The 107,253-nt window shown below is 69.6% G+C and carries 112 protein-coding genes and 1 pseudogene (1 of these 113 running past the window's edge); 55 read left to right on the top strand and 58 right to left on the bottom strand.

Annotated elements, in window-relative coordinates:
• Positions 1-59 precede the first annotated feature (59 nt).
• Positions 60-407, top strand: coding sequence for a hypothetical protein (locus tag ACK41C_RS03465; protein ID WP_409650518.1), 348 nt, complete (start codon positions 60-62; stop codon positions 405-407).
• Complete coding sequence (locus ACK41C_RS03460) at positions 404-841, top strand: hypothetical protein (protein WP_409650516.1); 438 nt, start codon at positions 404-406, stop codon at positions 839-841. Before ACK41C_RS03465 ends, ACK41C_RS03460 begins: the two co-directional genes overlap by 4 nt.
• A gap of 4 nt (positions 842-845) precedes the next feature.
• Here ACK41C_RS03460 and ACK41C_RS03455 read toward each other — a convergent pair whose 3' ends face one another.
• Genes ACK41C_RS03455 through leuC form a run of 4 tightly spaced genes read right to left on the bottom strand, consistent with a single transcriptional unit; the run spans position 846 to position 4,051 of the window.
• Positions 846-1,148, bottom strand: coding sequence for a putative quinol monooxygenase (locus tag ACK41C_RS03455; RefSeq protein ID WP_409650514.1), 303 nt, complete (start codon positions 1,146-1,148; stop codon positions 846-848).
• Entirely contained in the window at positions 1,145-1,756 is a 612-nt protein-coding gene (gene leuD / locus ACK41C_RS03450; protein ID WP_409650512.1) for a 3-isopropylmalate dehydratase small subunit, read from the bottom strand. The genes ACK41C_RS03455 and leuD overlap by 4 nt, the downstream gene beginning before the upstream one ends.
• A gap of 7 nt (positions 1,757-1,763) precedes the next feature.
• Entirely contained in the window at positions 1,764-2,627 is an 864-nt protein-coding gene (locus ACK41C_RS03445; RefSeq protein WP_409650510.1) for a VOC family protein, read from the bottom strand.
• Positions 2,627-4,051, bottom strand: coding sequence for a 3-isopropylmalate dehydratase large subunit (leuC, locus tag ACK41C_RS03440; RefSeq protein WP_409653888.1), 1,425 nt, complete (start codon positions 4,049-4,051; stop codon positions 2,627-2,629). Before leuC ends, ACK41C_RS03445 begins: the two co-directional genes overlap by 1 nt.
• 104 nt (positions 4,052-4,155) lie before the next feature.
• On the opposite strand from leuC, the gene ACK41C_RS03435 reads away from it, so the two are divergent.
• Positions 4,156-5,058: a LysR family transcriptional regulator gene (locus ACK41C_RS03435; RefSeq protein WP_409650508.1), complete on the top strand. Its 903-nt coding sequence runs from the start codon at positions 4,156-4,158 to the stop codon at positions 5,056-5,058.
• Between the two features lie 77 nt (positions 5,059-5,135).
• Here the strand turns inward: ACK41C_RS03435 and rplS are convergent, their stop codons facing one another.
• On the bottom strand, positions 5,136-5,558 hold the full coding sequence (rplS, locus tag ACK41C_RS03430) for a 50S ribosomal protein L19 (RefSeq protein ID WP_409650506.1): 423 nt from the start codon (positions 5,556-5,558) through the stop codon (positions 5,136-5,138).
• A gap of 27 nt (positions 5,559-5,585) precedes the next feature.
• Positions 5,586-6,296, bottom strand: coding sequence for a tRNA (guanosine(37)-N1)-methyltransferase TrmD (gene trmD, locus ACK41C_RS03425; protein ID WP_409650504.1), 711 nt, complete (start codon positions 6,294-6,296; stop codon positions 5,586-5,588).
• Positions 6,297-6,401: 105 nt separating this feature from the next.
• Between trmD and tesB the strand changes: the two genes are divergently transcribed.
• A complete protein-coding gene (gene tesB, locus ACK41C_RS03420; protein ID WP_409650502.1) occupies positions 6,402-7,241 on the top strand; it encodes an acyl-CoA thioesterase II in 840 nt (279 codons plus the stop codon).
• Between the two features lie 43 nt (positions 7,242-7,284).
• Here tesB and ACK41C_RS03415 read toward each other — a convergent pair whose 3' ends face one another.
• Genes ACK41C_RS03415 through ACK41C_RS03400 form a run of 4 tightly spaced genes read right to left on the bottom strand, consistent with a single transcriptional unit; the run spans position 7,285 to position 10,000 of the window.
• Positions 7,285-7,422 (bottom strand): entericidin A/B family lipoprotein, encoded by a 138-nt coding sequence (locus ACK41C_RS03415; protein ID WP_409650500.1) that lies wholly within the window; start codon positions 7,420-7,422, stop codon positions 7,285-7,287.
• Between the two features lie 49 nt (positions 7,423-7,471).
• Positions 7,472-9,196 carry a sensor histidine kinase gene (locus tag ACK41C_RS03410; protein WP_409650498.1) on the bottom strand — a complete coding sequence of 575 codons (1,725 nt, stop codon included), beginning with the start codon at positions 9,194-9,196 and terminating at the stop codon, positions 7,472-7,474.
• A gap of 10 nt (positions 9,197-9,206) precedes the next feature.
• Positions 9,207-9,812: a sigma-70 family RNA polymerase sigma factor gene (locus ACK41C_RS03405; RefSeq protein WP_409650496.1), complete on the bottom strand. Its 606-nt coding sequence runs from the start codon at positions 9,810-9,812 to the stop codon at positions 9,207-9,209.
• Positions 9,812-10,000 carry a NepR family anti-sigma factor gene (locus tag ACK41C_RS03400; protein ID WP_409650494.1) on the bottom strand — a complete coding sequence of 63 codons (189 nt, stop codon included), beginning with the start codon at positions 9,998-10,000 and terminating at the stop codon, positions 9,812-9,814. Before ACK41C_RS03400 ends, ACK41C_RS03405 begins: the two co-directional genes overlap by 1 nt.
• A gap of 221 nt (positions 10,001-10,221) precedes the next feature.
• On the opposite strand from ACK41C_RS03400, the gene ACK41C_RS03395 reads away from it, so the two are divergent.
• Positions 10,222-11,016: a response regulator gene (locus tag ACK41C_RS03395; RefSeq protein WP_409650492.1), complete on the top strand. Its 795-nt coding sequence runs from the start codon at positions 10,222-10,224 to the stop codon at positions 11,014-11,016.
• 83 nt (positions 11,017-11,099) lie between these two features.
• Positions 11,100-11,273, top strand: coding sequence for a DUF1328 domain-containing protein (locus ACK41C_RS03390; protein ID WP_409650490.1), 174 nt, complete (start codon positions 11,100-11,102; stop codon positions 11,271-11,273).
• Between the two features lie 51 nt (positions 11,274-11,324).
• Here the strand turns inward: ACK41C_RS03390 and ACK41C_RS03385 are convergent, their stop codons facing one another.
• Both ACK41C_RS03385 and ACK41C_RS03380 read right to left on the bottom strand, forming a co-directional pair.
• A complete protein-coding gene (locus tag ACK41C_RS03385; protein ID WP_409650488.1) occupies positions 11,325-11,597 on the bottom strand; it encodes a hypothetical protein in 273 nt (90 codons plus the stop codon).
• A gap of 32 nt (positions 11,598-11,629) precedes the next feature.
• The gene (locus ACK41C_RS03380; protein WP_409650486.1) at positions 11,630-11,827 is read right to left on the bottom strand and encodes a hypothetical protein; all 198 of its coding nucleotides are present in this window, start codon (positions 11,825-11,827) and stop codon (positions 11,630-11,632) included.
• Between the two features lie 112 nt (positions 11,828-11,939).
• Here ACK41C_RS03380 and ACK41C_RS03375 point away from each other — a divergent pair, with 112 nt between their 5' ends.
• From ACK41C_RS03375 to ACK41C_RS03360, 4 genes are all read left to right on the top strand, one after another.
• Positions 11,940-12,287, top strand: a complete 348-nt coding sequence (locus ACK41C_RS03375) for a hypothetical protein (protein ID WP_409650484.1) — start codon at positions 11,940-11,942, stop codon at positions 12,285-12,287.
• Positions 12,288-12,547: 260 nt separating this feature from the next.
• On the top strand, positions 12,548-13,738 hold the full coding sequence (locus ACK41C_RS03370) for an acyl-CoA dehydrogenase (RefSeq protein ID WP_409650482.1): 1,191 nt from the start codon (positions 12,548-12,550) through the stop codon (positions 13,736-13,738).
• A 101-nt stretch (positions 13,739-13,839) separates the two neighbouring features.
• A complete protein-coding gene (locus ACK41C_RS03365; protein ID WP_409650480.1) occupies positions 13,840-16,521 on the top strand; it encodes a PAS domain S-box protein in 2,682 nt (893 codons plus the stop codon).
• 182 nt (positions 16,522-16,703) lie between these two features.
• The gene (locus ACK41C_RS03360) at positions 16,704-18,371 is read left to right on the top strand and encodes an MFS transporter (RefSeq protein ID WP_409650478.1); all 1,668 of its coding nucleotides are present in this window, start codon (positions 16,704-16,706) and stop codon (positions 18,369-18,371) included.
• 4 nt (positions 18,372-18,375) lie between these two features.
• Here the strand turns inward: ACK41C_RS03360 and ACK41C_RS03355 are convergent, their stop codons facing one another.
• Entirely contained in the window at positions 18,376-19,269 is an 894-nt protein-coding gene (locus ACK41C_RS03355) for a bifunctional precorrin-2 dehydrogenase/sirohydrochlorin ferrochelatase (protein ID WP_409650476.1), read from the bottom strand.
• Between the two features lie 14 nt (positions 19,270-19,283).
• Positions 19,284-19,631, bottom strand: coding sequence for a c-type cytochrome (locus ACK41C_RS03350; RefSeq protein WP_409650474.1), 348 nt, complete (start codon positions 19,629-19,631; stop codon positions 19,284-19,286).
• 115 nt (positions 19,632-19,746) lie between these two features.
• Between ACK41C_RS03350 and ACK41C_RS03345 the strand changes: the two genes are divergently transcribed.
• Together ACK41C_RS03345 and ACK41C_RS03340 are read left to right on the top strand one after the other, a co-directional pair.
• Positions 19,747-20,214, top strand: coding sequence for a (2Fe-2S)-binding protein (locus tag ACK41C_RS03345; protein ID WP_409650472.1), 468 nt, complete (start codon positions 19,747-19,749; stop codon positions 20,212-20,214).
• Positions 20,215-20,228: 14 nt separating this feature from the next.
• Positions 20,229-22,403 (top strand): molybdopterin cofactor-binding domain-containing protein, encoded by a 2,175-nt coding sequence (locus ACK41C_RS03340; protein ID WP_409650470.1) that lies wholly within the window; start codon positions 20,229-20,231, stop codon positions 22,401-22,403.
• A gap of 9 nt (positions 22,404-22,412) precedes the next feature.
• Here ACK41C_RS03340 and ACK41C_RS03335 read toward each other — a convergent pair whose 3' ends face one another.
• Together ACK41C_RS03335 and ACK41C_RS03330 are read right to left on the bottom strand one after the other, a co-directional pair.
• Positions 22,413-23,240 (bottom strand): CheR family methyltransferase, encoded by an 828-nt coding sequence (locus tag ACK41C_RS03335; RefSeq protein WP_409650468.1) that lies wholly within the window; start codon positions 23,238-23,240, stop codon positions 22,413-22,415.
• Positions 23,237-23,602 carry a PleD family two-component system response regulator gene (locus tag ACK41C_RS03330; RefSeq protein WP_409650466.1) on the bottom strand — a complete coding sequence of 122 codons (366 nt, stop codon included), beginning with the start codon at positions 23,600-23,602 and terminating at the stop codon, positions 23,237-23,239. The genes ACK41C_RS03335 and ACK41C_RS03330 overlap by 4 nt, the downstream gene beginning before the upstream one ends.
• Before the next feature lie 159 nt (positions 23,603-23,761).
• Between ACK41C_RS03330 and ACK41C_RS03325 the strand changes: the two genes are divergently transcribed.
• Entirely contained in the window at positions 23,762-24,487 is a 726-nt protein-coding gene (locus tag ACK41C_RS03325) for a glutathione S-transferase N-terminal domain-containing protein (protein WP_409650464.1), read from the top strand.
• Between the two features lie 79 nt (positions 24,488-24,566).
• On the opposite strand, the gene ACK41C_RS03320 is transcribed toward ACK41C_RS03325, so the two are convergent.
• Both ACK41C_RS03320 and ACK41C_RS03315 read right to left on the bottom strand, forming a co-directional pair.
• Positions 24,567-25,385 carry an SDR family NAD(P)-dependent oxidoreductase gene (locus tag ACK41C_RS03320; RefSeq protein ID WP_409650462.1) on the bottom strand — a complete coding sequence of 273 codons (819 nt, stop codon included), beginning with the start codon at positions 25,383-25,385 and terminating at the stop codon, positions 24,567-24,569.
• Positions 25,386-25,452: 67 nt separating this feature from the next.
• Complete coding sequence (locus tag ACK41C_RS03315; protein WP_409650460.1) at positions 25,453-25,863, bottom strand: VOC family protein; 411 nt, start codon at positions 25,861-25,863, stop codon at positions 25,453-25,455.
• 137 nt (positions 25,864-26,000) lie between these two features.
• Here ACK41C_RS03315 and ACK41C_RS03310 point away from each other — a divergent pair, with 137 nt between their 5' ends.
• Positions 26,001-27,344, top strand: coding sequence for an amidohydrolase family protein (locus ACK41C_RS03310; RefSeq protein WP_409650458.1), 1,344 nt, complete (start codon positions 26,001-26,003; stop codon positions 27,342-27,344).
• Positions 27,345-27,351: 7 nt separating this feature from the next.
• Here ACK41C_RS03310 and ACK41C_RS03305 read toward each other — a convergent pair whose 3' ends face one another.
• Positions 27,352-28,272 carry an SDR family oxidoreductase gene (locus tag ACK41C_RS03305; protein ID WP_409650456.1) on the bottom strand — a complete coding sequence of 307 codons (921 nt, stop codon included), beginning with the start codon at positions 28,270-28,272 and terminating at the stop codon, positions 27,352-27,354.
• Between the two features lie 143 nt (positions 28,273-28,415).
• Between ACK41C_RS03305 and ACK41C_RS03300 the strand changes: the two genes are divergently transcribed.
• The 4 genes from ACK41C_RS03300 to ACK41C_RS03285 all read left to right on the top strand — a co-directional run bounded on the left by ACK41C_RS03300 (position 28,416) and on the right by ACK41C_RS03285 (position 31,001).
• On the top strand, positions 28,416-28,787 hold the full coding sequence (locus ACK41C_RS03300) for a YciI family protein (RefSeq protein WP_409650454.1): 372 nt from the start codon (positions 28,416-28,418) through the stop codon (positions 28,785-28,787).
• Complete coding sequence (locus ACK41C_RS03295) at positions 28,784-30,025, top strand: RNA polymerase sigma factor (protein WP_409650452.1); 1,242 nt, start codon at positions 28,784-28,786, stop codon at positions 30,023-30,025. The genes ACK41C_RS03300 and ACK41C_RS03295 overlap by 4 nt, the downstream gene beginning before the upstream one ends.
• Positions 30,026-30,113: 88 nt before the next feature.
• Positions 30,114-30,569 (top strand): YybH family protein, encoded by a 456-nt coding sequence (locus ACK41C_RS03290; RefSeq protein ID WP_409650450.1) that lies wholly within the window; start codon positions 30,114-30,116, stop codon positions 30,567-30,569.
• Positions 30,570-30,584: 15 nt separating this feature from the next.
• The gene (locus tag ACK41C_RS03285) at positions 30,585-31,001 is read left to right on the top strand and encodes a VOC family protein (RefSeq protein WP_409650448.1); all 417 of its coding nucleotides are present in this window, start codon (positions 30,585-30,587) and stop codon (positions 30,999-31,001) included.
• 64 nt (positions 31,002-31,065) lie between these two features.
• Here ACK41C_RS03285 and ACK41C_RS03280 read toward each other — a convergent pair whose 3' ends face one another.
• On the bottom strand, positions 31,066-33,012 hold the full coding sequence (locus ACK41C_RS03280; RefSeq protein WP_409650446.1) for a methyl-accepting chemotaxis protein: 1,947 nt from the start codon (positions 33,010-33,012) through the stop codon (positions 31,066-31,068).
• A 250-nt stretch (positions 33,013-33,262) separates the two neighbouring features.
• On the opposite strand from ACK41C_RS03280, the gene ACK41C_RS03275 reads away from it, so the two are divergent.
• Complete coding sequence (locus ACK41C_RS03275; protein WP_409650444.1) at positions 33,263-33,568, top strand: hypothetical protein; 306 nt, start codon at positions 33,263-33,265, stop codon at positions 33,566-33,568.
• A gap of 70 nt (positions 33,569-33,638) precedes the next feature.
• Here ACK41C_RS03275 and ACK41C_RS03270 read toward each other — a convergent pair whose 3' ends face one another.
• Genes ACK41C_RS03270 through ACK41C_RS03260 form a run of 3 tightly spaced genes read right to left on the bottom strand, consistent with a single transcriptional unit; the run spans position 33,639 to position 36,960 of the window.
• Positions 33,639-34,445: a DUF72 domain-containing protein gene (locus tag ACK41C_RS03270; protein ID WP_409650443.1), complete on the bottom strand. Its 807-nt coding sequence runs from the start codon at positions 34,443-34,445 to the stop codon at positions 33,639-33,641.
• A gap of 13 nt (positions 34,446-34,458) precedes the next feature.
• Positions 34,459-36,111, bottom strand: coding sequence for a M28 family metallopeptidase (locus ACK41C_RS03265; RefSeq protein ID WP_409650441.1), 1,653 nt, complete (start codon positions 36,109-36,111; stop codon positions 34,459-34,461).
• 57 nt (positions 36,112-36,168) lie between these two features.
• The gene (locus tag ACK41C_RS03260) at positions 36,169-36,960 is read right to left on the bottom strand and encodes a TetR/AcrR family transcriptional regulator (RefSeq protein WP_409650439.1); all 792 of its coding nucleotides are present in this window, start codon (positions 36,958-36,960) and stop codon (positions 36,169-36,171) included.
• Positions 36,961-37,236: 276 nt separating this feature from the next.
• Here ACK41C_RS03260 and ACK41C_RS03255 point away from each other — a divergent pair, with 276 nt between their 5' ends.
• The 4 genes from ACK41C_RS03255 (at position 37,237) to ACK41C_RS03240 (ending at position 43,874) form a co-directional block, all read left to right on the top strand.
• Positions 37,237-38,661, top strand: a complete 1,425-nt coding sequence (locus tag ACK41C_RS03255; RefSeq protein WP_409650437.1) for an efflux transporter outer membrane subunit — start codon at positions 37,237-37,239, stop codon at positions 38,659-38,661.
• Between the two features lie 13 nt (positions 38,662-38,674).
• The gene (locus ACK41C_RS03250) at positions 38,675-39,802 is read left to right on the top strand and encodes an efflux RND transporter periplasmic adaptor subunit (RefSeq protein ID WP_409653886.1); all 1,128 of its coding nucleotides are present in this window, start codon (positions 38,675-38,677) and stop codon (positions 39,800-39,802) included.
• Complete coding sequence (locus tag ACK41C_RS03245) at positions 39,799-42,939, top strand: efflux RND transporter permease subunit (protein ID WP_409650435.1); 3,141 nt, start codon at positions 39,799-39,801, stop codon at positions 42,937-42,939. Before ACK41C_RS03250 ends, ACK41C_RS03245 begins: the two co-directional genes overlap by 4 nt.
• Positions 42,940-43,019: 80 nt before the next feature.
• Positions 43,020-43,874 carry a hypothetical protein gene (locus tag ACK41C_RS03240; RefSeq protein WP_409650433.1) on the top strand — a complete coding sequence of 285 codons (855 nt, stop codon included), beginning with the start codon at positions 43,020-43,022 and terminating at the stop codon, positions 43,872-43,874.
• A gap of 9 nt (positions 43,875-43,883) precedes the next feature.
• Here the strand turns inward: ACK41C_RS03240 and ACK41C_RS03235 are convergent, their stop codons facing one another.
• From ACK41C_RS03235 to ACK41C_RS03225, 3 genes are read right to left on the bottom strand one after another with little or no spacing between them, the layout of a single operon-like run.
• Positions 43,884-44,366: an N-acetyltransferase family protein gene (locus ACK41C_RS03235; RefSeq protein WP_409650431.1), complete on the bottom strand. Its 483-nt coding sequence runs from the start codon at positions 44,364-44,366 to the stop codon at positions 43,884-43,886.
• 4 nt (positions 44,367-44,370) lie between these two features.
• Positions 44,371-45,351 (bottom strand): threonine/serine dehydratase, encoded by a 981-nt coding sequence (locus ACK41C_RS03230; protein WP_409650429.1) that lies wholly within the window; start codon positions 45,349-45,351, stop codon positions 44,371-44,373.
• Positions 45,348-45,767 carry a VOC family protein gene (locus ACK41C_RS03225; RefSeq protein WP_409650427.1) on the bottom strand — a complete coding sequence of 140 codons (420 nt, stop codon included), beginning with the start codon at positions 45,765-45,767 and terminating at the stop codon, positions 45,348-45,350. Before ACK41C_RS03225 ends, ACK41C_RS03230 begins: the two co-directional genes overlap by 4 nt.
• A gap of 99 nt (positions 45,768-45,866) precedes the next feature.
• Between ACK41C_RS03225 and ACK41C_RS03220 the strand changes: the two genes are divergently transcribed.
• The 4 genes from ACK41C_RS03220 to ACK41C_RS03205 all read left to right on the top strand — a co-directional run bounded on the left by ACK41C_RS03220 (position 45,867) and on the right by ACK41C_RS03205 (position 49,503).
• Positions 45,867-46,469, top strand: a complete 603-nt coding sequence (locus tag ACK41C_RS03220) for an acyloxyacyl hydrolase (RefSeq protein WP_409650426.1) — start codon at positions 45,867-45,869, stop codon at positions 46,467-46,469.
• Positions 46,470-46,613: 144 nt separating this feature from the next.
• Entirely contained in the window at positions 46,614-47,900 is a 1,287-nt protein-coding gene (locus ACK41C_RS03215) for an adenylosuccinate synthase (protein ID WP_409650424.1), read from the top strand.
• A gap of 66 nt (positions 47,901-47,966) precedes the next feature.
• Positions 47,967-48,779 carry a two-component system response regulator gene (locus ACK41C_RS03210; RefSeq protein WP_409650423.1) on the top strand — a complete coding sequence of 271 codons (813 nt, stop codon included), beginning with the start codon at positions 47,967-47,969 and terminating at the stop codon, positions 48,777-48,779.
• 82 nt (positions 48,780-48,861) lie between these two features.
• Positions 48,862-49,503 (top strand): AAA family ATPase, encoded by a 642-nt coding sequence (locus ACK41C_RS03205; RefSeq protein WP_409650421.1) that lies wholly within the window; start codon positions 48,862-48,864, stop codon positions 49,501-49,503.
• A 48-nt stretch (positions 49,504-49,551) separates the two neighbouring features.
• Here ACK41C_RS03205 and ACK41C_RS03200 read toward each other — a convergent pair whose 3' ends face one another.
• The gene (locus ACK41C_RS03200; RefSeq protein ID WP_409650419.1) at positions 49,552-50,733 is read right to left on the bottom strand and encodes a sensor histidine kinase; all 1,182 of its coding nucleotides are present in this window, start codon (positions 50,731-50,733) and stop codon (positions 49,552-49,554) included.
• Between the two features lie 118 nt (positions 50,734-50,851).
• On the opposite strand from ACK41C_RS03200, the gene ACK41C_RS03195 reads away from it, so the two are divergent.
• The 6 genes from ACK41C_RS03195 to ACK41C_RS03170 are packed head-to-tail and all read left to right on the top strand — an operon-like array spanning position 50,852 to position 52,989.
• Positions 50,852-51,175, top strand: a complete 324-nt coding sequence (locus ACK41C_RS03195) for an ArsR/SmtB family transcription factor (protein ID WP_409650417.1) — start codon at positions 50,852-50,854, stop codon at positions 51,173-51,175.
• Positions 51,172-51,582, top strand: a complete 411-nt coding sequence (locus tag ACK41C_RS03190) for an SRPBCC domain-containing protein (RefSeq protein ID WP_409650415.1) — start codon at positions 51,172-51,174, stop codon at positions 51,580-51,582. Before ACK41C_RS03195 ends, ACK41C_RS03190 begins: the two co-directional genes overlap by 4 nt.
• Before the next feature lie 33 nt (positions 51,583-51,615).
• Positions 51,616-51,837, top strand: coding sequence for a hypothetical protein (locus ACK41C_RS03185; RefSeq protein ID WP_409650413.1), 222 nt, complete (start codon positions 51,616-51,618; stop codon positions 51,835-51,837).
• Positions 51,838-51,842: 5 nt separating this feature from the next.
• Positions 51,843-52,229 (top strand): DUF1801 domain-containing protein, encoded by a 387-nt coding sequence (locus tag ACK41C_RS03180; protein ID WP_409650411.1) that lies wholly within the window; start codon positions 51,843-51,845, stop codon positions 52,227-52,229.
• Positions 52,226-52,630 (top strand): DUF1801 domain-containing protein, encoded by a 405-nt coding sequence (locus ACK41C_RS03175; protein ID WP_409650409.1) that lies wholly within the window; start codon positions 52,226-52,228, stop codon positions 52,628-52,630. The genes ACK41C_RS03180 and ACK41C_RS03175 overlap by 4 nt, the downstream gene beginning before the upstream one ends.
• A gap of 8 nt (positions 52,631-52,638) precedes the next feature.
• Positions 52,639-52,989, top strand: a complete 351-nt coding sequence (locus ACK41C_RS03170) for a DUF2200 domain-containing protein (protein ID WP_409650407.1) — start codon at positions 52,639-52,641, stop codon at positions 52,987-52,989.
• Between the two features lie 79 nt (positions 52,990-53,068).
• Here ACK41C_RS03170 and rpoH read toward each other — a convergent pair whose 3' ends face one another.
• The 3 genes from rpoH to ACK41C_RS03155 form a co-directional block, all read right to left on the bottom strand.
• Positions 53,069-53,956 (bottom strand): RNA polymerase sigma factor RpoH, encoded by an 888-nt coding sequence (gene rpoH, locus ACK41C_RS03165; RefSeq protein ID WP_409650405.1) that lies wholly within the window; start codon positions 53,954-53,956, stop codon positions 53,069-53,071.
• Between the two features lie 219 nt (positions 53,957-54,175).
• Positions 54,176-55,123, bottom strand: coding sequence for an RluA family pseudouridine synthase (locus tag ACK41C_RS03160; RefSeq protein WP_409653882.1), 948 nt, complete (start codon positions 55,121-55,123; stop codon positions 54,176-54,178).
• Positions 55,124-55,185: 62 nt separating this feature from the next.
• Positions 55,186-56,094, bottom strand: a complete 909-nt coding sequence (locus tag ACK41C_RS03155; protein WP_409650403.1) for a helix-turn-helix domain-containing protein — start codon at positions 56,092-56,094, stop codon at positions 55,186-55,188.
• 197 nt (positions 56,095-56,291) lie between these two features.
• Between ACK41C_RS03155 and ACK41C_RS03150 the strand changes: the two genes are divergently transcribed.
• Positions 56,292-56,435 (top strand): hypothetical protein, encoded by a 144-nt coding sequence (locus ACK41C_RS03150; RefSeq protein WP_409650401.1) that lies wholly within the window; start codon positions 56,292-56,294, stop codon positions 56,433-56,435.
• Positions 56,436-56,569: 134 nt separating this feature from the next.
• Here the strand turns inward: ACK41C_RS03150 and ACK41C_RS03145 are convergent, their stop codons facing one another.
• Positions 56,570-56,887, bottom strand: coding sequence for a ferritin (locus ACK41C_RS03145; RefSeq protein ID WP_409650399.1), 318 nt, complete (start codon positions 56,885-56,887; stop codon positions 56,570-56,572).
• 62 nt (positions 56,888-56,949) lie between these two features.
• Between ACK41C_RS03145 and ACK41C_RS03140 the strand changes: the two genes are divergently transcribed.
• A complete protein-coding gene (locus ACK41C_RS03140; RefSeq protein ID WP_409650397.1) occupies positions 56,950-58,614 on the top strand; it encodes an alkaline phosphatase D family protein in 1,665 nt (554 codons plus the stop codon).
• On the opposite strand, the gene ACK41C_RS03135 is transcribed toward ACK41C_RS03140, so the two are convergent.
• A complete protein-coding gene (locus tag ACK41C_RS03135) occupies positions 58,611-58,850 on the bottom strand; it encodes a hypothetical protein (RefSeq protein WP_409650395.1) in 240 nt (79 codons plus the stop codon). The genes ACK41C_RS03140 and ACK41C_RS03135 overlap by 4 nt on opposite strands.
• A gap of 151 nt (positions 58,851-59,001) precedes the next feature.
• Between ACK41C_RS03135 and ACK41C_RS03130 the strand changes: the two genes are divergently transcribed.
• A complete protein-coding gene (locus ACK41C_RS03130) occupies positions 59,002-59,292 on the top strand; it encodes a hypothetical protein (RefSeq protein ID WP_409650393.1) in 291 nt (96 codons plus the stop codon).
• Here ACK41C_RS03130 and folP read toward each other — a convergent pair.
• From folP to rpsU, 3 genes are all read right to left on the bottom strand, one after another.
• The gene (gene folP, locus ACK41C_RS03125; protein ID WP_409650391.1) at positions 59,289-60,104 is read right to left on the bottom strand and encodes a dihydropteroate synthase; all 816 of its coding nucleotides are present in this window, start codon (positions 60,102-60,104) and stop codon (positions 59,289-59,291) included. The genes ACK41C_RS03130 and folP overlap by 4 nt on opposite strands.
• A 48-nt stretch (positions 60,105-60,152) precedes the next feature.
• The gene (gene ftsH, locus ACK41C_RS03120) at positions 60,153-62,027 is read right to left on the bottom strand and encodes an ATP-dependent zinc metalloprotease FtsH (protein WP_409650389.1); all 1,875 of its coding nucleotides are present in this window, start codon (positions 62,025-62,027) and stop codon (positions 60,153-60,155) included.
• 180 nt (positions 62,028-62,207) lie between these two features.
• A complete protein-coding gene (gene rpsU / locus ACK41C_RS03115) occupies positions 62,208-62,441 on the bottom strand; it encodes a 30S ribosomal protein S21 (RefSeq protein ID WP_111275467.1) in 234 nt (77 codons plus the stop codon).
• A gap of 172 nt (positions 62,442-62,613) precedes the next feature.
• On the opposite strand from rpsU, the gene ACK41C_RS03110 reads away from it, so the two are divergent.
• Positions 62,614-63,267 carry a COQ9 family protein gene (locus ACK41C_RS03110; protein ID WP_409650387.1) on the top strand — a complete coding sequence of 218 codons (654 nt, stop codon included), beginning with the start codon at positions 62,614-62,616 and terminating at the stop codon, positions 63,265-63,267.
• 4 nt (positions 63,268-63,271) lie between these two features.
• On the opposite strand, the gene ACK41C_RS03105 is transcribed toward ACK41C_RS03110, so the two are convergent.
• The 6 genes from ACK41C_RS03105 to cysS are packed head-to-tail and all read right to left on the bottom strand — an operon-like array spanning position 63,272 to position 68,953.
• Positions 63,272-64,210, bottom strand: coding sequence for a glycosyltransferase family 2 protein (locus ACK41C_RS03105; protein ID WP_409650385.1), 939 nt, complete (start codon positions 64,208-64,210; stop codon positions 63,272-63,274).
• Positions 64,207-66,192: a threonine--tRNA ligase gene (gene thrS / locus ACK41C_RS03100; RefSeq protein ID WP_409650383.1), complete on the bottom strand. Its 1,986-nt coding sequence runs from the start codon at positions 66,190-66,192 to the stop codon at positions 64,207-64,209. Before thrS ends, ACK41C_RS03105 begins: the two co-directional genes overlap by 4 nt.
• A complete protein-coding gene (yidD, locus tag ACK41C_RS03095) occupies positions 66,189-66,470 on the bottom strand; it encodes a membrane protein insertion efficiency factor YidD (protein WP_409650381.1) in 282 nt (93 codons plus the stop codon). Before yidD ends, thrS begins: the two co-directional genes overlap by 4 nt.
• A gap of 56 nt (positions 66,471-66,526) precedes the next feature.
• The gene (locus tag ACK41C_RS03090; protein WP_409650379.1) at positions 66,527-66,976 is read right to left on the bottom strand and encodes an iron-sulfur cluster assembly scaffold protein; all 450 of its coding nucleotides are present in this window, start codon (positions 66,974-66,976) and stop codon (positions 66,527-66,529) included.
• Complete coding sequence (locus ACK41C_RS03085; RefSeq protein WP_409650377.1) at positions 66,973-67,527, bottom strand: SRPBCC family protein; 555 nt, start codon at positions 67,525-67,527, stop codon at positions 66,973-66,975. The genes ACK41C_RS03090 and ACK41C_RS03085 overlap by 4 nt, the downstream gene beginning before the upstream one ends.
• 28 nt (positions 67,528-67,555) lie before the next feature.
• A complete protein-coding gene (gene cysS / locus ACK41C_RS03080; RefSeq protein WP_409650375.1) occupies positions 67,556-68,953 on the bottom strand; it encodes a cysteine--tRNA ligase in 1,398 nt (465 codons plus the stop codon).
• A 189-nt stretch (positions 68,954-69,142) separates the two neighbouring features.
• Here cysS and folE point away from each other — a divergent pair, with 189 nt between their 5' ends.
• Complete coding sequence (gene folE / locus ACK41C_RS03075; protein WP_409650373.1) at positions 69,143-69,775, top strand: GTP cyclohydrolase I FolE; 633 nt, start codon at positions 69,143-69,145, stop codon at positions 69,773-69,775.
• Between the two features lie 342 nt (positions 69,776-70,117).
• Here folE and ACK41C_RS03070 read toward each other — a convergent pair whose 3' ends face one another.
• Complete coding sequence (locus ACK41C_RS03070; protein WP_409650371.1) at positions 70,118-71,026, bottom strand: DUF817 domain-containing protein; 909 nt, start codon at positions 71,024-71,026, stop codon at positions 70,118-70,120.
• 109 nt (positions 71,027-71,135) lie between these two features.
• Between ACK41C_RS03070 and hisI the strand changes: the two genes are divergently transcribed.
• Positions 71,136-71,534 carry a phosphoribosyl-AMP cyclohydrolase gene (gene hisI / locus ACK41C_RS03065; RefSeq protein WP_409650369.1) on the top strand — a complete coding sequence of 133 codons (399 nt, stop codon included), beginning with the start codon at positions 71,136-71,138 and terminating at the stop codon, positions 71,532-71,534.
• Entirely contained in the window at positions 71,531-72,160 is a 630-nt protein-coding gene (locus ACK41C_RS03060) for a LysE family translocator (RefSeq protein WP_409650367.1), read from the top strand. The genes hisI and ACK41C_RS03060 overlap by 4 nt, the downstream gene beginning before the upstream one ends.
• Before the next feature lie 18 nt (positions 72,161-72,178).
• Here ACK41C_RS03060 and ACK41C_RS03055 read toward each other — a convergent pair whose 3' ends face one another.
• The 3 genes from ACK41C_RS03055 to ACK41C_RS03045 form a co-directional block, all read right to left on the bottom strand.
• Positions 72,179-72,667 (bottom strand): DUF2267 domain-containing protein, encoded by a 489-nt coding sequence (locus ACK41C_RS03055; RefSeq protein WP_409650365.1) that lies wholly within the window; start codon positions 72,665-72,667, stop codon positions 72,179-72,181.
• Positions 72,668-72,732: 65 nt separating this feature from the next.
• On the bottom strand, positions 72,733-73,473 hold the full coding sequence (locus tag ACK41C_RS03050) for an SDR family oxidoreductase (RefSeq protein ID WP_409650363.1): 741 nt from the start codon (positions 73,471-73,473) through the stop codon (positions 72,733-72,735).
• Positions 73,474-73,497: 24 nt separating this feature from the next.
• On the bottom strand, positions 73,498-73,995 hold the full coding sequence (locus ACK41C_RS03045; RefSeq protein ID WP_409650361.1) for an SRPBCC family protein: 498 nt from the start codon (positions 73,993-73,995) through the stop codon (positions 73,498-73,500).
• A gap of 144 nt (positions 73,996-74,139) precedes the next feature.
• On the opposite strand from ACK41C_RS03045, the gene thiD reads away from it, so the two are divergent.
• Positions 74,140-74,946, top strand: coding sequence for a bifunctional hydroxymethylpyrimidine kinase/phosphomethylpyrimidine kinase (thiD, locus tag ACK41C_RS03040; protein WP_409650359.1), 807 nt, complete (start codon positions 74,140-74,142; stop codon positions 74,944-74,946).
• Positions 74,943-75,509: a nucleotidyltransferase family protein gene (locus tag ACK41C_RS03035; RefSeq protein ID WP_409650357.1), complete on the top strand. Its 567-nt coding sequence runs from the start codon at positions 74,943-74,945 to the stop codon at positions 75,507-75,509. The genes thiD and ACK41C_RS03035 overlap by 4 nt, the downstream gene beginning before the upstream one ends.
• Positions 75,510-75,569: 60 nt before the next feature.
• On the opposite strand, the gene ACK41C_RS03030 is transcribed toward ACK41C_RS03035, so the two are convergent.
• The 6 genes from ACK41C_RS03030 to pgl all read right to left on the bottom strand — a co-directional run bounded on the left by ACK41C_RS03030 (position 75,570) and on the right by pgl (position 80,939).
• Entirely contained in the window at positions 75,570-76,013 is a 444-nt protein-coding gene (locus ACK41C_RS03030; RefSeq protein WP_409650355.1) for a GNAT family N-acetyltransferase, read from the bottom strand.
• A gap of 96 nt (positions 76,014-76,109) precedes the next feature.
• Complete coding sequence (locus ACK41C_RS03025) at positions 76,110-76,718, bottom strand: hypothetical protein (protein WP_409650354.1); 609 nt, start codon at positions 76,716-76,718, stop codon at positions 76,110-76,112.
• A 96-nt stretch (positions 76,719-76,814) separates the two neighbouring features.
• The gene (eda, locus tag ACK41C_RS03020) at positions 76,815-77,453 is read right to left on the bottom strand and encodes a bifunctional 4-hydroxy-2-oxoglutarate aldolase/2-dehydro-3-deoxy-phosphogluconate aldolase (protein ID WP_409650352.1); all 639 of its coding nucleotides are present in this window, start codon (positions 77,451-77,453) and stop codon (positions 76,815-76,817) included.
• The gene (gene glk, locus ACK41C_RS03015) at positions 77,450-78,427 is read right to left on the bottom strand and encodes a glucokinase (protein ID WP_409650350.1); all 978 of its coding nucleotides are present in this window, start codon (positions 78,425-78,427) and stop codon (positions 77,450-77,452) included. Before glk ends, eda begins: the two co-directional genes overlap by 4 nt.
• Positions 78,424-80,238, bottom strand: coding sequence for a phosphogluconate dehydratase (gene edd, locus ACK41C_RS03010; RefSeq protein WP_409650348.1), 1,815 nt, complete (start codon positions 80,236-80,238; stop codon positions 78,424-78,426). The genes glk and edd overlap by 4 nt, the downstream gene beginning before the upstream one ends.
• Positions 80,239-80,255: 17 nt before the next feature.
• Positions 80,256-80,939 carry a 6-phosphogluconolactonase gene (gene pgl, locus ACK41C_RS03005; RefSeq protein ID WP_409650346.1) on the bottom strand — a complete coding sequence of 228 codons (684 nt, stop codon included), beginning with the start codon at positions 80,937-80,939 and terminating at the stop codon, positions 80,256-80,258.
• Positions 80,940-81,149: 210 nt separating this feature from the next.
• Here pgl and ACK41C_RS03000 point away from each other — a divergent pair, with 210 nt between their 5' ends.
• Together ACK41C_RS03000 and ACK41C_RS02995 are read left to right on the top strand one after the other, a co-directional pair.
• Positions 81,150-82,211: a glycosyltransferase family 4 protein gene (locus tag ACK41C_RS03000; RefSeq protein WP_409650344.1), complete on the top strand. Its 1,062-nt coding sequence runs from the start codon at positions 81,150-81,152 to the stop codon at positions 82,209-82,211.
• 7 nt (positions 82,212-82,218) lie between these two features.
• The gene (locus ACK41C_RS02995; RefSeq protein WP_409650342.1) at positions 82,219-84,369 is read left to right on the top strand and encodes a glycogen debranching N-terminal domain-containing protein; all 2,151 of its coding nucleotides are present in this window, start codon (positions 82,219-82,221) and stop codon (positions 84,367-84,369) included.
• 66 nt (positions 84,370-84,435) lie between these two features.
• On the opposite strand, the gene pyk is transcribed toward ACK41C_RS02995, so the two are convergent.
• A complete protein-coding gene (gene pyk, locus ACK41C_RS02990) occupies positions 84,436-85,854 on the bottom strand; it encodes a pyruvate kinase (protein ID WP_409650340.1) in 1,419 nt (472 codons plus the stop codon).
• Positions 85,855-86,005: 151 nt separating this feature from the next.
• Here pyk and ACK41C_RS02985 point away from each other — a divergent pair, with 151 nt between their 5' ends.
• On the top strand, positions 86,006-87,805 hold the full coding sequence (locus ACK41C_RS02985) for a glycoside hydrolase family 15 protein (protein WP_409650338.1): 1,800 nt from the start codon (positions 86,006-86,008) through the stop codon (positions 87,803-87,805).
• Between the two features lie 53 nt (positions 87,806-87,858).
• Positions 87,859-88,098: a DUF5961 family protein gene (locus ACK41C_RS02980; protein WP_409650335.1), complete on the top strand. Its 240-nt coding sequence runs from the start codon at positions 87,859-87,861 to the stop codon at positions 88,096-88,098.
• 136 nt (positions 88,099-88,234) lie between these two features.
• Here the strand turns inward: ACK41C_RS02980 and zwf are convergent, their stop codons facing one another.
• A complete protein-coding gene (gene zwf, locus ACK41C_RS02975) occupies positions 88,235-89,704 on the bottom strand; it encodes a glucose-6-phosphate dehydrogenase (RefSeq protein WP_409650332.1) in 1,470 nt (489 codons plus the stop codon).
• Positions 89,705-89,855: 151 nt separating this feature from the next.
• Here zwf and otsB point away from each other — a divergent pair, with 151 nt between their 5' ends.
• The 4 genes and pseudogenes from otsB to ACK41C_RS02955 all read left to right on the top strand — a co-directional run bounded on the left by otsB (position 89,856) and on the right by ACK41C_RS02955 (position 95,135).
• Positions 89,856-90,611, top strand: coding sequence for a trehalose-phosphatase (gene otsB / locus ACK41C_RS02970; protein WP_409650329.1), 756 nt, complete (start codon positions 89,856-89,858; stop codon positions 90,609-90,611).
• Positions 90,608-91,993, top strand: a pseudogene (gene otsA / locus ACK41C_RS02965) (alpha,alpha-trehalose-phosphate synthase (UDP-forming)); the annotation flags it as partial. The gene otsB and the pseudogene otsA, both read left to right, overlap by 4 nt.
• A gap of 16 nt (positions 91,994-92,009) precedes the next feature.
• Positions 92,010-94,616: a DNA ligase D gene (ligD, locus tag ACK41C_RS02960; protein ID WP_409650326.1), complete on the top strand. Its 2,607-nt coding sequence runs from the start codon at positions 92,010-92,012 to the stop codon at positions 94,614-94,616.
• 111 nt (positions 94,617-94,727) lie between these two features.
• Positions 94,728-95,135 (top strand): RcnB family protein, encoded by a 408-nt coding sequence (locus ACK41C_RS02955; protein ID WP_409650323.1) that lies wholly within the window; start codon positions 94,728-94,730, stop codon positions 95,133-95,135.
• Position 95,136: 1 nt separating this feature from the next.
• Here the strand turns inward: ACK41C_RS02955 and ACK41C_RS02950 are convergent, their stop codons facing one another.
• Together ACK41C_RS02950 and ACK41C_RS02945 are read right to left on the bottom strand one after the other, a co-directional pair.
• Positions 95,137-96,003: a Ku protein gene (locus ACK41C_RS02950; RefSeq protein ID WP_409650320.1), complete on the bottom strand. Its 867-nt coding sequence runs from the start codon at positions 96,001-96,003 to the stop codon at positions 95,137-95,139.
• Positions 96,004-96,055: 52 nt separating this feature from the next.
• The gene (locus tag ACK41C_RS02945) at positions 96,056-97,555 is read right to left on the bottom strand and encodes a carboxylesterase/lipase family protein (RefSeq protein WP_409650317.1); all 1,500 of its coding nucleotides are present in this window, start codon (positions 97,553-97,555) and stop codon (positions 96,056-96,058) included.
• 148 nt (positions 97,556-97,703) lie between these two features.
• Between ACK41C_RS02945 and ACK41C_RS02940 the strand changes: the two genes are divergently transcribed.
• From ACK41C_RS02940 to ACK41C_RS02920, 5 genes are read left to right on the top strand one after another with little or no spacing between them, the layout of a single operon-like run.
• On the top strand, positions 97,704-98,492 hold the full coding sequence (locus tag ACK41C_RS02940) for an ImuA family protein (RefSeq protein ID WP_409650314.1): 789 nt from the start codon (positions 97,704-97,706) through the stop codon (positions 98,490-98,492).
• Positions 98,410-99,936 (top strand): DUF6504 family protein, encoded by a 1,527-nt coding sequence (locus ACK41C_RS02935; RefSeq protein ID WP_409650311.1) that lies wholly within the window; start codon positions 98,410-98,412, stop codon positions 99,934-99,936. Before ACK41C_RS02940 ends, ACK41C_RS02935 begins: the two co-directional genes overlap by 83 nt.
• Positions 99,933-103,136, top strand: a complete 3,204-nt coding sequence (locus tag ACK41C_RS02930) for an error-prone DNA polymerase (RefSeq protein ID WP_409650308.1) — start codon at positions 99,933-99,935, stop codon at positions 103,134-103,136. Before ACK41C_RS02935 ends, ACK41C_RS02930 begins: the two co-directional genes overlap by 4 nt.
• Before the next feature lie 46 nt (positions 103,137-103,182).
• The gene (locus ACK41C_RS02925; protein WP_409650305.1) at positions 103,183-104,310 is read left to right on the top strand and encodes a WD40/YVTN/BNR-like repeat-containing protein; all 1,128 of its coding nucleotides are present in this window, start codon (positions 103,183-103,185) and stop codon (positions 104,308-104,310) included.
• Positions 104,307-104,570 (top strand): MoaD/ThiS family protein, encoded by a 264-nt coding sequence (locus ACK41C_RS02920; RefSeq protein ID WP_409650303.1) that lies wholly within the window; start codon positions 104,307-104,309, stop codon positions 104,568-104,570. The genes ACK41C_RS02925 and ACK41C_RS02920 overlap by 4 nt, the downstream gene beginning before the upstream one ends.
• A gap of 16 nt (positions 104,571-104,586) precedes the next feature.
• Here ACK41C_RS02920 and ACK41C_RS02915 read toward each other — a convergent pair whose 3' ends face one another.
• The 3 genes from ACK41C_RS02915 to ACK41C_RS02905 form a co-directional block, all read right to left on the bottom strand.
• Positions 104,587-104,976: a hypothetical protein gene (locus ACK41C_RS02915; protein ID WP_409650301.1), complete on the bottom strand. Its 390-nt coding sequence runs from the start codon at positions 104,974-104,976 to the stop codon at positions 104,587-104,589.
• Positions 104,977-105,047: 71 nt separating this feature from the next.
• The gene (gene serA / locus ACK41C_RS02910; RefSeq protein ID WP_409650298.1) at positions 105,048-106,622 is read right to left on the bottom strand and encodes a phosphoglycerate dehydrogenase; all 1,575 of its coding nucleotides are present in this window, start codon (positions 106,620-106,622) and stop codon (positions 105,048-105,050) included.
• Positions 106,623-106,708: 86 nt separating this feature from the next.
• Positions 106,709-107,253, bottom strand: partial view of a phosphoserine transaminase gene (locus ACK41C_RS02905; RefSeq protein ID WP_409650295.1) — the 3' portion only. It continues 640 nt past the right edge of the window; 545 of the gene's 1,185 nt are visible here — the last part of the coding sequence; the start codon falls outside the window, past its right edge — the gene reads right to left on this strand; the stop codon is at positions 106,709-106,711.

Here is a 107,253-nt window from a genome sequence, read left to right as displayed (position 1 = left end):
GTTTGGGGTTCGTTCCCGGGGGGTCCCCCCCCGACCCCTCTTTGCGGAGGAGCCGTCCCATGCCCACAGCCCTTGCCATAGCCGCCGCCATCGCCGCCCCGGCCGGGTATACGCCGCCGGCGGACGCTCCGGCGGATTGCCGCGTGATCCACCACCTGGCCGACGGCCGGCGGATCGAGACCCCGCCCCGGGTGCGGGCGCCCAGGGACGGGACCAGCTCGACAAGGAGTTTTTCCAAGGGTGAGGGCGGTGCGGCCCAGTCCTCGGCCTGGGCCAGCGCCGGCGGTTCCGGCGCGGCGACATCATCGGCCTATTCGGAAAGCGCCGGTCGCAGCCTTCGCATCACCCGAGATCAGAGCGGCTGCCTCGCCGAAATCGACGAGCGGGCCGCAGGAGCAAGACGATGATCAAGCACACCCTTCCCGCGGCGCTCGCCGCCACCGGCCTGCTGATGGCCGGCGCCGCTTCGGCCCAGCCGGTCAGCGGCGGCACGAGCGGCGGAATCGAAGGAAACAATGTCGGCGTCTCCACCTACGGCGCCGGCCAGACCGACGGCCAGAGCATCGGGGTCCAGGGCGGCGCCGACGCCGTCGCCGTCGACGGCAGCGTCCGCACCAAGTCGGACGCCAAGGTGAACGAGCGCCGGGCCATGCAGCGCTCGACCGCCACCGCCCGCACCGAGGACGAACGCGCCCGCTCGCGCACCCACACCATCGTCCGCCAGGGCGAGACCGTCCGCTCACGGACCATGTCGATCTACAAGGAGAAGGGTGAGAAGCCCGTGCGCGAACACACCTATTCGGTGACCACGCCGGACGGCACGAGCGTCCGCGAGCGCTAGCGACTCAAAGGGCGATCGCCGCGCCGGCCTCGTAGAGGACCAGGCGGCGCTCGCCCGCCCCATGCGCCGGCCACGCCGCCCGCCATCGGGTGATATGCGGCGTGGCCAGGTGCGCCTCCAGCGCGGCGCGGTCGCGCCAGGCTTCGAACACGCGGATCAGGCCGGGGTCCAGCACGTCCACCGCGTAGGAATACTCAAGGCATCCGTCTTCAGCGCGGCTGGCCGCCAGCATGGCTTCCATGTGCGGCTTGAACGCGTCAAGGTTTTGGGACGGCACGCGAAACGTGCCCGCCACCACCACAGTCATGCCCGCTCCAGCCACGGCTGGGCGATAGCGCGTTTGGACTCGTAGGCGTCGATGGAGCCGGCGGCCTGGAGGGTCTCGCCGATGGCGTCCAGGCCCTTCAGCATCTTTTCCTTGCGCGTCGGATCGATCTCGAAGGCGAAGCGGCGGCCGGAGGGGGAGACCACCGTCTGGGCCTCGAGGTCCACCGTCACCAGATGGTTGCCGCCCTTGGCCTCCTCCATCAGCGCCTGGACCTCCTCGGCCTTCAGGACCACGGGCAGGAGTCCGTTCTGGAAGCAGTTGTTGTAGAAGATGTCGGCGAAGCTGGTGGCGATCACGCAGTCGATGCCGAAATCCATCAGCGCCCAGGGCGCATGCTCACGCGAAGATCCGCAGCCGAAATTGTCGCCGGCGATCAGCACGCCCGCGCCCTTGTACTCCGGCCGGTTCAGCACGAAGTCGGGCTTCTCCCTCCCCTCGGCGTCGAAGCGGAAGTCGTAGAACAGGCCCCGGCCCAGGCCCTCGCGCTCCACGGTCTTGAGGAACTGCTTGGGGATGATCTGGTCGGTGTCGATATTGGCCAGCGGCAGGGGGACTGCCCGGGCGTCGAGCTTGGTGAAGGCTTTCATGGGTCTTCTATCCGGCCGGTTGGGCGTTCTGCTGGATCATCAGGGCGGGGGCTGCGACCACGCCGGAGCGGACGGTGAACACCCGCGTGCCGGGCTTGCGGCCGGTGCGCACCTCCGACACGTCGAAGCCGCCGGCGGCCAAGCGGGCCTGGACGGCGTCGGGATCGGCCACCCGCCAGGCGAGGCCGCCGAAGCGGTCGGGGCGGTCGGACGCGGGCTCTTTCAGGCTGGCGCCCATCTCCACCACCGCCGAGCCGCAGCGGAAGAAGAGCTGGCGCACGCCCCAGTCCGGATTTGAGCGGTCGAGACGCAGGTCTAGGTTCAGCTTGGCGCCATAGACCGCCAGGGCGCGCTCGGGATTGGCGGTGTGGATCACCACATGGTCGAGCTCGGTCACCGCCGCGGCGTCTTCCGCGACCGCCTCCGACAGCGGCCAGGGCTCGCCCGAGCGGGGCGGATCCACCAGCAGGATGTTGACCCCGCCGGTGTCGGCCGGATCGAGCGCGCTGGTCGTCCAGTAGCGCTTGCGTCCGTCGTCATGAGTCGATCGGGTCGGGCCCGGCCTGGTCGCGCGGATCCCGCGCCGTTCGACCAGCGGATGCGCCCTCTCCAGGCTGTCCACCGTGAAGGCGATGGCCCAGATGCCCTCGCCATGCTCGGCCAGGTGCTTTCGGATGGTGTCGCCGAACGCGCCCTCGCCATGCGGCGCGATCACGTCGAGCGCCATGTTCGGCAGCTGGAACCAGGCATGGCGCGCCCCGCCGTCGCCGCCGATCCAGTTGGGCTCGCGGCCGAGCAGGGCGCGGTAGGCCGCGACCGCGGCGTCCAGATCGTTCACCGCCAGCGCGATGTGATCCAGGCCGCGGATCATCAGATGAACTCCCGAACGTCGGCGATGTGGCCGGCGATGGCCGCCGCCGCCGCCATGGCCGGGCTCATCAGGTGGGTCCGCCCGCCGCGGCCTTGGCGGCCTTCGAAATTGCGGTTCGAGGTGGAGGCGCAGCGCTCGCCCGGCGCCAGGCGATCGGGGTTCATGCCCAGGCACATCGAACAGCCCGGCTCGCGCCAATCGAAGCCGGCCGCCTTGAAGATGGCGTCCAGACCCTCTTCCTCGGCCTGCGCCTTCACCAGGCCCGAGCCCGGCACCACCATGGCCCGCACATGGGGCGCCACCAGCTTCCCATGGACGAAGGCGTGCTGGACCACCTTTGCGGCCTCGCGCAGATCCTCGATGCGGCTGTTGGTGCACGAGCCGATGAAGACCACGTCGATCTTCGCCTCGGTGATCGGCTGACCGGCGGAAAGCCCCATATAGTCCAGAGCCCGCTCGGCCGAGGCCCGCTTGTCCGGGGTCGCGAAACTCTCCGGGCCCGGCACCACGTCGGTGACCGCGATCACGTCCTCAGGCGAGGTTCCCCAGGTGACGAGCGGCGCGATCTTGCCCGCGTCGAGGCGGACCTCGCGGTCGAAGACGGCGTCGGGATCGGAATAGAGCGTCTTCCAGTAGGAGAGCGCCATCTCCCAGGCCCCGCCCTTCGGGGCCGCCGGGCGGCCCATCATGTAGTCGAAGGTGGTCTCGTCCGGCGCCACCAACCCGGCGCGCGCTCCGCCTTCGATGGTGAGGTTGCAGAGCGTCATGCGGCCTTCCATGGAAAGGGCCCGCACCGCCTCGCCGGCGTATTCGATCACGTAGCCCGTGCCGCCGGCGGTGCCGATCTCGCCTATCACCGCCAGAGCGAAATCCTTGGCCCCGACGCCCGGCGCCGGCGTCCCGTCGATGGTCACCCGCAGGTTCTTCGCCTTCTTCTGGCGCAGGGTCTGGGTCGCCAGCACGTGCTCCACCTCGGAGGTGCCGATGCCGTGCGCCAGGGCGCCGAAGGCCCCGTGGGTGGAGGTGTGGGAATCCCCGCAGACGATGGTCATCCCGGGCTGGGTGCGGCCCTGCTCGGGGCCGACCACATGGACGATGCCGTTGCGCACGTCGCCCATGGGAAAGAATTCGATGCGGTTCTCCTGGACGTTCCGCTCCAGAGTCTGGAGCTGCAGGCGCGCCTCGTCGTCGGCCACCGCGGCGACGCCCAGGGCCTGGCCCTCCGTCGGCACGTTGTGGTCGGCCACGGCGAGGGTGCGGTCGGGCCGGCGCACCGGCCGCTTCGCGGCGCGAAGCCCGGCGAAGGCCTGGGGCGTCGTCACCTCATGGATCAGGTGCAGGTCGATGTAGAGGATCGCCTCGCCGTCCTGTTCGGCGACCACGTGGGCGTCCCAGATCTTGTCGTACAGAGTCTTGCCGGCCATGGGCGGCATGTAGGGCGCCCGCCCCGCCTCCGTAAAGGCGCAGGAAGGCCTCACCCCCTCGGCCGCCGATTTACCTTTGCCGCGGATCGGACCAGCATAGGCCCATGCCGAACGTCGAATGGGACCTGTTCCAGAGCCTGCATGCGGTGATGCAGACCGGCAGCCTCTCCGCGGCCGCCAAGGTGCGCGGCCTGACGCAGCCGACGTTGGGCCGCCACATCGAGGCTCTGGAGCAGAAGCTGGGCGCCGCGCTCTTCCTGCGCAGCCCCCGGGGGCTGACCCCCACCGACCTGGCGCTCAGCCTCGCGCCCCACCTTGAGGAGATGTCGGCCGCGGCCGCCGCGGCCCTGCGCGACGCTTCCGGTGCGGCCGACTCCCTGAAGGGGGCGATCCGCATCACCGCCAGCCAGATCATGGGCGCCGAGGTGCTGCCGGCCATCCTGGCCGATTTTCGCAAAGCGCACCCCGAGATCGAGCTCGAACTGGCGCTTTCGAACAAGGCCGAGGACCTCTCGCGCCGTGACGCGGACATCGCCGTGCGGATGATGCGGCCGACGCAAGCGGCGTTGCTGGCCCGGAAGGTGGGGGCGATCGGCATCGGCTTCTACGCGCACCGGTCCTATGTGGAAGCTCATGGGACGCCCGAGACCCTCGAAGACGTGTTCGACCACACGGTGATCGGCTTCGACCGGGAGCCGCCGCCCCTTCAGGCCCTCGCCGATCTCGACCTGCCTTGGGAGATCAACCGCGACGGTTTCGCCTTCCGCTCCGACAACGACCTGGCGCAGATCGCCGCCGTCCGGGCGGGCCTGGGGATCGGCGCCGTTCAGCACCAGATCGCTCGCCGCCACGGCCTCACCCCCGTGCTCTCCAACGCCTTCGGCTTCGAACTGGAGCTGTGGGTGGCCATGCACGAGAACCTGAAGTCCAACCGCCGCATGCGCCTGATGTTCGACCATCTCGTCCAGGGCCTCTCGGCCTTCGTCGCGGAGGGGCGGAGGGGTTAGCTTCGGCAGGGCCAACGAAAAACGGCGGCCGCGTCGCTGCGGCCGCCGTTCGAAATTCGTGGGATTGTCCGAGGCGATCAGCCTTCGGAGGTCTCCGCAGCCGCTGGGGTCTCGCTCGGCTCGTTCTTGGCCGCCGTGGACATCTGGCGTTCGGCGATCCGGGCCGACTTCCCGCGGCGGTCGCGCAGGTAGTAGAGCTTGGCGCGGCGCACGACGCCGCGGCGCTTGACCTCGATGCTCTCGATCATCGGCGAATAGAGAGGGAAGACCCGCTCCACGCCCTCGCCGAAGGAGATCTTGCGGACGGTGAAGCTCTCGTTCACGCCGCCGCCCTGACGGGCGATGCACACGCCCTCATAGGCCTGGACGCGCTCGCGCTCGCCTTCCTTGATGCGCACGTTGACGCGCAGGGTGTCGCCGGGTTGGAAGATCGGGATGGCGCGGTTGGCGGCCAGCCGGGCGATCTCTTCGTTCTCCAGTTCCTGGAGGATGTTGGCCATCGTCTTGGTCCTTGTCGTTACTGGGCTTTACTCGCCCTTTGCCTGTTGATTGGCGAGATGCGCCGCCCAGAGGTCCGGCCGCCGCTCCCGCGTGGTGAGTTCCCGCTGCGCCCGCCGCCACTTCCGCACCTCGGCGTGATGGCCGCTCAACAGCACCTCGGGGATTTCGCGCCCTTCGAACGTCCGCGGTCGAGTGTACTGCGGATGCTCGAGAAGCCCGTCCTCGAAACTCTCTTCACTCAAACTCTCGGCCTGCCCCAGCACTTCGGGAACCAGCCTTACGCACGCCTCGATCGCGACCATCGCCGCCGCCTCGCCGCCGGCGAGGACCGCGTCTCCGACCGAGATCTCCTCGAACCCGCGTGCGTCGAGCACCCGCTGGTCCACCCCTTCGAAGCGGCCGGCCAGGACGATCAGTCCCGGTCCTTTCGCCCATTCCTTCACGCGCGCCTGGGTCAGGGGCCGGCCCCGTGCGCTCATGTACAAAAGCGGCCGTCCTCGGCGGTCCACGCTGTCCAGCGCAGCCGCGACGACGTCCGCTCGCAACACCTGCCCCGGGCCGCCACCCGCAGGGGTGTCGTCGAGGAAGCCGCGCTTATCCTTGGAAAAGGCCCGAATGTCCACTGTTTCCAACGACCAGAGCCCCTTTTCCCGCCAGGCCGTGCCGATCAGCGAAACCCCCAGGGGGCCCGGAAAGGCCTCGGGGAACATGGTCAGGACTGAGACGTCGAAGGGCATGCTGCGGCTTTTGGACCATGCGGGACCGCATTTCCACCGCCTTGCCGTAGCGGGGCTATGGGCTTAAGCCGGACGCTTTCGCATTGCAGCATTTTCAGAGCGCCCATGGACACCCCCGAAAGCCTGCTTCAGACCCTCTCCCTCGAACGTCTTGAGGTGAACCTCTTTCGGGGAAACAGCCCGAAGCTCGGGCCGCCGCGGATCTTCGGCGGTCAAGTGATCGGTCAATCCTTGTTGGCGGCGTACGAGACGGTTGAGGATCGGGTCTGCCACTCGCTGCACTGCTACTTCATCCGGCCCGGCGATCCTTCGATCCCCATCGTCTTCGACGTCGACCGCTCGCGCGACGGCGGCACCTTCACCACCCGCCGGGTGGTGGCGATCCAGCGCGGCAAGCAGATCTTCAATCTCGCCGCATCGTTCCAGGCGCCGGAGGAGGGTTTCGAACACCAGGCGGCCCTGCCGAACGTCCCCGGTCCCGACGATCTGGCCGACGAATCCGAGCTGCAGAAGAAGATGCTGCAGGACGCGCCCGAAGAGGTGCGCAAGCTCATGAGCCGCCCGCGGCCCATCGAGATCCGCGCCGTGGAGCCGGAAGATCCCAAGGCGCCGGGCTCGGCCTGGTGGTTCCGCGCCCGCAGCCCGCTGGGCGAGGACGCGCACATGCACCAGGTGGTGCTGGCCTATGCGTCCGATATGAACATGCTATCGACGGCCATGCGCCCCCACCGGGTGCACTGGAATACGCCGGGCCTGCAGTCGGCCAGCCTCGACCACGCCATGTGGTTCCACAAGCCGTCGAACTTCAACGAATGGCACCTCTATCACCAGGACAGCCCGTCGGCCTCCGGCGGTCGCGGCTTCGTGCGCGGCTCGATCTATGACCGGTCCGGCGTGCTGGTCGCGTCGGTGGCGCAGGAAGGCCTGGTGCGGATGCGCAAATAGGCGGCTTCGCCGGACCGGTGAAGCCGCCCTTTCGGATGTCCGCTTAGCGGCGGGCGTCCTGAGCCGTTTCTTCCACCGCCTGACCGGCGGCCTGGACGTCACGCCCGGCGCCGGCGACGGTGTTGCAGGCGGAAATGGCGAAGCTGGCGGCGAGCGCCGCGAACAGGGCGAACTTGCGCATGAGCGAGGTCTCCGAAGAGGTGTAGGGAAGAAGAACCGCGAGCAAACGGCTAGGCTGCGGCTTGGTTCCCCTGCGGCGGCGTGCGGCGGCGGGCGGCTTCGGCGTCGGGCATGGGGAAGATGAGCCGTGCGCTGATCCCGCCCCTGGGGTTGCGGATCAGTTCGGATCGTCCGCGCAGCTGGCGGGCGAAGGCGGTCATCAGGGTGCGGCCGACGCCCGAAGCGGTCAGGGCGTCGTCCGGCGGATCGCCGTCGTCGGCGATCTCAAGCTCCACCTCCCCCTCCAGCACCCGGAACGTCACCGTCAGCACCCCCCCGCGGTCGGCGAAGGCGTGTTTCTGGGCGTTGGTGATCGCCTCCACCGCGAACAGCGCCAGCGGCGCCAGGTGGTCGGGATCGATGGTCAGCGGATCGACATCGATCTCGGTGCGCACGTGCGATCCGCGAATGGCCTCGGAGGCGACGAGCTGGGCGGTCAGTTCCTCCAGGAAGGCGCGCAGGTCCACGCGCTTCAGGTCCGGCCCCTGGTAGAGCGCGCGATAGATCAGGGCGAGGGCCGTGATCCGCTGGCGGGTGTCGGACATGGCCGCCCGGGCCGCAGGGTCCGACAGCGCCCGCTGCTGCATGTTCAGCAGGGAGGAGATGACCTGCAGGTTGTTCTTCACCCGGTGATGGATCTCGCGCATCAGCGCATCCTTCTGGGCGAGGGATTCCCGCAGCGAGGCGTCACGCCCGACGATGGCGTCGGCCATGTCCTCCAGGGTTTCGGCCAGGTCGCGGATCTCCGGCGGGGCGCGGTCGGCCTGGACGGGGCGCACGCTCAAGCGGCCGCGTGCGTAGAGGGCGGCGATCCGCTGCAGATAGGCGATCCAGCGGGTCACCACCCGTTCGGTCACCACCGACACCGCCGCCAGCGCCAGCACGAAGGTCAGGAGCGGGAAGGCGATGCTGGTCAGCGGATTGATCGTCGCCCAGGAGAACAGGCCCCGCGACGGCGCCGAAAGGATCACGAACAGGTCGTCGCCGACCAGGGGCGCCGCGGAATAGACTCTCTGATCGCCGCCGCGCGAGCGGCCGTACCAGACCAGCGCCCCGTCCTTATCCACCCGCCGGCGCCAGTCGGGCGGCAGGTCGGGAAAGGCCTCGTGCCGGGTGGCGTTCACATAGCGGCCGTCGGCCTCGGCCAGGGCGACCTCGGAATTGGCGGGCAGGGACCGGTCGGCCGTGCGCGGGGCGAGGCTCTCCAGCGAGATCACCGCCACCAGCGCGCCATCGAACCCCACCGCCGGATCGAAGGACGGCACCGCCGCCAACAGCGAGGGGACGCGTGCATAGGTGGCGCCGAGATCGCGGGTGATCACCAGATTGTCGCCGGCCTGGAGCTGCCGGAACCAGGCCCGCTGGCGCCGCTGCGGGTCCGGCGGCACGTCGGCGGCCGCGCACGCCACCCGGCCGATCCGGTCGAAGCGGATCAGGTTGGAATAGCCGGGTATCCGGCGCGTCACCTCGGCCAGGCGCTGGGCGCACTGGAAGCCGACCGACCCCGGCGCCAGCGTCTCGAGCAGGATGTCGGCCGCCTCCATGCGCGCGCGCGCGGTGGCTGCGCTGCGCTGGGCGGCGGCGGCCAGGTCGTTGCGAAGGTCTTGGCTTTCGCGGCGGAAGGCGATCGCCGACTGCAGGACACCCAGGATCAGGACCGGCAGGAGGGCCGCGGCCAGGGCCGCGGTCAGGCGGACCCGGATCGTCGAAAGCGAACCCCAGGGCGAGCCGTCCACGCGCCGGCCCTCAGCGTACGGTGCTCAGACGCTCCGCGTCGGCGAGGATCGAACGCATGGCGTCCCCGGCTGCGGCGCCGTCGCGTGCATAGCCGCCGCCTTCCAGGATCGCATGGAGCGCCCGCCGGGCCCGGCTGACTCGGCTCTTCACGGTGCCAACGGCGCAGCCGCAGATGTCCGCGGCTTCCTCGTAGGCGAAGCCGCCCGCGCCCACCAGGATCAGGGCCTCCCGCTGCTCGGGCGGCAACTGGGCGAGGCCCAGCCGCAGCTCGTCCAAGGCCACCGGGGCTTCCGGATCGTCCACCGCCACCAGGGTCCGCTCGGCGGCCTCCTGGTCGAGTTGGCTCTGCCGCCAGGACCGGCGCTTTTCGGAATAGAACTGGTTGCGCAGGATCATGAAGGTCCAGGCCTTCATATTGGTGCCCATCTGGAAGCTGGCCCGGGCGTCCCAGGCCTTCATCATGGCGTCCTGCGCCAGGTCGTCCGCGCCGGCGGGGTCGCCGGCCAGCGTGCGGGCGAAGGCCCGCAGGTGCGGGATAAGCTGCACCAGCTCGCGCTTGAACGCCTCGTCGTCCGCGGCGGAGCGCGGTTGTACGTCTCGATTTTCCCGCGTCATCAGTCGTTCCCCGCAGACCGCCGGTCCGCCTTGCGGAGAATGTCCAGAAACTCGTCCGGCACGGGCTCATTGACGACTTCGTCGAACATCTGGCGCAGGCGCACGCCGATGGCCTGCTGCCGCAGGCGGGCTTCGTCCAGGGCGGCGGATGCTTGCCGTCGCTCCTCAGTGGGTCGCTGCTCTATCATGTCGTCGGCGCCCGGCTTTCGCGGGACCCGCCCCCTCGCTTGGTCTTCGTCGCCGGTCAACGCTTCACCTCGGCTTGGGTTCCATGAGGGAACCTAAGGCCAGGAAAACGGAAACTCCAGGGAACCGGTTCCCAAGACTGGCGTTTCGGTCGCATTATGGGGCCTGACGTCGGGGTGCATCCCCGCATGGCCGCGTGTTCGAACGACGGGAGGGGTATACTTTGAGTCTCTTGGCCCGACTGGCGCCGCACCTGCCTTACGTCCGCCGCTATGCGCGGGCGCTCACGGGGGATCAGACCACGGGCGACCACTATGTGCGGGTCGCGCTGGAGGCCCTGGCCGCAGGCGAGCGCACGCTCGAGGCGAACCTGACGCCGCGGGTGGCGCTCTATCATGTCTTCCACGCCATCTGGCTCTCCAGCGGCGCGCAACTGGAAGGGCCGCAGGACGAGGAAGGCGGCGACGACGCCAGCCGGCGGCTGATGCGCATCGCACCGCGTTCGCGCCAGGCGTTTCTCCTGACGGCGCTGGAAGGCTTCACGCCGTCCGAAGCCGCCCAGATCCTGGGCGCCGACTTCGCCGAGGTGGAGCGGCTGATCGCCGAGGCCCAGGCCGAGATCGACGCCGAACTGGCCACCGACGTTCTGATCATCGAGGACGAGCCGGTGATCGCCGCCGACATCGAGGCCCTGGTGACTGAGCTGGGCCACACCGTGGTGGATATCGCCGCCACCCGAACCGAGGCGGTGGACGCAGTCGCCCGGAAGACGCCGGGCCTGGTGCTGGCCGACATCCAGTTGGCGGACGGTTCCTCCGGCATCGATGCGGTGAAGGACATCCTGGCCCGCTTCGACGTGCCGGTGATCTTCATCACCGCCTTCCCCGAGCGCCTGCTGACCGGTGAGCGGCCGGAGCCCACCTTCCTGATCACCAAGCCGTTCCAACCGGAGACGGTGAAGGCGGCGATCGGCCAGGCCCTGTTCTTCCATCCGCGGAAGACCCGCAAGGCGGCCTAGGCTCGGAACGCCGTTTTCGACCCTGCGTTTTCTTTGACGCCGCGCCCGCTCAGGCGCGGCGTCTGCATGACGGAGGACGCGACATGCTCGGCTGGGCGCTGGTCTTTGCAATCCTGGCGATCGTCGCCGGCTACCTGGGTTTCATGGGGCTGGCGGGGTTCGCCGCCACGGTCGCCAAGGTTCTCTTCGTCATCTTCCTGGTGCTGCTGATCGCCAGCTTCGTGGTGCGCGCCATCCGCGGCCAGTCGGTGCTTTGACGAAAAAAGAAGCCGCCGTGAGGCGGCTTTCCTTCCTTCAGGACAAGGCGATCAGCGCGGAGGCCCTGAAGCCGGATCGACGGTGTTCTGCCGCGGCTGCGGCGGAGGCGCGCTGAAGGCCTCGGCGTCGGCCGGCTCCCGGCCGGTGTTCGGCGTGGTGCGGGCCAGTTCGTCGGCCTGCCAGGTCCAGGCGCCAAACAGCGCCAGGAGCGCGAGCGCCAGGGAGGCGAGCAGAACCCAAAGGACATGCCGCCCGAAGCGTCCTTGACGCGCACGCGTGGCGCGAAGGGCCGGACGGGATGAAGACGGACGCGAAAGGGCCATGGAGGTCCTCCTGACAAACATTCCAACAGAGTCTAGCCGGGCAGGTAGCTCAACGGCCCGGAGGTCGCCGGCTGGGGCGGTGCCTGCCGGTCGGCCACCTCCAACGCCACGCCCGAAGCGAAGCCGAGCGCCGCGACCAGGATCAGGATCCGGCGCAGGCCTGGCGGCCGTTGACGCCGCAGGGGCGATCCCGACAGCCCGCCGGCCAGGGAAGATCTCGTGGTGTGCATCTTCTCGCTCCCGCAGGGCGGGGCCCGCCCGCTTGCATGGACAACGCCCCCCGAGGCTTCGCTGTTCCACGCGGCGTGGGGAACCGGTCGGCCGCCGCCCGGTTCGTAGGGCATGAGAAGGTTCACGGCGATCCGCCTGACTGTAATGGCGGCGGTCTGCGCGGCCGCCGCAGGCCTCGCCGTCGCAGCCGCTCGCGCGCAGCCGGCCGAGGCGCTGGAAGGCCGACCCGTGCTGGCGGCCGACGGCCGCGTCCTGGGCCGGGTGGAGCGGGTGATCCGCGCGCCCGATGGACGCCCCCTGCAGGTCCTCGTCCGCCCCGCCGGCATTCCGGCCGCCGGGCCGCGCAGCCTTTCCGCCGACGCCCTGGAGGTCACGCCGCAGGGCGTGCGCGCGCCGCTGACCCGCGCCGAATTCCACGCCATGCCGCCGGTGGCGCCGACAGGGAAAACCGCGCGCTAACCATCCGGAAAAAATTTTTGAACCCAGCCCGGAACATTCGAATCCGGGGCGTGTTTATCGGGATGCGGAGGCGGCGACGCCCCCCCCGACTTGAGGCTGGCGACCATGCCAGCCTGCCGTCTCCGCACCCCTTTTCTCGATGATGCAGACTTGGCGAGGCGGTCCTTCAAAAGGCCGCCTCCTTTTTTGCCCGAACGGCGCCTACCCCCGCCCGGAAAATGGAGCCATAAGGCGGCGATCTTGTGCAAGGAACGCCCGCCATGGCCCTCGATTCCGGCGACAGCCCGAAAACCTTCGACTGGGAAGACCCGCTGGACCTCGTCTCCCGCCTCTCGGAGGACGAGCGTATGGTCTGGGAAAGCGCCCGGGCCTATGCGCGCGAAAAGCTGCTGCCCCGGGTGGTCTCGGCCTTCGCCGAAGAACGGTTCGACCGAGAGATCATGACCGAGATGGGCGCGCTGGGCTTCCTAGGCCCCACCCTGCCGGAGGAGTACGGCGGGGCCAGCGTCAATCACGTGGCCTACGGATTGATCGCCCGGGAGATCGAGGCGATCGATTCCGGCTACCGCTCGGCCATGAGCGTGCAGTCCTCGCTGGTGATGTACCCGATCTACGCCTTCGGCTCGGAGGAGCAGAAGCGGAAGTACCTGCCTGGCATGGCCCGTGGCGAGATCGTTGGTTGCTTCGGCCTGACCGAGGCCGATGGCGGCTCCGACCCGGCCTCCATGCGCACCGTCGCCCGCAAGGTCGCCGGCGGCTACGAGCTCTCGGGCTCGAAGATGTGGATCACCAATTCCCCGATCGCGGACGTGGCGCTGGTCTGGGCCAAGCTGGACGGGACCATCCGCGGCTTCCTCGTCGACCGCGGGGCGAAAGGCTTCGCGACGCCGAAGATCCAGAACAAGCTCTCCCTGCGCGCCTCGGTCACCGGCGAGATCGCCCTCGACGAGGTGTTCGTGCCGGAAGACATGATGCTGCCGGGCGTCTCGGGACTGCGGGGGCCGTTCTCGTGCCTGAACAAGGCGCGCTATGGCATCGCCTGGGGCGCCATGGGCGCGGCGGAGTTCTGCCTTCACGCCAGCCGCGATTACGTCGCCACCCGAAAGGTGTTCGGAAAGCCGCTGGCCGCCCGCCAGTTGGTGCAGAAGAAACTGGCCGACATGCAGACCGAGATCGCGTTGGGCTTCGAAGGCGCGCTGGCGCTGGGCCGCCTGATCGACCAGGGCGCCTGGGTTCCGGAAGCCATCAGCCTGATGAAGCGCAACAATTGCGGCAAGGCGCTCGCCATCGCCCGCGAGGCCCGCGACATCCATGGCGGCAACGGCATCTCCGGCGACTATCACGTGATGCGCCATGCGGCGAATCTGGAGACCGTGAACACCTATGAAGGGGCCCACGATGTCCACGCCCTGATCCTGGGCCGGGCCATCACGGGGGAAAACGCCTTCTGATTGTGGATAACCGGCGCCCTGCGCGCCAAAACGCCGCAGCTCGAACCTTGCGTTTACCGCACTCGGCCTAGTCTTCCCCCGAAATTTTGGGGGAGCCCGGCATGCCCGTCGATCCGGGGCGCGCGACGCCCGTGGAGCCGGACGCCATGGTCCGGTGGCTGTTCGACAACAGCCGAGAGATCATGTTCGTCCTGGGCGCCGACCGGCGCTTCAAGCTGGTGAACCCCGCCTTCGAGCGCGCCACCGGCTGGACCGAGGCCGAGGTGATCGGCCGCCCGGCGCGCGAGGTGCTCAATCCCGGCGACGATGAGGCCATCGCCGCCCACCTGGCGCGGCTCTCCGCTTTCGGGGTCAGCGATTCCGTCACCCGCGTGCTGATGAAGGACGGCGCCTGGCGCTGGTTCGAGGGGCGCTCCCAGCTCACCGAGGACGACCACATCATCGGCGTGATCCGCGACGCCACGGAAGAGCGCGAGCGTGAAGCCGAACTGGAGGAGGCGCGCCGCACCGGTCAGATGCTGTCCCAGGCCGCCGGCGTCGGAACCTGGTCCTACGACCCGGACACGGACCGCGTCGTATGGTCGCCCGATATCCTCTCGGTGCTCGGCTACGCCCCCGACGACATTCCCGACAGCGCCGCCTTCGAGGCCCTGCTTCATCCCTCAGAACGCGCCAAGGTGCTGGACGCCTTCGTCGCCGGGACCGTGAAGGGCGAGGCCCGCGTTCTCGAACACCGGATGCGGGCGAAGAACGGCCGCTGGACCCACTGGCGCGCCACGTTCCGGTCCGAGCCGCGCCCAGGCGGGGCCTTCGCGCTGAAGGGCCTTTCGCAGCACGTCAGCGAACTGGCCGAGGCCCGTGACGCCGCACGCCGGGGCGAACGCCACGTGCGGCAGCTCATCGAGGACGCCCCCTTTGCGGTAGCCATGTTCGACCGCCAGCTGCGCTGCCACGTGGCTTCGGCCAGCTGGCGGCGGGCCTTCGGGGTGGAGGAGCACGACTATGTAGGCCGCACCATCGAGGAAGCCTTCCCGATCGTTCCCAAACGCCTGGTCGCCGCTCAGCGGCAGGCGCTGGCCGGTGAGGTGGTGCACCGCGAGGAGGACAGCTTCACCCATGGCCGGCTCGGCAAGCGGTGGGTGCGGTGGGAGGTGCGCCCCTGGCGCGACGGCGGCGGGCGCGTGCGCGGCGTGCTGGCCTATGTGGACGACGTCTCGCCCCTGGCCAAGGCGCGCAAGGAGGCCCAGCAGAACGCCCGGCGGTTGAAACTGGCCCTCGAGGCCGCCCAGGCCGGGGTCTACGAGATAGACCACCAGTCGAAGACCTTCTGGGTCTCGCCGGAGTACAAGCGGCTCTTCGGTGGCGCGGCGGCGGGGTACGAGGAGGCCCAGCGCCTGCAGTTTCCCCGCTTCCACCCCGCCGACGTCCAGCACGTGCGCGAGTCGTTCCTCAAGATCCGCGACGATCGGGAAAACCCCGGCGACACGTTCGAGGCCCGGGTGATCACCGGAAACGGCGCCGTACGCTGGATGCGCGTCTTTCACCGCCTGAAGCGCGACCGCAACGGCCGGCCCCTCAAGGGCGTGGGCATGGTGCAGGACTTCGATGAGCGCAAGCGGCAGGAACTGGCCCTGATCGAGGCTCAGCGGGCCGCGCAGGCCGCTAGCGAGGCCAAGGCCGCCTTCCTCGCCAATATGAGTCACGAGATCCGTACGCCGATGAACGGCGTGATGGGCGTGCTGCACCTGCTGAAGGACGAGCCGCTCTCCGAGGAGGGGCGCCGGATGCTGGACGAGGCGCTCTCCTGCGGCCGGATGCTGGCCGAGCTCTTGGACGACGTGATCGACTTCTCCAAGATTGAGGCGGGCCGGCTCGAGCTCAACGCCGAGCCGGTGGACTTGGACGCGCTGGTCGAAGGCGTGGCGCGGCTGCTGCGGCCTCAGGCGGCGGCCAAGGGGCTGAACCTCGTCGTGGAGACATATGGCGAGCTCGGCTGGGCGATGACCGACCCGGTGCGCCTGCGCCAGGGCCTGTTCAACCTGGTCGGCAACGCTGTGAAGTTCACCCTGAAGGGCCAGGTGGCGATCCGCGCCATGATCAAGGCGTCGCCGGAGGGGCCGAGGCTGCGGCTGGAGGTGGCCGACACCGGCGTGGGCATCCCCGAGGCCGTGCAACCGCGGATCTTCCAGCGCTTCGACCAGGGCGACGCCTCCACCACCCGACGGTTCGGCGGCTCGGGCTTGGGGCTGGCCATCACCCGGCGATTGGCGGAGATGCTGGGCGGGGAGGTGGGCTTCGCCTCCACCGAAGGCGTCGGATCGGTATTCTGGCTGGAGATCGCCGCGCCCCCGGCGCAGGCCGTCGCCGCCGAGGCGGAGGTGGGCGAGGCCTGCCTCGAAGGCCTGCGGGTGCTGGTGGTGGAGGACAATCCGACCAATCGCCTGATCGCCACCAAGCTTCTGGAAAAGCTGGGCGCGGCGGTGGAGACGGCCGAGGACGGCGCCGCCGGCGTGGCCGCCGCCGCGCGCGGCCAGGTCGATCTCATCCTCATGGACGTGCAGATGCCGGGGATGGACGGCCTGGAAGCCACCCGCCGCATCCGCACCCTGGAATCGCCCGCAGCCGCGACCCCGATCATCGCGCTCACCGCCAATGTGCTGGCCCACCAGCACGCCGCCTATCTGCAGGCGGGCATGGACGGCGTGGTGGGCAAGCCCATCGCCCCGGCCGCCTTGATCGCCGAGATCGCGCGCTTGAGCCAGGTCGAGAGCGACGCGGCCTAGATCACGATGCGGTCGGACGGAATCGTCCGATCGTTGAATCGTGATCTCGATTCAAAAGTTTGAGCGCGTTCTAATCGCAAAACCGGGTTCCACTTTTGCGGAACGCGCTCTGACGCCCCACCTTCCGCCCCTTCCCCCGACGATGCTACAGGGGGCGAAAGCCTGAACGGGGGGAAGAGAGCATGGCGGAAGTCGCCGCGGACGGATCGGTGAAGGACGAGGCGGCCAAGGGGCCCTCCATGCGGACGGTGGTGGTGGCCTCTTCCGCCGGCACCGCCTTCGAGTGGTACGACTTCTTCATCTTCGGGACGATGGCGACGATCATCTCCCGGAACTTCTTCGCCGCCCTCAACGACACCGCCGGCCTGATCGCCGCACTCGCCCTGTTCGGCGCGGGCTTCGCCTTCCGACCGCTGGGCGCGATCATCTTCGGGCGGATCGGCGACAAGGCGGGGCGCAAGGGCGCCTTCCTGATCACCGTCACCCTGATGGGCGGCGCCACCTTCGCCATCGGGCTCCTGCCCACCTACGAACAGGCCGGCATGATCGGGCCTGCGCTGCTCATCGTGCTGCGCATCCTGCAAGGGCTGGCCTTGGGCGGGGAGTATGGCGGGGCTGCGATCTATGTGGCCGAGCACGCACCTTCGAACCGGCGGGGCGAATACACCGGGTGGATCCAGACCTCGGCCGCCTTCGGCCTGGTGGGCGCGCTGCTGGTGATCCTGGCCACCCGGACCATCGTCGGCGAAGACGCCTTCGCCGCCTGGGGCTGGCGCATTCCCTTCCTGGTGTCCGCAGGCCTGCTGGCCATCTCGATCTTCATGCGGCTGAAACTGTCGGAGAGCCCGACCTTCAAGCGGCTGAAGGATGCGGGCGAGGCCACCAAGGCCCCGCTGGCGGAAGCCTTCGGCCGGTGGTCGAACCTGAAGATCGTCCTACTGGTCCTCTTCGCCTTCATGAGCGCCCAGGGCGCGGTCTGGTACACGGCCTTCTTCTATTCACAGGTGTTCCTGGAGCGGTTCCTGAAGGTGGAACCGGCCACGGTGAACATGCTGATGATCGCCGCCACCATCGCCAGCGCGCCGCTCTACGTCTTCTTCGCCTGGCTGTCCGACCGCATCGGCCGAAAGTGGGTGATGTGGTTCGGCATGACCCTGGCGCTGGTCGCCTTCTTCCCGGCCTTCCACGCCATGTCGCGGGCGGCGAACCCGGCCCTGGCCGAGGCGCAGGCGCGCACGCCGGTCGTGGTGGTCGCCGACCCCGCCGATTGTTCGCTGCAGTTCGACCCCGTCGGCAAGGCGACCTTCGCCACCTCCTGCGACATCGCCAAGACCATCCTCGCCAACGCCGGCGTGTCCTATGAGAACCGCGCCGCCCCGGCCGGAACGCCGGCCCGGGTGCTGGTGGGCGAGAGCGCCGTGGCCTCGCTCGACGGCACGCGCCTTCCGCCCGCGGACCTGAAGGCCGCCAGGGCTGGTGTGGAGTCCGAGGTCAAGGCTGCGCTCGCCGCCAACGGTTATCCGGCCACGGCCGATCCGGAGCGGGTGAACCTCGTGGCGGTGTTCGGCGTGCTGATGCTGTTCGTGGTGGCGGCCACGGCCCTCTACGGGCCGATGGCCGCGGCCCTGGTGGAGCTCTTCCCCACCCGGGTGCGCTACACGGCGCTCTCGCTGCCCTATCACATCGGCACAGGCTGGATCGGCGGGTTCGTGCCCTTCTCCGCCTTCGCCATCGTGACGGCGACGGGCGATATCTATTCCGGCCTCTGGTACCCCTTCCTCTTCACCGCCATCAGCGTGGTGGTCTGCTTGTTCATGCTGCCGGAGACCAAGGGGCGGCCGATCGACTGACCCTTCAGGCCTGGCCTACCGGCAGGATCTCGGCCGACACCCCCGCCGCGGCGAGCGCCTCGATCTCGGCGGCGGGCGGGGGCCCCGCGGTGATCCGCAGGACTCTCAAGCCTTCGGCCGCCAGCGCCGCCAGGCGTTCGGGCGTCCTCTCGTCGGGAGAGATCCGCTCCGCGTCGCGACGGGCCATGGCCATCACCGCCGGATCCACTCCGGCGTCCGGGGCCAGCAGGTCGGCGGCGGCGAGCGCGCGGCTGGCGCGCAGGGTGAGCAGGTCCGCGGGGCCCGAGCCGTCCACGTACTGCACGGCGCCCGCAGCGGCGCTCCGCTGCTCGAGCGCCCGCCGCAGCAGTTCGCCGGCCCGCTCCATGTCCCCGTCCAGAGCCGCCTGGGCGGCGGGACCGGCCAGTGCGTCGCGCAAGAAGGCGCGGCGTTCGTTCAGTTTCGGAAGGGCCTGACGCACCTCGTCCTGGTGCAGGCGGAAGAGCGCCGCCACCCGGCCGGCGCCTTCCGGCACGCGCTGTTCGATGTCGTGACGCAGCAGGGTCGCCAGCATGGGCGAGGCCCCGCCGGTGCCGATGGCGGCCACCACCTCGCCGCGGTCGATCACGGCGGGCGTCGTGAAGTCGCAAAGCTGGGGGCGGTCGACCACGTTGACCGGCACCCCCGCCGAACGGGCGGCCCGGGCGGCCGCCTGGGCGAAGCCGTCGTCGGCGCTGGCCACGAAGGCGAGCCTTGCGCCCGCATAGGTCCCGGCCACGAAGGCCTGGGGGCCGTCGATCCGCTCCACCACGGCGGGGGAGCCTTCGAACAGCCGCGCCTTGGCCTCGGCCGGCTCGCCCGAACCCGCGATCACGATCCGCGCGCCCGCAAGGGGGAAGAAGGCCGGAAAAGCGTCCATGCGCTAGAGCTGCCTCACTTCAGGGCCTTCAGGTAGTCGATCACCGCCGCCCGATCGGCGGGATTGGCCACCGCCGTGGTCATGCGCCCGCCAGGTGCGAACTTCAGCGGGGCGGCCAGATAGGCGTCCAGCGCCGCGTCGGTCCAGGTCCCTTCCTTGGCCTTCAGCGCCTTGGAATAGGCGAAGTCGGCGCGGGCGGCGATCTTCGCGCCCGCCACTCCGTCCAGCGCCGGCCCCATGGCGGTGGACGCCGCGCCATGGCAGGTCCGGCATTGCAGTTGGAACACCCGCCCCCCGTCGGCGGCCTGGGCGGCGGCGGGCAGAAGGGCGAGAGCCGCAAGGGCGGCGAACAGGCGGGTCATGCGCATCTCCGAGGGTGCTCGGTCGATATCTAGCCGCGGGCTTGACGGAGCGCCACTTACGGCGCCAGCTAAACGCTGTTAAGATCGGTCGCCATTCCAGATCGGGGAGGGAAGCATGGCCACGACGCTGGACGTGAACGGAAAGCCGCTGACGGTGGAGGCCGCGCCGGACACGCCGCTCCTCTGGGTTTTGCGGGATGCGGCCGGGCTCACGGGAACAAAGTACGGCTGCGGCGTCGCCCTGTGCGGCGCTTGCACGGTGCTGGCGGACGGCCAGCCGATCCGTTCCTGCTCCATCCCCCTTTCCGCCGTGGACGGCGTGAAGATCCTGACCATCGAGGGGCTGGGCGGCGACCATCCAGTCCAGCAGGCCTGGGTGCGTCACGACGTGGCCCAGTGCGGCTATTGCCAGTCCGGCCAGATCATGTCGGCCGTGGCGCTGCTGCAGACCAACCCCCGCCCGACCGACGCCGACATCGATGCAGCGATGGACGGCAACATCTGCCGCTGCGGGACCTACCAACGAATCCGCGCGGCCATCAAGGACGCGGCGGCGGCCCCGGCCGCGCCGGCCCAGGCCTGAACGGGAGGACGGCGATGAACGCGCATGTGGATATCGGCGCCACGCGCCGGGACGTGGTGGTGGGCGCGGCGATGGTCGGCGGCGCCCTGGCGGTCGGCGCCTGCTCGCCGGCGGACCTCCTGTCGCTGGGGGCCAAGACCGATTTCGGCGCCTTCGGCCCCTTCGTGAAGATCGCGCCCGACGGCGTGGTGACGGTGGTCTCGAAACACATCGAGTTCGGTCAGGGCAACCATGCCGGCCTGGCGGCCATCGTCGCCGAAGAGCTGGACGCCGACTGGACCAAGGTGCGGGTCGAGCAGGCGCCGGCCATCGCCAAGGTCTACGCCAACACCAACATGGGGGTGCAGGGCACGGGCGGCTCCTCGGCCATCGCCAATTCCTGGGACCAACTGCGTAGGGCCGGCGCCTCGGCGCGGGCCATGTTCGTCCAGGCCGCCGCGGCGCGTTGGAACGTGCCCGCCGGCGAGCTTTCGGTCCGCGACAGCGTGGTCGCCCACGCCGCCAGCGGTCGCCAGGCGACCTTCGCCGAGCTCCTGCCCGATGCAGCCAAGGTGACCCCGCCGGCGACTCCGACGCTCAAGGACCCCAAGGCCTTCACCCTGATCGGGACCGACCGGGTACGCCGCAAGGACGCGCAGGCCAAGTCCGACGGAACCGCGCGCTTCACCCAGGACGTGGTGCTGCCCGACATGCTGATCGCCATGGTCGCCCATCCGCCGAAGTTCGGGGCCAAGGTGGCGAGTTTCGATGCGACCGAGGCGAAGAAGGTCCCCGGCGTGGTCGAGGTCTACCAGATCCCCAGCGGGGTCGCCGTGGTGGCGCAGAACACCTGGGCGGCCAAGCAGGGGCGCGACGCGCTCAAGGTGACCTGGGACGAGTCGGCCGCCGAGACCCGCTCGTCGGCCCAGATCCTGGAGGAATACAAGGCGCTCGCATCCGGCCGCGCCCAGCCGGCCGAGAAGGTCGAGTGGAAGGTGTTCGAGACCAAGAGCGATGTGGCGGCGGCGCAAGGCGAGGCGTTCGAGACCGCCTACGACTTCCCCTTCCTGTCGCACGCCACCATGGAGCCGATGAACTGCGTCGCCCAGGTCGGCTTCGGAAAGGCCAAGCTGACCTTCGCCTCGCAGATCCCGACGCTGGACCAGCTCAACACGGCCAAGATCGTCGGCATGCTGCCGGGCGCCGTGGAGATCGAGACCCTGTTCGCCGGCGGCTCGTTCGGCCGACGGGCCACTTTCCAGTCCGACTACGTGACCGAGTGCGTCCAGATCGCCAAGAAGGTCGGCAAGAACCGGCCGGTGAAGCTGGTCTGGACCCGGGAGGACGACCAGGCGGCCGGCTATTTCCGTCCCATCGCCCACCACAGGGTGCGGGTGACGACCGACGCCGAGGGCTATCCGTCCAGCTGGCGCCACCGGGTGGTCACCCAGTCTCTGATGAAGGGTTCGCCCATGGGCGAACCGGAGATCGACGAGACCGCCGTCGAGGGGGTCAAGGACTCCGTCTACCTGAAGGCCACGCCGGCGGTGGACGCCCAGGTGATCCTGCCCGAGGCGGGCGTGCCGGTGCTTTGGTGGCGCTCGGTAGGCGCGACCCACACCGCCTATGCGATGGAGCACACTATCGATCAGCTGGCCCGGCGGGCCGGCAAGGACCCGGTGGAATATCGCCGCGCCCTCTATGAGAAGGCCGGCGCCCAGCGGCATCTGGCCGTCCTCAACCTGGCGGCGGAGAGGGCCGGCTGGTCCAGCCCCCCGCCGGCCGGCTGGACCCGCGGGGTCGCGGTGCACGAGAGCTTCGGCTCGGTGGTCGCCCAGATCGCCGAGGTGAGGCTGGAGGATGGGGTTCCGAAGGTCGGCCGGGTGGTCAGCGCCATCCACTGCGGCACGGCCATCGCCCCCGATCAGATCGCAGCCCAGGTGGAAGGCGGGACCTGCTACGGTCTGTCGGCCGCTCTTTTCGGGGAGGTGACCCTGGACGACGGGGTCGTCCAGCAGACCAACTTCGACACCTACCGCGTGCTGCGCAACAGCGAGGCCCCGATGGTGGAGACCTATATCGTCCCCTCTGGCGATGCGCCGACCGGCGTCGGCGAACCAGGAACCCCGGTGATCGGGCCGGCGGTGGCCAATGCGCTGCTGGCGATTACCGGTGAGCCGACGCTCAGCCAGCCGTTCGTGAAGGCGTAGGGGAGGCCTTCAAGCCGCTGCGCGGAAGGCCGGGTTGCGAGCATAGACGCCGGCGCGGCCCGGCACCGGCTTGAAGGCTTCGGTCAGATGGTCGGCGGCCTCATCTTCCCCGAGGAAGAGGAAGCCGTCCGGCGCCAGGGCCCGGGCCAGGTTCTCCAGCAGCCGGGCCTTCATGGGCTCCACCAGGCCCGCGAGCAGATAGCGGCAGAAGACCACGTCGAAACGGCCGGCGGCCGAGAATTCCGACACCAGGTTGATGCGCCGCCAGCGCACCATCTGGCGGATGCGCGGCGAAATGGCCCACATCTCGTCGGCCTGCTCGAAATGGCGCACGAGCTCGCGGATAGGCAGGCCGCGCTGGACTTCGAACTGGGTGTAGAGGCCGCTCTGGGCCTTTTCCAGCAGCCGTTCGGAGAGGTCGGAGCCGAACAGCTCGATCCGCGCGCCGGGAATGGCGGCGTGCTCCTCCTCGACGATCATGGCCAGGGAATAGATCTCCTGGCCGGCGCCGCAGCCGGCCGACCAGATGCGGATCGGCTCGCCGTCCCGCACCCGCGCCAGGGTGGGCAGAACCTCCTTGCGGAACAGCTCGAAGGGCGCGCGGTCGCGGAAGAAGCTGGATTCCGAATAGGCCATGGCCTCGACGATCGCCCAGGCCAGTCGATCCTCCCGCCGCTCGCGCAGGATGGTGAGCAGGTCGACCACCGAGCCGAAGCCCTCGCGCCGGGCCACCGAGGCGAGCCGGCTTTCGATCAGATAGGCCTTCTCCGGATCGACCTTCAGCCCCGCGCGCGCCGCGCAGAGCTGGGCGACCAGTTCGCGGTCTTCGGGCCTCATATCAGTCCCACCTGGGCGAACTTGGTGGCGATGATGTCGCCGTCGAAGGGCTTCATGATGTATTCGTCGGCGCCGGCGTCCAGGGCTTCGCGGATACGGGCCAGGTCGTTTTCCACCGTGCAGAACACCACCGCCGGGCGTTCGCCGCCCGGCTCCAGGCGCAGGTGGCGCAGGAATTCGATCCCTGTCATGACCGGCATGTTCCAGTCGACCAGCACAGCGTCGGGCATGGCCGCGCGGCACCAGGCGAGCGCCTCCATCCCGTCGGACGCTTCGGCGATCTCGAAGCCGATGTCCTCCAGGATCCGGCGGGCCACCTTGCGGATGACACGGCTGTCGTCGACGACGAGGCAGGTCTTCAACGAGGATGCTCCTTCCTAGCCCGCCGTTGTGCGCCAGGTTGGTTAAGGACCGGTATGGCCGAGCGCGGTTTTCCGCCGCAGCGCCTTCAGAATTTGTGGATTGAGCCGCCGACGGCGACGCCTAGCCTTAAGTGCGAAGAGGAAACCCGGAGCGCGATCATGATCGACCTGCACTACTGGCCGACGCCAAACGGCAAGAAGGTGACCATCCTCCTGGAGGAGTTGGAAATCCCCTATCGGATCGTCCCCTGCCACATCGGCCGCGGCGACCAGTTCGAGCCGGAATTCCTGAGAATCTCGCCGAACAACCGCATGCCGGCCCTGGTCGATCACGACCCGCCAGGTGGCGGGGACCCGGTGAGCGTGTTCGAGAGCGGGGCGATCATGATGTACCTGGCGGAGAAGCACGGCCGCTTCCTGCCGGCCGATCTGCGCGGCCGTTACGAAGCCATTCAGTGGGTCATGTGGCAGATGGCCAACCAGGGGCCGAAGTCCGGCGAACGGGGCCACTTCGCCCGCGCGCCGGAGAGCGCCGGCGACCTGACCTATGCCCGCCGCCGGTTCGACGACGAGGTCCATCGGCTCTACGGCGTGCTGAACAACCGCCTCTACGACCGCCCCTACATCGCCGGCGAGGCCTACACCATCGCCGACATGATCTCCTATCCCTGGACCGTCGGCTGGAAGCAGCAGGGGATCGACCTGGACGAGTTCAGGTACTTCAAGCGCTGGTTCGAGGAGCTTTCCGCGCGTCCGGCGGTGGAGCGCGGCATGGCCGTGACCGCCGGCCCGGCCGAGGACCCGGCGAGCCTCACGCCCGAGGAGCAGGAGCGCCGCCGCAAGCTGCTCTACAACCAGCGCGCTCGCCCTGCGCCGGCGGCGTGATTTCCGATCCTCCTCCCCCAGCGCCGAAGGCGCAGCTGGGGGAGGCGGCTCGCCGCCAGGCGAGACGGAGGGGCCCCCGCTACACCAGGGCCGAGGGCTGGACCGCCAGCTCCTTCAGGAACGGCTCGGCATAGTCGATGCGGCCGGTCATGGTCTTTGGATCGCCCGAAGCCAGGCGATAGACGGCCTCGGCGATGTATTCGATCGGCTGCACCCGGTCCTTGGACTGCTCGTTGATCAGGCCGTGGACGGCGACGCCGGGCGTATCCACCAGGCCCGGCGAGACCACGTTGACGGCGATGCCGTCGTCATAGACCTCGGAGGCCAGGCCCGTGGTGAAGCGCTCCAGGGCGGCCTTGCACATGCCATAGACCGTGCCGCCGCGCCCGCGACCATAGGGCTGTTTCGGGTGCAGGCCGGCCGGCGAGGAGATGTTGACGATCCAGCCCGACTTGCGCGCCTTCATCCCCGGCAGGACGAGCTGAGACAGGTGGAAAGGCGCATAGACCTGCACCTCCATCATCAGCTTGAAGCGCTTCTCCGGAAATTCCTCCACCGGGATGAAGTAGGTGATGGCGGCGTTGTTGATCAGGATGTCGATGGGGCCGAACGTCGCCTCGGCCTCTTCCACCAGCCGCTCGCGCTCGATCGCCTGGGCCAGGTCGGCCTTGACGAAGGCCGCCTTGCCGCCGGCGGCCTTGATGCGCTCCACGGTGTCGGCCAGCGTGCCGGGCAGGCGGCTCTCGCCGTCCGAGGCGGTACGGGCCGAGGCCACCACGCTGGCGCCTTCCATGGCCAGACGGGCGCAGATCGCCTCGCCGATGCCGCGGCTGGCGCCGGTGACCAGGGCCACGCGCCCCTTGAGAGGGCCGTCGGGATTGATGCGGGCTTGGCTCATGGAAATGTCTCCCTAATGAATCTGTTCTCTTGAAATCGGCCGACAACGCCTTGGCCGGCTTCCGCGATCAAACATCCTCCGGGCTAGAAGACGCAAGCTTCGGCTGCAGCAGATCCCATCGGACGCCATAGAGATCCTCGAACACCGCCACGGTCCCATAGGGCTCCCGCCGCGGCGCCTCCAGGAAGCGGACGCCGGCCGCCGTCATCCTGGCGTGGTCGCGGTCGAAGTCGTCGGTGTGCAGGAAGAAGGCGACGCGGCCACCGGTGGGATCGCCGATCCGCGCCGCCTGACCCTCGTTCGCCGCCTGGGCAAGCAGCAGCCCGGCCAAGGAGCCCGGCGGCGTCACCACCACCCAGCGCTTGGTTCCCATCGGGCGATCGGTGGTGAGTTCGAAGCCTAGCTTTCCGACATAGAAGGCGATCGCCTCGTCATAGTCGCGCACCACCAGGGTGACGAGGGCGAGCTGTTGGCGCATGGCGGCTCCTGGAGATTCAAAGTTGGAGCGCGTTCTGATCGCAAAACCGGGGTCCACTCTTGCGGAACGCGCTCCGGGCTGGACGGCGCAGGGGCCCAGGCTAGAGTGCGCGCTGTCTTTCGGGGGGAGTTTCTTTCATGCGTCGCCTTGCCGCCACCCTTTCGGCGCTATTGCTCGGGTTCGCCGCCGCGCCGGCCGCCGCCCAGGTCAGCGTGATCCACGCCGGGGGGCTGCTCGACCGGCCCGGCCAGGCGCCGCGCGGCCCCTCCACGCTGGTGGTGCGCAACGGCAAGATCGAGGCCGTTCGCGACGGCCATCTCTCGGCCGAGGCGGCCGGGGCCGCCGGCGCGGACCTGATCGACCTGTCGGACCAGTTCGTGCTGCCGGGCCTGATCGACATGCACGTCCATATCTTCTCCGACGACGACAAGATGCGCGCCCGGCTGGAAGGGCCGAACCGCGACATCGAGGACAACTTCGTCATCGGGGTGGACAACGCCCGCCGCACCCTGGAGGCCGGCTTCACCACCGTCCGCGACCTGGGCTCCGACATCCGCAGCGTCACCGCCCTGCGCGACGGAATCAATAACGGGCTGATCGCCGGCCCCACCATCGTGCCGGCCGGCCGGGCCATCGCCATCACCGCTGGCCACGGCGACGGCTCGAACAACCTCAACCGCGACATGACCGCGGCCGCCCGCGCCCATCAGGAGAACGTCTGCAACGGCCCGGAGGACTGTCGCCGCGCCGTGCGCTCGCAGATCGCGCAAGGCGCCGAAGTCATCAAGTTCACCGCCACCGGCGGGGTGAACTCGAACATCGCCGGCGGCCTGGGCCGCCAGATGTTCGACGACGAGATGAAGGCCATCGTCGAGACGGCCCACATGTTCGGCCGCAAGGTCGCAGCCCACGCTCACGGGACCGACGGCATCGATGCGGCCCTGCGCGCCGGCGTCGATTCCATCGAGCACGGCACCTTCGGGACCAAGGAGACCGACGCCCTCTTCAAGCGCGCCGGCGCCTGGTTCGTGCCGACCATGCTCGCGCCCCAGGCGGCGCTGGCCCAGGCCCGCGCGGGCGCCCGCTCGCGCGCCACCCTGGAGAAGGCGGAGGTCGCCGCCAAGGCCGCCATGGAGAACCACCGCCGCGCCATCGCCGCGGGGGTGAAGATCGCCTTCGGCACCGACAGCGGCGTCTCCTCGCACGGGGACAACGCCAAGGAGTTCGCCCTGATGACCAGCGTCGGCATGACGCCGGCCCAGGCGATCAAGTCCGCGACCCTGGACGCCGCCGAACTGCTCGGCCGCGCCGACACCCTGGGCAGCCTGGAGCCCGGCAAGGACGCCGACCTGATCGCCGTGGCCAGGAGCCCGCTCGCCGACGTGACGGAACTGGAGCGCCCGACCTTCGTCATGCGCCGCGGCGTGGTCCACAAGCAGGCCGGCCAGCGTCAGCCGTTCCCGCCGGCCGGCCGGCCCTGAGGGCCAATCAGACCGTCCGCGCGGCCCGGTCCTTGGCGTTGGTGGCCTGGATCGCCTCGCGGGCGGCCTTCCACTGATCGTCGGTCCATCCGCGCAGCCGCGAGAAGTTCGCGCCCGTGGCCTGCCAGGCGGCGCCGTCGATGGCGATGGTCTGGCCGTTCACATATTCCGAGCCCGGGTCCAGCAGATAGACAGCCAGGTTCGCCAGCTCCGGCATCTTGCCGACGCGGCCCAGTGGATTGCCGCTCATGTCGCCATAGGCGTTTCCGCCGCTCTCCGGCCGGTCGGTGGGGTTGAGCCGGGCGCTCATGCCTTCGGTGGGGAAGGGACCGGGCGCGATATTGTTGAAGCGGATGCCGTAGGATCCCCATTCCACGGCCAGCGACTGGCTCATGGCCGCAACGCCCGCCTTGGACATGGCCGAGGGCACCACATAGGGGCCGCCGTTCCAGATCCAGGTGACCAGGATCGAGACCACCGAGGCCTTCTGCTTGTCCCTGATCCAGCGCTTGCCGCACTCCTGGGTGACGAAGAAGGCGCCGCGGAAGACGATGTTGGAGATGGCGTCGAAGCCGCGGGGCGACAGGTCCTCGGTGCGGCTGATGAAGTTGCCGGCCGCGTTGTTGACGAGACCGGTCAACGGCCCGCCGTCGGCCCAGATCCTGTCCAGCATCTCGGAGATCGCTTCGGGCACGCGGATGTCGCAGGCCAGGCCCACGCACTTGCCGCCATGGGCCTCCATCAAGTCCTTGGCGGCGTCTTCGACCACGCCGCCGCGGCGGCCGCAGATATAGACCTCCGCCCCCAGCATCAGGCAGGCCTCGGCCATCACCTTGCCCAGGCCCGTGCCGCCGCCGGTGATTAGCACGCGCTGGCCCTTCATCAGGCCGGGCTTGAACATCAGGTCGTCGAAGGTCAGTTCGGCCATGGCGGCGCCTCCCGAGGGTTTTCCGGCGATTGCGCGCCCCTGACGCTGCGGCGGTCAAGCCGGCGCGCGCGCACTTTTTCGCAGATCTCCTGTCGGGCGCGGGCATACTCCGGCGTCCTTAGAGACGACGAGGAAGGATGCCGATGCTCTACGCCATTCTCTGCTACGACTCCGAAGACGTGGTCGGCGCCTGGACCAAGGAGGAGGACGAGGCGGCCATCGCCAAGCTGGAGGTCGTCCAGACCAAGCTGGCCGCCCAGGGACGGCTGGGCCCCGTGGCGCGCCTCCTGCCCACCACGGCCGCCACCACGGTCCGCAAGGGCAAGGAGCCGCTGGTGATCGACGGCCCCTTCGCGGAGACCAAGGAACAGCTGCTGGGCTTCTACGTGGTCGACTGCGCCTCGCTGGAGGAGGCGATCGAGACGGCCAAGGACCTGGCGCGGGCCTCGTCCTCGGCCGGTTCGTTCGAGCTTCGGCCGCTGGCGGTCTTCAAGCCGGGAGAGGTGGCGGCGTGAGCGACCTGGCCTGGATCCACGCTGCGCTTGCCGCCGCGCGGCCCCAGGCCGTGGGCGCCCTGTTGCGTTACTTCCGGGACCTCGACATGGCCGAGGAGGCCTATCAGGAGGCCTGCCTGCGGGCCTTGCGGAAATGGCCGGAGAACGGACCGCCGCGCGATCCCACCGGCTGGCTGATCCTGGTGGGCCGCAACGCAGCCATCGACTCGGTTCGCCGGCGCGAGAGGTTCCAGGCCCTGCCGCCCGAGGAGGCGATCTCCGACCTCGAGGATGTCGAGGCGCCGCTGGCCGAGCGGCTGGACGGCTCGGACTATCGCGACGACGTCCTGCGCCTGCTGTTCATCTGCTGCCATCCGGAGCTTCCAGCGACCCAGCAGATCGCGCTCGCCCTGCGCATCGTCTCCGGGCTTTCGGTGACGCAGATCGCCCGCGCCTTCCTGGTGGGCGAAAGCGCCATGGAGCAGCGGATCACCCGGGCCAAGGCGCGCATCGCCCAGGCGGACACGCCCTTCGAGGCCCCCGGGCCGGTGGAGCGGGCCGAACGTCTGGGCGCGGTGGCGGCCATGATCTACCTGGTCTTCAACGAAGGCTATTCGGCGCCGAGCGGCGAGGCTGAAGCCCGCGCGCCGCTTTGCGAGGAAGCGATCCGCCTCGGACGCCTTCTGCTGCGGCTTTTCAAGACCGAGCCGGAGATCATGGGCCTGACCGCCCTGATGCTGCTGCAACACGCGCGGGCGAGGGCGCGCTTCGACGCCGAGGGGCAGGCCGTCCTGCTGGAAGACCAGGACCGCAGCCTGTGGGACCGCAAGCTGATCGCCGAGGGCCTGGCCCTGATCGACAAGGCGGTGCGGCATGCCCGGCGCGGCCCCTACCAGATCCAAGCCGCGATCGCCGCCCTGCACGCTCGCGCCGCGCGGCCGGAAGAGACCGACTGGCCCCAGATCGAGCGGCTCTATGCGGCCCTGGAGGAGGTGGCGCCCTCGCCGGTGGTGACGCTCAACCGCTCCGTCGCCGTGTCCAAGGTGGCCGGGCCGGAGGCGGCGCTGGCGATGATCGAGCCGCTGGAATCTCGGCTCTCGGCCTATTTCCACTTCCACGGCGCGCGCGGCGCTTATCTTCTGCAACTCGGCCGCAAGGCGCAGGCGCGCGAGGCTTTCGACAAGGCCATCTCCCTGGCCGGCACGGCGGCCGAGGCCGCCCATATCCGCATCCACCTGGATCGCCTGGCCGACGGCTGAAAAATTCTCTCCCCGCTGTCGGCGGGCGGGATGCGGCTTCGTCCTTGGATCGAGGCGGCCGCTGGGCCGCGAGTGCGGGAGAAGCTCCATGACCGTTCACGACATCCTCGGCGGCGCCGATGAGGCTCAGATCCGGGCCGTGCTCGACGCCCTCGCGCAGGCGATCTGCGAAAAGGACGCCGCAGCCGCGGCGGCGGCCTATGCGACGGACGCGGTGATCTGCGACCTCGCCCCGCCGCTCTCCCGCTCGGTTTCGCCCGACGCCAACCGCGAGATCCTCGAAGGATGGTTCGCCACCTGGCGCGGCCCGATCGGCTATGAAACCCGCGAAGTGGGGGTGACCAAGAGCGGCCATCTGGCCGTCACCCGAGGTTTCCTGCGTATCCACGGGACGAAGGCCGACGGCGAGAGGCCCGACGTCTGGGCCCGCCAGACCCTGGTGCTGCGCAAGCTGGGCGGCGCCTGGCGGATCGTCCACGAACACACCTCCGTGCCCTTCTACATGGATGGCAGCCTTAAGGCCGCTGTCGATCTGCAGCCTTGATCGAAGGAGACGACCATGACCGACATCGCCCCTGAAACCGCCCCGCCGCCGCTGGAGGTGATGCGCGGCGTCATCCCCTATTTCACGGTCGAGAACGCAGCCGCCGCGGCCGACTTCTACGCCAAGGCCTTCGGCGCCAAGGACCTGGGCCGGATGGCGGCCGACGACGGCAAGCGGCTGATCCACGTGCAGATGGAGATCAACGGCGGGTCCATCATGTTCAACGACCCGTTCCCCGAACAGGGGCATGCGGCCAATCCGTCGGACAACTACGTCCTGACCCTGGTGGTCGAGGACGGCCAGGCCTGGTTCGACCGCGCCGTGGCGGCCGGCTGCGAGGTGGTGATGCCGTTCCAGCAGATGTTCTGGGGCGACCGCTACGGCCAGGTGCGCGACCCCTTCCGGATCCTCTGGGCGGTGAACGAAGCCTGAGAGCCCTCATGCGAAAAGGGGCCGCCTTTCGGCGGCCCCTGCAAGCTTCCTGGGCTTTTCTTGTTCAGAACTCTTCCCAGCCGTCCTCGTCCGCCTGAGGCTGGACTGCCAGGGCGGTGGCGCCGCGGGTGGCCAGGGCCGGAGCCGGCGCCGCCGGCTTGGCCGCCGGGCGCGGCGCCGGGGCGGGCGCGGCGCGCGTGGCGGCCGCCGCGCCGGAGACCTTGAAGCGGGAAACCAGCCGGGCCAGTTCCTGAGCCTCGTCGGCCAGGACGCGGCTGGCGGCGGTCGATTCCTCGACCATGGCCGCGTTCTGCTGGGTCACCTGGTCCATCTGGTTGACGGCGGTGTTCACCTGGCCGAGGCCCAGGGCCTCTTCCTTGGCCGAGGCGGCGATCTCGCCCACGACGGTGGCGATCTCGTTCACCTGACGCACGATCCGCTGCAGGGCCTGGCCGGTTTCCCCGACCAGATTGACCCCTTCGGCCACCTGTTGGCTCGAAGCCGAAATGAGCGCCTTGATCTCCTTGGCGGCTTCGGCCGAGCGCTGGGCGAGCGCGCGGACTTCCGAGGCGACGACCGCGAAGCCCTTGCCTGCGTCGCCGGCCCGGGCCGCTTCGACGCCGGCGTTCAGGGCCAAAAGGTTGGTCTGGAAGGCAATCTCGTCGATCACCCCGATGATCTGGCTGATCTGCTTGGCCGAGTGCTCGATCTGACCCATGGCGTCGATCGCGCGGCTGACGACCACGCCGCCTTCTTCCGCGTCGGTCTTGGCCGAGGCCACGGCCTCGCGGCCCTGGGAGGCGCCTTCGGCGGTCTTGTTGACGGTGGCGGTGATCTCGTCGAGCGCGGCGGCGGTCTCTTCGAGGGTGGCGGCCTGGTGCTCGGTGCGGCGCGACAGGTCGTCGGCCGAGTGGCTGATCTCGCCCGCGCCCGACTGGATCGAGGCCGTCGCGCCGGCGATGGCGGCCATGGCTTCTTCGAGCTTGGCGGAGGCGGCGTTGAAGTCGTCGCGGAGCTTCCGGTAGTCGCCCGGGAACTCCATGTCGAGGCGATAGGTCAGGTCGCCGGTCGCCAGGCTGTCGAGAGCCCGGGCCAGGGAGTTGACCACCATGGCCTGCTCTTCGGCGATGGCTGCGGCGGCGTCCGCGTTCTGGCGGCGGGCGGCCTCGGCGGCGGCCTCGGCCTTCTCCTGCTCCTCGCGCACGCGCTCCAGCTGCAGCTGATTGTCGCGGAACACCTGGAGCGAGGAGACGATCGCGCCCAGTTCGTCCTTGCGGCCGAGGGAGGCCAGATCGATGGCGTTGTCTCCGCGGGCGAGCGCTTCGGTGGCCCGGGCGATCTTCTGCACGTCCTTGCGCAGCATGGTGGTCAGCGCCCAGGCGAGGGCGCCGGCGATCAGCAGGGTGGCCAGGGCGCCGACCAGGGTGACCGTCAGCGCGGTGGTGGCCCGAGCTTCGCTGGCGGCGGCGTTGGCGTCGGTGGCCGCCTTGTTGGCCTCCACGATCTTGGTCAGGGTGCCGGTCATCTTCGAGTACTCTTCCTCGAAGGGTGCGGCGAAGCCGGCGGCGGTGGTGAAGCTCGTGGTGATCATGGCCGTGATGACCTCGAGGCCGTCGCGGGTCTGCTTCAGACCCTCGATCAGTTCGTCGAAGGCGGCGCGCTGATTGGCCGGGGCGTTGGCGCGCATGGCTTCCACCTCCTGGCGGATGGCGTCCACCTCCGACAGCAGAGCCTCGCTTTCGCCCTCGATCTTCTCGACCTCGATCTCGGCGGCCTGATGGGTCAGCAGGAAATAGAGTTTTCCGTGAACGGCGGTGATCCGTTCCGACACCTGCTGCAGGCGGACGCTGTTGGGCAGGTCCTGATGCACGACCTGGCGCAGGTCGTTGGCGAGTCCGCGTTCGACAATGACGGCGCCGCCGGCCATGAGGGCCAGCATCACCAAGGCGAAAGCAGGTGCGAAACCGATCTTGGCGATCAGCGGCAGGTCGACAAGCCGAAAGCGCTTCACTTCCGATACCCCCCAGAAGCACGGTTAGCGGTGCGCACACCATCGCCGCAGGTTGCTAACCAATCGTCACTGAAACCGCATTGGGGCCGGATTTCCCGGCCCCTCGCGCGCACACGGACTCCTAAAGAGGGGCGCGGGTTCTTTCATGTTTTACTTGGGCTTAACCAAGTGCAGATTTCGCGACTCAGATTCCCTTAACCTGAATCCTGCATAGAGGGGCTGCGTCCGTAATCTAGAAAGGAGTGGGGCGATGAAAAATATCATCAAGATCATGGGCGGTGTCGCTCTTAGCCTGGCGTTCGCCGGCGCATCTTCCGCAGCCGATTTCCAGGAGAGCATGTCGAAGTGCCTGGTGAAGCACGCGAATACGCGTGACGCGGCCACCGTCATGCTGGAATGCACCGCCGAAGGCGGCAAGCTGACCGGCTGCAAGGTCCTGGAAGATTCCAAGGCCGGCAAGGGTTTCGACAAGGCCGCCCTGTGCGTGGCCGAGGCGCTGCCCATGGGTTCGAAGACCGGCGTCGTGAAGGTGCCGATGCGGTTCCCCGGCGGCTAAGACCCCACACCGAGAATTCGCTATTCTTGCGATCACGCCCCCGGCCTCCTGGCCGGGGGCGTATTGCTTTTCAGGCTTCCTCCAGGCGCGCCAGCAACGCCTGGGCGGCGGCCGGCGCGCGCACCTTCCCCTCGTGGATGAAATAGGCGAACACGTCGCGAGGGCCCGCCGGCGGGCCCGTGCGGTCCAGAGGCTTCAGGTCGCCGGGAACCTCGCCCCGAGCATATGCGCGGAAACGCTCGGCCCAGGTCCCCAATTCTTCGGCGGGATAGGCTGTCTCGATCTCGTCCACGCCGCGCATCAGCCGCGCATAGATGAAGTCGGCGGTGATGTCGGGGATCATCGGATGGACCTCGTGATCGGCGAGGCAGATCGCCACGCCCCGCTCCCGGCACAGCGCCACGAAGGCCGGATCGGAGAAGCTGGCGTGCCGCACCTCCACGCAATGGCGCAGCGGCAGGCCCTCCAGCTTCGGCGGCAACAGATCGAGGAAGGCGGCGAAGTCGTCGGGATCGAACTTCTTGGTGGCCATGAACTGCCACAGGATCGGACCGAGCCGGTCGCCTAGCTCCACGATCCCCTGGGAGAGGAACTTCCCCACCGACTCGCCGGCCTCGGCCAGCACCCGACGATTGGTGCAGAAGCGCGAGGCCTTCAGGCTGAAGACGAAGCCCTCGGGCGTCGCCGCCCGCCACTTGGCGAAACTCTCCGGCTTCTGGCTGGAATAGTAGGTCGAGTTGATCTCGATGGCGGTGAGGTGGCGGCTGGCGTAGGCGAGCTCGTCGGCCTGCTTCAGCCCCTTGGGGTAGAACACCCCGCGCCAGGGTTCGAAGTTCCAGCCGCCAATCCCGGACCGGATCACGCCCGCCGCCGCCATCGGCCGCCTCCTCCTATTTCCGCTGCGCCGCGGTTTCGTCCCGCGTCGCCTTGAACTCCGAACCGGCCTTCCACTCCGGCCAGACGGCGGAATTGGCCAGCCGGCGGCCGAGCTCCAGCATCAATTCGCCGTCCTGGGCCATGCCGTCGAGGTTCCAGTCGGGGCCGAACTCGTCGGCCGGCTGATGATAGCGCTCGGCGGTGTAGGCCCGCGCCCAGGCGTCGCCGGCCTCACGGCCGCCGTTCACCAGATCCCGTCCCGAACCGAACGAGATCGCCGGCACGCCGCGCTTGGCGAAGGGGAAGTGGTCGGAGCGGAAGAAGGAGCCGGCTTCCGGACGCGGGTCCGGCGTATAGGCGCGGCCCTTTTCGGCGCCGACGGCGATCAGCATGTCCTGCAGGGTCGAGGCCGCATCGCCCGAACTGGTGAAGTCCCGCGCCGGCCCCGCCGCCGACAGGGCGTCCATGTTGATGTTGGCCACCGTCTTGCCCAGCGGATAGAGCGGATTGGCGGCGTAGTACTCCGAGCCCAGCAGGCCCCGCTCCTCGGCCGTCACCGCCAGGAACACGATGGAGCGATCCGGCCGCGGCCCGGCGGCGAGCGCCCGGCCGATCTCGATCATGGTTCCGATGCCGTCGGCGTTGTCGATGGCGCCGTTATAGATGCGGTCGCCGCGGGCGTCGGGCTGCCCCACGCCCAGATGGTCCCAATGCGAGGTGTAGACGATGGTCTCGTCCGGCCGCTTGGCCCCGGGAATCAGGCCGACGACGTTCTTCGAAACGATCTTCTCGGCGGCGACGGCGAAGTCGGTGGAGAAGGTGGCGTCCAGCTGCACCGGACGGAAGTCGCGGGTCTGGGCCTGCTTCTTGAGAGCTTCGAAATCGTGGCCGGAGGCGGCGATCAGCGCCGCGGCCACGTCGCGCTGAACCCAGCCCTCGATCGGCGCGTGGGCCTCGCCCGGATTGGCGCGGATGATGTCGAAGATGGTGTTGGTGTTGGAGTTCTTCACCGTCGCCCAACCATAGGAGGCCGGCGCGGTCTCGTGGATCACCAGGAACCCCAGCGCGCCCTGGCGGGCGGCTTCCTCGTACTTGTAGGTCCAGCGGCCGTAATAGGTCATGGCGCGTCCGCCGAAGTCGCCTTCGCCGGTTTCGAAATCCGGGTCGTTGACCAGGACGAGGCCGATCTTGCCCTTCAGGTCGACCCCCTTGAAGTCGTCCCAGTTCCGCTCCGGCGCATGCACGCCGTAGCCGAGGAAGACGATGGGGGCGTCCTTCACGCTCACACGGTCGACGCCGGTCTGGGCCGCGCGGATGGCAACCTCTTCGCCTTGCGTCCAGGCCTGGGTCTGGCCGCGGGACTTCACCGCCACCGAGATGGGGCCGGAGATCTCGAACTTGGCCAGCGGCACGTCCTGGGTCCAGGCGCGCGCGCCGTCCTTCAGGTCGCCGCCGGGCTGCAGGCCGGCGGCGCGGAATTGTTCGGAGATATAGGCGACGGTCTTGACCTCGCCCTCGGTGGCCGGGGCGCGGCCCTCGAATTCGTCGGAAGCCAGGACCTGTACGTGGCTGGCGATCCGGGCGGGGTCGATTTCCGCGGACTGGGCGGGATATGCGGGAAGAATCAGCGCCGCAGCGCAGGCGGCGCGAAGCAGGAACGACTTCATCGGCACTCTCGAAAGCGAAAATTTGGCCGCGACCCTAATGCGCCGCTTATCGAAGGGCTAGCCGGCTTTCGACGAGGGCGGCGGCGCGCCCGTCCGGCTGTTCACGAAGGCCTCCACCCCGTCCAGCACCCGCTGCAGGCCGAACTCGAAGTTCATCGCAGGGTCGGCGATGGTCTTGTAGGCTTCCCCGACCGAGTGCCCGACCCGCGAGGCGAGGGGAAAGCGGCCGGGCGTCAGAACCTGCTCGAGCCAGGGTTCCTGGGCCAGCCACCACTGTTCGTCGCTCAGGCCGGTGCGCTGGCGCACCTGAACCGCCTCCACGGCCTGGCGCACGGCGCCCTGGACATAGTTCATGATCAGCACGCCCACCTGGTCCATCTCCAGGTCGGTGAGGCCGAGCCCCTCGAGGATGCGCAGCAGCGCCTCGTACTTGCCGAGCAGGTTGGGCCCCAACGGCGGCCGATGCAGGCCGACCTGCAGGATCCAGGGGTGACGGTGGCACCGCTCCCAGTCCTGCCGGGCCATGAATTCCAGCTTGGCGCGCCAGCCGCCCGGCGCCTCCGACGGATCGGCGCCCTCGCCCAGGACCCGGTCCAGCATCACGTCGATCAGTTCGGCCTTGGAGGGGGCGTAGGTGTAGAGCGACATGGTCGAAACGCCCACGGTCTGGGCCACGCGGCGCATGGAGAGGGCCTCCAGACCCTCGGCGTCGGCGACAGCGATAGCCGCCTGCACGATCTCGTCCACCGACAGGCGCGGCTTGGGGCCCCGCTTTCCGGGCGCCTGGGCGCCCCAGAGCAGCTCCATGCTGCGCCGCGGGTCGCCGCTGCCTGTGAACTCCTTCGACATGACAAATTCTTCACATAGCCAAAAACGCTTTACAACGTACGAAGTATCGTTATGGGAACTCCGTACGCCATACGCAGATGTGGCGCCGGGGACGGATCAGGACCAGGGCGGTGAGACGTCGCAGCCACGGCGAGGCTTTTTTCCACTTCGCCCCTCCCGTTGCTGTTGCGGCGCACTAAACTTTAAGACGGCCGGTACATTCGGCCCGTATCGCGCCTCCCCCATGGGCCGGTCTGTCCGGCCGGCGAAATGCGGGCCCAGAGACGAAACGTGATCATGCGCTCCGCACCCCTCGCAGCCGCCATGGCCTGTCTGGCGCTCGCCGCCTGCTCGACGCGGCCCGTCGATACGCAGCTGCCCCTGGCCTACGAGGTTCCCCAAGGCGCGTCAGCGGCTGGCGCCGTCGCGCTCGACACCTGGTGGACGGTTTTCGAAGATCCCGAGCTCACCGGCCTGGTCGAAACGGCGCTCGCCCGCAGCCCGGATGCGCGCAGCGCCGCCGCGCGCCTGCAGGAGGCCCGCGCCACCCGCCAGGGCGCCCTTTTGAACTTTCTGCCCCAGGGCAACGCCGTCGGCGCCGCTTCCCGCACCGAAAGCAAGCTCCTCGAAGGCACGGCGGTGAATATCCCCGGCTTCTCGCAAACCGGGACCAGCGAGACGCGAGCGGCTAATTTCGACGTCACCTGGGAGATCGACCTCTTCGGCCGCATCTTCGCCGCCCGCCGCGCGGCCAACGCCGAAATGGCTGCGGCGCGGCTCGACTACGAGGCGGTCCGCGCCAGCCTCGCGGCGAACGTGGCCGACGCCTATTTCCAGATCCGCGGCCTGGCCATCCAGCTTGAGGACGCGCAGGAGACGGTCCGCATCCAGCGCAGCCTCTCCGAGGTGGCCCAGCGGCGCGCCGACCTGGGGTTGGGCACGAGTTCCGACGTGGACCGGGTGGCCGGCGACCTCGCCCAGGCCGAAGCGCAGGCGGCGGCCCTGGAGGCCGAGCTGCAGGCCCAGCGGCGGGTGCTGCTGATCCTCGTGGGGCGTGGGATCGAGCCCACCGCCAACCTGCCGGTCTCCACCGAGGTGGGGGCGATTCCGGCGGTTCCGGAGACCATCCCCGGCGAGCTGCTGGCGCGCCGACCCGACGTGCGCCAGGCCGAGGCCATGCTGGTTTCGGCGCTCGGGCGGCTGGACTACGCCAAGCTCGCCTTCTTCCCCACCTTCCGCCTGACGCCAGGGATCGGGATCACCGAATCCGAACAGCCGGGCTTTTCCTCGACGATCCAGAGCTGGACCATCGGCGGGAACGTCACCGTGCCGGTGCTCGACGTTCCGCGCCTGCTGACGGAGCTGAAGGCCCAGAACGCGCGCACCGAGCAGGCGGCCATCGCCTATGAGAAGGCGGTCCAGACCGCCTATGGCGAGGCGGAGAACGCGCTCGTGCAACTGGCCGCCGACCGCCGACGGGTGGATCTGCTCGACGCCGGCGAGAGCCAGGCTCGCCGGGCTTTCGAGGCCTCGCAGCGGGGCTACGCCGCCGGCCTCACCGACCTGCAGACCGCGCTGGGGGCCGAACAGTCCTGGCGCGCGGTCCGCTCGCAGGAGACCGCCGCGAGGGTCCAGGCCCTGCGCCGCGCGGTCCAGACCTACAAGGCGCTCGGCGGCGGCTGGCCCGCCCCGGCGATCCCCACCAACAAAGAGGCTCGCTGACGTGACGAGACCCATGCGCAACTTCGTCCTGGCCGCGGCGCTCGCCGGCGTCGCCCTCGCCGGCTGCGGCGGCAAGGAAGCCCCGCAGACCGATCCCGCCGCCCAGGCCCGCAGCGTCCGCGTCATCCGGGTCGGGCCGCAGCAGATCGCCGGCGCCCTCGGCGCCTCGGGCGGGCTCGTCCCACGCGAGGAGGCCGCCGTGACGCCGGAGGTCACCGGCTATCGCGTCGCCCGGGTGCTGGTGGAGGAGGGCGCCTATGTCCGCGCCGGCCAGCCGCTCGCCGAGCTCGATGGGGCCTTGATCGCCGCCCAGCTCGACCAGCAGCGGGCGCTGGCCGCCCAGGCCCAGGTCCAGGCCGATCAGGCCGAGCGCGAGGCCGCCCGCGTGGCCGGCCTCGACGGCCAGGGCGTGCTCTCCCAGGAACAGATCGATCAGCGCCGCTTCCAGGCCCGCGCCGCTCGCGCGACGGCCGAGGCGCAGGCCGCCGCCTTGCGCGACATCCAGACCCGCGCCCGCAAGCTCTCGGTCACCGCGCCTGTGGCCGGCCTAGTGCTGGAACGTGCGGTACGCCCCGGCGATCTTGCGGCCGGTGGCGCCACGCCGTGGTTCCGGATCGCCCGCGGCGGCGAGATCGAGCTGCTCGCCGAGCTGTCGGAAGACGATCTCGCCCGCGTGCGGCCCGGCCAGAGGGCGACCGTGACCCTGCCCTCGGGAACCGCGGTGGATGGCCAGGTGCGGCTCGTCTCGCCGCAGGTGGACACCCAGACCCGGCTGGGAACCGTGCGCGTGCGCCTGCCGGTGCGCAGCGACATCCGCGCCGGCGGCTTCGCCCGGGCGGTGTTCGACGACGCCCAGGCCCAGGCGCTGGCCGTGCCGGAGACGGCGATTCGCTACGACGCCGACGGCGCCAGCGTGATGGTGGTGAGCCAGGACAACCGCGTCCGCCGGGTGGCCGTCACCACCGGCGCCCGCGGCGGCGGCATGGTGGCGCTCGTCAAGGGCCCGCCTGCGGGCTCCCTGGTGGTGCAGAACGCTGCGGCCTTCCTGCTCGACGGCGACCTCGTCCGTCCGGTGGAGGCCGCCGCAGCCGCCCCGGCGCCCAAGGCGGCCGCGGCCGCCGAGAAAGGCCAGGCCCGATGAGCTTCACCCCTCACGCCCCCGGCGGCGAGAGCGGCGGCCTGCGGATCTCCGCCTGGGCGATCCGCAATCCCGTCCCCGTCGCGGTCCTGTTCATCGCCCTCGTGCTGGCCGGCATGGTCGCCTATGGCGGCCTCGCGGTGAAGCAGTACCCGAACGTGCAGTTCCCGATGGTGTCGGTCACCGTCACCCAGAGCGGGGCCGCGCCCGGCGAGATCGAGACCCAGATCACCCGCCCTGTGGAGGACGCCATCGCCGGCATCTCCGGCGTGCGGAACATCTATTCGACCGTCACCCAGGGCGTCTCCTCGACCCAGATCGAGTTCGAGCTGGGCGAGGACCTGCAGAAGAAGACCGACGACGTCCGTTCCAAGATCGACCAGGCGCGGGCGAGTCTGCCTCGCGAGATCGACGAGCCGACCGTCGCCCGGATCGAGTTGGACAGTCTGCCGATCCTGACCTACGCCATCGAGGCGCCGGCCATGTCCGACGCCGAGCTCTCCTGGTTCGCCGACGACACGGTCTCGCGCGCCCTGCAGGGCGAGAAGGGCGTCTCCCAGACAGCTCGGGTCGGCGGCACGACCCGCGAGATCAATGTGCTGGTCGATCCCGACCGAATGGCCGCTCGCGGCTTGACCGCCGCTCAGGTGAACAACGCCCTGCGCGGCTTCGACCTCGACGCGCCGGGCGGCCGGGTGGCCGTCGGCGGGCGCGAGCAGACCCTGCGGGTGCTGGGCTCGGTGGACACCATCGAGGCCCTGCGCCAGCTCACCATCCCCACCGGAACGGGCGGCTATGTGCGCCTGACCGACATCGCCGATATCGGCGACGGCTCGGCCGAGGCCCGCGGTTTCGCCCGCTTCAACGGCCGCCCTGTGGTCGGCTTCCAGGTGATGAAGACCCGCGATTCCTCCGACGTCGCCGTGGAGGACGCCGTGGTCGCCGCCCTGGAGCGGCTGGAGCAGCAGCACAAGGGCGTGAAGTTCACCCGCATCTTCTCCACCGTGGACGAGACCCGCGCCAGCTTCCGCGCCACCCAGCACGTACTGCTGGAAGGCATGCTGCTGGCCGCGCTGGTGGTGTTCCTGTTCCTGCGCGACTGGCGCGCCACCCTGATTGCGGCGGTGGCCATGCCGGTGTCGCTGATTCCCACCTTCTTCATCATGAACCTGATGGGCTTCTCGCTGAACGTGGTGACGCTGCTGGCGCTCACCCTGGTCATCGGGATCCTGGTCGACGACGCCATCGTGGAGGTGGAGAACATCGAAAAGCGGGTGGCCCAGGGCGTGCGCCCCTACCAGGCCGCCCTCGACGGCGCGGACGCCATCGGCCTGGCTGTGGTGGCCACCACCTTCGCCATCGTGGTGGTGTTCACGCCGGTCTCCTTCATGAAGGGCATGGCCGGCCAGTTCTTCCGGGAGTTCGGCCTGACCGTCTCGGTGGCGGTGCTGTTCTCGCTGGTGGTGGCGCGCCTGCTCACGCCCCTGATGGCCGCCTACCTTTTGAAGCCGGCCAGCAAGCCGCACCCGCGCAAGCCTTTCAAAGGCCTCTATCGCAACACTCTGGAATGGGCGCTCGACCACCGGATCGTGGCCTCGCTGATCGGCAGCGTCATCTTCGTCGGTTCGCTGCTGCTGGTGCCGCTGCTGCCGCAAGGCTTCCAGCCGGCGGGCGACCCCGACTACCTCTATGTCAGCGTCCAGGGCCCGCCGGGCGCAACCACCGCCGACATGGAAGACACCGGTCGGCGGATCGACGAGCTGTTCCGCAAGCAGCCGGAGGTGACCGGCGTCTTCACCCAGATCGGCTCCACGGTGGCGACCTTCGGCCCCGGCAGCACCGGAGGCGGCGGCGGCGACCTGCGCGAGGGCACGGTCACCATCCTGCTGGACCCCAAACGCAAGTCCAGCGGGGAGGCCATAAAAGCGCGCCTGCGCGACGACCTGCGCGCCATTCCCGACGCCCGGGTCAGCTTCCTCGATTTCCAGGGCGCGGCCGGTATCCAGACCATTCTCGCCTCCGAGGATCCGGAGGCGCTGCAGAACGCCGCGCGGGAACTTGAGCGCCAGATGCGCACCCTGACGGTGATCGCCGATCCTCGGCCCTCGACCCCGCCGGTGGGGCCGGAGCTGATCGTCCGCCCTCGGGCCGACGAGGCGGCGCGGCTGGGGGTCTCCTCCGAAACCATCGCCCAGGTCGCCCGCGTCGCGACCGTGGGCGACATCGACGCCAATGTCGCCAAGATGACCGTGGGCGAGCGGCGCATCCCGATCCGCATCCGCCTGCCGGCCGACGCCCGCGCCGACCTGGAACGCATCCGCGCCCTGCGCATCCCGACCGCCTCGGGCGGGGTGACCACGCTGGACGCCGTCGCCGACGTGGAGTTCCAGGCGGGGCCCGCCCGCATCGAGCGGCTGAACCGCAAGCGCCAGCTGACGGTGCAGGCCGAACTGAACGGCGTGGAGCTGGGCGAGGCCAACCAAGCCGTCCAGAACCTGCCGATCATGAAGAACCTGCCGCCCGGGGTGGCCCCGGCCGAGACCGGCGAGCTGGAGGCGATGCAGGAGCTGTTCGGCTCCTTCGGCATGGCGATCTTCGCCGGGGTCTCGATGATCTTCGGCGTGCTGGTGCTGCTGTTCCGCTCGTTCTTCAAGCCGGTGGTGATCCTCTCGGCCCTGCCGCTCGCGGTGGGCGGGGCGTTCCTCGGCCTCTTGATCTTCAACCTCTCGCTTTCGATCCCCTCGCTGATCGGCTTCCTGATGCTGCTGGGCCTGGCGGCGAAGAACTCGATCCTCCTGGTGGAGTACGCCATCGAACGCGAGCGTGAAGGCATGGGCCAGCGAGAGGCGCTGCTGGAGGCGTGCCGCGAGCGGGCTCGCCCCATCGTCATGACCACCATGGCCATGGCGGCCGGCATGCTGCCCACCGCGCTGGCGCTGGAAAAGGGCGCGGAATTCCGCCAGCCGATGGCGGTGGCGGTGATCGGCGGCCTCATCACCTCGACGCTGCTGTCGCTGGTGCTGGTGCCGGTGGTCTACGAGTTCGTGGACGATTTCGAGAACTGGCTGAAGCCCAAGCTCGCCAAGCTGGTCACCCCGCGTGAGGCTCCCGGCCAGGCGGTTCCGGAGGATCGGCTCTAGCGCGATGGGACGGAGAAAGCCCTTGACGCTCTCGCCTGGAGAGTGAACGTAAAGAGAACATATCGGCTCCGACGCCCGCCATGCCCGATCTCGCCCGCGCCCGGGACTTCATCTACGCCGTCGCCCGGCTGATCGACCGGCTGTGGTTCGCGCAAGTCTTCGAGGGTGCGGCGGCGGAGCCGGTTCTCGCTGCGCTCGCCGCCTATCAGAACCCCGACGGCGGTTTCGGCCACGGGCTGGAGCCGGATACGCGCACTCCGGCCTCCCAGCCGCTGAACGTGGAGGTGGCGCTGCAGTACATGGCCGACGTCGGCGCGGCCGAGGCCGGCATGGTGCGCCGCGCCTGTGATTTCCTTGACCGGGCGAGCGCGCCTGGCGGCGGAGTTCCAACCCTGCTGCCGGGCTTCGAAGCCCACGCCCACGCCGCCCATTGGCGCGGCTACGCCCGGGCGCCGGACCTGGTTCCCAACGCCGGCCTCGTCGGCCTCCTTTACCGTCTGGACATCGAGCATCCCTGGCGCGAGCGCACGGCCGAATGGATATGGCCGCGGCTGAAGGCGGAGGATCTCGGGGCTCACGACATCCTCTCCGCCGCTCTTTTCCTGGAGCACGCGCCCGACCGCCCGCGGGCGCAGGCCGCCGCCGCGCGCCTCGCGGCCAAGCTGCCCTCGGCCGCCTGGTTCAAGCCCGACGCCTCGGCGGAGGGTTACGGCCTGACGCCGCTCTGGTTCGCGCCCATGCCGGACAGTTTCTGCCGCCCCAGGTTCGAAGACGCCGCGATCGCGCGCGACCTCGATCATCTGGCCGCGGCCCAGCAGGCCGACGGCGGCTGGCCGCTCAGCTGGGATCCGCCCGGCCCCGCCGCGGCGCTCGAATGGCGCGGCGTCCAGACGATCAAGGCGCTGCGGACCCTGCGGGCCTACGGGCGGGTCTGAGCGCGTGTCCTACAACGCTCGGTACATGACCAGGGCGTCGACATAGCCCTGCGTCGGATGCCGGAACGCGCCGGGCAGGCGGCCGACGGTCTCGAAGCCGAGCCGGGTCCAGAGCGCCACGGCTGGCCCGTTGGTGGCGACGACGAAGTTGAACTGCATGGCGCGGAAGCCCCGTGCGCGGGCCTCGGAGAGACTGTGTTCGCACATGGCCCTGGCCACGCCCCGGCCCCGCGCCGCCTCGCCGGTCATGTAGCCGCAATTGGCCACGTGATCGCCGCCGCCGGCCTGGTTGGCGCGCAGATAGTAGGTCCCCAGGACCTGGCCTTCGGCTTCGGCCACGAAGGCGGCGTGGCCGGGCGCCAGCCAGTAGGCGCGGGCCGCCGCCTCGTTCATGTCGCGCGGCAGGGCGTAGGTTTCGCCCGCGCGGATCACCGGCTCCAGGATCGACCAGATCGCCGGCCAGTCGCCGTCCTCCGCTGGGCGGATGCGCATGGCCTCAGATCTCGCCGCGGATCGCGCTGGCGAAGAGGTCGGGATCGACATTTCCGCCCGAGAGCACCAGCCCCGCCGTGCGGTCGCCGTAGGTCGGGATTTTGCCGGCCAGCAGGGCGGCCAGCGCCGCCGCGCCGCCCGGCTCCACCACCAGCTTCAAGGTGGAAAAGGCGTAGCGCATGGCCTCGGCCACCTCCGCGTCGGTGACCAGCGCCACCTCCGCGACGGTCCTCAGGAGCACTGGGAAGGTGAGCTCGCCCGGAAACGGCGATTCCAGGGCGTCGCAGAGCGAGCGGCCGGTCGGCTTGATCGTCTGGCGCTCACCGGCCTGAAGCGAGCGCAGGGTGTCGTCGAAGCCCGCAGGCTCGACCCCGATGACGGCGGTGTCGGGAGACAGGGCTTTCACCGCGGTGGCGACGCCGGCCAGCAGTCCGCCGCCGCCGATCGGGGCGGCCACGACGTCGAAGACGGCGCCCAGCGCCTTGGCCTGACGCATCATTTCCAGCCCGGCCGTGCCCTGGCCGGCCATGATGTGCGGATCGTCGAAGGCGGGCACGATTACGCTGCCGCGTTGGGCGGCGATCTCCGCGGCGATGGCCTCCCGGCTTTCGGTGAGGCGGTCGTAGAAGCGCACCTCGGCTCCGTAGCCCCGGGTCGCCGCCACCTTCACCTGCGGCGCATCGGCCGGCATCACGATCAGCGCCGGGATTCCGAGCAGCCGAGCCGCCAGCGCCACGCCCTGGGCGTGGTTGCCCGAGGAGAAGGCCACCACGCCTCGCGCCCGTTCGTCCGGCGAAAGCTGGACGAGGCGATTGTAGGCGCCGCGGAACTTGAAGGCGCCGGCGCGCTGCAGCGTTTCGGCCTTGATCAGCACCCGGCCGCCCCAGCGCTCGTTCAGGGCCGGGCTCTCGATCAGCGGCGTCTCGACGGCCTGGCCGGCGAGGCGCGCGGCGGCGGCCTCGATGTCGGCTAGCCCGATCGTCACCGGGCGAACACCATCGAATCGTCGGCGAAGGCCTTGAACTCCAGCGCATTTCCGGAGGGGTCGAGGAAGAACATGGTCGCCTGTTCGCCCGGCTCGCCCTGAAAGCGGATCTGCGGCTCGATGACGAACCTAACCTTCGCCGCCTCCAGCTTCTGAACCATGGCCTGCCATTCCGGCAGGGTCAGGATGACGCCGAAGTGGCGCACCGGCACCTGTTCGCCGTCCACGGCGCTGGTGCTGGGATGGCCCACCTCCTCCGGCGCAAGGTGGGCGACGATCTGGTGGCCATAGAAGTCGAAATCGACCCAGTCGGCGGCCGAGCGACCCTCCGGGCAGCCCAGCAGGCCGCCATAGAAGGCGCGCGCTTCGGCGAGGTCGCGGACGGGGAAGGCGAGGTGGAAGCGGGGGCGTGTCATGCCTCCTCCATAGCGCGGCGCGCGGCCGGTTGCGATGGGCGCCTTTCGCGAGCGCGCTCCGGCGCCTAAGTGTGGCGCGGGACGGGGAGGGATTCTTCGATGCGGGCTGGATCGGCGGGCGTCGCGGCGGCCCTCGCCCTGGCGGGCGCGGCGCCGGCGCAGGGCGCGGAATTCCTGCTGGGGGCGTTCGCCCACGACGCCACCTTCCTGGGCGAGGGCTTCGGCGTCGGCGCCGCCGGCCGCGAGGAAGGCGTCGATCTGCATCTGGGCGTACGCAGCGCGAGGATCGAGGCGCTCGACTGGTTGGGCCGCCCTCAGGCCCACGCCTTCGTGTCGGTCAACAGCGAGGCGACCTCCAACTTCGTCGCGGCCGGGCTTTCCTGGCCGATGGCGCTCGGCGACCGCTTCTACCTGCGGCCGGGCCTGGGGCTCGCCTATACGGACGGCGAGGCCGACCTGCCGCCCGTCAACGCGCCAGGCCTCACGCCGGCCGAGCGGGAGCGGCGCCTGAGGCTCTACCGCACACGGATCGACTTCGGCTCGCAGGTCCTCCTCCAGCCGGAGATCTCGCTGGGCTACCGGCTGGGCGAGCGCTGGGCGGTCGAGCTGTCCTGGGTCCACATCTCCAACGGCCAGATCTTCGACAGCGGCAAGAACCAGGGCTTGGACGACGCGGGCGTCCGGTTGATCTACTCCTTCTGACTTGACGCCGAAGGGCGCGGCTGGTCTATGCGCGCCGACCCGGCGGCCGCTGCGCCCGGCCGGGGACAATCGATCAAAATCCACGCGCCGAGGGCCTGTCGAAGGGCGTCGTGGATCCGCGCGGCAGGCGGAGAGATCGTATCCATGGCCAATGTGACCGTGATCGGGGCCCAGTGGGGCGACGAGGGCAAGGGCAAGCTGGTCGACTGGCTGTCCAACCGCGCCGACATGGTGGTGCGCTTCCAGGGCGGCCACAATGCCGGCCACACCCTGGTGGTGGGCAACCAGACCTACAAGCTCTCGCTGCTGCCGTCGGGCGTGGTCCAGGGCAAGCCGAGCGTGATCGGCAACGGCGTGGTGGTCGATCCCTGGCACCTCCTGGAGGAGATCGCCAAGATCGGGGCGCAGGGAATCGAGATCACGCCGGACCTCCTGACGCTCGCTGACAACGCCGCCCTGATCCTGCCCCTGCACCGCGACCTCGATCAGGCGCGGGAGGCCGCCGCGGTCAACAAGATCGGCACCACCGGGCGCGGCATCGGCCCGGCCTATGAGGACAAGGTCGGCCGCCGGGCGATCCGGGTGGGCGACCTGGCCGACCGCGAGGCCCTGGAGGCCAAGATCGACCGCCTGCTCGCCCACCACACGCCGCTGCGGCGCGGGCTTGGCCTGCCGGAGTATGACGGGGCGGAGCTGCTGCGGGCGCTGGAGGAGATCGCGCCCAAGATCCTGCCGTTCGCCAAGCCGGCCTGGCTCTCCGTCAACGAGGCGGTGAAGTCCGGCAAGCGGGTGCTGTTCGAAGGCGCGCAAGGCGCCCTGCTGGACGTCGACCACGGCACCTATCCTTACGTGACGTCGTCCAACACCGTGGCCGGCCAGGCGGCGGCCGGGTCGGGGCTGGGCCCGAAAGGGCCGGGCTTCGTGCTGGGGATCGTCAAGGCCTACACCACCCGGGTGGGCGAGGGGCCGTTCCCGACCGAACTGTTCGACGCAGTGGGCCAGCACCTGGGCACCGTGGGCAAGGAGTTCGGCGTCGTCACCGGCCGCGCCCGCCGCTGCGGCTGGTTCGATGCGGTGCTGGTGCGCCAGTCGGTGATGCTGAACGGCATCGACGGAATCGCGCTCACCAAGCTCGACGTGCTGGACGGGCTGGAGACCCTGAAGATCTGCATCGGCTACGAGGTGGACGGCCAGCGCTTCGACTACCTGCCGGCCGGGCTGAAGGCCCAGAGCGCCATCGTCCCGATCTACGAAGAGATCGAGGGCTGGGCCGAGAGCACCCAGGGCGCCCGCTCCTGGCGCGATCTGCCGGCCGCGGCGGTGAAATACGTGCGCCGTGTCGAGGAGCTCATCGGCGCCCAGGTGGCTCTACTCTCCACCAGCCCGCAGCGCGACGACACCATCCTGATGCGCGACCCGTTCCAGGACTGACCCGCGTCAAGCCGATCTTAAGCCGCGTCAGCCAGACTGGAGTTTCGAAGGGAGCCTGCCCCGGCCGTGTTCAACGAGGAATACAAGCTGATCCAGCGCATGACGCCGCTCGTGCGCAAGGTGCTGATCGTGGACCCATCCTCGGCCAGCGCCCGGCTGCTGGGCGACCTGCTGCGCAACATCTCCCGCCCCCAGGTCTGGAACGCCAACACGACCCGGCGCGGTCTGGAGACCGCCCGCCAGGTCAATCCGCAGCTGATCTTCGTGGAGCTCTCCGGCGACGACGTGGACGGGGTGGAGTTCAGCCGCCAGCTGCGCCGGTCCGACATGGCCTGCCGCCAGGCGCCGGTGATCATGGTGACCGCCACGGCCACCGCCGGCGCGATTCTGGCCGCCCGCGACGCAGGCGTGCACGAATTCCTTCGCAAGCCTTACACCGCCAAGGACCTGCTGCGCCGGCTGGAGGCCGTCACCCTGCGCCCGCGCGACTGGATCGAGGCGGTGCACTATGTCGGCCCTGATCGGCGCCGGTTCAATTCCGGAGACTATTCCGGCCCGCTGAAGCGCCGTTCCGACGCGGCGACCAGCGAAGGCGACCGCATCGTCCAGGCCCTGAAGATCCTGAAGTCCGCCGTCGCCGCCTGGGAGAGCGATCCGGCCCAGGCCCTGCGCTCCATGCTGGCCCAGGCGGCCGAGCTGGAGCGGGCCGCCGTAGCCGTGGCCGACCCCAAGCTCGCCGCCGCGGCGATGGAGTTCCAGCAGATGCTGGCGGGCGTCGCGGCCGCCGGTCCCGCGGCGGGCGCCCAGATCGCCGGGCGAGCCGCCCGCCTGCTCGCCTTCCTGCCCAAGGACGAGGGGGCGAGGGAGAGCGCGGCCTGAATCCCGTCGCGCTTTTGCTCCATATCTGCGCCGCCTTCGGCGGGCGCGCCCCGAACCCGGCGGCAAGAGGAGAAGGCGGATCTTGAAGACCCTGGCGGTCATCGCCCTGAAGGGCGGCTCGGGCAAGACCACGGTGGCCGCGCACCTGGCGCTGGCGGCGCACCTGCGCGGCCTGAACGCGCTGGTGGTCGACATCGACCCGCAACGCTCCGTCAGTGACATCCTCTCGGCGCGCGAGGCGGCCGGGCCGGCCTGCGTCACGGCTGTCGGCCGAAACGTGCCGGCCGCCCAGTTCGGCGCCCTGGCCGAAGGGCGGGACCTGATGATCGTCGATACCCCGGCCGGCGATGTGGAAGGCGTGGGCGAGGCCCTGGTCGTGGCCGACCACGCCCTGCTGGTGGCGCGACCCACCCTGATCGATCTGGCGGGCCTCGCCCGCACGCTGCAGGTGGCGCGGCGGCTAAAGCGGCCCGCCACCGTGGTGGTGAACCAGGCTCCCGTGCCGCGCGAGGGCGCCGAGGCGCCGCTGGTCAAGCGCGCCCTGAAGGGCCTGGACTACATGCAGGCCGACCGCGCCCCGGTCATCCTGCGCGCGCGCACCGTCTACCAGACCGCCCTGGAACGCGGCCGCTCCGCCGAGGAAATGGCCGACCGCGCCGCAGCCGCGGAGGTGGCGGCGCTGTGGGACTTCGTGGCCGGAACGATGGGGATGAAGGCGCGGTAAGGCGCGCCGCGCCGGCTCAAGCTCTCGGATCGAGTTTACGATCGTTAGTCAGACCGTCCCGTTCGACGGCATCGTGTTCGGGGTTGCATCGAACTCCAGCCAAAGGCAGGTCCCCTTGCCCTCGGGTCTCGACCAGACCGGACGAGCTCCGATCTGACGCGCCAGGCCCTCCATCAGCTTGAATCCCGTGCCCGATCCGGCGCGCGCCGGAACCTGGCCGGCTGGCGGCAAGCCCTTACCGTTGTCGCGCGCCAGCAGCTGGAACCGGTTTCCAGTCGAGCGCTCGAGCGAGACTGCGATCTCGCCCCCCTTCCCGTCGAACGCGTATTTCAGCGTGTTGGTGACGAACTCGTTGAGGATGAGGCCGAGCGGCAGGGCGATATCCGGCGGAAGCTCGGCCTCCTCGATGTCGAAGGTCAGGCGAACCCGGCCCGCCTGCTCCTGGTGAAGGTGGCAGAGGTTCTCCACCAGCTGCACGATGTAGGGCCGAAGGCGCAGGCCTTCCACGGCGCCTCGCATGTAGAGCTGCTCGTGGACCAGGCGCAGCGCCTCGATGCGCTCGGCGACTGCTGCGAGCGCGAGGCGCGCCTCTTCGCCTTGCACCGCCCGGGCGCGCATGCGGACCACGCCCGTGATGATCATGATGTGGTTCTTGACCCGGTGCTGAAGCTCCTGGAACAGGCGCTTGTTCGTCTCCAGCGCAACTTTCAGGCTGTGGGCCTTGTGCAGCCGGTCGATCACAGGGCCCAGAATGGCGGTATAGGTGCGCAGGAACTCGATGTCCTGCTCGTCCAGGTCACGCGGCTCGCACATGTCGACCTGCAGCAGGCCGTAGGGCTTGCCCCCCGGCAGGAAGATCGGGGTGTTCACCAGGGCGACCACTCCATGGTCCTTCAGGAACGGCGGAAGGACGAAACGGTCCTCGTGGGCGATGTCCTTGGTGATGACCGGACGCCCCTCGCGGATCGAATATTGTTCCGACGACTGCTCGCACATCGGCAGCCGGATTTCCCCCACCACGCCCGGCCGCCACCCGACGCCGGCGCGGATCAGCAGATGCTCCCCGTCCTCCTCGATCTCCAGCACCTTGGCGAGATCGGCGTTCAGCGCCGCGGCGACCAGGCGACAGCCCTCGGTGAGGATCGCGTCCAGATCTTCGCACCGCAGCGCAAATTCGCCAAAGGCGGCCAGCACCCTCTGCCGCTCAACCATCTCGTCCAGGTTGGGCATGGAAAAGTAAACGGCTCAGGCCTGGCTTGGCTCCCGATCGCCCTGCCTGCGAGGGGGTGGACTTACCCATAGCTGTCTGGTTATGAATTATCCGATAACTCTCAGGTTATGGAATTAGATGCCCGACGCGCACGACATGCTGTTCAGGACGCTCGCCGATCCCACGCGGCGGGCGATCTTCGAGCGGCTGTGCCGCGAGGGGGAGCAGACGGTCGGCGCCCTGACCGCCCGGGCCGGCGTCTCCCAGCCGGCGGTCTCCAAGCATCTGGCGGTGCTGAAGCAAGCCGGCCTGGTGCGCGACCGCCAGCAGGGGCGCCAGACCCACTACAGCGCCCAGGCCGCGGCCCTGGCCCCGCTGGCCGACTGGACGACGCGGATGACCGGCTTCTGGGAGAGCCGGTTCGACGACCTGGAGAACCTCTTGCAGAGAATGGATCAATGACCGCCGCCGACGCCGAAACCCTCTCCGTGGTCGTGGAGCGCGACCTTCCGCATCCGCCCGAGAAGATCTGGCGCGCCCTGACCCAGCCGCACCTGATCGAGGCCTGGCTGATGAAGAACGACTTCGAACCGGTGGTCGGCCGCCGCTTCGACCTTCGCGCCGAATGGGGTTCGGTCGGCGGTGAGGTCCTGGAGGTCGAGCCGGGCCGGAAACTGGCCTATACCTGGGGTGACGAGAACCTGAGGAGCGTGGTGACCTGGACCCTGACGCCGACGGGGGCGGGCGCCCGGCTGCGCATGGAGCAGACCGGCTTCCGCCGCGACCAGCCCCGCTACTACGGCGGCGCCCAGGCCGGCTGGCCGCGGTTCCTGGACAATCTGGAGCACGTGCTGGCGGGCCTGGACTGAACGCCCGCCCAATCAAACCGACAGGAGGTCGCCTTGAGCACCTGGATCCGACAAATCCATCGCTGGCTGTCGTTGGCCTTCACGGCGGCGGTGCTGGCCAATATCGCCGCCATGACCCAGAGGGACCCGCCCCTCTGGCTGGGTTTCCTGGCGCTCCTTCCGCTCATCCCGCTGATGCTGACGGGGCTCTACATGTTCGTGTCGCCCTATGCCGCGAAATGGCGCGGCGCACGGCGCGTCCAAGGCGAGGCTTGAAGCCCATGACGGACGAAACCCCCGCCCAACTGATCGACCGCCGCATCGAGGCCCTGGGCGGCTGGCGCGGCGAGATGCTCGGCAAGATCCGCAAGATCGTGCTGGAGGCGGATCCCGAGATCGTCGAGGAATGGAAGTGGGAGACCCCGGTCTGGTCCCACGGCGGGCTCATCTGCACGGGGGAGGCCTACAAGGCCGCGGTCAAGATGACCTTCGCCAAGGGCGCCTCCCTGCCGGACCCCGCGGGCCTGTTCAATTCCAGCCTCGAGGGCAAGACCCGCCGGGCCATCGACTTCCGCGAGGGCGAGGCGATCGACGAGGCCGCGCTCAAGGACCTGGTCCGCGCGGCTGCGGCCCTGAACCTCCAGGCGGGCGGGGCGCGGCGGCGATGACCAAGCCTGTCCTCCTCTCCGGGGGCAATCCCCAGATCCCCAAGGGCTATGGCGAGGCGCCGGTGCAGGCCTATATCGCCGCCATGCCGGGCTGGAAGCAGGCGGTCGGCCGCCGCCTCGACGAGCTGATCGTGCAGTCGGTCCCCGGCGTGCAGAAGGCGGTGAAGTGGAACTCGCCCTTTTACGGCCTGGAAGGCCAGGGCTGGTTCCTCAGCTTCCATTGCTTCACCAAGTACATAAAGGTGACCTTCTTCCGCGGCGCCGACCTGACCCCGCCGCCGCCGGGGCCGTCGAAGCACAAGGACGTGCGCTATCTCGACATCTACGAAGGCGCCCTCGATGAGGCCCAGTTCATCGCCCGGGTGAAGCAGGCGAGCGAGTTGCCGGGGGAGCGGATTTGAGAGGCGCGATGACCGAGCATCGAATCTTCACCACCAGTTTCGCCAGCGTCTATCCGCACTATGTCGCCAAGGCCGAGAAGAAGGGGCGCAGCAAGGCCGAGGTCGACCAGATCGTCCGCTGGCTGACCGGCTTCAGTCAGGACGAGCTCGACCGCCAGCTCGCCCGGCAAACCGACTTCCGCACCTTCTTCGCCGAGGCGCCCGATCCGCACTCCGCCCGATCCGAGATCAAGGGCGTGGTCTGCGGCGTGCGCGTGGAGGAGGTCGCCGACCCGCTGATGCGCGAGATCCGCCGCCTGGACAAGCTGGTCGACGAACTGGCCAAGGGCAAGGCGATGGAAAAGATCCTGCGGGGGTGATGGCTATGGCCACAGCGAGGCCCAACGAAAAACCCTCCCCGTCGCCGGGGAGGGCGCTTCGTTTCAATTCGCAGGCGCCTCAGGCGTCGACGAGGTTCTTGGCTTCGGCGGCTGCGCGCATGGACTTCTGCAGCTTTTCGAAGGCGCGGACCTCGATCTGGCGGACCCGCTCGCGGCTGACCCCGTATTCGGCGGCCAGTTCTTCGAGCGTGGTCGGATTATCCTTCAGCCGGCGTTCGGTGAGGATGTGCCGCTCGCGGTCGGTCAGCTCCGTCATGGCCGCCTCGAGCAGGCTCATGCGGATCGACTTCTCCTGGGCCTCGGCCACCTGGGCTTCCTGGCTGACGGCGCCTTCGTCCTCCAGCCAGTCCTGCCACTCGCTCTCGCCGTCCGCGCGCAGAGGCGCGTTCAACGAGGCGTCCGGGCCCGACAGGCGCCGGTTCATGGAGATGACCTCCTCGTCCAGCACGCCGAGCTTGGTGGCGATCTGGCTGACCTGATCGGGGCGCAGGTCTCCTTCGGAGAGGGCGCTGATCTCGGACTTGGCCTTGCGCAGGTTGAAGAACAGCTTCTTCTGCGCCGCCGTCGTGCCCATCTTCACCAGGCTCCAGGATCGCAGGATGTATTCCTGGATCGAGGCGCGGATCCACCACATGGCGTAGGTGGCCAGGCGGAAGCCCTTGTCCGGCTCGAACTTCTTCACGGCCTGCATCAGGCCGACATTGCCTTCGGAGATCACCTCCCCGATCGGCAGGCCGTAGCCGCGGTAGCCCATGGCGATCTTGGCCACGAGACGAAGGTGGCTGGTGACGAGCTTGTGGGCGGCTTCGGGGTCCTCGTGCTCGCGCCAGCGCTTGGCGAGCATGAACTCCTCGTCCTTTTCCAGCATCGGGAATTTGCGGATCTCGGTCAGATACCGGCTGAGGCCGCCTTCCGGCGACATCACGGCGAGCGCATTCGCGGCCATGGACGTATCCCCTTCTTCTCAAGCGGACCCTCGGGTCGTTCAGCGCGGCGCGCGCGCGAGACCGTCCGCCCCCTCCAACCTTTCAGATAGGTATTGGTTTCGTGGGACGTAAGGCCGCGGTTGGGAGATTCCGACGGCCCGATAAATCCGACTGCTCAACTCAGGTATTTCTACGGGCCGATAGAGGCGCCTTCAAGGCGCCGGCGTTTCGATCCTTTCTCACAGGCCTGAGAGGATAGCTTCCAGCTGCGCCATGTCTGGGGGCGGCGGCGCCTCGAAGCGCAGGGCCTCGCCGGTCACGGGATGGACGAAGCCCAACACCGCGGCGTGCAGGGCCTGGCGGGCGAGACCCGACCGGGCGATCGCCTCGCGCACGGGGGCCGCGGGCGCGCCCGAGCCATATATGGGGTCGCCGAGGCACGGCGTCCCCTTCGAGGCCAGATGTACGCGGATCTGATGGGTGCGGCCGGTCTCCAGTCGGCAGGAGACGCGCGCGGCGAGCGGCCGTTCCTGAGGCCCGAATGTGCGTTCGGTCCGGTAGTGGGTGATCGCCTCGCGACCGCCTGTCTTCAGCACGGCCATCTTCTTGCGGTCGTGGGTGGAGCGGCCGAGGCGGGTCTCGATGGTCCCGCGCGCCGGATGCGGGGCGCCGCGGACCAGGGCGATGTAGACGCGGTCCAGGTCGTGGGCGGCGAAGAGCGCCGAGAGGCCCTGGTGGGCGGCGTCGGTCTTGGCCGCCACCATCACGCCCGAAGTCTCCTTGTCGATGCGGTGGACGACGCCCGGGCGGGCGACGCCGCCGACGCCGGAGAGGCTCGCGCCGCAGTGGTGGAGCAGGGCGTTGACCAGGGTGCCGCTTTCGCTGCCGGGGGCGGGGTGAACGGCCATGCCGGCCGGCTTGTCCACCACGATCAGGTGCGGGTCCTCGTAGAGCACCGTCAGCGGGATGTTCTCCGGCTGGGGCTCGGCCGGCTCCGGCGGCGGAATTAGGATGCGGTAGTCGCCGGCCTTGGCCTTGGCGGAGGGATCGGACTGCGGAACGCCGTCGCGGCTGACCAGACCCTGGGCCATCAACGCCTGGACCCGGCCGCGGGAGAGCTCGCGCAGGCGCTCGGCCAGGGTCTTGTCAATGCGGCCGCCGGCGTCCTCGGGCGCCACGACGATCATGCGCTCGCCCGGCGTGTCGGGGGCGAAGTCGTCGTCTTCTGGCTCGAGGTCGGAGGCGGGGCTCACCCTTGCAGCCGTCCGCCGATGGTCTCGCCGCGCGAAAGGGTGGAGGTGATCGGCGCCAGCAGGAAGAGGTCGCCGCCCGCCGCCGCAGCCGCCGGACCGATGTCGCGGACCAGATGCCGGCGCATGGCCTCGTCCACCTCGTCCTCCGGGATCAGGGGATCGCGCGAAAGGAGCTCGGCGCAGGTCGCCTCGTCAGCGGCCTCGTCACCCGTCAGGTCGCCGATCCGCTCCATGACGATGGGATAGGCCGAGGGCGTGCGCGCCGCGTTCAGGGCCGCGGCCATCACCAGGCCGTCCAGGAACGAGGCCTTGGACAGCGGCACGCCGTTGAAGATCAGGAAGATCGGCGTCTGGCCGACGGTGTCGAACAGGATGGCGAACAGCTGCCCCTCGGCCGGCAGCAGCCAGCCGTCGAACAGCAGGCCCGCCCCGCCCATCTTGAACTGCAAGAGCCCGTTTTCCGCCCGCCGGACGACGCCGTGGTCGTGGAAGAAGCGCCCGGGCATCATCACCGACGGCCGGGTCGTGCGCCAGAAGCCCTCGTAGGCCGCGCCGCGGCGCTCGGTGGTCAGGCGCGCCATGTCCAGAACCGGCAGGGGGAGGCCGTCGGCCGCGCCGCGCGTCTGGGCCGGAACATGGCCGTTCAGCCGCACCTGCACCCCGAACACGTCGGCGAGGCCCGGCAGGTCGCGGTCCCAGTCCAGCATGGTGAAGCCGTCGCGCTTGGCCGCCACCAGCCGGGTCAGGTTCTCCAGATTATGCGCCGAAGGCGTCACCGCGCCGGAAGCCCAGCGCCCCACCAGCGACTTGTCGACGCCCAGCTCGGCCGCCAGGCGCCCACGGCTCATGGAGAGCGCCTTCAGGACCAAGTCCAGCTTCTCGGAGAAGGCGGCGGGCGTCGACATCGCCGAACATGATTCCACAGATGCGCCCGAATGCAACTTTGCGTGCAACGGTTGCGCACCGGCGTGCAACGGGTTGCGCCGAAGGTGGCTCGCGGGGCTGCAACCGTTGCGCATGCCGTCGCGCGCCGCTGCACCTGCGCGCGAACGTCGCGCCTGCCTAAACCGAATGCACGACGCAGCCGCGGGAGGACACGTCGGTGAAATACGCGCACCTCGCCGTCTCGATGGCCGCTCTGACCGGCGCGGTCTTTATCGCCTGGACCGCGCCCGATCGGATCGCGCCGAACGATGTCCAGCCGAACGTCCTCATCGAGTCGGTGGCGAGCGGGGTCCGCCATTGATGGCGGTCAAAGCGCTCTAAGCCCCCGGTACGAGACTGTCCCCGATCCTGGCGTCCCCCGCGGGATCGGGTGAATGGCGGCCATGCAGGAGCCAACCGGCGTAGACCCTGCATGGCCGCTTCCTTTTCGGACGGTCAGAGCCCGTGCTTCTCGGCGTTCTCCGCCTCCTGGGCGGCGATGGAGCCTTCGGAGAACAGGAATTCCCGAAGCTGGCCGTCGAACTCCGGGTCCTTCCTGCGAATCCACTCCAGCGCCATGGCCGCGTGTTCGATCTCTTCGCGGGCGTTGTGCAGGAGGATGGCCCTCAGCTCGGGATCGGTGCAGTCGTCCGCGCGCTGGCGATACCAATCCACGGCTTCCAGCTCCTCGATGAGCGAGGCGATGGCGTAGTGCATGTGGAGGGTTTCGGGCCGCAGATTTTCACGCGGAACATGCAAGCCTTCGCTGGACATCGGGGCGTCATCCTTCTCCACTAAGATGGTCGAGCTAGGCGAACGCGCGCGGGGGATTTGGGATGCTGCTGGATCGTCGTCGGGCCTTGGCCCTCTTGGGCGTCGGGTCGGCCGCCCCGGCCGCGGCGCAGGGTTCGGCCTATTCGGGCGAGGTGCGTTTCGATCATGGCGTGGCCTCGGGCGATCCGCTGGCCGACCGGGTGATCCTTTGGACCCGCATCACGCCCGCCGACCCGGCGGCTGGCCAGATCGCCTATCGCTGGCGGCTCAATCCGGTGGACCGCCGGGCGGGCGGGGCCAAGTCCGGCCAAGGCGTCACGGGGCCTGACCGCGACTTCACGGTGAAGGTGGATGTGGCGGGCCTCGATCCTGATCGGGCCTACACCTTCGAGTTCGTGGCCAATGGCGTGACCTCGCCCTTGGGCCGCACACGGACACTGCCCACGGGATCGATCAGGGACGTGGTTCTCGCGGTCGCCTCCTGCTCGCTCTATCCGAACGGCTATTTCAACGCCTATCGCGCGATCGCCGACCTGCCGCGGGTCGACGCCGTGGTGCACCTGGGCGACTACATCTACGAGTACGGCGGTCCCGGTTCCTATGGCATGGACTCCGCCGTGGCGGGCGAGCGGCCGCACGACCCGCCGCACGAGATTCTGACGCTCGTCGACTACCGGCGCCGCCACGCCCAGTACAAGTCCGATCCCGATCTGCAGGCGGCGCACGCCCGCGCGCCCTGGATCGTCGTCTGGGACGATCACGAGACCGCCAACGACAGTTTCGCCGAGGGCGCTCAGAACCATCAGCCGGAAGAAGGTGACTGGAACCGGCGCAAGGCCGTCGCGATCAAGGCCTATTACGAGTGGATGCCGATCCGCGAGCCGGCCGACGGCGGCTACGGCATCCAGCGCAGCTTCCGGTTCGGCGACCTGGCCAGCCTGATCATGCTGGAGACCCGGCTGACCGCCCGCGACGCCCAGCTGAACTACGAGCGGGACTTCGACGCCTCGGCCGGCGAGGCCGGCGTCGCGGCCTTCCGGGCGAAGCTCGCCGATCCCGACCGGAAGATGATGGGGGCGCGGCAGGAGCGCTGGCTGGCCGACGAGCTCAAGGCCTCCGTCGCCGCCGGCCACGCCTGGCAGGTGATCGGCAACGAGGTGCTGATGGGCCGCATCAACGTGCCGGACGCCCGTCGGGTGCTGGGCGAGGCGCGCTACGAAGCGGCCAAGGCCACCCTCGACGAGGCCTCGCAGCGCCGGCTGACGCGGATGGAGGGCCTGGGGCCGCTGAGCCTGCCCTGGGGGCTCGACATGTGGGACGGCTATCCGGCCGAGCGGGAGCGGGTCTATGCGGCCTTCCGCGCCGCCGGCGCCCGGCCCATCGTGGTCACCGGCGACAGCCACGCCTTCTGGGTCAACGACCTGCACGACGCCGGCGGAACGCGCGTGGCGGTGGAGTTCGGGGCGACCTCCATCACCAGCCCCGGCGGCGGCGACGTGCTGAAGACCTTCCCGGTGGCGGAGGTCATGGCCGGCGGCAACGACGAGGTCCTTTTCAACGACCAGGGGACCAAGGGCTTCGTCCTGCTGACCCTGACGCGCGAGACGGCCAAGGCGGAGCTGGTCGGCGTCTCCACCATCATCGAACGCACCTTCCAGACGCGGGTGGTGAAGACCTTCGAGGTGCGGCCCGAAGGGACGAGCGTCTCGGCGCCGGTGGTGATCTAAGCTTCGACGTCGGGCTGCAGCTCGCTCTCGAGCGTTTCGAGAATGTCGATCAGCTGTGCGACGCGCCCGGAGGCCAGTGGGTCGCCTTCATTGATCGGGGCCTCGTCATTGGCGAGCCAGGCGCGGGCGCGCACGAATTCCTCACTGCTCGCGCCGGTGGCCAGGATCTGGGTCACGGTCAGGTCGTCGACCGGGCCGAGGGCTGAGACGATCTCGTCGTAGGTCAGCTTGGTCACGCACGTCCTCCGAGTCTTGGCCGAAACGGAACAGGCCCGCGCTTCGGCGCGCGGGCTCCCCCCTCGGCGAGGAAACGCCCCAGGCCCCGGCCGGGTTCGCCCGAACCGGCGACGGGCCACAGGCGTTGTTCGCCAAACAAAGGAGCTGCCGATGGCCCAGAACGCCGGAACTGAAGGCGCGCGCCTGCGCCTGAACAACGCTCGGGAGGAGGACCTCGCCCGTTTGGAGCCGCTTGGGGCGGAGGGCGCACGGGCCCTGGTGGAGGCGCGGCCCTTCGACTCCTGGAGCGACGTGGCCCGGCTCTCGGGCCTGCCCGTGGAGGTGGTGAGCGATCTGCAGCGGGCCGGGGTCGAACTCGGGGAGCCGAGCTCGGGGCCCGTGGGGGAGGCCGGAAGCGGCGGCGGGGGTGGAACGCCCGCAGGCAATATCGGCCGGGCCTAGCCTCCGGCGGCGGCGATCGCGCGCCAGACGCGCAGCGCTTGCACCGTGGCGGCCACGTCGTGGACGCGCACGGCCGCCACGCCGGCCGCGGCGCCGGCCAGGGCGGCGGCCAAAGATCCGGCCAGCCGGTCGCCGGTCTCCGCCGCGGCAGGGTCGAGGGCGGCGATGAAGCGCTTGCGGCTGACGCCCAGCAGCACCGGAAAGCCGAGCGCCACCACGCGGTCCAGGTGGGCGAGCAGGGCCAGGTTGTGCTCCAGCCGTTTGCCGAAGCCGATCCCCGGATCGAGCCAGATTTTCTCGCGCGCCACGCCGGCGGCGAGCGCCGCCTCGGCGCGGGCCGCCAGGAAGCCGGTCACTTCGGCCACCACGTCGTCATAGTGCGGGGCGTCCTGCATCGTGCGTGGCTCGCCCTGCATGTGCATCAGCACGACCTGACAGCCCAGCTCAGCCGCCACGTCGGGAGCCTCCGGCGCATGGCGCAGCGCGCTGACGTCGTTCCAGATGTCGGCCCCGGCGGCGACCGCCGCGCGGGCCACCTCCGGCTTCATCGTGTCGACCGAGATCGGTATGGCGCTGCCTTCGCGCACGGCGCGGATCAGGGGGATGAGGCGTTCGATCTCGTCCTCGGCCGCGACAGGCAGGGCGCCCGGGCGGGTGGATTCCGCACCCAGGTCCAGCATGTCGGCCTGCTCGGCGATCAGGCGGCGCGCGTGGGGAAGGGCGTCGGGGAGTTCGAGAAACAGGCCGCCGTCGGAAAAGCTGTCAGGGGTCAGGTTCACGACCCCCATCACCTGCACCGGGTTGTCCGTCATCGCCTCGCCCAAGAAAAAACGCCCTCCCGAAGGAGGGCGTTCGATGCTTTAGGCCGGTTCGGGACGCGGTGAAATCGGCACCGCCACCGAGGGTCCGGTCGGCTTCTTGGTCTCGGCGTCTTCGCGGACCGGCGGCACGCCTTTGAGGGCGTTGACGATCTCGTCGCCGGTCAGGGTCTCGTATTCGAGCAGCGACTTGGCCAGCGTATGCAGATCGTCCAGCTTTTCGGTCAGGATGCGCTTGGCCTCGTCATAGCCCTGCTGCACCAGTCGCTTGACCTCCTCGTCGATCAGGCGCGCGGTCTCCTCCGACACCGACTGGGTGCGCGAAACCGAGTGGCCGAGGAAGACCTCTTCCTGGTTCTCGCCGTAGGCCACGACGCCCAGCTTGTCGGAGAAGCCCCAGCGCGTGACCATGGCCCGCGCCAGCTTGGTCGCCTGGTCGATATCCGACGAGGCGCCGGAAGTGATCTTGTCCTTGCCGAAGATGATCTCCTCGGCGATCCGTCCGGCCATCAGGATGGCCAGGCGCGAGGTCATCTGCTCGTAGGACATGGAAAGCTGGTCCCGCTCGGGCAGCTGCATGACCATGCCGAGCGCGCGGCCGCGTGGGATGATGGTCGCCTTGTGCACCGGATCGGTGGCCGGCACGTTCAGGGCCACCAGGGCGTGGCCGCCCTCGTGATAGGCGGTCAGGCGCTTTTCGTCCTCGGTCATGGCCATGGATCGGCGCTCGGCGCCCATCATGACCTTGTCCTTAGCGTCCTCGAAGTCGCGCTGGGTCACCATGCGGCGGTTCTTGCGCGCGGCCATCAGGGCGGCCTCGTTGACCAGGTTGGCCAGGTCCGCGCCGGAGAAGCCCGGGGTGCCGCGGGCGATGGTCTTGACGTCCACGTCGGCGGCCAGCGGCACGTTCTTCATGTGGACGCGCAAGATGCGTTCGCGGCCGTTGATGTCCGGATTCGGCACGACCACCTGGCGGTCGAAGCGGCCCGGCCGCAGCAGGGCGGGGTCCAGCACGTCGGGGCGGTTCGTGGAGGCGATGACGATGATCGCTTCGTTCGGGTCGAAGCCGTCCATCTCCACCAGCAGCTGGTTCAGGGTCTGCTCGCGCTCGTCGTTGCCGCCGCCGAGGCCCGCGCCGCGATGGCGGCCGACGGCGTCGATTTCGTCGATGAAGATGATGCAGGGGGCGTTCTTCTTGGCCTGTTCGAACATGTCGCGCACGCGGCTGGCGCCGACGCCGACGAACATTTCCACGAAGTCGGAGCCAGAGATGTAGAAGAACGGCACGCCGGCCTCGCCCGCGACGGCGCGGCCCAGCAGGGTCTTACCCGTGCCGGGCGGGCCGACCATCAGGGCGCCCTTGGGGATCTTGCCGCCCAGGCGCTGGAACTTCTGCGGGTCCTTCAGGAAGTCGACGATCTCGGTCAGCTCTTCCTTGGCCTCGTCCACGCCAGCCACGTCGTCGAAGGTCACGCGGTTCTTGTTCTCGGTCAGCATGCGGGCCTTGGACTTGCCGAAGCCCATGGCGCCGCGGGCGCCGCCCTGCATCTGGCGCATGAAGAAGATCCAGACCCCGATCAGCAGCAGGATCGGAAGGCTGTTCAGGAACAGGCCCAGGAGGCCGCCGCCGGCCGACTTGACCTGGATGTCGGCGCCCTGCGCCTGCAGGCGCTTGACCAGTTCGTCCTGGTTGTTCGGGGTCATGGCCGTATAGGCCCGGCCCTGCTGGTCGCGCACTTCCACGGTGGCGCCGCGGATGATCGCGGTCTTCACCTCGCCGGAATCGATCCGGCCGAGCAGCTGCGAATAGGAAACCTGACCCGTCCCGGCGGCCTGGCTGCCGCCGGTCATCATGCTGTAGACGCCGATCAGGACCACGACGATCGCGCCCCAAATGGCCAAGTTACGCAGGTTCATGATGCGCCTTCGGAAAAGTGTCTCTCAAAGCCCAAGATAGGGGCTCGGGCGGGCTTTCACCAGCAAGGGACGTGCCGCGCGACCGAACACCGCGGTTCGACGAACGGCGTAGCTTCCCTCACAAGCAAAAGGCCGCGCACGGTGCGCGGCCTTTCGTCAATCTCGCCTTGAGCGGCCAGCTTACCGCGACGGCTTCTTCGGCGCCGCGATCAGGCCTTCGCGCTGGGCGCGCTTGCGAGCCAGCTTGCGCGCGCGACGCACGGCTTCGGCCTTCTGGCGGGCGCGCTTCTCGGAAGGCTTCTCATAATGAACGTGCCGCTTCATCTCGCGGAACGAGCCCTCGCGCTGCATCTTCTTCTTCAGCGCCTTCAGGGCCTGGTCGACGTTGTTGTCGCGGACGAAAATCTGAACCAGAGGTCTCTCTCCTATCACCCGTTCCCGCTCGGCCAGACCGGAATGGCGGCGGCGAACGGACAAAAGCTTGTCGCCCGCAGGCGTGAGCCTCCGGGTTGAGCGCGGCGAGATAGCAGAAGCGGACGGCCATGTCCACGGCGGACAGACGGCCACGGGCAGGGTAAAAGCGTGCATGGCGAACGAGACGCAAGACGCATCCGATTGGGCCGGCGACGCCGAGCAGAGGCTGCTGGACGAGGCCCTGATCCTGGCCCCGCTGCAGGGCTGGACCTGGCCGATGGTCCGCGCCGCCGGCCGCGCCATCGGGCTTTCGGATTCAGAGACCGAGCTGCTCGTCCCCCACGGCCCGTCCGATCTAGCGGCCCTCCTGGCCCGTCGGCATGACACCGTCGCCCTGGCTGCGCTTTCCGATCCGGCAGGGTTGAAGATCCGCGAGCGCATCCGCGCCGCCGTCGCCGCCCGGCTGGACGCGGCCGCCGCCGACGAGGCGGCCGTCCGCCGCTGGGCCGGCTATCTGGCCTTGCCGTTGAACCTGCCGCTCGCTGGCCGCCTGCTGTGGGAAAGCGCCGATGCGCTCTGGCGCTGGGCGGGCGATACGGCCACCGACGAGAACCACTATTCGAAGCGCGCGATCCTGTCGGGCATCCTCGCCTCGGCTCTGGCGATTCGCCTCTCCTCCGGGCGCGAGGCGGCCATGTCCTTCGTGGACGCGCGGATCGAGAACGTCATGACCTACGAAAAATGGAAGGCCGGACTGAAGGCCCCGAACCTGCTGCAGGATTTGGCCGGCGCGCTAGGCCGGATCCGTTACGGCAAGGGCGCCTGAAGGCTCAGGTGGCGCGGCCGCGGATGCGCCAGACCACCGGGCGGGCCACGGCGGTGCAGACGATGACCGGAGAAAGCGCCCAGGCCACCAGGCGCTCGGTCAGGTTCGCGGCCCGCTTGCGGAAATAGCGGGCGAGACCCACGCCCTTGTGGAATTCCACCCGCAAGGGGCTGGCGTGGCTGGTGTGGCCCAGGTGGATCACCTCCGCGAGCGGGGCGAACAGCACCTCGCCGCCCGCCTGGCGTACGCGCCAGCAGAGGTCGACGTCCTCCACGTGCAGGAAATAGCCCTCGTCGAAGCCGCCGAGGGCGTCGAAGTCCTCGCGCCGCATGCAGATGCAGGCGCCGGAGACGGTGGGAACGGCCGCGACCGCTTCGGGGGCGGCGTCCTTCTCCCAGTGCACCTCGTACCGCCGCCAGGCGGCCACGTGGCGGGAGAGGTGCGACAGGCTCATGAGCGCGCTGACGGGGGTGATGTCGCCGCGCCGGGCGCCGCGCTGTTCGGTACGGTCGGCGTTGAGCACCCGGCCGCCGACCAGAGACGGCGTTGGGCGGCCCTCGATCGCGCGGACCAGCTCCTGCACGCATGCGGCCTGCAGGAAGGCGTCGGGATTCAGGAAGACGATGATGTCGCCGCCGGCCGCCCGGGCGCCCAGATTGGCCCCCCGGGCGAAGCCGACATTGCCGTGGCCGGTCAGGAGCCGCACGCGGGCGTCGCGCTCGGCCAGGCTTTTCAGCCGGGCGAGGTCGATGCGGGTCGAGCCGTTGTCGACCACCACCAGTTCGTCCACCAGCGGGTCGGCCAGCACGCACTCCAGGCTGCGCTGGAGCGCCTCGCCGGTCATGTAGACCACCATCACCACCGAAACCCGGCGGCGAGGCTTCAGGAAATCCTGCGTCGGCGAGGGCTCGAAAGCGACGATCGGTGCGGCGATGCCGTTCATCCAGCCTCCATGGCCCCGACCGAGTCGCGGCGCAGCGAAGAATCGCCTGCCACGGACTGCCGGGCAACATCGGGCGGACTCGCCTCCAAGGCAAGCGCCTTTACAGCTTCCGCGAGCGTCAGGATCTCCTGGCGGTCCGACCCCAGCCGTCTCAAGGCCACCTTGCCCTCCTCGGCCTCGCGGCGCCCGACGACGGCGATCACCGGCGTCTTCGCAAGGCTATGCTCACGAACCTTGTAATTGATCTTCTCGTTCCGAAGGTCCGTCTCGACCCGCAGTCCGGCGGCCCTCAAGCGTTCGGCCGCCGAAAGGGCATAACCATCGGCGTCTGACGTAATTGTGGCGACCACGACCTGCGTCGGCGCCAGCCACAGCGGGAAGGCTCCGGCGTAGTTCTCGATCACCACGCCGATGAAGCGCTCCATCGAACCGCAGATGGCCCGGTGCAGCATCACAGGGCGCTGCTTGGAGCCGTCTTCGGCGACATATTCGGCGTCCAGCCGATCGGGCAGCACGAAGTCGAGCTGCAGCGTGCCGCACTGCCACGTCCGGCCGATGGCGTCGGAGAGGTGGAATTCCAGCTTCGGACCGTAGAAGGCGCCCTCGCCGGGCAGCCGTTCGACGCCCATGTTCACCGCCTGGCGCGCGGCGCGATCGAGCTTGTCCTCGGCTATGTCCCAGACCTCGTCCGTGCCGGCGCGCAGCTCCGGCCGCAGGGCCAGCTTCACGCTGTGCAACTCCAGGCCGAAATCGGCGTAGACCGAGTTGAGCAGGCGCACGAACTTCGTCGTCTCGGCCTCGATCTGGTCCTCGCGGCAGAAGATGTGCGCGTCATCTTGGGTGAAGGCCCGCAGCCGCATGATGCCGTGCAGGGCGCCGGACGGCTCAAACCGGTGGCAGGCCCCGAACTCGGCCATTCGCAGGGGCAGGTCGCGGTAGGACTTCTGGCCGAAGTTGAAGATCTGGACGTGACCGGGGCAGTTCATCGGCTTGACCGCGAGCTCTTCGCCCTCGTCCGTCTCGCAGGTGAACATGTTGGCGCCGAACTTCTCCCAGTGGCCCGACTTCTCCCACAGGGCGCGGTCCATGATCTGGGGGGCCTTGACCTCGACATAGCCGTCGCCGTCGAGCCGGCGGCGCATATAGGCTTCGACCGTGCGGTAGAGCGTCCAGCCTTTCGGATGCCAGAAGATCATCCCCTTGGCCTCTTCCTGCAGGTGGAAGAGGTCCATGGCCCGGCCGATCTTGCGGTGGTCGCGCTTCTCGGCCTCCTCCAGGCGTTTCAAGTGCGCCTCGAGATCGGCTTCGGAGGCCCAGGCCGTGCCGTAGATCCGCTGCAGCTGGGCGTTCCGGTGGTCGCCGCGCCAGTAGGCGCCGGCCAGCTTCATCAGCTTGAAGGCCTTGCCCACGTGCTTGGTCGAGGGCAGGTGCGGCCCCAGGCACAGGTCCTTCCACCCGCCCTGGCGATAGACCGTGATCGTCTCGTCCTCGGGAAGGTCGGAAATGATCTCGGCCTTATAGGCCTCGCCGATCGACTTGAAGTGTTCGATGGCCTCGTTGCGATCCCAGACCTCACGGACGATCTTTTCGTCGCGGTCGACGATCTCCTTCATCCGCTGTTCGATCGTCGCCAGGTCGTCCAGGCTGAACGGCTCGTCGCGGGCGAAGTCGTAATAGAAGCCGTCCTCGATGGCCGGCCCGATCGTCACCTGCGTGCCGGGGAACAGCTCCTGCACGGCCTCGGCCATGACGTGGCTGGCGTCGTGGCGGATGGTCTCCAGCGCCTCCGGATCCTCGCGCGTCAGGAGCGCGAACCGGCCCCCGCGCGGCAGCGGCCGCTCCAGGTCCAGAAGCTCGCCGTCGAGCTTCACCAGCACCGCCTTCTTCTCCAGCGACTTGGCGATGGAGGCGGCCACGTCCCGGCCCGTGACGCCGTCGTCGTACTGGCGTTTGGAGCCGTCGGGGAAAATCAGTTCGATCATGTCTCACACGTCCAATTCCGCGGCGGAGGCGGAACCTCGTCCGAAGCCTGTCCGCGCGGCGGGGGAACCGGGTCGTAGCCCGCGCCTCCCCAGGGATGACAGCGGCACAGCCGTCCGGCGGCGAGGCGTGAGCCGCGCCAGGGGCCATGCCGGATCAGAGCCTCCGCCGCGTATTCCGAACAGGTCGGAAGGAACCGGCATTGGCGTCCGATCAGGGGCGAAAGCGTCCATTTGTAGGCGCGCAAGGCGCCGCGGACGCAGCGTTCATAGAGAGTCATGCCGGCTTACAGGCCTGCGGTCGGAGCGCAGCGATTACGCCGAGCGCCCTTAAGGATCAAGCCGCGCCGGCGCGGCTAGTTCGCTCCACGGCGCGCCGGACAGCCTCCGCCGCAGCCTCGAACGCCAGGAGCGTGGAGGCGTGGCGGGCGGGATAGTCCTTCACCGGAGCCAACATCGAAAGATCCGCAAATCGTCCCTCGGGCGCGGGCGCGCCCTCTTTCAACATAGCACGGAACCGGTCGCGGGCCATCTCGATCTCCGAAAGGCTCGCGCCCAGCACGGCGGCGCCCAGCACGGCGGCCGAGGCCTGGCCGAGCGCGCAGGCCTTCACGTCCTGGGCGAACTCGGTCACCCGGTCGCCCTCGACGGCGACGTCGACCACTACGCGGCTGCCGCACAGCTTGGAGATCTTCTCCGAGCTGCCATGCGGCGCGAGCAGGCGGCCGAGGTGCGGCAGGTTCGCCGCCAGCTTCAGGAGCTTGGCCGAATAGAGGTCGTCGATCATGCGTCGGATGTAGGCGCGCCGCCCTCGGCCCGCCACCGCTGCTCGGCCGCATCCTTCAGGGCCTGGTTCATGGCCTCGAAGCCGCGCCACACCTTCCGCCCCATCCGCTTGGCGACATAGGGGCCTAAGAGACCGCCGAAGATCTCGCCATTGGATACGACGCAGCTGGCCGGGCCCAGCTGTTCGATCTCGATGTAGCGAGTGGTGGTGACCAGCCCGCCCATCAGTCGCAGTCGCCAGTGCAGCTGTTCGTAGGGCACCCATTCGAGCACCGTCGGGCGGATGACCATCGGCTCGTCCCCGGGCAGGACCATCTTCAGCGCAAGGGCCGAACCGATCCGCACCTGGCCCTCGGCCTCGACATAGAGCGGGTTCCAGTCCTTCCAGGTGGAAAGGTCGTAGATGAGCTCCCAGATGGCGTCGCTGGACGCCTGAATTCCGATCCTGTGCTCGATCTTCACGCCGCTGGGCGGCGCCGGCGCGCCGCCTCCGCCATCCTTGGTCTTGATCTTGAAGCCCGCTCCCATGCTGAACGCTTGGGGGGGCTTCACGCCTGGTCTTTTCACCATCGCCGGCTCCCTAGACCGTATCTCGAATCCGCCAGGTCGCGCCTGATGGACCGTCCATGACCTCGACATTGAGGCTCGCCAACTCGTCGCGGATGCGGTCGGCTTCGGACCAGTTCTTGGCCGCGCGAGCCTCGACGCGGGCGGCGATCAGCGCCTCGACCCGCGCGCGCAGGGCCTCGTCCGCGCCGCCTTGGAACCAGACTTCCGGGTCGCCGGCCAGGAAGCCGATGAGGTTCGCCGCGGCCAGGAGTTCGCCCTTGGCCCGGGCGCGGTCGGCGGGGGCGGCGGTTTCCAGGCGCGAGCCCAGGGCGAAGAGTTCGGCGAACGCCGCCGGCGTGTTCAGGTCGTCCTCCAGGGCCGCCAGGAAGGCCTGCGGAACCTCGGCGGGCGCGGCTTCCACGTCGGACGCCCGGCGCAGAGCGCCGTACAGCCGGTCCAACGCCTTTCTCGCCTGCTCGATCAACTCCCCGGTCCATTCGAGCGGCGCGCGATAGTGGCCGACCAGCAGGGCCCAGCGCAGGGCCTCGCCCGGCGCCTGCTTCACCAGGTCGTGCACCAGCGAGACGTTGCCCAGGCTCTTGGACATCTTCTCGGCGCCCATGTTCAGGAAGCCGTTGTGCATCCAGTAGCGGGCGTAGGCCTCCGGCCGCCCATGGGCGTGGCCGTGGGCGCACATGCCCTGAGCCATCTCGTTCTCGTGGTGCGGGAACAGGAGATCGATCCCGCCGCCGTGGATGTCGATGGGCAGGCCCAGCGTCTCTTCGATCATGGCCGAGCATTCGATATGCCAGCCGGGCCGGCCGGGCCCCCAGGGGCTCTCCCACACCGGCTCGTTTTCTTTGGAAGGCTTCCACAGGACGAAATCGGCCGGATGACGCTTGTAAGGGGCCACGTCGACCCGGGCGCCGGCGATCATGTCCTCCATCGGCTGGCGCGAGAGCTTGCCGTAGTCGGAATAGGCCTGGGTGTCGAAGAGCACGTGGCCCTCGGCGGCGTAGGCGGCGTTGTTGCGCACCAGCCGTTCAATCATCGCCTTGATGGCGCCCATGGTCCGCGTGGCGCGCGGCTGATGCGTCGGGCGCAGGGCGCCCAGGGTGGCCATGTCCTCGTTGTAGATCGCCAGGTAGCGCTCGGTGATCGTGTCGATGGGAACGCCTTCCTCGGCGGCCTTCCTGTTGATCTTGTCGTCCACGTCCGTGACGTTGGCCGCATAGATCACCGCGTCCTCGCCATAGAGGTGGCGCAGCAGGCGGAACAGCACGTCGAACACCACCACCGGCCGGGCGTTGCCGATGTGGGCGTAATTGTAGACCGTCGGCCCGCACACATACATCGTCACCCGTGCAGGATCCCTGGGAACGAAGGGCCGCTTCTCGCGGGCCATGGTGTCGTAGAGCGAAAGGGCCATAGAATTTCTGGGGTAAGGTGACGCTGGGTAAGAGTTGCCCGGCAAGGGCTTGGCCCCATATACAGTCGGCCAGGGCGGGAAGCCACGGGGTAGCCTCCGCGCAGCTTCGCCGGCCATAGAAGGGTGGCACGCGTCATTTCCGGGACCTTCGTCCCGGCGCAACTCAGCCCGGGAAGACCGATCTCACACATGGATGCTCCGTCTCGCGACCGAACCCTGATCGGGTCCGCCGATCTTGATCTTGAAGCCGTGAAGCGCCCGACGCGCGAAGAAGCGATGGAGGCGGTGCGCACCCTCATCGCCTGGGCCGGCGACGATCCCCGCCGCGAAGGCGTGATCGACACGCCCAAGCGAGTGGTCGACGCCTACGCCGAATGGTTCGAGGGCTACAAGCTTGATCCGGCCAAGGAGCTGAGCCGCACCTTCGAGGACGTGCAGGGCTACGACGACATCGTCATGCTGCGCGACATCGAGGTGGAGAGCCACTGCGAGCACCACATGGCGCCGTTCCTGGGTAAGGCCTATGTCGCCTACATGCCGACGAACCGCGTGGTCGGCATCTCAAAGCTGGCCAAGGTGGTCGAGATCTTCGCCCGCCGTCTCCAGACCCAGGAGACCATGACCCAGCAGATCTGCGACGCCATCACCGACAGCCTGCGCCCCGCCGGCGTCGCCGTGCTGATCGACGCGGCCCACCAGTGCATGACCACCCGCGGCGTGCACCACCGGCACGTCTCGACCATCACCACCCAGTTCACCGGCGTCTTCAAGACCGACCCGACGCTCCGGCAGCGGTTCCTTGACTTCGTGAACCGCCGCTAGGCGGGGCGCTCAGGCCGATGCTCCTTCTCGGGGGCAGGGGATCGCGTATGTAATCCTCCTCTCCCGCTCGCGGGAGAGGACAGGCCGAAGGCCCGGTGAGGGTGAGCGGCTTAAGGCCGCGAGGGCGGCGGAGCCGCTGGCGCCGAAGGCGCCAACACCTTCAAAGGCTGCAGGCTATTGCGCCGCTTCGCGCCGCCCGCCTGACGGCGGCCTCGGCTGCGCCTCGCCCTCACCCGTCCTTCGGACACCCTCTCCCACCGAGCGGGAGAGGGAGGAAAGGCGCGGCTCGCGCCATATGCGTTGCCCCTGCCTCCGGCGAGCTCCCGGCCGCCGCCCCGCCGCTCATTCCCGCGCAGGCGGGAACCCAAGCTGAGGCTGCCTGGCCCCGGGCGATGAGGCCGGCGCCTCCGCCCGCTCCGGCCTATGCACCAGGGTGACAAGCACGAAGCTCAGCATCATCAGGAGGTACCAGGACCCGAGCTTGGCCAGCGGCACTAGCCGCCATCCGTCCCGCTGGTCGGGGTAGATCCAGGTCGAGGTGAAGGTGCCGACGTTCTCGGCGATCCAGATGAAGAAGGCCACCAGCAGCGCGCCCAGCAGCATGGGCATGCGCCGCATGGCCTTGTCGGGCGTGAACTGGAACCAGGTGCGGCCGAACAGCACGACGGAGAGGGCGAAGAGGCCCCAGCGGATGTCGGGTAGATAATGGTGGGTGAAGAAGTTGACATAGGCCAGCACCGCCAGCAGCCACGGCCCCCACAGCGGCGGATAGCGCTCGAACCGGATCTCGAACAGGCGGATGATCCGGGCCATGTAGGAGCCGATGCAGGCGTACATGAAGCCGGAGAACAGCGGCACGCCCCCAATGCGCAGCAGGCTCTCCTCCGGATAGATCCATGAGCCCTGGGCGGTCTTGAACACCTCCATGGCCGTGCCGACCACGTGGAAGACCAGGATGACCACCGCCTCGTCCCAGCGTTCCAGCTTGGTGGCCAGCAGCAGGCCCTGGATCGCCACGGCGGCGACCACAAGGAAATCGTAGCGGGCGAAAGGCGCGTCTTCCGGCCAGAAGAACCGGGTCGCGATCAGCAGGGCCAGCATCGCCCCGCCGAACAGGCAGGCCCAGGCCTGCTTCAGCCCGAACAGCAGGAATTCGTAGGCGTAGCCGTGCCAGCGGCTGCGCTCCGCCCACGGGCGCGCGGCGGCGTCGAACTCGGAGACCTTGGCCTTGACCCAGTCCTTGAGACTCATGGCTGGAGGCTAGCCTGCCTTGAGAAGATTTCGCAGCCGTAGGCTGGCCTGCGTCTCCACGACGAGTTCCAGCCTCCACCTCGCGCGCGACCGAGGCTATAGCAAGGCGATGAGCCAGCCCCTGTTCCCCACCGCCCCCGACGCCGAGGCCCTGGAGCGCGGCGCGGTCCTCAGCCCGCGCTTCGACGCCAACGGATTGATCGCCGCGGTGGCGACCCATGCGGAGACGGGCGAGGTGCTGATGTTCGCCTGGATGAACGCCGCGGCGCTGAAGCGCACCCTGGAGCTCGGCGAGGCGGTCTATTTCAGCCGCTCCCGCGGCGAGCTCTGGCATAAGGGAGAGACCAGCGGCCAGATCCAGAAGGTGGTGGAGATCCGCATCGACTGCGACCAGGACTGCGTCTGGCTGAAGGTGCGGCCGCAGGGCGACGGCGGGGCCTGCCATGTCGGCTTCCGATCCTGCTTCTATCGGGTGATCGAGAACGGCGAACTGGTGGAGCGCCCGTGAGCGTGACGGCCGCCCTCGTCGCCTACTGCGCCGCCGCAGCCCTGCTGACCATCACGCCGGGGCTGGACACGGCGCTGGTCCTGCGCACCGGAGCGGCGGAGGGCGTGCGGCGGGCCGGTTTCGCGGCGGCGGGGATCGTGCTCGGCTGCCTGGTCTGGGGGGCGGCCGTGGCGCTCGGCCTGGGCGCCCTGCTCGCTGCGTCGCAAACCGCGTTCACGGTCCTGAAGTGGGTCGGCGCGGCCTATCTCGCCTGGCTGGGCGTGAACCTGATCCTGAAGCCTCGGCGGAGCTTCACGCTGGAGGGCGCCGTTACGAACGCGGGCGGCGGCGACCTCGCCTGGCTGCGGCGCGGCCTCCTCACCAACCTCCTGAACCCAAAGGTGGGCGTGTTCTACGTCTCGTTCCTGCCGCAGTTCCTGCCCGAAGGCGTGGCGGCGGGGCCGTTCATGTTCCTGCTCGCGGCCCTGCATGCGGGCATGGGCGGCCTGTGGCTCGGCCTGCTGACGATCGCGACCCGACCCCTGGCCCGCATCCTGCGCCGCCCGGCGGCCATCGCCTGGCTCGACCGGGCGACCGGCGGTATCTTCCTGACCTTCGCCGCTCGCCTGGCGCTCGCCCGCGGCTGAGTCCTCAGATCTGGACGATCAGATCTGGGGGGCGGGCGCTTCGTCGCCGCGGCCGGGCCCGCGGGCGGTCTCGACGTCTTCCAGGCTTTCCCAGGACGATCTCAGGCTCTGGGGCAGGGCGCCTCGCACCTTCTCGATCTGGCCCTGGGGCACATGCCGCGAAAGCACGCGGAAGACGGCGTGAACGGCCAGCTTGGGGTCCACCGGCCGGGTGTCGGAAAGCCATTCGGCCACTTCTTCGACGAACTCGTCCAGCGTGCGGCAGTCGGTCGGCTGCTTGGCCGGCTGGAACTGATCGTAATAGACGCCGCGGATCAGCAGCGGCAGCTGCGAACCGAGATGGGCGGCGAGCTCCACCTGCAGGCGGTCGCGCAGCTTATGGAGGACGACGGTCAGCACCTTCCAGGCGGTCTGCCGGTCGGGGCCGATCTCCTCCATGATTTCCTTGAGCCAGGTATTGGTGGTCTGCAGCGTTCTGTCGAACACCTCGAGTCCGTTGGCGCTCATGACGAACCTCCTTTGTCCGGACATCTCGCCAACCGGGCCGCGCCGAACGGTGTTCCGGAAAATCGTCAGCCGCGGCCGATGAACGGCATCTTGGTCGCCATGACCGTCATGAACTGGACGTTGGCCGAGGGCGGCAGGCCGGCCATGAACAGCACGGCGTCGGCGACGGCCTGCACGTCCATCAACGGCTCGGGCGCGAAGGAGCCGTCGGCCTGGGGCACGCCGCGCGCCATGGCCGCCGTCATCTCGGTGGCGGCGTTGCCGATGTCGATCTGGCCGCAGGCGATGTCGTAGGCGCGGCCTTCCAGGGTGATCGATTTGGTCAGGCCGGTGATCGCATGCTTGGTCGCCGTATAGGGGGCGGAGAACGGCCGCGGCGCATGGGCGGAGATAGAGCCGTTGTTGACGATCCGGCCGCCGCGCGGGTCCTGGTCCTTCATCATGCGGAAGGCGGCCTGGGCGCAGAGGAAGGCGCCGGTCAGGTTGACGTCCACCACCCGCCGCCAGGCGTCGAGCGTCAGGTCCTCGAACCGGCCGCCGGCCGAGGCGCCGGCGTTGTTGAACAACAGGTCCAGCCGCCCGAAACGGGACCTGGCCGCGTGGAACAGGCGCTCCACCTCCGCCGGTTGGGAGACGTCGGCGGGATGGACGAGCGCGCGCTCCAGCCAGCCGTCCGCGGTCTCCTCCAGGGGGTCGCGGCGGCGGCCGGTCAGCACCAGGCTCCAGCCGGCTTCCAGCAGGGCCTTGGCGGCGGCGCGGCCGATGCCGCTGCCGGCGCCGGTGACGAGGGCGATCTTCTCGGACATGCGGCGAAGCTTAGCAGCCTCGCCTCAGGCTGAAAGCGCCGCCTCGTAGCGCGCCAGCACCCGGTCCTCATGGGCGCGGGTCCAGACGGTGCGCACGCCCTCCGCCGCGCCGGGCAGGCCGCCCAGGAAGACGTGCCAGCCGGCGAGAATGTTCATGCCCCGCCCCGACAGGGAGGTCTGGGTGAGGGTCAGGCGGGAGCCTCGGCCCTCCGGCTCCAGCTCGAACCGCACCACGGAGTTGGCGTGGCTCGGATCGGGCCAGCTGTAGGCGAAGAGGCGCATCGGCTCATAGGCCAATACGACGCCTTCCAGGACATAGCCGTCCTGCGGGAATTTCAGCCGGAAGACGCCGCCCGGCCGGGGATCGAGCTCGACCTCGGTGAACCAGTCGGCGATCCGCTCCGGCTTGGCGATCGCCGCCCAGACCTTTTCCACCGGCCGGGCTATGCGGCGCGTGAGGGTGATGTCGTAGACCGCGCCGCGGCGGGTCACGGTTCCGAGGCTATCGTCGATTGGGGGCATGGCGGACAGCTTCAGTCGGCGGTCGAACAGTAGAACGACCTCACGAAAACGCCGGAAGTTTGACGCGGAGAGCGTTCTGCGCTGCCTGTGGGTGCGGGAGCGAAAAGCGGTGCATCGGGCGAACAGTCGCGCTAAGCGCGGCGCATGAACGAGACCAGAGGCCGCGTGCTGATCATCGCCGGCTCCGACTCCGGCGGCGGGGCGGGCATTCAGGCGGACATCAAGACGGTGACGGCGCTCGGAGGCTATGCCGCCACGGCGATCACCGCCGTCACCGTGCAGAACACCCTGGGCGTCACGGGCGTGCACCCCATCCCGTTGGAGGTGGTGGAGGCCCAGGCCCGGGCGGTGCTGGACGACATCGGCGCCGACGCGATCAAGACCGGCATGCTCGGCTCGGCCGAGACGGTGGAGGCGGTCGCGCGCATCCTCGACTCCGTCCAGACGACGCCGGCGGTGATCGATCCCGTCATGGTCGCCAAGGGCGGGGCCGCCCTGCTGGAGGATCGGGCCGTCGGGGCGGTGCGATCGCTGATGATTCCCCGCGCGGCCCTGCTGACGCCCAATGCGCCGGAGGCCGAGGCCTTGACCGGGATGTCGGCCTCCACGACCGACGACCTGCGCCGCGCGGGCGAGGCCTTGCTGAAGCTGGGCGCAGCCGCCGTGCTGATGAAGGGCGGCCATGTGCCCGGCGAAACCGTCGTCGACGTGCTGATGACGCCGCAGGGCGAGACCACCTTCGCGGGCGAGCGGCTCGACACCCGCCACACCCACGGCACCGGCTGCACCCTGGCCTCGGCCTGCGCCACGGGGATCGCCCAGGGGCTGAAGCTGACCGACGCCGTCGCCGCCGCGTGGGCCTATGTGCACGAGGCTATGCGGCGGGCGCCTGGCTTTGGGGCGGGGCATGGCCCGCTGGACCACGGCTGGCCGCTGCGGGAGGGGCGATGAGCGAAGACCTGACGGCGCGGCTGGAGGCGATACTGCGGGCCGCGCCCAGCCTGATGCAGGTGATGGAGACCGCCCGGGCGCTCGACCTGCCCGACTGGCTGATCTTCTCCGGGGCGATCTATCAGCGGGCGCTGAATCACCTGACCGGCCGAGATCCCGACTATGGAATCAAGGACTACGACCTCGGCTATTTCGATCCGGACACCAGCTACGAGGCCGAGGACGTGGTGATCAAGCGGGTGGCCGCCGCCTTCGAGCCGCCGCTGCGGGAGATGGTGGAGGTGCGCAACCAGGCGCGCGTGCACCTGTGGTTCGAAGGCAAGTTCGGAGAACCTTATGCGCCTCTCAGGTCCAGCGCCGAAGCGCTGGAGCGGTTCACCAGCGCCACCTTCGCGGTCGGCGCCCGGCTGGAGGCCGACGGGCGGATGATCATCGTGGCGCCGTTCGGCCTGGAGGATCTGTTCGCCCTGCGCCTGCGGCCCAATCCGATGCGAAAGACCAACGGCTTTGCGCGCACGGCCGAGGCGGCCCGTCGCCGCTGGCCGGAGCTGACCATCCTATAATACGAAAGCTTGAGCGCGTTCTGATCGCAAAGCCGGGTTCCACTTTTGCGGAACGGGCTCCTAGAGGTAGCCTGGACCGCGGATTTCCATCCACCGGTCGGCCGCGGTGAGGGGCGTGAAGCCGAACTGGGCGTAGAGCCCGTGGGCGTCGCGGGTCGCCAGGTGCATGCGGCGGAAGCCCTGCAGGTCGGGATGGTCCTTCAGATAAGCCATCAGCGCCTTGCCGAGCCCCGCACCGCGATAGGCCTCGTCGACGAAGACGTCGCAGATCCAGCCGAAGGTGGCCCGGTCGGTGACCACGCGGGCCATGGCCGCCATCTCGCCCTCGGGCGCATAGGCGCCGACGGTCAGGCTGTTCTCGACCGCCTTGCGGAAGGTCGCCAACGGAATGCCTGGCGCCCAGTAGCTCTGGCCGGAGATCCAGCCATGGGCGCGGGTGAGGTCGAAGCGGGCGGGATCGTCGCTGATCGTATAGCCGCCGGCGTGCGTCTTTTCGTGAGCCATCGCCCCCTCCGTCCGAAAGCGCGGCTTTAGACCAGGGCGCGGACACGAAAAAGGGGCGGCCCGAGGGCCGCCCCTTCGTCATGGCGATGAACGGCGCTACCAGCGCTGGCCGTAGCCATAGCCGTAGCGTTCGCCATCGCGGGCTTCCCAGCGGATCCTGGCGGCGAGGGCGTCGAAGCGCCGGTCGAGGTCGGCCCGTTCCCAACTGGACAGGCCGTTGGCGCGGTAGCGGGCCTCCAGATTGGCGATGGCCCGGTATTCGGCCCGCAGGCTGGCGGCCTCGCGCGGCGTGATCCGGCCGGTGCGCAAGCCCATCTCGATCCGCTGGTCCAGGCGCGCCTGACGCTGGTTGATGTTCATCCAGCCGCCGCGCGGGTCGCGCCAGTCGTCCCAGCGCTGGTCGTCGCGGCGGTCATAGCGGATCCGCATGGCCAGGGCGTCGTAGCGGCGGTCGAGATCGGTGCGTTCCCAGCTCGACAGGCCGCCGACCCGATAGCGGGCCTCCAGGGCCGCCAGGTCGTCCATGGCCGCGCGCAGATCGCGGGCTTCGGCGCGGGTAAGGTCGCCGGAACGCAGGCCGGCCTCGATACGGGCGCTGAGCTCGGCCTGACGGTCGTAGCCGGTGTTCCAAGCCTGGGCGGAGGCCGCGCCGGCGGTGAGCGCCAGGGCCGAAGCCGCCGCCAGGGAGAGCAGAATCTTCTTCATGTCGGTCCTCCTTGAGGACGCCGCGGGGGGGCGGCGTTGACGCAAAGAAGACCACGGCGCGCCTGAAACCAGCCTGAGCCGGCCGTTGTGCAACGTTCAGCTTGGCGCGAGCGTCAGGCCCGGCCTCGGCAGGGCCGCCGCGCGATGGGCGAGGGCTTTGACCCGGTCCCAGTCCCCGGCGCGGACCGCGTCCTTGGGCGCGACCCAGCTGCCGCCGACGCAGACCACATTGGGCTGGGCGAGGAAATCGCCGGCGTTGTCGGCGTCTATGCCGCCGGTGGGGCAGAACCGGGCTTGGGGGAAGGGACTGGCGAAGGCCTTCAGGAGGTCGACCCCGCCCACGGCGGTGGCCGGGAACAGCTTGAAATAGGTGTAGCCGGCGCGCAGGCCCCACATCAGTTCGGTGGCGGTCGCCACCCCCGGCAGCAGCGGGACCGGCCCGTCGAAGCCCTCCCCCTCGATCAGGCCGGGCGAGACGCCGAACCGGGCGCCGGCGTCGGCGGCGGCCTGGCGGGCGGCGGGCGTGGTGATGGTGCCGGCGCCGACCACCGCGCCCTCCACCTCGCCGGCGATGCGGCGGATGGAATCGATCGCAGCAGGCGTGCGCAGGGTGATCTCCAGCACTTTCAGGCCGCCGTCGACGAGGGCGCGCGCCAGGGGAACAGCGTCGGCGGCCTCCTCGATGACCAGCACCGGCACGACCGGCGAGAGGCGCAGGATCTCCTCGAGCGTCATCGGCGGGCTCCTTCCATCTGGGCGAGCGCGCGCGCCGCGCCGACCAGGGCCGCATAGGGATGCAGGATGAGGCAGGTGGGAATCTCCCGGCAATAGTCGGAGAGCCGGCCCTTGTCCTCGAACCGCCGCCGGAAGCCGCCGGAGGCCAGGCGGTCGGCCATGCGCGGGGCGATGCCGCCCGATACATAGACCCCGCCACGGGCGCCGCAGGTAAGCGCGATGTCCCCGGCCACGGAGCCCAGGATCTCACAGAAGCGGTCCAGGGTCTCTTCGGCCAGGGGATCACCGTCCTCCTCGCCGGCCTTCAGCACGGCCTTTTCGTCCGTGTGGATCGGCTGTGCGCCATGCACCTCCGCAAGTCCTCGGTAGAGGGCGTAGAGGCCGGGGCCGGACAGCACCCGCTCGATGGAGACCCGGCCATGGGTGCGGCGCAGGCTCGCCCAGATCGCCGCCTCGACGCCGTCATAGGGCGCAAACGCCGCGTGGCCGCCTTCGCTCGACACCGGCAGGTCGCCGCGCGGCGTGCGGACCAGCAGCGAGACCCCGAAGCCGGTGCCGGCGCCCAGCACCACGACCGGCGCGTCCTCCGCGCCCTTCAATTCAGGCCCGATCACCCTCAGGTCGTCGCCGGAGAGTACGGGAGCCGCCAGGGCCTGGGCCGCAAAATCGTTGATCAGCCGCGCCTCGTGCAGCTCGAAAGCTCCGATCAGCTCGGCTTCGGAAACCTGCCAGTCGAGGTTGGTGAACTCGATCTCGCCTTCGACCACAGGTCCCGCGACAGCCAGGACGGCGGCCGGCGGCCGGCGGCGGCCGGCCGTGGTCTCCAGGTACGCCTCCGCCACCTCGATCAGGGTGGGATAGTCGCCGGCGGGATAGGTCTTCGGATTGCGGATGCGGCCCTGGTCGTCCACCAGGGCGAAACGGGCGTTGGTGCCGCCCACGTCGCCGACCAGCCCCACATAGGTCGGCTTCACGCGGCGTCTCCGAACAGCACGCTGGCGCCGGTCTCGGCGGGGCTCGCGGCGCGCCGCATCCAGCCGAACAGCTCGCGCCCGTAGCCGAACCCGGCGGGCGGGCAGACGGCGGCCGGCCGGGCGGCCAGTTCGGCCGGGTCGACCTTGATCGTCAGCTCCCCGCGATGGGCGTCGAGCCGGATGACGTCCCCGTTCCGCACGAAGGCCAGAGGGCCGCCGTCGGCCGCCTCCGGGGTGACATGGATCGCCGCCGGCACCTTGCCCGAGGCGCCCGACATCCGCCCGTCGGTGACCAGGGCCACCTTGAGGCCCTTGTCCAGCAGCACGCCCAGAACGGGGGTCAGGCTGTGCAGCTCGGGCATGCCGTTGGCCTGGGGGCCCTGGAAGCGCACGACGGCCACGAAGTCGCGCTCCAGCTCGCCGCGCTTGTGGGCCGCCAGCAATTCGTCCTGGTCCTCGAAAACGAGGGCCGGGGCTTCGATGACCCAGTTCTCGGGCTTCACCGCGGAGGTCTTCAGCACGGCTCGTCCGAGCGGCCCTTTCAGCAGGCGCATGCCGCCCTCGGGCTGGAACGGGTTCGAGACCGGCCGCAGGATGTCGGGGTTGAGGCTCTGGGCCGTACCGTCGCGCCAGACCAGCCGGCCGTCGTCGAGGAACGGCTCCTGCTGGTAGCGGCGCAGGCCGTGGCCGGCGACGGTGACCACGTCCTCGTGGGCGAGGCCCGCATCCAGCAGCTCCTTGATGATGAAGGCCATGCCGCCGGCCGCGTGAAAGGCGTTCACGTCCTCCGTCCCGTTCGGATAGACCCGGGCGAGCAGGGGCGTGACCTTGGAAAGCTCGTCGAAGTCGGACCAGTCGATCAGCACGCCGGCGGCCCGGGCCATGGCGACCAGATGTAGGGTATGGTTGGTCGATCCGCCGGTGGCCAGGAGGCCGACCATGGCGTTGACGATGCTCTTCTCGTCGACCACCTGCGCCATGGGCGTATAGGCGTTGGTCCCCTGGGCGATCTCCACCGCCCGCCTGGGGGCCGCGGCCACCAGGGCGTCGCGCAGCGGCGTGTTCGGGGTGATGAAGGCCGAACCCGGCAGGTGCAGGCCGATCATCTCCATCATCATCTGGTTAGAGTTGGCCGTACCGTAGAAGGTGCAGGTGCCGGGCCCGTGGTAGGACTTCATCTCGCTTTCGAGCAGTTCGTCGCGGGTGGCCTTGCCCTCGGCGTAGAGGCCGCGCACCCGCGCCTTTTCCGAATTGGACAGGCCCGAGGTCATGGGGCCGCCGGGCACGAAGATCGTCGGCAGGTGACCGAAGGCGAGCGCGCCGATGAACAGGCCCGGCACGATCTTGTCGCAGATGCCCAGCATCAGGGCCGCGTCGAAGGCGTCGTGGGTGAGCGCCACCGCCGTCGCCATGGCGATGACGTCGCGGGAGAAGAGCGAGAGCTCCATGCCCGGTCGCCCTTGAGTGACGCCGTCGCACATGGCCGGCACGCCGCCGGCGTATTGGGCCGTGGCGCCGATCTCCTCGGCCGCCGCCTTGATGATGGCGGGGAACCGCTCCAGCGGCTGGTGGGCCGAGAGCATGTCGTTATAGGCCGAGACGATGCCGACGTTTGGGGCGGTCGGATCCCGCATCCGCTGCTTGCCGGAGTCCGGCAGCACCGCGAAGGCGTGAGCCCAGTTGGCGCAGGAGAGCTTGGCGCGCCCCGGGCCGGCATGGCGGGCTGCGGCCATGCGGTCCAGGTAGTCGGCGCGGCTGTCGCGGCTGCGGGCCTGGATGCGGGCGGTGACCTCGGCGGTGACGGGGTGCATGGCGGTCCCTCTCGGTCCTAGGGTGTCCAAAGGATGCGCACCCGGCCTTTAGCCTGTTCGAGCAGGGCGTGCACGGGCAGACCGGCTTCCTCGGCCACGACCTCCCGCTTCCGGGGGCCGGAGATCAGCAGCAGGATCGCGCGCGCCTGCAGAAGCGCGGGAAGCGTAAGCGTGATGCGCGCCAGGGGTGGGGAGCCGACGCCGGCCGGCACGCCGAGCAGCAGGGCCTCGCCGCCCAGGTCCATGCCTTGCGCCAGCACCGGGCTTCCGGGAATGAGCGAGGCCACGTGGCCATCCTCCCCCATGCCCAGCAGCATGGAATCGAAAGGCGTGAGTTTTCGCAAGGCGGGCTCGGCGCGTTCGGCGGCGGCCTGCGGATCCCCGGTCGGGCTGTATAGCGGAACGAAACGGGCCGCGGCCGCCGGGCCTTGAAGCAGGTGGGCGCGCACCAAGCGCTCATTGGAGTCCGGCGCGTCGGGCGGGACGAGCCGTTCGTCGGACAGCGTCACCGAAACCTTCGCCCAGTCGATCTTGGCCGCGGACAGCCGATCATAGACCGGGGCGGGCGAGCGGCCGCCGGTGGCGACCAGGGTCGCCGCGCCGCGTTCGTCGAGCCCGCGCGAGAGCTCCTCGAGCACAGCAGCCGCCGCGGCGTCGGCGAATTCGTCGGGGCTGGAAAAGGTCTCGATCATGTCCGCCATGGCCTAACGCAAAGGGACGCTGCGGGTCGCCACGCGCCGCCTGGATTCTGGTTTGCCGGCGCCCGGCGCCGCCCGTCAACGCAGCGTTCCAACCTTGCGAAATTTGCGCGCCGGACACGGAACTTCCGGGGCGTCCGGAAGCTTTGGCGCTTTGGGCTGCCTGCAGCCGAGCGTCGGGGTTTCAACAGGGATTCTGGCAGGAGCAACGCCATGAGGGTCGCGCAGGTTTCACCGCTCTACGAGGCCGTGCCGCCGCGCCTCTATGGGGGGACGGAACGCGTGGTGGCGCACCTGACCGACGCCCTGGTGGAATTGGGGCACGACGTCACCCTGTTCGCCAGCGCCGAGGCGCGGACCCGAGGCGAGCTCGTGGCGGTGCGGGACCAGGCGATCCGGCTGGATCCGGCCCTTCTGAAGTCGGACCTGGCCGCCCATTTGACCCAGCTTTCCGAGGTGCGGCGGCGCGCCTCGGAATTCGATCTGATCCACTTCCACACCGACATGCTGCACTTCCCGGTGTTCGCCGACATGGCCGAGAAGACCCTGACCACCCTGCACGGGCGGCTCGACCTGAAGGACCTGCCGGAGGTCTATCGCCGGTGGGTGCAGTTCCCGCTGGTCTCCATCTCGGACGATCAGAGGAAACCGCTGCCCTTCGCCAACTGGGCGGGCACGGTGCACCACGGCCTGGCGGCCGACCTCTATTCTCCCAGCGTCCAGCCGCAGGGTTATCTGGCGTTCCTGGGCCGGATCTCGCCGGAGAAACGGCCCGACCGGGCCATCGCCATCGCCCGGCGGCTGGGCATGCCCCTGAAGATCGCCGCCAAGGTGGACCAGGCCGACGTCGACTACTTCCAGCAGAAGATCGAGCCCCTGATTCTCGGTGAACCGCTGGTGGAATTCGTCGGCGAGATCGGCGATGCGGAAAAGTCGGCGTTCCTGGGCGGCGCGGCGGCGCTGCTGTTCCCCGTGGATTGGCCTGAGCCTTTCGGCCTGGTGATGATCGAAGCCATGGCCTGTGGAACGCCGGTGGTCGCCTATGCCTGCGGTTCGGTGCCGGAAGTCGTGGAACACGGCCTGACCGGCTTCATTGTCCGCGATGAAGACGAGGCCTGCGCCGCCGTAAAGGCCGCGGCGGGGTTGAACCGATCCCTCATCCGGCGCAGATTCGAAGAGCGCTTTTCGGCCACGGCCATGGCCGGGCGCTATCTCGAGCTCTACGCCGCCGTGCTTGGATGGCGGGCGGAGGCGGCGGCGATCGCCACGGCGTGAGGTAAGCATGGACGATCTGGCGCCGGCGCCGGAGGCTCCCGTCGATCTCGGGGAAACCGGCGAACCGCGTACGCCGTGGCGACTCTACGCCCTGAAGGACCGCGACACCTTCGTGGTGGCCGATTCCTTCGGGGACATCGTCGGCGCCGGCGACGGGCTGTTCCACAACGACACTCGAATCCTCTCGCGCTTCCGGGTGCGCCTGGGCGGCAAGGCGCCGTCGCTGCTCTCCGCGGCGATCTCGCAGGACAACGTCTTCTTCACCCACAACGGCACCAACCAGGCCTTGCCCTATCCGGGGGGGCGCGTGGGGCCGCCGGGCGTGCTGCACGTGGAGCGCAAGCGGTTCCTGTGGGAGGAGCGGCTCTACGAGCGCATCCGCTGCGTGAACTACAGCCGCGACCTCGTCCTGCTGCCGCTGCTCGTGGAGTATGCGGCCGACTTCTGCGACATGTTCGAGGTGCGCGGCATGCGGCGGCAGAGCCGCGGCCTGCGGCATCCGCCGGAGATGGACGGCCGCAGCGTGCGGTTCCGCTATGTGGGGCTGGACGGGGCCGAGCGGGCTTGCGTCGTGGCCTTCTCCGACCCGCCGGGGCGGCTGTCTTCCGACCGGGCGGAGTTCATGTACTCCCTGCAGCCGGAAGGCCAGCTGGAGCTGTTCATCGAGGTGGGCGGCCAGGGCGGGCACATCCCCACGCGGGAGCGGTTCCGGCACGCCGCCGCCTGCGCGCGGTGGGACATGCGCCGCCGCCGCCGGCACGGCGCCAGGCTGCGCTCCTCCGGGCGGCTGTTCAACGAGTGGCTGGAGAAATCCCGCTCGGACCTGGCCCTCCTGACCACCCAGATGGAGACCGGACCCTATCCCTATGCCGGGATTCCCTGGTTCTCCACCGCCTTCGGGCGCGACGCGATCGTCACCGCCTGGCAGATCCTTTGGTTCGAGCCGTCCCTGGCGCGGGGGGTTCTGACCTATCTGGCCGCGCACCAGGCCGAGGAGGTCTCCGCCTTCCGCGATTCCTCGCCCGGCAAGATCATGCACGAGACCCGCAAGGGCGAGATGGCGGTGATGGGCGAGGTGCCGTTCGGCCGCTATTACGGCGGCGTCGACACCACGCCGCTGTTCGTGGCGCTGGCCGGCGCCTATGTGGAACGGACCGGCGATCACGCCCTCATCGACGCCTTGTGGCCGGCCTTGCTGGCCGCCACCGGCTGGATCGAAAGGCACGTGGATTCCCATCCGGAGGGATTCGTCGCCTATCAGCGCGGCCAGGAGTCGGGTCTCGCCAACCAGGGCTGGAAGGATTCCGAGGACTCGGTCTTCCACGCCGACGGCCGGTTCCCGAAGGGGCCGATCGCGCTCGTGGAGGTGCAGGGCTACGCCTTCGCCGCCTTCCGGACCATGGCCCAGCTGGCCGAGCACCGGGGCGAACCGGACAACGCCGAGCGCTGGAAACGCCGCGCCGAGCGCCTGCGCGAAGCCGTCGAGGCGCGCTTCTGGATGGAAGACCGGGGCTTCTACGGCATCGCGCTCGACGGCGACGGGGCGCTCTGCCGGGTGCTCTCGACCAATCCCGGGCACCTGCTGTTCTCGGGCCTCCCGCGCCGCGACCGGGCGCGCAAGGTGGCCCAGCGCCTGCTGACCGGCCCGTTCAACTCCGGATGGGGCCTGCGGACCCTGGCGGAGGGCGAGGCGCGCTACAACCCGATGAGCTACCACAACGGCTCGGTCTGGCCGCACGACACCGCGATCTGCACCCTGGGACTCTCCCGCTACGGCGAGCGGGCGGGCGTGCTGCGGCTGACCTCGGGCCTTTTCGAGACCGCCAGCCGGTTCGACATGCGCCTGCCGGAGCTGTTCTGCGGCTTCCCGCGCCAGGCGGGCGAGCCGCCCGTGGCCTATCCGGTGGCCTGCCTGCCCCAGGCCTGGGCGGCCGGTTCGGTGTTCATGGCGCTGCAGGCCTGCATCGGAATCACCGTGGACGGCTCGCGGCCCCTGGTGGATATCGCCGACCCGCGGCTGCCGATCGGCATCGATCACCTGCGGGTCGCCGGCCTGCGGGTGAACGGCCGGCGGATCGACCTGGCCTTCGAGCAGCAAGGCGCTCGGGTGGAGGTTCACGCCTCCGGCGACTCCGAGGTGCCCGTGCGGGTGCGGTAGAGTGCGTTCCGCAGACGTGGAAGCCGGTTGGGCGATCGCAACGCGCTCAAGCCTTTGAATCGCGCCTCAGCGGCGGGGGGCGTGGGCCAGGCGCAGGATGTTGGCCGCGCCGGGCGAGCCCATCGGCAGGCCGGCCAGGATCAGCACCCGTTGACCGGGCGCCGCCAACTCGGCGGCGACGGCTTCCTCGACCGCGACGCGGGCGAGGTCTTCCGGATCGTGCAGGGGCGGGATGACCCGCGGCTCCACCCCCCAGGCGAGCGCCAGCTTGCGGGCCGCGGCGAGATTGGGAGTGAGGGCGAGCGTCGGCTGCAAGGGCCGTTCGCGGGCTAGGCGCAGGGCCGTCTGGCCGGTCGTGGTGAAAGCCGTGAGGCAGGCGGTGGAGGCGGCCTCGGCCGCGCGGCGGGCGGCGGCGACGAGGGCGTCGGCGTCGGCGTCCTCCACCGGATATTCCGCGCGCATCAGCTCCGGCCAGCGCGGATCGCGTTCCACGCGGGTCAGGATGCGGTCCATCATCGACACCGCTTCCAGCGGATAGGCGCCGGCCGCCGTCTCGGCCGACAGCATCACCGCATCGGCGCCTTCATAGACCGCGCCGGCCACGTCGGAGGCTTCCGCACGGGTGGGGGTCGGCGCGTGAATCATGGATTCCAGCATCTGGGTCGCCACGATCACCGGCAGTCCGCGGGTGCGGGCGGCCCGGATCAGCGCCTTCTGCACCACCGGCACGTCCTCCGGCGCCAGTTCCACGCCCAGATCGCCGCGCGCCACCATGATCGCCTCGCAAAGGTCGAGGATCTCGTCCAGCGCCTCCAGGGCGGCGGGCTTTTCGATCTTGGCCAGCACGCCCGCGCGGCCCTGCACGATCGCGCGCAGCTCGGCCATGTCGGAGGCGCGCTGGACGAAGGACAGCGCCACCCAGTCCACCCCTTCGGAAAGGGCGAAGGCCAAGTCGGCCCGGTCCTTGGCGGTCAGGGCCGGCACCGGAATGGCCAGTTGCGGGAGGTTGAGGCCCTTGTGATTGGAGAGCGCTTCGCCCGAGACCACCTCGGTTTCGGCGAAGTCAGGGCCGCAGCGGCGCACCCGCAGTCGCACGCGCCCGTCGTCGAGCAGGACGTCGGCGCCGGGCTTCAGCGCCTGAAACACCTCGGCCAGGGGCACCTGCACGCGCGAGGCGTCGCCCGGGGTCGGGTCGCGGTCGAGGCGGAAGTCCTGCCCGGGCTTCAGCCGCACCGCCCCGTCGGCGAACACGCCCAGCCGGATCTTCGGCCCCTGCAGGTCGGCCAGCACCGCCAGGGGCCGGCCCAGCGCTCGCTCGGCGGCCCGCACGTTGGCGATGGTCAGTGCGTGGTCCTCGTGCGTTCCGTGGCTGAAATTGACCCGGAACACGTCCGCGCCCGCCTCGGCCAGCGCTTTCACCTTGCCCGCCGCGCGGCTGGCGGGTCCCAAGGTGGCGACAATGCGGGCGCGGCGGGCGCGGATCATCGGTGTTTACTCCTGACTGCCGAACCCGAGCCTGGCGCATCGCCTTGGCGCGAGTCGGATCGAAGCTTACCTATCGGCGTTCTAGCGGCCAGTCATGACGCAACGCAGGCGGGCGGCCGCGCCGCCATCCGAGAAGAGGGGGCAAGACGGAATGACGCAGAGCCTGGACCTGTTCCCGATCGGCAACTGCTCGGCCAGCGCGCTGATCGACCGCGCCGGGCGGTTCGTCTGGGCCTGTTCGCCCCGGGTAGACGGAGATCCGATGTTCTGCGCCCTGCTCGGCGGCCGCGATCCCGACGAGGACCCGGACGTCCAGGGCGTGTGGGCCGTCGAGGTCGAGGACCAGGTCTCGATCCGCCAGAGCTATCTGCGCAACACCCCCATTCTCTCGACCGAGATCGCCGACGCCCGCGGCGCGACGGTGGAGGTGATCGATTTCGCCCCGCGTTACCGGCAGTTCGGCCGGGTCTACCGGCCCCTAGCGTTTATTCGGTTGATCCGGCCGGTGGAAGGCGCCCCGCGCGTCCGGATCCGCATGCGGCCGATGACCAATTGGGGGGAGCGGCCGGCGGAGCACACGTCCGGCTCCAACCACCTGCGCTATCTCTGCAGGGACATGAACCTGCGCCTGTCCACCGACGCGCCCGTCAGCCATATCGAGGACGAGCGGGTGTTTCGGCTGGAGCGGCCGATCGCCATGTTCCTCGGTCCCGACGAGGGGCTGGACGCCGACATCGCCGCCACCTGCGAGCGGATGCTGCGCGAGACCACCGACTACTGGCGCGCCTGGGTGCGGACGCTGTCGGTTCCGCTGGAATGGCAGGAGCCGGTGATCCGGTCGGCGATCACTTTGAAGCTCTGCGCCTACGAGGAGACCGGCGCGATCGTCGCGGCCCTGACCACCTCCATTCCCGAGCACGCCGAGAGCGGCCGCAACTGGGACTACCGGTACTGCTGGCTGCGGGACGCCTATTACGTGGTCCAGGCGCTGAACCGCCTGGGCGCCGCCGACCTCCTGGAAAACTACCTCGCCTACCTGCGCAACATCGTCGACCTGTCGAAGGGCGGCCACATACAGCCGCTCTACGGCGTGGGCATGGAAGCCGACCTGACGGAGAGCATCGCGCCGCACCTGCCCGGCTATCGCGGCATGGGGCCGGTGCGGATCGGCAACCAGGCGCACGAGCACTTCCAGCACGACGTTTACGGACAGATCGTCCTGTCGACCGTGCAGGCCTTTTTCGACGAGCGGCTGTTTCGGCCGGCTACGGCCCAGGACTTCTATGCCCTGGAGCCGGTCGCCGAACGGGCCTTCGAGCTGCACGACAAGCCCGACGCCAGCCTGTGGGAGTTCCGTGGGCGCGAGGCGACTCACACCTATTCGGCGGTGATGTGCTGGGCGGCCTGCGACCGGATGGGCAACGCCGCGGCCAAGCTTGGGCTCTCTGACCGCTCCGAATACTGGAACCGGCGGGCCGACGTCGTGCGCCGAACCGTCGAGGCGCGGGCCTGGAACGCCGAGCTCGGGCGCTATTCCGCCGTCTTCGACGGGGACACGCTCGACGCCTCCCTGCTGCAGATGGTCGACGTGCGCTTCGTTTCACCGGACGATCCGCGGATGGCCGCCACCATCGCGGCGGTGGAGAAGGGCCTTCGCCGTGGTCCTTACATGCTGCGCTACGCCCTGCCGGACGATTTCGGCGAGCCGAAGACGGCGTTCAACATCTGCACCTTCTGGTTGATCGAGGTGCTGCATCTCTCAGGCCGTTCGGACGAGGCGCGGGAGCTGTTCGTTGAGATGCTGGGCCGGCGCACGGCCGCCGGCCTGCTCTCGGAGGACATGGCCTTCGACGGGGCCGAGCTGTGGGGCAACTACCCGCAGACCTATTCCCTGGTGGGGCTGATCAACTGCGCCATGATGCTGTCGCGCCCTTGGGCCTCGGTGCGGTGAATCCTTTCGGCGGCGGGGACGTTGTTCCGCAGGCCCGATGCAGGAGACCGCCCATGAACCCCGCCGCCCAGCTCCGCCGCTTCTCCGCCCACGCCGCCGACGAGGTCCATGCGGAATGCCATGAGGTGCACGGCGTCAGCTTCGAGGACGCGGCCTTCGAATTCGTCGAGCGCTGGCGTCCGCCCGCCGACGAGGACGGCGAGATCCAGGTGATGCTGGAGGACTGCGAGACCGGCGAACGCCAATGCTTCCGGATCGACCTGACCGAGGGCGAGGCGGGGCCGTGTAGCTGAGCCGCCGCTTCCTATTCCTCCCTGCGAAGTGTTTAGGGCAATCGCATGTGGGCGAGCGTCTCTTCTCCCCTCTCCCGCGGTGCGGAGAGGGAGATTTCATGCGATCGCCCTGGCGAAACGGGAGAGGAATAGGAAATCAGTCGTACCAGGCGCGGCCGGAGCGCTCGATGAGGGCGAAGGCGCCGGCCGGACCCCAGGCGCCGGCGGCGTAGGGCTTGGGCGCCATTTGGGACTCCCGCCAGGCGGCGGCGACGCCGTCGATCCATTCCCAGGCCCGCTCCACCTCGTCGCGGCGGACGAACAGGGTGGAGTTGCCGCCGATGACGTCGAGGATCAGCCGCTCGTAAGCGATGCGGCGGCGGGCGTTCGGGCCCGAATAGGCCTTGGCCAGCGACAGCGACAGCGGCAGCGACTGCAGCCGCATGCCGGCCTCCGACAGCCCCGGCGCCTTGTTCATCAGGAGCAGTTCGATGTCCTCGTCCGGCTGCAGGTCGATGACCAGCCGGTTGGCGGCGAGGTCTTCCTTGGCCGAGCCGCCGAAGATGGAGTGCGGCACCGGCTTGAACTGGATGGCGATCTGGGTGCGCCGCTCGGGCAGGCGCTTGCCCGTGCGCAGGAAGAACGGCACGCCGGCCCAGCGCCAATTGTCGATGTCGGCGCGCAGGGCGACGAAGGTCTCGGTGTCTGAGGCCTGGCCGCGTTCCTCCGGATAGCCGGCGGCGGTCTTGCCCTCCACGACGCCGGCCACGTACTGACCCCGCACGCTGACGGCCTGGGCGTCGGCGCGGGTGACCGGGCGCAGCGAGCGCAGCACCTTGACCTTTTCGTTGCGCACGGAGTCCGGCTCCATGTCCGACGGCGGCTCCATGGCCACCAGGCAGAGCAGCTGGAGCATGTGGTTCTGCACCATGTCCCGCAGGGCGCCGTATTCGTCGTAATAGGGCCAGCGGTCGCCCACCCCCTCGGTTTCGGCGACGGTGATCTGGACGTGGTCGATGGTCAGGTTGTTCCAGAGCGGCTCGAACAGGGTGTTGGCGAAGCGCAGGGCGATGAGGTTCTGCACCGTCTCCTTCCCGAGATAGTGGTCGATCCGGAAGATCCGCTCCTCGTCGAACACCTCGCCAACCGCGCGATTGGTGGCGCGCGAGCTTTCCAGGTCATGGCCGATGGGCTTTTCCAGCACGATCCGCGACTGCGGCGAGGCAAGGCCGGTCTCGCCCAGGGCCTGGCAGACGGACGGATAAAGGCTGGGCGAAAGCGCCAGATAGAAGATGGGCGTGCGCGCGCCGTTCAGCGCGGCCTTCAGGGCCTCGGCGCCCTTCGGCGTCGTGGCGTCGGCGCCGACATAGTCGAGGCGGGCGGCGAACCGGTCCCAGACGGCCGCGTCCAGGCCTTCCGGCTCGGCCCGCGCCGCCACTGCGCTGCGCACCTGGTCGACGAAGGCCGCGCGATCCATCTCCGCCCGGGCCGTCGCGACGATCCGGAAGGGCTCGGCCAGAAAGCCGTCGGCGTCGAGGAAATAGAGCGAAGGGAACAGCATCCGCTGGGCGAGATCGCCCGTGCCTCCGAATAGAACGATCACGTCGGCGGGCGTCGGATCTGCCATCGCGGTCACCTTTTCGAGAGAGCGGGGTCGGAGCGGCCCATAGCGGTGTTCGGGCGTGTTACGTCAAGACCTACCCACCGGTTCCGGCCGTCGTCGGGATCGAACCGACCGCCCGGACGTTTGTAACGGGCTTAAGGGGCGAGGACTTTTCATGAACATCGCAGAGTTGCAGACGGGGCTGGATCATCCGCCGAGGCCGCTGGATCTCGACAGGACCGCTCTGTTCCTCGACCTGGATGGAACCTTGGCGCCGATCGTGGCGCGGCCGCAGGACGTGCGGCCCGATCCCCGTCGCACGGATCTTCTGGAGCGGTTGACCGACCGGCTGGAGGGCCGCCTGGCGGTGGTGAGCGGCCGGCCGCTGCATGAGATCGACCATATCCTGGAAGGGCGGGTGATCGCCGTCGCTGCGGTGCACGGCCTGGTGCGGCGCGACGCCCGCGGGCGCGTGCGGGAAGCGCCGCCCCATCCGCGCCTCGACGAAGCGCGCTCGGCGCTCCGCGCATTCGTCGCCGACGATCCGGGCCTGCTGGTGGAGGACAAGGGGCTGAGCCTGACCCTTCACTACCGGCTGGCGTCCCACCGCGGCCAGGCGGCGCGCGACCTGGTCGAGGGCCTGGCGCGCGAGACGGGGCTCGCCCACCAGCCGGGCGACATGGTGGCCGAGCTGCGCACGCCCGGCGCCAGCAAGGGCGACTCCATCCGCCAATTCATGGCGGAAGCGCCGTTCGCCGGCGCGGCTCCCGTCTTTCTTGGCGACGACCTGACCGACGAACACGGCTTCTTCGCCGTGCGCGCGCTCGGCGGCTACGGGATCCTGGTCGGCCCCCTCCGCCGGACCACGGCGAGCTATCGCATGGAGAATGTCGCCGCAGTGCTGGACTGGCTGGAGGAGGCGGCGCGATGAACCGCCTGATCGTCGTCTCCAACCGCGTGAGCCCGCCGACGGGCCTGGGCGACGAGAGCGTCGGCGGCCTGGCCATGGCGCTGGCCGCGGCGCTGCGGGAATATTCCGGCCTCTGGTTCGGTTGGAGCGGCAGGACCACGCCGGAATTCACCGGCCAGATCTCCATGCAGCGCGCCGAGGGCGTGACCGTCGCAACGGTCGACCTGGAGGAGGCGGACCTTCAGGAATACTACAACGGCTACGCCAACAAGACGCTCTGGCCGCTGTTCCACTACCGCCAGGACCTGACCGCGTATGACCGCTCGTTCGGCGAGGGCTACGAACGGGTCAATATGCGCTTCGCCCAGGTGCTGCGCCCGCTGATCGAGCCCGACGACGTGGTCTGGGTGCACGACTATCACCTGATCCCCCTGGCCCGGGAGCTTCGCCGGCTCGGGGTGAAGAACCGCATCGGCTTCTTCCTGCACATCCCTTGGCCGGCCCATCAGCTGGTCTCGACCCTGCCGCGCCACCGCGAGCTGGTCGGCGGGCTCTTCCACTACGATCTCGTGGGCTTCCAGACGGCCGAGCATCGCCAGGCCTTTGAGGAATACGTGCTGAACGAGATCGGCGGAGCCGTGGTCGGACCCGGCGCGGTGCGGGCTTTCGGCCGCACGCTCCAGGTGGGCGCCTTCCCCATCGGCATCGACGCCGAAGACTTCGCCCGGATGGCGGCCAGCGAGCGCGCCTGGCGCACCTACGACATCATGGCCGCGCACACCGCCTTCCGGCAGCTGATCGTCGGCGTGGACCGGCTGGACTATTCCAAGGGCCTGGAGGAGCGGTTCCTCGGTTTCGAGAAGTTCCTGGCCGACAATCCCGACCTGCGTCGCGATGTGCTGATGCTGCAGATCGCTCCGGTCAGCCGCGAAGGCGTGGAGGCCTATCAGGAGATCCGCGCCCGGCTGGACTCGCTCTCGGGCCGGATCAACGGCGAATATGCCGATATCGACTGGAACCCGGTGCGCTACGTCAATCGCAACTATCGCCGCGACGAGCTGGCCGGGGTCTATCGCGTCGCCCGGGTAGGGCTGGTGACGCCGCTGCGCGATGGGATGAACCTGGTGGCCAAGGAGTTCGTGGCGGCGCAGGACCCCGAAGACCCCGGGGTGCTGGTGCTGTCGCGCTTCGCCGGCGCGGCCCAGCAGCTGAAATCGGCCCTGCTGGTCAATCCCAACAGCCCCGACGAGATCGCCGACGCCCTGAAGGCGGCGCTTTCCATGGACCTTTCGGAGCGAATCTCCCGTTGGCGCGCTCTCTTCGACAACGTCCGGCGCGAGGACGTGACCGCCTGGCGCGACGCCTTCGTGCGCGCGCTGGAAGGCCGGAGCGCCGCGCCGGCCAACGAAGAGGGCTCTTATGGCGAACAAGCTCGCCCGCTACCGGTCGATGCGCGACTTCAGCCGAACGGCGGAGCCGACGGGCCAGGAGCAGGTGAAGCCGGTCAAGCGCCTCCGCTACGTGATCCAGAAGCACGCGGCCACACGGCTCCACTACGACTTCCGGCTCGAATTGGACGGGGTGTTCAAGTCCTGGGCGGTGACGAAGGGACCGTCCCTCGATCCGCATGACCGGCGCCTGGCCGTGGAGGTGGAGGATCACCCGCTCGGCTACGGCGATTTCGAAGGCACCATCCCCAAGGGCCAGTACGGCGGCGGCACGGTCATGCTGTGGGATCGCGGCTATTGGGCGCCGGAGCCGGGGACCGATGCGCATGAGGGCCTGCGCAAGGGCGACCTGAAGATCGTCCTCGAGGGCGAGCGCCTGCACGGCGGCTTCGTCCTGGTCCGGATGAAGCGGGATCGCGAGCGCGGCAAGCGCAACAACTGGCTGCTGATCAAGCATCGCGACGAACACGCCCGCGACGGCGACGGCGACGCCTTGCTCGAGGAGAACGCCGCATCGGTCGCCTCCGGCCGCGACATGGAGACCATCGCCGCCGGCAAGGGCAGGGCGCCCAAGCCGTTCATGGCGACCGGCCGCGGCCCCTCCGCCGACGCCGTCTGGAACAGCAAGGCGGCGAACGACAAGCCGTCGGAGCCGAAGCCTGCGCCCCGGCCCAAGTCGGCCAAGGCCGCCGCCCTGCCGGGCTTCGTGCCGCCGCAGCTCTGCAAGCTGGTCGACCGGCCCCCGCCGGGCGCCGGCTGGGGGCACGAGGTGAAGTTCGACGGCTATCGCCTGCAGCTGCGCGTCGAGGGCGGGGAGGCGCGGCTCAAGACCCGCAAGGGCCTGGACTGGACCGCCAAATTCCAGGCCGTGGCCGAGGCCGGCTCGCACCTGCCCGACGGCCTCTATGACGGCGAGGCGGTGGTGCTGGACCACAACGGCTCGCCCGACTTCGCCGCCCTGCAGGCGGCGCTGTCCGAAGGCGAAAGCGAAGCCATCGTCTTCTTCATCTTCGACCTCCTGTTCTCACAAGGGCGCGACCTGCGGAACCTGCCCTTGAGCGAACGCAAGGCGGCGCTGAAGCCGCTGCTGGAAGATCTGGGCGATCCGCGGCTACGCTATGTGGAGCACTTCGAGACGGCGGGCGACGCCGTGTTGCGCTCGGCCTGCCGCATGTCGCTGGAGGGCATCATTTCCAAGCGGCTCGACGCGCCCTACCGCTCCGGCCGGACCGAGACCTGGACCAAGTCCAAGTGCCGCGCCGGGCACGAGGTGGTGATCGGCGGCTGGACCGGCGAAGCCGGCCAGCTGCGCTCGCTGCTGGTGGGCGTCCATCGCGACGGCAAGCTGATCCATGTGGGCCGGGTGGGCACGGGCTTCGGCCGCGGCGTGGTGGGCGAGGTGCTGCCCAGGCTGCGGGCCCTGGAGACCGACAAGAGCCCCTTCACGGGCCCGAACACTCCGCGCCGCTCGCCGAAGATGCACTGGGCCAAGCCCGAGCTGGTGGCCGAGATCGAGTTCGCCGGCTTCACCGGCGGCGGCAATGTGCGCCAGGCGGCGTTCAAGGGCCTGCGCGCCGACAAGCCCGCCGAAGAGGTGGAGGCCGAGACGCCAGAGCCGGCGGAGGAAGCCGAACTCGCCCGACCCAAGCCTCGCCCCCGGACCGGACAGAAGACAGCCGATCCGGTGGTGATGGGCGTGACGATCTCTAGTCCGGACAAACCGCTCTGGCCGCGCTCGGCCGACGATCCGGCCCCCGTGGCCAAGCTCGACCTCGCCCGCTATCTGGAGGCGGTGGGCCCCTGGATGATGCAGCATATCGAGGGGCGCCCGTGCTCGACGGTGCGCATGCCGGACGGGGTCGGCGGGGAGCGGTTCTTCCAGCGCCACGCCGGCAAGGGCGCCTCGAACCTGATCGCCCAGGTGAAGGTGTTCGGCGATCACAAGCCCTATCAGCAGATCGACCGTATCGAGGGGCTGGCGGCCATGGCCCAGATCGCGGCGGTGGAATTTCATCCCTGGAACTGCCGGCCGCACGATCCGGAGACGCCGGGCCGGTTGGTCTTCGATCTCGATCCAGGGCCTGGCGTGGACTTCGACGACGTGATCGCCGCCGCCAAGGCGGTGAAGGCGCGGCTGGAGGAGCTGGGCCTCGCGGCCTTCTGCAAGACCACCGGCGGCAAGGGGCTGCACGTGGTCACGCCGCTCGCCAAGCCCGGCCGCGGCGGCCTGGACTGGCCCACGGCCAAGGCCTTCGCCAAGCGGTTGTGCGAGGCCATCGCCGCCGACGAGCCGGATCGCTATGTGGTGAACATGTCGAAGAAGCTGCGGGAAGGGCGGATCTTCCTCGACTATCTGCGCAACGACCGCATGTCGACGGCCGTGGCGCCGCTCTCGCCGCGCGCGCGGGAGGGGGCGACAGTGTCCTTCCCGCTGACCTGGAGCCAGGTGCGGTCGGGCCTCGATCCCAAGCGCTACACCGTCCGTACGGCGCCTGGTCTGCTCAAGAAGACCAAGGCCTGGGTCGGCTATACGGAGGCCGAGCGGCCGCTGGCGCCGGCCATCAAGCGACTGGGCTGAAGCCTTTCGCCACGAAGCCGCCCCGGACATGAACCTCGCCTGACGTTTGCGGTTCAGGCCGGGCTCAGGCGCGGCCGGGCAGGATCCCTCCGAATGCGAAGGAGGATCCAGATGAAGAAGCTGCTCACCGCCGCCGTGGCGCTTTCGGTGGTCGCCGGCGCCGGCGCCGCCAGCGCTCAGCCCTACCGCTACGACCGCGACCTGCGCCAGGCCGAACGGCAGTATGAGCGCGATATGCGCAAGGCCGAGCGCCAGTACCAGCAGGCGATCCGCAAGGCCGAACGCCGCTATCGCGCGCCCGCCTATCAGCGGCCGGCCGGCTATCACTATCAGGCGTGGCGGCCCGGCCATACCTTGCCGGCGGCCTATAGGGCGCCGCAGTACCGGGTGGATTACCGTTATTACCGCCTGCCTCCGCCCCCGCCCGGCTATTACTACACTCGGGTCGACAACGACGTGATGCTGACCGGCGCGACCACGGGTCTGATCGCCTCGGTGATCGCCGGCCTGTTCCAGTAGATCAGGAGGCCTTCTTTCGCGGCGCGGCCTTCTTGGCGGTGGGCTTGCGGGCCGGGCTCTTGGCGCGGCTCGCAGGCTTGCGTCGGGCGCCGCCGCCGTCGCCCAGGCTGCGCCGCAGGGCCTCCATCAGGTCGATGACCTCGGCCTCCTTGGGCTCCGGCGCCTTCACCTTCCGGCCGCCCTGCTTCTCCTTTTCCTTGATGAGGGCGCGCAGGGCGTCTTCGTAGCGGTCGTTGAACTCGCTCGGGTCGAACGGGCCTTCCTGCTGCTCGATGATCCGGGCGGCGATGTCGACCATCTTGGCGTCCGGCTTCGCCTCGGGAATGTTCCCGAACACCGTATCGGGATCGCGGACCTCGCGGTTGTTGCGCAGAGTGTAGGTGAGGAGGCCGCGCCCCCGCGGCTCCAAGGCCAGAAGGCGCTCGCGCTGGTGCATCACCACCCGGGCGAGCGCCACCTTGCCCGCCTTGGACATGGCCTCGCGGATGACGGTGAAGGCCTCCACCGCCATCTCACCGTCCGGGGCCAGGAAATAGGGATCGTTCCAGTAGAGGCGGTCGATCTCGGCCTCGTCGACGAAGCGTTCGATGTCGATGGTCCGGGTGGTCTCCAGCCGGACGTTCTTGATCTCCTCGTCGGTGACGACGACGTAGCGGCCCTTCTCGATCTCGTAGCCCTTGACGATCTCCGAGCGGTCCACCGGCCCGGTCTCCGGATCGGTGGGGATCATCCGGATGCGGTTGTGGGTGGTCTTGTGCAGCATGTTGAAGTGCACGTCGCCAGAGCGCGAAGTGGCGGTGTAGAGCGCCACCGGACAGCTCACGAGCGAGAGGCGCAGATAGCCTTGCCAAGTGGGGCGGGTGGCCATGACGACGAGACTCCGGCTTCATCCAGAGTCCGGAAACGCCCCCTGCGCCGATTCAGTTCGCACCGACGGCGAGGCCGGGCAGGACGGCGGTCTCCATGGCGTCCAGTCGGCTCTTGCGGAAGCCCTGGCGCACCCCGCTGGGCGAGCCGAACTCCATGAGCTGGTCGGTGCGGGGAGAATAGGCGGGCCATTCCGTACCGCCGCATTTCGGGGCGCCAGCCTTGGCGAAGGCGACCCAGCAGGCGTGCATCAGGCCCGCCATCGCGCGGTCTTCGTCGGAGACCATGCTCATCGGGGTGCGCCGGCCCCAGTATTCGAAGACGTACTGGATCTCCGCGGCGTGGGCGGCGCGCGTCATCGCCGGGCGGAATCGGTGGCCGACATAGGAGAAGTGGTAGAGCCAGGCGGGCTTTCCGGCCGAGGCCTTGGCGGCGATCCAGCGGGCCGGCGCCACCATGATGCGATCTCCGAACACCGCGCGGCCCAGGGCTTCGTCGCCCTCGGCAGCCTCTTCGGCATAGACGGCCCTGGCGGCCTGCGGGATGGCGGCGGCCATCTCCGCACGCCAGGCGCCCAGCAGGGAATCCTCGCCGGAATTGGCCCCGATGATGAGGGGGACGTCATAGGCGCGACCGGCGGCGAAGGCCTGGGTGGGAGTCTCGGTCATCAGCTTGCCGTCCACGAAGGGGCCGAAATCACCGCCCGCCCGGGCGATCAGGATCGAGGCGGGCAGCTTGCGCAGGTCCTGGACGCTGGCCTCGGCGCCGGCCAGGCGCAGCTCCTCGGCCAGCTTCGCGCCCTTGGCTTCCTGAGCTTGCAGGCTCGAGGGCGGGAACCAGCCGCCGCCCGACTGAACGATGGCTTTCCTGAACAGGGGCCGGGCCTTCTGGGTGGTCATGAGCGCCAGGATCGACATGCCGCCCGCGCTTTCGCCGAAGACCGTGACGTTCTTCGGGTCGCCGCCGAAGGCCGCGATGTTCCGTTGCACCCATTCCAGGGCGGCGATCTGGTCCATCAGGCCATAGTTGCCGGTGGGCTCGGCCCCCGCCTCGCGCGTCAGGGCCGGATGGGCGAAATAGCCGAGCGGCCCCAGGCGGTAGTTGATGGAGACCAGCACCACCCCGTCGCGGGCGAAGGCCGAGCCATCATAGACCCAGCCCGCGCCGGTGCGATGGCCGCCCCCGTGGATCCAGACCATGACCGGCGCCTTCCTGGCGTCCTTCGGCGCGAAGATGTTGAGCTGCAGGCAGTCCTCGCTGACCGGGCCGTTGGCGCCCCCGGAATTGGGCGATCCGTCCGGGTTCATCGGCTGGGGGCAGGAGGGGCCTTTTGTGGTGGCCTCGCGCTCGCCCTCCCAGGCGAGCGGCGGCTTCGGCGCCGCCCAGCGCAGCTCGCCCACAGGCGGGGCGGCGAAGGGGATGTTGCGGAAGACGTGGGCCGTTTCGCTGGCGCTTCCCACCAGGACGCCGCTCTCGACTTGGATCTTGACCGGCTGAGCCTGGCAGGCCCCCGCCAGCAGAAGGCCGAACACGAACGCGCCGATCCGCAGCATGGCCGCTCCCCCCTTGTGGTGTGACGCAGAGGATTCGCCGGGGCGAGGGCGGGGGTCAAGAAACTCCGGAACCGACTCCACCGTAGCGTGCTTGACTCTTCCGCCCTCAAATCTAGAACAAAAGAAGAACAAGGAGTTTGGAAAAGCCATGTCCGGTTTTCGCGATGGGCGGTTCGCCGCCCTCAAGGCGAAGATCGCCGCCCTCGAGGCGGGCGGACGGTCGGACTCCGAATCCCTTCCCCTCGGCGATCCGCGGCTGGATCGCTGCTTCTCCGGCGGCGGCCTGCCGCTTGGCCAATGGCACGAGTTCGGCGGCGAGGGGATGGAGGCCGAGACCTGCGCCGCCCCCGCCGCCTTCGCCGCCCTGCTGGCCGCGCCTCTGGCGCGCCAAGGCGAGGCGGTGTGGATCCTGCGCCGCGACGACCTGTTCGCCCCCGGCCTGGCGGGCCTGGGCTTTCCCGCCGAGCGGCTGATCCAGGTCTGCGTCCGCGACGAGGCCGAGGCCCTGGCCGCCGCCGAGGACGCCCTCTCCGCCGTCGGGGTGGCCGCCGTCTTCGCCGAGGCCGAGGCCGTGGACCTGACGGCCGGCCGCCGGCTGCAGTTGGCCTGCGAGAAACACGGCGCCACCGGCTTCATCGTCCGCCGACGGCCCTATGGCGGGGAAGGCCGCAAGACCCCCTCCGGTTCGGCCGCCGCCACCCGCTGGAAGATCGCCCCGGCCCCCAGCGAGCCGGGCCTGGGCGAGTTCGGTCTGGGCGCGCCGCGCTGGCGGGCGGAGCTGGAGCGCTGCCGGGGCGGACGGCCGGGAGCGTGGCTGATGGAGGCGGCGAGCGCCTATAGCTGGGAGACGAAAGATGGCGCGCATCCTCTGCGCCTGGTCGCCGAACTGGGCGATCGCGAACTGGCGCCGACGCAACCCGTCCGACTGTCCGCCTAGTCCCTTCGCCCTGATCGAGACCGAGCGGGGGGTGCGGCGGCTGTTCGCCGTCGACCGGCGGGGGGCGGAGCTTGGCCTCTTTCCCGGCCAGAAGGCGACCGACGCCCTGGCCCTGGCGCCAGACCTGGCCACCGCCGAAGCCGAGCCGGAAGCGGACGCGGCGGCCCTGACCGCCCTGGTCGACTGGTGCGTGCGCTTTTCCCCCGCCGTGGCGGCCGATCCGCCCGACGGCCTGTTCCTGGACATCGAGGGCGTCGCCCATCTGTGGGGCGGCGAGGCCGAGCTGGTCGCGGATTTCCGCCAGCGGCTGGCGCGCAACGGGCTCTTCTTCCGCTGCGCCGTGGCCGACACCGCCGGGGCCGCCTGGGCGCTCGCCCACCATGCGCGGGGAACGGAGATCCTGGCGCCCCCCGGGGGCCAGGCCGCCCTGCTGGCGCCCCTGCCCCCCGCCGCCCTGCGGCTGGATCCGGAAGCCGCCGCCCAGATGGAGCGGCTGGGCCTGCGCCGGCTGGCCCAGATCCTGGACCTGCCCCGGGCGCCGCTCGGCCGCCGGTTCGGGCCGCACGCCCTGACGCGCCTGGACCAGGCGCTCGGCCGGGTCGAGGAGGCTCTCATCTTCCGCCGGCCGCCCACGCCGTGGTTCGCCAGGCTCGCCTTCTTCGAGCCGATCAGCGCGCCGGAGGACCTGCAGCGGGTCACCCTGGACGTGGCCGCCAAGCTTTGCGCGCGGCTGGAACAGGAGGGCCGGGGCGCCCGCCGGTTCGAGCTCGGCTTCCACCGGGTGGACGGCCGGTCAATCCCCCTGACGGTCGGCCTGGCTCTGGCCGGCCGCGATCCGCAGCGCATCGCCAAGCTGTTCGCGCCCAAGCTGGAGACCGTGGACCCCGGCTTCGGAATCGAGGTCGTGACGATCAGCGCGGAGGCCGTGGAGCCCCTGGCCGGCCGGCAGGTCCGGCTGGACGCCCTGCGCGAGGCCGCGCCCGAGGAAGGCCTCGCCCCCCTGGTGGACCGCCTGGCCAACCGCCTGGGCGAGGACCGGGTGTGGAAGGCCCGCCCCGTGGAGAGCCACATTCCCGAACAGTCGGCCGCCCCCGCCGCGCCGCTGTCGCCCGGCTTTGGAAGCTGGGACCCCGAGGCGCCGCGGCCCTTGCGCCTGTTCCGCCGGCCCGAGCCGCTGGAGGCGGTGACCGCCCTTACCCCCGACGACCCGCCCCGCCAGTTCCGCTGGCGCAAGCGCACCTATCGCGTGCGCCACGCCGAGGGGCCGGAGCGGATCGGCGCCGAATGGTGGCGCAAGCCTGACATCGACACGGTGCGGGTGGACGAGGTGCGCGACTACTACCGGGTGGAGGACCAGGACGGGGCGCGGTTCTGGGTCTATCGCGAGGGTCTCTATCGCGCCGGCGAAAACGCCCGGTGGTTCCTGCACGGAGTGTTCGGATGACCCGCTACGCCGAGCTGCAGGCGACCACCAACTTCTCCTTCCTGCGCGGCGCCTCGCATCCGGGGGAGCTGGTGATGGCCGCCGCCGCCCTGGGGATGGAGGCGATCGGGATCGTCGACCGCAACAGCCTGGCCGGAGTGGTGCGCGCCTGGTCCGAGGCGAGGAAGCTGCAGGCGGGCGGCTCCACGATCAGGGCGCTCACCGGGTGCCGGCTGGACTTCGCCGACGGGACGCCCAGCCTGCTCTGCTATCCCACCGACCGGGAGGCCTATGGCCGCCTGACCCGCCTGCTCACCCTCGGCCAGCGCCGCGCGGACAAGGGCGAATGCGAGCTGCACTGGGATGATTTCCTTTCCCACGCGCAGGGGCAGCTCGTCCTAGTGGTCCCGCCGGCGCGGCTGGACGAGGTTTTCGAGGCTCGGCTGCGGGCCATGGCCGGGGCCTTGCGCGGTTCGATCTGGCTGGCGGCCGCCCGCGGCTACGGCGCCCGCGACCTGCACCGGCTCTCGAAGCTGTCGGTCCTGGCCGAGCGGTGCGGCGCGCCCATGGTGGCGGTCAACGACGTGCTCTACCACGGGCCGGAGCGGCGGCCGCTGCAGGACGTGCTCACCTGCATCCGCGAGAAATGCACGATCCACGAGGCCGGCCTGCGCCTGGCCGCCAACGCCGAGCGGCACCTGAAGGCGCCCGAGGAGATGGCCCGCCTCTTCGCCCGCTTTCCCGGGGCGGTGGAGCGCAGCGTCGAGATCGCCGAGCAGATCGACTTCGACCTGTCCCAGCTCCGCTACGAATATCCCGACGAGCCGGTGCCGCCGGGCAAGACGGCGATCCAGCACCTGCGCGACCTCACCTGGGAAGGCGCCAAGTGGCGGTTCGAGAAAGGGATGGGCGAGAAGGAGCGCCGGACCCTCGAGCACGAGCTCGACCTGATCGAGAAGCTGGGCTTCGCCAACTATTTCCTCACCGTCCACGACATCGTCCACTGGGCGCGCGAAGAGAAGATCCTCTGCCAGGGTCGCGGCTCGGCGGCCAATTCCTGCGTCTGCTTCTGCCTGGGCGTGACGGCGGTGGACCCCACCAAGGACGACCAGGATCTGCTGTTCTCGCGCTTCATCTCCGAAAAGCGCGGCGAGCCCCCCGACATCGACGTGGATTTCGAACACGAGCGGCGGGAGGAGGTGATGCAGTACGTCTATCGCCGCTACACCCGCGACCGCGCCGCCATCGTCGCCACCGTCATCCACTACCGCCCGCGCATGGCGATCCGCCAGGTGGGCAAGGCGCTGGGCCTGACCGAGGACATCACCGCGGCGCTCGCCAACACCGTCTGGGGCAGCTGGGGCTCCGGCCTGCCCGAGGACCATGTGCGCCAGGCCGGTCTCGACCCGGCCAATCCCGAGATCCGCCGCGCGGTGAGCCTGGCCGACCAGCTGCTCGGCTTTCCGCGCCACCTGTCCCAGCACGTCGGCGGCTTCGTCCTGACCAAGCGCCGGCTGGACGAAACCGTGCCCATCGGCAATGCGGCCATGGACGAGCGCACCTTCATCGAGTGGGACAAGGACGACATCGATGCGCTGGGCCTGATGAAGGTGGACGTCCTGGCGCTCGGAATGCTGACCGCCCTGAGGAAGAGCTTCGAGATGATTCCCGAGGCGGCGGTGGGCCGGAAGATCGAGGACATCGCCCACATCCCCCAGGAGGATCCGGCCGTCTACGAGATGCTCTCGCGGGCCGATTCCATCGGCGTCTTCCAGGTGGAGAGCCGGGCCCAGATGTCCATGCTGCCCCGGCTGAGGCCGAAGAAGTTCTACGACCTGGTGATCGAGGTGGCGATCGTCCGCCCCGGGCCGATCCAGGGCGACATGGTCCATCCCTATCTGAAGCGGCGCGACGGGATCGAGCCGGTCGACTATCCGCGCCCCGGCCCGGACCACCCGCAGGACGAACTGGAAAAGATCCTGGGCAAGACCCTGGGCGTGCCGCTCTTCCAGGAACAGGCCATGCGCATCGCCATCGAGGCGGCGAAGTTTTCCGACGACGACGCCGACGGCCTGCGCCGCTCCATGGCCACCTTCCGCCACCACGGCAATGTGGGCGAGTACGAGCGCAAGTTCATCGAGGGCATGGAATCGCGCGGCTACGACCCGGCCTTCGTCCAGCGCTGCTTCAAGCAGATCGAGGGGTTCGGCTCCTACGGCTTTCCGGAGAGCCACGCCATCAGCTTCGCCCTGCTGGTCTACGCCTCGGCCTGGGTGAAGAAGCATTGGCCCGACGCCTTCTGCGCGGCGCTGCTGAACAGCCAGCCCATGGGCTTTTACCAGCCGGCCCAGCTGGTGCGTGACGCGCGCGAGCATGGGGTGGAGGTGCGCCCGCCCGACGTGCTGGCCAGCGACTGGGACTGCACGCTGGAGCCCTTGCCAGGAAAGCGCCTGCGCGCCGTGCGCTTGGGCCTGCGCCAGATCAAGGGCTTCAAGGACGACGACGCCAAGCGGCTGGCGGCGCTGCGGGCCGCCGGGGCGCGAAGCCTCGAAGCCTTCGCCCGCGGTCTGCCGCGCCGGGCCATGGAGCTGCTGGCCGAGGCGGACGCCTTCGCCGGCCTGGGGCTTTCCCGGCGCCAGGCCCTATGGGCGGTCAAGGGCCTGGCCGGCGAGGCCATGGCCGACCGGGACGCCCCGCTGATCGCCGGCCGCGCCGGGCGCGAGGTGCAGGTGGAGCTGCCCCTGATGGCCCTGCCGGCGCAGGTGGCGGAGGACTACCGCACCACCCGCCTGTCGCTGAAGGCTCATCCTTGCGCCTTCTTCCGCCCGCAGCTCGAGAAGCTTAAGGCCGTTCCCGCTCGGTCGCTCGCCGCCATGCGCGACCGCCGCCGGCTGTCGGTGGGCGGCCTCGTCCTGGTGCGCCAGCGGCCCGGCACGGCCAAGGAGGTCACCTTCATGACCCTGGAGGACGAGACCGGCGTCGCCAATATCGTGGTCTGGAAGGACGTCTTCGCCGCCAACCGCCGGCTGATCATGACAGCCGGCTTCGTGGTGGTGCACGGTCAGCTGCAGCGGGAAGGGGACGTCATCCACGTGGTGGCCGAGCGGTTCACGGACCTCTCCCACCTGACCGCCGCCATGAAGGACGAGGAAGCCAGTCCCGGCCTCCAGGTGCGCAGCCGCGTCACCGGCAATCTGGTGCGCAGCCGGGACTTCCATTGAGCGCACAGATGGCGTTCCCTTGTCCTCGCAGCGGAGGGAGAGGCGCATGACCGACGCCGTCCAGCTTCTCGTCGGCACCCGCAAGGGGGCCTGGATCTATCGCAGCGATGGAAGCCGACAAGCCTGGTCCGTGCAGGGGCCGATCTTCCTGGGCCACATCGTCAACCATCTGGTGCTCGATCCTCGGGACGGGAAGACGCTGCTGATGGCGGCGGCCACCGGCCACCTCGGCCCGACGATCTTCCGCTCTGTCGATGGGGGTGCGAACTGGGTGGAGGCCGAGCGGCCGCCCGCATTCCCCAAGGCGCCGGAGGGGGCGCCGGTCCGGGCGGTGGACCACAGCTTCTGGCTGGAACCCGGCCATGAGGACGAGCCGGGCGTCTGGTGGGCCGGAACCTCCCCGCCCGGCCTGTTCCGCAGCGCCGACGGCGGCGTCACCTGGGACAGCGTTCCCGGCTTCAACGACCATCCGATGTACTGGAAATGGTGCCCTGAGGACGGCGGCACGCCCGACGGGGCCCTGCTCAATCAGATCCAGATCGACCCGCGCGATCCGGCGCACATGTACATCGCCACCTCCACCGCCGGCGTGTTCGAGAGCCTGGACCAAGGCGCGAGTTGGGCGCCCCTGAACCAGGGGGTGGAGGCCAATTTCCTGCCCGATCCCTATCCCGAATATGGACAGGACGCCCACTACGTGGCCATCGCGCCGGCCATGCCCGATCGGCTGTGGCAGCAGAACCACTGCGGAATCTACCGCCTGGACCGTCCGGCGACGCGCTGGGATCGGATCGGGACCGCCATGCCGCCGGAGATCGGCGACATCGGCTTCACCATCGTGCCGCACCCGCGGGAGGCCGACACCGCCTGGGTCTTCCCGATGGACGGCACCGAGGTCTGGCCCCGCACCAGCCCCGGCGGACGACCTGCGACCTACCGGACCCGCGACGCCGGACGCAGCTGGGAGCGGCAGGATCGTGGCTTTCCCGCCGAACAGGGCTGGTTCACAGTCAAGCGCCAGGCTTTCTGCGCCGACGCGGCCGAACCGCTCGGCCTCTATCTCGGAACCACGGGGGGCGAACTCTGGATGAGCGACGACGAAGGCGGCGCGTGGCGGACGATCGCCCGCCACCTGCCGGAGATCTATTCCGTCGTCGCCGCGCCGCTTCGATGATCTCGGTCTTCGTCCCTTCCCAGCTCACCTCCTACACCGGCGGCGCCAGCCGGCTGACCGCGGCGGGGGGAACGGTGGAGGAGGTGCTGAGCGACCTCGACGCGCGGTTTCCGGGGCTGAAGTTCCGGGTGGTCGACGAACAGGACCGGATCCGCCGCCACATGCGCATCTTCCGAAACGGCGAGCGCGCCCGCGATCTTGGTCTTCCGGTGACCGAGGGCGACGAGGTGCTGATCTTCGGGGCCCTGTCGGGCGGTTAGAGCGCGTTCCGTCGGCTCATAGGGTTTCCCCGGCGATCGACCGGCTGAGCTTCTTCGGGGCGATGGCCACATAGCTCTGCCGGATCCAGGCCTCCAGGGTGTCCAGCTCCGCCAGGACGTCGTCCACGGGGCCGAAGTGCGCGATCACCCAGTCGTGCTGCTTGTACCAGCCCCGGCTCTCGCGGACGAAGGGGAGGTCCGCGACCATCTCCACCGAGATCGGCAGCTTGACGGTGACGGTCAGTTGGTCGAGCGGCTGATTCTTGTCGCCGAAGATGGCGAACATCCGGTTGTTCACCCGCAGCACGCGGGTGAAGGCCCAGCCTGGCCCAACCGTGGCGGCCGGCAGGGTCAGCCCATAGGCGGTGAGCGCCTCTTCCGCCTCCTGATGCGGCGTCTTGGACATCGGAGCCTCCCTTGCGGAGGCGAGGTTGCGCGAGGCCGCGCCACCCGGCAAGGCGGCGCGGCCCCACTCATTCAGAACCGCAGGATGCGGGCTTCCTTCACGTGCGGCAGGGCGCGGATCCTGGCCAGCAGGCCTTCGGTCGGGTCCTGGTCGACGCCCACGAGGGCGATGGCGTCCTCGCCGGCCGAGACCCGGCCGAGGTTGAAGGTGGCGATATTGACCTGCGCCTCGGCCAGCAGGGCGCCGAGCGCGCCGATGAAGCCCGGCTTATCCAGGTTGTTCACGTAGAGCATGGTGGGCGCGAAGGGCGCGTCCAGGTCCATGCCCTTGACCTCCACCACCCGCGGCGCGCCGGCCAGCACCGAGCCGGCGAAGGAGCGCTTGCCGAGCGCCGTGGTGACGGTGATCCGCACCAGGTTCTCATAGATGGGGCTGTCTTCCTGCTTGCTCTCCGAGACGGTGATCCCGCGCTCCTTGGCCACGGCCGGGGCGGAGACCATGTTCACCTCCTCCAGCATCGGGCGCATGACGCCGGCGAGCGCCGCGGCGGTGAGCGGGCGGGTGTTCAGCTGGGCGACCTGGCCTTCATAGGCGATGTCGATGGCCTTGATCTCCACATCGACCATCTGGCCGGCGAAGGCGCCGAGCTTTTCGGCCAGGGCCACGAACGGTTTCAGCTTCGGCGCCTCTTCGGCAGTGACCGAGGGGCTGTTCAGCGCGTTGGTCACCGCGCCGGTCAGCAGGTAGTCGCTCATCTGCTCGGCCACCTGCAGGGCCACGTTCTCCTGGGCCTCCAGGGTCGAGGCGCCCAGGTGCGGGGTGGCGATGAAGTTCTCCGCGCCGAAGAGCGGGTTCTCCTTGGCCGGCTCCTCGACGAAGACGTCGAAGGCCGCGCCGCCCACATGGCCCTCGTCCAGCAGCTTGCGCAGGGCCGCCTCGTCCACCAGGCCGCCGCGGGCGCAGTTAACGATCAGCACGCCCTTCTTGGTCTTGGCCAGGTTCTCGGCCGACAGGATGTTGCGGGTCTTGTCGGTGAGCGGCGTGTGCAGGGTGATGACGTCGGCGCGGGCCAGCAGCTCGTCCAGCTCCACCTTCTCCACCCCGATTTCCACGGCGCGCTCGGCCGAGAGGAAGGGGTCGTAGGCCACGACCTTCATCTTGAGGCCGTTGGCCCGGTCGGCGACGATTCCGCCGATATTGCCGGCGCCGATCAGGCCCAGCGTCTTGGCGTAGAGCTCCACGCCCATGAAGCGGTTCTTCTCCCACTTGCCGGCCTGGGTGGAGACGTCGGCGGCGGGGAGCTGGCGGGCCAGGGCGAACATCATGGCGATGGCGTGTTCGGCGGTGGTGATCGAGTTGCCGAAGGGGGTGTTCATCACCACGATCCCCTTGGCCGTGGCGGCGGGGATGTCGACATTGTCCACGCCGATGCCGGCGCGGCCGATGACTTTCAGGTTTTTGGCGGCGGCGATCACGTCCTTGTCGGCCTTGGTGGCCGAGCGGACGGCCAGGCCGTCATAGTCGCCGATGATCTTGAGGAGCTCGTCCTTTGAAAGGCCGGTCTTGACGTCGGCCTCGACGCCGCGCTGGCGGAAGATTTCCACGGCGGCGGGGCTAAGCTTGTCGGCGATGAGCACGCGGGGCATGGGGCGGGTGTCCTTGTCGGATATGGGGAGGCGCCCCCGGCCGCTGACGCGGTCCGTCGCGTCGCGACCGGGAACGGAAGGGCGGGTTAAGCCGCCTGGAGCTGGTCGAGGGTGGCGGCGAAGGCCCAGTCGAGCCACGGCGTCAGGGCGTCGACGTCGGAGGTCTCCACCGTCGCGCCGCACCAGATGCGCAGGCCGGCCGGAGCGTCCCGGTAGCCGGCGATGTCATAGGCGACGCCTTCCTTTTCCAGCGCTGCGGCCAGCTTCTTGGCGAAGTCGGCCTGGGCGTCGTCGGAAAGGGCGGTGACCCGCGGATCCACCACCTTCAGGCAGACCGAGGTGTTGGAGCGGATCGCCCGGTCCTCGGCGAGGAAGGCGACCCAGGGGGTCTTCTCCACCCAGTCCTCGAGCACGGCGAGATTGGCGTCGGCGCGACGCTTCATCTCGGCCAGGCCGCCGATGCGTTCGGCCCACTTCAGGGCGTCCACCGCGTCCTCCACCGCCAGCATGGACGGGGTGTTGATGGTCGAGCCCTCGAAGATCTCGAGATTGACCTTGCCGCCCTTGGTCATGCGGAAGAGCTTGGGCATCGGCCAGGCGGGGGTGTGGCTCTCCAGGCGGGCGACGGCGC

The organism is Phenylobacterium sp., from assembly GCF_046290725.1.
Taxonomy (GTDB): domain Bacteria; phylum Pseudomonadota; class Alphaproteobacteria; order Caulobacterales; family Caulobacteraceae; genus Phenylobacterium.
Note: the sequence above shows the minus strand (reverse complement) of the source record. Positions and strands in the feature narration are given on the sequence as shown.

Bases quoted from the DNA above. Each gene is read 5' to 3' on its own strand.
- ACK41C_RS03465 (WP_409650518.1), top strand. From the start codon at position 60: ATGCCCACAGCCCTTGCCATAGCCGCCGCCATCGCCGCCCCGGCCGGG.
- ACK41C_RS03460 (WP_409650516.1), top strand. From the start codon at position 404: ATGATCAAGCACACCCTTCCCGCGGCGCTCGCCGCCACCGGCCTGCTG.
- ACK41C_RS03455 (WP_409650514.1), bottom strand. From the start codon at position 1,148: ATGACTGTGGTGGTGGCGGGCACGTTTCGCGTGCCGTCCCAAAACCTT.
- leuD (WP_409650512.1), bottom strand. From the start codon at position 1,756: ATGAAAGCCTTCACCAAGCTCGACGCCCGGGCAGTCCCCCTGCCGCTG.
- ACK41C_RS03445 (WP_409650510.1), bottom strand. From the start codon at position 2,627: ATGATCCGCGGCCTGGATCACATCGCGCTGGCGGTGAACGATCTGGAC.
- leuC (WP_409653888.1), bottom strand. From the start codon at position 4,051: ATGGCCGGCAAGACTCTGTACGACAAGATCTGGGACGCCCACGTGGTC.
- ACK41C_RS03435 (WP_409650508.1), top strand. From the start codon at position 4,156: ATGCCGAACGTCGAATGGGACCTGTTCCAGAGCCTGCATGCGGTGATG.
- rplS (WP_409650506.1), bottom strand. From the start codon at position 5,558: ATGGCCAACATCCTCCAGGAACTGGAGAACGAAGAGATCGCCCGGCTG.
- trmD (WP_409650504.1), bottom strand. From the start codon at position 6,296: ATGCCCTTCGACGTCTCAGTCCTGACCATGTTCCCCGAGGCCTTTCCG.
- tesB (WP_409650502.1), top strand. From the start codon at position 6,402: ATGGACACCCCCGAAAGCCTGCTTCAGACCCTCTCCCTCGAACGTCTT.
- ACK41C_RS03415 (WP_409650500.1), bottom strand. From the start codon at position 7,422: ATGCGCAAGTTCGCCCTGTTCGCGGCGCTCGCCGCCAGCTTCGCCATT.
- ACK41C_RS03405 (WP_409650496.1), bottom strand. From the start codon at position 9,812: ATGACGCGGGAAAATCGAGACGTACAACCGCGCTCCGCCGCGGACGAC.
- ACK41C_RS03400 (WP_409650494.1), bottom strand. From the start codon at position 10,000: ATGATAGAGCAGCGACCCACTGAGGAGCGACGGCAAGCATCCGCCGCC.
- ACK41C_RS03390 (WP_409650490.1), top strand. From the start codon at position 11,100: ATGCTCGGCTGGGCGCTGGTCTTTGCAATCCTGGCGATCGTCGCCGGC.
- ACK41C_RS03385 (WP_409650488.1), bottom strand. From the start codon at position 11,597: ATGGCCCTTTCGCGTCCGTCTTCATCCCGTCCGGCCCTTCGCGCCACG.
- ACK41C_RS03380 (WP_409650486.1), bottom strand. From the start codon at position 11,827: ATGCACACCACGAGATCTTCCCTGGCCGGCGGGCTGTCGGGATCGCCC.
- ACK41C_RS03375 (WP_409650484.1), top strand. From the start codon at position 11,940: ATGAGAAGGTTCACGGCGATCCGCCTGACTGTAATGGCGGCGGTCTGC.
- ACK41C_RS03370 (WP_409650482.1), top strand. From the start codon at position 12,548: ATGGCCCTCGATTCCGGCGACAGCCCGAAAACCTTCGACTGGGAAGAC.
- ACK41C_RS03365 (WP_409650480.1), top strand. From the start codon at position 13,840: ATGCCCGTCGATCCGGGGCGCGCGACGCCCGTGGAGCCGGACGCCATG.
- ACK41C_RS03360 (WP_409650478.1), top strand. From the start codon at position 16,704: ATGGCGGAAGTCGCCGCGGACGGATCGGTGAAGGACGAGGCGGCCAAG.
- ACK41C_RS03355 (WP_409650476.1), bottom strand. From the start codon at position 19,269: ATGGACGCTTTTCCGGCCTTCTTCCCCCTTGCGGGCGCGCGGATCGTG.
- ACK41C_RS03350 (WP_409650474.1), bottom strand. From the start codon at position 19,631: ATGACCCGCCTGTTCGCCGCCCTTGCGGCTCTCGCCCTTCTGCCCGCC.
- ACK41C_RS03345 (WP_409650472.1), top strand. From the start codon at position 19,747: ATGGCCACGACGCTGGACGTGAACGGAAAGCCGCTGACGGTGGAGGCC.
- ACK41C_RS03340 (WP_409650470.1), top strand. From the start codon at position 20,229: ATGAACGCGCATGTGGATATCGGCGCCACGCGCCGGGACGTGGTGGTG.
- ACK41C_RS03335 (WP_409650468.1), bottom strand. From the start codon at position 23,240: ATGAGGCCCGAAGACCGCGAACTGGTCGCCCAGCTCTGCGCGGCGCGC.
- ACK41C_RS03325 (WP_409650464.1), top strand. From the start codon at position 23,762: ATGATCGACCTGCACTACTGGCCGACGCCAAACGGCAAGAAGGTGACC.
- ACK41C_RS03320 (WP_409650462.1), bottom strand. From the start codon at position 25,385: ATGAGCCAAGCCCGCATCAATCCCGACGGCCCTCTCAAGGGGCGCGTG.
- ACK41C_RS03315 (WP_409650460.1), bottom strand. From the start codon at position 25,863: ATGCGCCAACAGCTCGCCCTCGTCACCCTGGTGGTGCGCGACTATGAC.
- ACK41C_RS03310 (WP_409650458.1), top strand. From the start codon at position 26,001: ATGCGTCGCCTTGCCGCCACCCTTTCGGCGCTATTGCTCGGGTTCGCC.
- ACK41C_RS03305 (WP_409650456.1), bottom strand. From the start codon at position 28,272: ATGGCCGAACTGACCTTCGACGACCTGATGTTCAAGCCCGGCCTGATG.
- ACK41C_RS03300 (WP_409650454.1), top strand. From the start codon at position 28,416: ATGCTCTACGCCATTCTCTGCTACGACTCCGAAGACGTGGTCGGCGCC.
- ACK41C_RS03290 (WP_409650450.1), top strand. From the start codon at position 30,114: ATGACCGTTCACGACATCCTCGGCGGCGCCGATGAGGCTCAGATCCGG.
- ACK41C_RS03285 (WP_409650448.1), top strand. From the start codon at position 30,585: ATGACCGACATCGCCCCTGAAACCGCCCCGCCGCCGCTGGAGGTGATG.
- ACK41C_RS03275 (WP_409650444.1), top strand. From the start codon at position 33,263: ATGAAAAATATCATCAAGATCATGGGCGGTGTCGCTCTTAGCCTGGCG.
- ACK41C_RS03270 (WP_409650443.1), bottom strand. From the start codon at position 34,445: ATGGCGGCGGCGGGCGTGATCCGGTCCGGGATTGGCGGCTGGAACTTC.
- ACK41C_RS03265 (WP_409650441.1), bottom strand. From the start codon at position 36,111: ATGAAGTCGTTCCTGCTTCGCGCCGCCTGCGCTGCGGCGCTGATTCTT.
- ACK41C_RS03260 (WP_409650439.1), bottom strand. From the start codon at position 36,960: ATGTCGAAGGAGTTCACAGGCAGCGGCGACCCGCGGCGCAGCATGGAG.
- ACK41C_RS03255 (WP_409650437.1), top strand. From the start codon at position 37,237: ATGCGCTCCGCACCCCTCGCAGCCGCCATGGCCTGTCTGGCGCTCGCC.
- ACK41C_RS03250 (WP_409653886.1), top strand. From the start codon at position 38,675: ATGCGCAACTTCGTCCTGGCCGCGGCGCTCGCCGGCGTCGCCCTCGCC.
- ACK41C_RS03245 (WP_409650435.1), top strand. From the start codon at position 39,799: ATGAGCTTCACCCCTCACGCCCCCGGCGGCGAGAGCGGCGGCCTGCGG.
- ACK41C_RS03240 (WP_409650433.1), top strand. From the start codon at position 43,020: ATGCCCGATCTCGCCCGCGCCCGGGACTTCATCTACGCCGTCGCCCGG.
- ACK41C_RS03235 (WP_409650431.1), bottom strand. From the start codon at position 44,366: ATGCGCATCCGCCCAGCGGAGGACGGCGACTGGCCGGCGATCTGGTCG.
- ACK41C_RS03225 (WP_409650427.1), bottom strand. From the start codon at position 45,767: ATGACACGCCCCCGCTTCCACCTCGCCTTCCCCGTCCGCGACCTCGCC.
- ACK41C_RS03220 (WP_409650426.1), top strand. From the start codon at position 45,867: ATGCGGGCTGGATCGGCGGGCGTCGCGGCGGCCCTCGCCCTGGCGGGC.
- ACK41C_RS03215 (WP_409650424.1), top strand. From the start codon at position 46,614: ATGGCCAATGTGACCGTGATCGGGGCCCAGTGGGGCGACGAGGGCAAG.
- ACK41C_RS03200 (WP_409650419.1), bottom strand. From the start codon at position 50,733: ATGCCCAACCTGGACGAGATGGTTGAGCGGCAGAGGGTGCTGGCCGCC.
- ACK41C_RS03195 (WP_409650417.1), top strand. From the start codon at position 50,852: ATGCCCGACGCGCACGACATGCTGTTCAGGACGCTCGCCGATCCCACG.
- ACK41C_RS03190 (WP_409650415.1), top strand. From the start codon at position 51,172: ATGACCGCCGCCGACGCCGAAACCCTCTCCGTGGTCGTGGAGCGCGAC.
- ACK41C_RS03180 (WP_409650411.1), top strand. From the start codon at position 51,843: ATGACGGACGAAACCCCCGCCCAACTGATCGACCGCCGCATCGAGGCC.
- ACK41C_RS03175 (WP_409650409.1), top strand. From the start codon at position 52,226: ATGACCAAGCCTGTCCTCCTCTCCGGGGGCAATCCCCAGATCCCCAAG.
- ACK41C_RS03170 (WP_409650407.1), top strand. From the start codon at position 52,639: ATGACCGAGCATCGAATCTTCACCACCAGTTTCGCCAGCGTCTATCCG.
- rpoH (WP_409650405.1), bottom strand. From the start codon at position 53,956: ATGGCCGCGAATGCGCTCGCCGTGATGTCGCCGGAAGGCGGCCTCAGC.
- ACK41C_RS03160 (WP_409653882.1), bottom strand. From the start codon at position 55,123: ATGATCGTCGTGGCGCCCGAGGACGCCGGCGGCCGCATTGACAAGACC.
- ACK41C_RS03155 (WP_409650403.1), bottom strand. From the start codon at position 56,094: ATGTCGACGCCCGCCGCCTTCTCCGAGAAGCTGGACTTGGTCCTGAAG.
- ACK41C_RS03145 (WP_409650399.1), bottom strand. From the start codon at position 56,887: ATGTCCAGCGAAGGCTTGCATGTTCCGCGTGAAAATCTGCGGCCCGAA.
- ACK41C_RS03140 (WP_409650397.1), top strand. From the start codon at position 56,950: ATGCTGCTGGATCGTCGTCGGGCCTTGGCCCTCTTGGGCGTCGGGTCG.
- ACK41C_RS03130 (WP_409650393.1), top strand. From the start codon at position 59,002: ATGGCCCAGAACGCCGGAACTGAAGGCGCGCGCCTGCGCCTGAACAAC.
- folP (WP_409650391.1), bottom strand. From the start codon at position 60,104: ATGACGGACAACCCGGTGCAGGTGATGGGGGTCGTGAACCTGACCCCT.
- ftsH (WP_409650389.1), bottom strand. From the start codon at position 62,027: ATGAACCTGCGTAACTTGGCCATTTGGGGCGCGATCGTCGTGGTCCTG.
- ACK41C_RS03110 (WP_409650387.1), top strand. From the start codon at position 62,614: ATGGCGAACGAGACGCAAGACGCATCCGATTGGGCCGGCGACGCCGAG.
- ACK41C_RS03105 (WP_409650385.1), bottom strand. From the start codon at position 64,210: ATGAACGGCATCGCCGCACCGATCGTCGCTTTCGAGCCCTCGCCGACG.
- thrS (WP_409650383.1), bottom strand. From the start codon at position 66,192: ATGATCGAACTGATTTTCCCCGACGGCTCCAAACGCCAGTACGACGAC.
- yidD (WP_409650381.1), bottom strand. From the start codon at position 66,470: ATGACTCTCTATGAACGCTGCGTCCGCGGCGCCTTGCGCGCCTACAAA.
- ACK41C_RS03090 (WP_409650379.1), bottom strand. From the start codon at position 66,976: ATGATCGACGACCTCTATTCGGCCAAGCTCCTGAAGCTGGCGGCGAAC.
- cysS (WP_409650375.1), bottom strand. From the start codon at position 68,953: ATGGCCCTTTCGCTCTACGACACCATGGCCCGCGAGAAGCGGCCCTTC.
- folE (WP_409650373.1), top strand. From the start codon at position 69,143: ATGGATGCTCCGTCTCGCGACCGAACCCTGATCGGGTCCGCCGATCTT.
- ACK41C_RS03070 (WP_409650371.1), bottom strand. From the start codon at position 71,026: ATGAGTCTCAAGGACTGGGTCAAGGCCAAGGTCTCCGAGTTCGACGCC.
- hisI (WP_409650369.1), top strand. From the start codon at position 71,136: ATGAGCCAGCCCCTGTTCCCCACCGCCCCCGACGCCGAGGCCCTGGAG.
- ACK41C_RS03055 (WP_409650365.1), bottom strand. From the start codon at position 72,667: ATGAGCGCCAACGGACTCGAGGTGTTCGACAGAACGCTGCAGACCACC.
- ACK41C_RS03050 (WP_409650363.1), bottom strand. From the start codon at position 73,473: ATGTCCGAGAAGATCGCCCTCGTCACCGGCGCCGGCAGCGGCATCGGC.
- ACK41C_RS03045 (WP_409650361.1), bottom strand. From the start codon at position 73,995: ATGCCCCCAATCGACGATAGCCTCGGAACCGTGACCCGCCGCGGCGCG.
- thiD (WP_409650359.1), top strand. From the start codon at position 74,140: ATGAACGAGACCAGAGGCCGCGTGCTGATCATCGCCGGCTCCGACTCC.
- ACK41C_RS03035 (WP_409650357.1), top strand. From the start codon at position 74,943: ATGAGCGAAGACCTGACGGCGCGGCTGGAGGCGATACTGCGGGCCGCG.
- ACK41C_RS03030 (WP_409650355.1), bottom strand. From the start codon at position 76,013: ATGGCTCACGAAAAGACGCACGCCGGCGGCTATACGATCAGCGACGAT.
- ACK41C_RS03025 (WP_409650354.1), bottom strand. From the start codon at position 76,718: ATGAAGAAGATTCTGCTCTCCCTGGCGGCGGCTTCGGCCCTGGCGCTC.
- eda (WP_409650352.1), bottom strand. From the start codon at position 77,453: ATGACGCTCGAGGAGATCCTGCGCCTCTCGCCGGTCGTGCCGGTGCTG.
- edd (WP_409650348.1), bottom strand. From the start codon at position 80,238: ATGCACCCCGTCACCGCCGAGGTCACCGCCCGCATCCAGGCCCGCAGC.
- pgl (WP_409650346.1), bottom strand. From the start codon at position 80,939: ATGGCGGACATGATCGAGACCTTTTCCAGCCCCGACGAATTCGCCGAC.
- ACK41C_RS03000 (WP_409650344.1), top strand. From the start codon at position 81,150: ATGAGGGTCGCGCAGGTTTCACCGCTCTACGAGGCCGTGCCGCCGCGC.
- ACK41C_RS02995 (WP_409650342.1), top strand. From the start codon at position 82,219: ATGGACGATCTGGCGCCGGCGCCGGAGGCTCCCGTCGATCTCGGGGAA.
- pyk (WP_409650340.1), bottom strand. From the start codon at position 85,854: ATGATCCGCGCCCGCCGCGCCCGCATTGTCGCCACCTTGGGACCCGCC.
- ACK41C_RS02985 (WP_409650338.1), top strand. From the start codon at position 86,006: ATGACGCAGAGCCTGGACCTGTTCCCGATCGGCAACTGCTCGGCCAGC.
- ACK41C_RS02980 (WP_409650335.1), top strand. From the start codon at position 87,859: ATGAACCCCGCCGCCCAGCTCCGCCGCTTCTCCGCCCACGCCGCCGAC.
- zwf (WP_409650332.1), bottom strand. From the start codon at position 89,704: ATGGCAGATCCGACGCCCGCCGACGTGATCGTTCTATTCGGAGGCACG.
- otsB (WP_409650329.1), top strand. From the start codon at position 89,856: ATGAACATCGCAGAGTTGCAGACGGGGCTGGATCATCCGCCGAGGCCG.
- ligD (WP_409650326.1), top strand. From the start codon at position 92,010: ATGGCGAACAAGCTCGCCCGCTACCGGTCGATGCGCGACTTCAGCCGA.
- ACK41C_RS02955 (WP_409650323.1), top strand. From the start codon at position 94,728: ATGAAGAAGCTGCTCACCGCCGCCGTGGCGCTTTCGGTGGTCGCCGGC.
- ACK41C_RS02950 (WP_409650320.1), bottom strand. From the start codon at position 96,003: ATGGCCACCCGCCCCACTTGGCAAGGCTATCTGCGCCTCTCGCTCGTG.
- ACK41C_RS02945 (WP_409650317.1), bottom strand. From the start codon at position 97,555: ATGCTGCGGATCGGCGCGTTCGTGTTCGGCCTTCTGCTGGCGGGGGCC.
- ACK41C_RS02940 (WP_409650314.1), top strand. From the start codon at position 97,704: ATGTCCGGTTTTCGCGATGGGCGGTTCGCCGCCCTCAAGGCGAAGATC.
- ACK41C_RS02935 (WP_409650311.1), top strand. From the start codon at position 98,410: ATGGCGCGCATCCTCTGCGCCTGGTCGCCGAACTGGGCGATCGCGAAC.
- ACK41C_RS02930 (WP_409650308.1), top strand. From the start codon at position 99,933: ATGACCCGCTACGCCGAGCTGCAGGCGACCACCAACTTCTCCTTCCTG.
- ACK41C_RS02925 (WP_409650305.1), top strand. From the start codon at position 103,183: ATGACCGACGCCGTCCAGCTTCTCGTCGGCACCCGCAAGGGGGCCTGG.
- ACK41C_RS02920 (WP_409650303.1), top strand. From the start codon at position 104,307: ATGATCTCGGTCTTCGTCCCTTCCCAGCTCACCTCCTACACCGGCGGC.
- ACK41C_RS02915 (WP_409650301.1), bottom strand. From the start codon at position 104,976: ATGTCCAAGACGCCGCATCAGGAGGCGGAAGAGGCGCTCACCGCCTAT.
- serA (WP_409650298.1), bottom strand. From the start codon at position 106,622: ATGCCCCGCGTGCTCATCGCCGACAAGCTTAGCCCCGCCGCCGTGGAA.